Here is a 112,291-nt window from a genome sequence, read left to right as displayed (position 1 = left end):
CGCTGAGCACTGTGTAGAGGTCGTTGGCGTCAAGCCCGGCGTCGCGCTCGTTCGTCTCCACCGTGGCGAGGACGTGTCCGTCGTGGACGGTCTTGGCGCCGTTGTGCTGGGCGCCGAGCACGTAGACCACGGCCTTGCTGCCGTCCACCAGGGTCACGGTGGGCAGCGGTGATGCGGTCTTGGCCGTGGTATCAGGGAATCTGGGCGCCGCCGCACGAATCCCACCGGCCTCAGGCGGAAAACGCGTCCACGCCCGTCAGTTCGGCGGACAGTGCCCACAGGCGGGCGGCCTGTTCCGGGTCCGTGGCCCACTCCTTGACGCCGACCCGGGTGCCGTCCGCCGGGGCGGGCTCGGCGATGTCGCAGTCCTCCAGGTAGACGCCGCCCATTCCGTTCAGTTGGGGGGAGGTCGCCGCCCACACCTGCGTGGCCGCACCCTGCTGTGGTGTCTTGAAAGCCTCGGGGTAGAGCAGGTTGCCGTCCTCGTCGATCCAGCCCCGGTCGACCATCTCCTGCTTCGGCAGATGCCGCTGGAGGGGAGTGAGGATGCCACCGGGGTGCAGCGAGAACGCTCGCACGCCCCGCTCCTGGCCGAGGCGGTCGAGTTGCACGGCGAACAGCGCGTTCGCCGTCTTGGCCTGACCGTACGCCTCCCACTTGTCGTAGCCGTCGCGCCAGTGGACGTCGTCCCAGCGGATGGGCGAGGTGTGGTGTCCGGTGGAGGAGACCGAGACGACGCGGGCGCCACCCGGCTCGATCGCCGGCCACAGGCGGTTGACGAGGGCGAAGTGGCCGAGGTGGTTGGTCGCGAACTGGGCCTCCCAGCCCGGCCCGACCCGGGTCTCGGGGCAGGCCATGATCCCCGCGCTGTCGATGACGATGTCCAGGGGCCTGCCCGTGGCGAGGAACCCGTCGGCGAAGGCGTGCACGCTGTCCAGGTCGCCGAGGTCCAGTTCGGCCACCTCGGCACCGTCGATCCCGGCCAGGTTCTCCTGTGCCGCGCCGACCCGGCGGGCCGGGACCACGACGCGGGCGCCGGCCTTCGTCAAGGCGCGTGTGGTCTCGACGCCGATGCCCGAGTAGCCGCCCGTCACCAGGGCGAGCCGACCGGTGAGGTCGATGCCTTCGAGGACGTCATCGGCGGTGCTGTGGGCACCGAAACCCGAACCGATCTTGTGCTGCGGTGTGCTGTTGTAGCTCATGACCGCACGCTACGAATTCGAGTGCGCTCGAAGTCAAGTCCGCCTCGCGGCCGCGGTCCGGACAGGCCCCGATCGAGGAATCATCCCCGACCGGACGGCCGATTCGTGTCCCCACCCGAGATCCCCTGCACCGAGCGGTCCGACTCCTCGCCACCACTGAGCCACCACCACATCAAGTACACCCCGTCCAAAAGCGGCAGACCACAACCACCACCCATGCGACGGTGATTCGTAGCGACAGTCAGCCAGTCGTTGCGGTGGTTCGCCGCTGCGACACGGCACCGGGGGTGGGCTGGGCATGGCCAAGACCTGTGGATCGGCGTGCCATGGCGATGAGTCTTGGCGTGGTCGCCAGTCTGTACTCCCGACACGCGATCAACCGCACCCGAGGAGCACATCATGACGGCCACCTACACCTTCGACGTCTTCTCCAGCCTGGACGGCTTCGGCGCCGCCAGCGGCGACTGGACCGGCTACTGGGGCAAGCAGGGCCCTGAGCTCCTCGACCACCGCCTCGGCCTGTACGACGAGGAGCAGCGGATGGTCTTCGGGGCCAACACCTATCGGGCGTTCGCGCAGATGCTGGCCGCGAGCACCGAGGAATCCGACGTGCGTGACCCATGGGTCACGCGGATGAGGAGCCTGCCGGCAACGGTGGTGTCGACCACGCTGGAAGGGCCCCTCGACTGGCCGGACGCGACCGTCGTGTGCGGCGACGCCGTCGATGTCGTCGCCAAGCTCAAGGAGGAGTCCGAGGTGCCGCTGCGCTCGCACGGGAGTCTGTCGATGAACCGGGCGCTGATGGCCGCCGGTCTGGTGGACCGAGTCCAGGTGACGCTCTTCCCTGTGATCACCGGTCGGACCGGGCTGGCACCGATCTTCCAGGGTGCGGCCGACTTCGACCTCGAGCTGATCGACCACCGGACGCTCGACGGCCACATCCAAGAGCTGGTCTACCGGCCCACCCTGCATGCCTGAGTCCCGCCGAGCACACCACTCGTCAAGGGGCTGAACCTGACCGGAAGTTGTCGTCGTTGGTCCGGTCGTGAGGCGATCGGCGCCGCCGGCCCGTCGGCTCAGCCCCCGTGGGGCCGGGCCAGGCCGTGGTCGTAGGCGAAGATCACCGCCTGGATGCGGTCGCGGGCGCCGATCTTGGACAGGACGCGGCCGACATGGGTCTTGACCGTGGACTCCGACAGGACGAAGCGGGTGGCGATCTCGCCGTTGGTCCAGCCCTTGCCGATGGCGACGAGGATCTCGCGTTCGCGGTCGGTGAGGGAGCTCAGCTTCGGCTCCCCGTCAGACCCGTTCGCGCCGGGTGGCACGAGTCGGGAGAACTCGTACAGCAGGCGGCGGGTGAGGGCCGGGGCGATCACCGCGTCCCCGACGGCCACGGCGCGAATGCCGGCCAGGAGTTCATCGGGACGGGCGTCCTTGAGGAGGAAGCCGCTGGCTCCGGCGCGCAGGGCCGCGTAGACGTACTCGTCGAGGTCGAAGGTGGTCATGACGAGGACGCGTGAACGGTCGCCGGTGGCGACGATACGGCGCGTGGCCTCGATGCCGTCCATGCCGGGCATGCGTACGTCCATGAGGACGACGTCGGGGCGGAGTTCGGCGGCCTTGCGCACGGCGTCGGCTCCGTGCGTCGCCTCGCCGACCACCTCTGTCTCGGGCACGGAGTCGAGGAGCATGCGGAGCCCGTACAGCTGGAGAGGCTGGTCGTCCACGACGAGCACGGTGGTCATCCGGCACCGCCCTGGGGAGCGAGGTCGAGTGCGGCCCGCACCGTCCATCCGGCGCCGGTGGGACCGGCGCTGACGTGTCCGCTGTAGAGAGCCGCTCGTTCTCGCATGCCCACCAGGCCGTGCCCTTCCTCGTTCGCCGGTCCCCGCAGGCCTGCCGCAGCGGGCGGGCCGGAGTCCTGGACGGTGATGGTCAGCCGCGTGTCCTCGACGACGATCGCCAGGTTCGCACGGGCGTCGGCGCCTGCGTGCTTCAGCGTATTCGTCAGGGCCTCCTGCACGATGCGGTAGACGGTCAGCTGCACGCCGCTGTCGAGGGCCTCGATGTCACCGCCGGTACGGTAGATCACGTCCAGGCCGGCGGCGCGGACCCCCTCGCACAGCGCGTCGATGTCCGCGAGCCCGGGCTGCGGGCTCAGTTCGGGCTCGGTGCGCGGGCCGTCCGCCTCGCGCAGCACGCCGAGTAGGCGCCGCAGTTCGCCGAGGGCCTCGCGGCCGGTGTCGCCGATGAGGTGCAGGGCCTCCCTGCCCCGTTCCGGGGCGACAGCCGTGGCATAAGCACCCGCGTCCGCGAGCGTGACGATGACGGACAGGTTGTGTCCGACGATGTCGTGCATCTCGCGGGCCACCCGCGTCCGTTCGGCCGCGACGGCCAGCCTGTCGCGCTGGTCGCGTTCTATCTCCAGCCGGGCGGCACGGTCCCGCAGTCCGGCCAGCTGGGCCCGCCGGATCCGGATCATCAGGCCGAGCGCGAGGGCCGCGGTCGCCGTGCTGAGGAGAAAGAAGAGCGCGTCCCAGACCGACACCACCGGCGAGACCCGCATCGCGACGAGGCCCACCGCACCCGCCATGACCGCGCATGCCCACGGCAGCTGTCGCAGCCGCCCGTGCAGGGCCAGGCTGTACAGGGCGACGAAGAGGGCGACATCAGCACGGAGCGCGGCACCGAGAGACCACTGCAGGACGAACACGGCCGTGACCGCGCCGAAAGCCACTGCGGGTGATCGTCGCCGCCACAGCAGCGGCAGCACGAGCCCCGCCTGCAGGGCCAGCATGCCGACCGTGGGGAGCTGGATGAACGCCAGGCGGAACCGGGGTGGACCATCGCCGCCCCCGGCGCCCCCGTGCAGCAGGTCCGGCAGGCAGAACACCAGGAAGACCAGGGCGACGACCGCGGTGTCCAGCACCCATGGACGGGCCCCGTCGGCGCGGCGGAGCCGCTCGCCGCCCCGGCCGAGCCGAGCGACCAACGGCCCCATTCCGCTGAGGTCTTCGGTGGTCACGGAGTTCACCAGCCCGTGATGGGGGTCTGGTCCATGATGCGGCTCCGTCCCATGATGCGAGGGCAAAGTCTCAGGCGTCGCTGCGCATCAGCCGGTACGCCGCTCCGGCCAGCGCCAGTGCCGTCCAGCCGAGGAGGACGAGGAACCCGGCGGCCGGCGACAGGGTGGTGGAGTCGTGGGCCACGGCGAACATCGACGCTCCGGCGTGGCTCGGGAGGTAGGGATCGATGTCGCCCTGCCACGAGCTGGGCAACAAGGAGATCAGTCCGGGGACGAGCATGAGGGTGGCGACCAGGACCGAGATGCCACCGGCCACGGACCGCAGCAGCGCGCCCAGAGCCGTGCCGATCACACCGACCAGCCCGAGGTAGAGCCCGGCACCCAGCAGGCTGCGTACGACGCCTGCATGGCCGAGGCCCATGGCAGCGGGCGTGCTGGACACGATCCGGCTTCCGGCGAGGAAGGCGCCGAACGCGCCGACGGTGGCGACCACCAGCGCGACCAGCCCGTACACCGCCGCCTTGGACCACAGCACGGGGAGCCGGTGCGGCACCGCGACGAGAGTCGAGCGGATCATGCCGGTGGAGTACTCGCCCGCCGTGATCAGCACACCGAGTACGCCGAGGGCCAGCTGGGCGAAGTTCGTGCCGAAGAGGGACAGGCTCACGGCCGTCGCGGAGGCGAAGTCGCGCTCCATGGGACGGCCGGAGTCGAGCCCGGACTTGTAGTGGCTCGCGGCGATGACGCCGAAGGCGACGAGGAACAGCAGGCCCAGGCCGAGGGTGATCCAGGTCGAGCGCACGGACCAGAGTTTGACCCACTCCGAGAACAGCACGCGCCGTCCGGTCACGCGGTAGTCGGGCCCGGCCGGAGCGGCCTGCGCGGACTCGGGGGTATCGGGGGTGTCGGGAGTTGCCGTCAGAGTGCTCATGCCGCGCTCCCGGTGGTGTCGGCGCCGGTCGTGGAGCCGTGGTACTCCACGGCGTCCCTGGTCAGATCCATGAAGGCTTCCTCCAGCGACACCGCTTTCGCGGTCAGTTCGAACAGGGGGATTCCGTGCTCGGCCGCCTTCAGCCCGATCTCACGGGCGGTCATCCCGGTCACCTGCAGTTCCTCGGAGCCGACGCGACCGATGACCTCCACGCCAGGCCCGGACAGCACGTCCCGCAACCCGGTCGGGTCCTGCGTCGCGACCTTGACGGTGTCACCGCCCGCCTCGCGGACAAGGTCCCGTACGGTCGTGTCGGCCAGCAACCGTCCCCGGCCCACGATGATCAGGTGGTCCGCCACCAGCGCCACCTCGCTCATCAGATGTGAGGACACGAACACGGTCCGCCCCTCGGCCGCGAGCGAGGTCAGCAGATTGCGGATCCAGAGCACGCCCTCGGGGTCCAGACCGTTGACGGGCTCGTCCAGCATCACCGTCTGCGGATCGCCCAGCAGCGCGGCGGCGATGCCGAGCCGCTGCCCCATGCCGAGGGAGAAGGCACCGGCCCGCTTCTTCGCGACGCTGCCGAGACCGGCGAGTTCGATGACCTCGTCGACGCGGCGGCGCGGAATGCCGTGGGTGAGCGCGAGTGCCCGGAGGTGGTTGCCGGCCGAGCGGCCCGGGTGGATCGACTTGGCCTCCAGGAGCGCTCCGACCTCCTGCAGGGGTGCCCGGTGGCGGGCGTAGCGGTGGCCGTTCACCGTCACGGAGCCGCTCGTCGGCGCGTCGAGCCCGACGATCATGCGCATGGTCGTGGACTTGCCCGCCCCGTTGGGTCCCAGGAAACCGGTGACCGTGCCCGGCTTCACGGTGAAGTCGAGATCGTCGACGGCTGTCTTCTCCCCGTACCGCTTGGTGAGCTGCTGTGCGTCGATCATTGCCTTCTCTCTCTTTTGGACTGCGCTGTTCGACACGCCTGACGCCTCCTCCGCAACGCTAAGACCGCGAAGGCCTCAACCGGTGGTACCGGGGACCGAAGGGGGCCGGTCGGGTGGTACCCGGGTACTACGCCCCGGCGATGTGCGCTCCGGGCGACTCTGCGATGGACGTCCCGGCCGACCGCTGGTCAGGAGGCGTGAGCCGTCGGGTGCGAACCGGGGGCACGTAGCCGCGGTCCGCGTACCACCCGGCCGGCGGCCGTCTTCTGCAGCAGGCCGTAGGCCAGAACCGGCAGGAGCAGGTGTGGTTTGTCGGGAAGCGTGGTGGTGATCAGGACCGCGCTCGCGCTGCTGTTGTTCATGCCGCAGGCGAGCGTGAGGGACGACGCCGCCGGAGCGTCCAGTCCCAGCAGACGCGCGGCTCCGCGGCCGACCGTGAACGACAGCAGGCAGACGCTCGCCGCCACGGCCAGCGCGGCGGCGAGCAGCAGCGGACGCGGGTGAGCCAGGAACGAGCCGAGGGCGCCGCACGCATTGACGTAGGTGAGGAGGAACGAACCGACCAGGGCAACAGGTACGCCGACGCCGAGCACCCGGCGCAGCCACGGCTCCGGCAGTGCCAGGCGGCACACAATGCCTGCCGTGCACGGCAGGACCACACCGACCAGGGCGAATCCGCCGCCGTCGGCGTGCAGGGCCCGGGTGAGTGCGTCGGCGTAGCCGCCTCCGAGCAGCGGCACCAGAGCGCCGGTGACCAGAGGAATGGTGAGCGGGCTGAGGAGGGTGGACGCGAGGACGAGCCCGACCATCGTCGGCTGGTCACCGCCTCCCTTGCCGGTCCACACCGTGGCTCCGGCGGCGACGGGCATGGCAACGATCAGGATCATCGCGGTGACCAGGCCGCTGCCGCCGTCGGTGTCGGGCGTCCGGCGCAGCAGGAACGCGACGGCCGGGATGGCGAGCAGCGGAATCGCGAGGTGCAGTACGAGCCCTGCCAGCAGGGGGACCGGACAGCGCAGAAGGGTCCCCAACGCACGTAACGGCACTTGGAGTCCGGCCGAGAAGAGCACCAGGGAGAGCAGGAGCGGTGCGGTGGTCAGGGTCAGGTGACCGCTCGTGCCGAGGGACAGCGGGTGGGCTCGGCGCAGCCACAGTCCTGGGCCCGGCAGGAGCAGGGCGGCCGTGTAGGACAGGACGACTCCGCGGCCGAGCCGGCGTCGCAACCAGCCGGTCGCCTTGTCAGCCGGGACAGCGCTTCGGGTGTTCAGGACGGCCTTCTTCCGTCGCAGGAGCGGGGGCGGGAAGGAAGGCCGGTATGTGCCGGGGAACGCAGGTGTTCATGCCGCCCATGGTGCTCCCCCGCAGGGAGTGGCGGGTGCTGTGCCGCACGGCAGTCAGGATGCGTTCAGGTATCCGTCGGCACGGAGACGGCGCCATGCCGCCCTGCGGCTCACACGTTCCTCCTCGACGGCTGTCGCGGAGGCGCCGTCCCGCGCCGCCTGCCCGTCACAGGATGGCGGCGCCGCCGCCCCCAGTGGCCCGCTCAGGCGTTGATGACTCCGGCGCCCAGGAGAGCGAACAGGAGCGCTCCGACGATGAGCCGGTAGATGACGAACGCGTTGAAGCTGTGCCGGGCGACGTACTTGAGCAGCCAGGCGATGGATGCGTACGCGACGATGAAGGAGACCACGGTCCCCACGATGAGGGGCGCGGTGTCCGCACCCGCCCCGACGGCGTCCTTGAGTTCGTACAGGCCGGCGCCGGTGAGTGCCGGGATGCCGAGGAAGAAGGAGAGGCGTGTGGCGGCGACGCGGTCCAGGTCGAGGATGAGCCCGGTGGACATGGTGGCGCCGGACCGCGAGAAACCGGGGAAGAGCAGGGCGAGGATCTGGGAGGAGCCGACGAGCATGGCGTCCTTGAGGCTGGTGTCGTCCTCGCCACGCTTGTGCCGGCCCATCTGGTCGGCGGCCCACATCAGTCCACTGCCGACGATCAGCGATGCGGCCACGACCCACAGCGAGGCGAGCGGGCCCTCGATCAGCGGCTTGGCGGCCAGTCCGACGATGACGACGGGAATGGTGGCGTAGATGACCCACCAGGCGAATTTGTAGTCGTGGTGGTGGCGCTGGTCGCGGTGGCGCAGGCCGCGTCCCCATGCGCCCAGGATCCGGACGATGTCCTTGAAGAAGTAGAGCAGTACCGCGGCGATGGCGCCGACCTGGATCACCGCGGTGAACGCGACGACGGACTTGTCGTCCACCGGGATGTTCATCAGCCCTTCCGTGATCTTCAGGTGGCCGGTGGAGGAGACGGGCAGGAACTCCGTCACTCCCTCCACGACGCCGAGGATCACGGCCTGTCCGATGCTGATGGCGCTCACGTGTACTGCCTTTCCATCGAGAGTGCGTGGTCGGCCCGGCGCCGCCACAGAAGAACGAGGAGTGTCGCCGACGCTGCCCAGCAGGCGGCCAGCAGCCATCCGGCCACGACATCGGTCGGCCAGTGCATGCCGAGGTAGATTCGGGTGAGGCCCACGGTGGTGGCCCAGATCGCGGGAACGGCGAGGAGGATCGGCCGCACTCGGCCATGCACCCTGCGGTGTACGGCGAGGGTGAGGAGGAGGGCGACGACCATGGACGTCGTGGTGTGGCCGGAAGGCATGGACCATCCGCCCGCAGTCGCCGCCCAGTCCGCGGCCGGCGGTCTGGGCCGTGCCAGTGCCGAGGCCAATGCCATACGTGGCAGTTGCGCCGAGGCCAGAGCGAGCACCCCCGCGAGTGCGCCTCGCCAATAGGCGGCCGTGCGTTGCGCAAGTGACCCGGCCAGCGCCGCCAGCGCGTAGGCCGGCGCTCCGCTGCCGGTGTCGGTCACGATGGTGGCCAATTGCCGCGCCCAGGCCGGACGGTGGTCCAGCACCCACCCATGGACAGCCGTGTCCAGGACGAAGGGCGACGCCCGTGTCGCGACCGTGGCGACCAGGGTGCCGAGCAGCACACCGCAGACCGCCAGGACGGTCACGGCAGGCCACCACGGCATGCTGTCGCGCCGAGGGCTGTGGGCAGACGAAGGAGGCATCAGGCATCCTGTGGGCAGGGTCCACCGCACGCAGGGACGTGGCGGCGGGGCTGGGGAACACATTATCTTCTATTCGCGAATAGAAGATACGGGTGACTGTAGACCAGGAAGGCAGGACAACGGCGTTGGGTGCTCAGGGACATGCTTCCGAGGCAGGAGGCAGGCGGCGGGCCAACGGCGCGCTGGAGGCCGAGATCCTCACCTTGCTGCACTCGGCCGGACGCGCCCTGACGCCCGGGGACGTGGCCGAACTCCTGACGGCGTCCCCCGCGCACACCACCGTGGCCACCACGCTCGCCCGTCTGCACAGCCGTGGCGTACTCGAACGCACGCCGGTCGGCCGCAGTTACGCATACGAACCCGTCTCCGACGAGTCGGGGCTGACCGCCAGGCACATGCACCAGGTGATGGCGGCAGGCACCGACCGTGCCTCAGTACTGACCCACTTCGTGGATGAGCTGTCCGACGACGACGAAGACCTGCTGCGACGCCTGTTGGGCAGCGACGGGTAGCGGAGAAACGTACCGATGCACCTGGCCCTCTACCTGCCGCTGCTGCTGCCCGCGCTGGCCGGCCTGAGCGCGGGCCCGCTGGCCCGGCGCCTCGAACCGCGGCTGGCGACTTGGCTGCTGACCGCCGCCGCACTGATCCTGGCCGTGTCCAGCACCGTGGTGCTCGGCCTGCTGGCGGTGGCCGGATTGGTGCGTCTCCCGCTGATCGACGCACTTGAGGGCTACTCGCCCACCGTGATCGCCCGCGAGGACCCGGCGGCCTGGCCCGCCGCCCTGGCAGGAGCCGTTCTGCTCACCCTCGCAGTGGCGGCCACCGTCCGCCTCACCGTGCGCCGCGCCGGGGCGCTGTGGTCAGCCGCTCTCGAAGCGGCCTGTCTGCCCGGGAGGGAATCGGTCGTCGTCACCGACGACCGGCACGCCGATGCCTACACCATGCCCGGGCTACCCGGCCGGATCGTCATCTCCCACGGCATGCTCGACGCTCTCGACCCCACCGGCCACGACATCATCCTGGCCCACGAGCGGGCGCACCTGAACCACCACCACTACGCGTTCGTCACGCTCGCCCAGATCTCGGCCGCCGCCAACCCGCTGCTTCGCCCGTTGGCGACGGCCGTCGCCTATACGGTCGAACGGTGGGCCGATGAGTACGCCGCACTCCACACCGGCGACCGGCGCGCCGTCGCCGAAACCGTGGCCAGAGCTGCCGTGGCCACCAAACGAACCCGTGCGCTGCGCCTACCTTCAGCGGCCTTGGGGATCCTCGGGCGCCGCCCGGCCCCGGGCGTCGTCCCCCGCCGGGTCGCGGCCCTGCTCGCGCCTCCCCCACGCAGACCGGCCCACCTCCTCGCCGCGGCCGGAGCGCTGGTGGGAGTGAGCAGCGTCTGCGTGCTGGAAGCCGCTCATGACTTGCACGAGTTTCTGGAACTCGCCCACCTGCGTTGATGAGTGCGCTCCGGTACTGACGACGGAGGGCTCCGGACATCGGACCAGTGGGCGTCAGTGCCTGTGCGCGTCAGGGCGGAACAGGCGCCGCCGAGCGATGAGTTCGACGGTCACGGCGACAGCGATGGCCTGCACGGCCATGAGGGCGATCAGCACAAAGAGCTGCACCGCCCCGGCCATCACCGGGCTCGCACCGCCCAACAGCATGCCCACGAACGCTCCGGGGAGGGTGACCAGGCCGACCGTACGCGTCTGGTCCAAGCCCGGGAGCAGGGCGTCCGATGCGGCGGGCCGGGCGATCTCCATGCGGGCGTCCCGGTCGAGGAAGCCCAGTGCCATCGCGGCCTCGACCTCCCCGCGGCGCTGTTCCAACTCGTCCAGGGCGCGGCGCCCGGCGAGGACCGTCACCGTCAGGGCGCCGCCGATGAGGATGCCTGTGATCGGAACGAGCGCGAGACCCTTGAGCGGGACCAGTCCCGTGAGCAGCAACGCGGCCACCGTGGGGACGACGCCGGCGGCAATGGGTGCGGCGGTCAGCCACCAGGTGCGGTTACTGGTCAGCCGTCTACCCGCCGTACGCACCGCGACGCCGAACATCACGAGCAGAAAAGCCGCCAGGCCCGCCACCGTGGTCACTGCCCAGGTGATGACCACGGACACCGCGGCGAGCTGGGCCGCCGCACGCACTCCCGCGACCAGGATTTCCTTCGGCCGGCCGGCCGACGCGTCGGGAGACAGCCGAAACCAGTAGGCGACCCCCGCCGCCACCGCGAGAAGCACGGCCAGCAACACGCCAAGCGTGATGTTGACCGGGAGAAGAGATCTTGCGCTCAGCGTCACACGCCTCACCGTAGATGCCGCGCGCTGCAAGGCACGGACGGCCGTCAGCCCTTCGCGCTGGTCATGGGAACGATCCTCACTCCAGTATCGTCTACACGACTGTAGACGATACTGGTCGCGTCCATAGGAGAGGCGTCGCGTGAGGGCAGGCGAGGGAGAGGCATGAGGCATCGAATCCTGGTCGTCGAGGACGATCACGCCCTGCGTGATGTGCTGCTACGGAGCCTGCGGGACGAGGGCTTCGACGCCGTGCCCGCGCAGGACGGGGCAACCGCCCTGCGGCTGGCGGGGGACGCCGTCGACGCTGCCGTGCTCGACGTCGGACTGCCCGACGCGGACGGCCGGGACGTCTGCCAGGCGATCAGAGCGAACGGCTTCGTCTATCCCGTCATCTTCCTGACCGCCCACCATCGGCTCACCGACCGGCTTGCGGGCTTCTCGGCAGGTGGCGACGACTACCTGCCCAAGCCGTTCCACACGATGGAGCTGGCCGCACGGCTGAGGGCGGCCCTCAAGCGCAGCGGATCAGCACTGTCCGCGACGTGCGGCGATGTCCTCCTGGACCCGGTCGGCCACAGCCTGACGGTGCACGGGACACGCGTCGGCCTGACTCCCACCGAGTTCCGGCTGCTGGCAGCTCTCATGGCCGCGTCCGGCGACATCGTCCGCAGGCGGGAGCTCGCCAGGGCCGGCTGGCCCGAGGGAGCCCACGTCAGCGACAACACGCTCGACCAGTATCTGACCCGGCTACGGCGCAAGCTCCGCGACGGCGGCAGCGCGCTGACCCTCACCACCGCGCGCGGCGTCGGGCACCGCCTCTCATGAGGCCGTACGTTTCGTGGTGCTGGCCGCGCACCCTGCGCGGGCGGCTCGCCCTGGTCGCGCTGACCACCGCCGCGCTGCTGATGGTGATCCTCACGGCGGTGTTCAACACCGTCGTCCGCAGCCGCCTCCAGCACCAGGCCGACGACGAGCTTCACACCCGGGCCGCCGCCGTCGCCGCCACCATCGACACCAGCGGACCCAGGGTGCGCGTCCTGGAAACACCGGGCGAGGAACTGCTGGACACGAACGTGTGGATCTACGACGGCGGACGGCTGCTCGAAAAGCCGCCGTCCGCAGCCGCTGGACAACTGACACACGCCGCCGACCAACTGGCCGCGCGCACCGGCCGCCGCTGCGTGACCGTGCAGGCGCACGGCCCGGTCCGCCTGTGCTCGCTGCCGGTACCCGACGGCAAGAGCGACGCCTCGGTGGTCACCGCGCTGGACCTGTCCCCCTACAGCAGTTCTGCCGACGCCCTCCTCGTCGCCTCGCTCACGCTCGACGCCGTCATGCTGGCCTGCACCTACGCGCTGACCCGGTTGGCGGTGGGGCGGGCGCTGCGGCCGGTACGCGCCATGACCGAGCATGCCGCGCAGTGGAGCGCGGTGACCTCCGAGGAACGTTTCGCGAGCGTGGAGCGCCCCACCGAACTCACCCAGCTGGGTGGGTCGTTGGACGCACTGCTCGACCGTATTCGCGCACTGCTGCGGCACGAGCAACAGCTCACACGGGAGCTGTCGCACGAACTGCGCAACCCGCTCGCCCGGATCATCGCCGAGCTGGACTGGTGGCAGGCCCGCCCCCGCTCCGCCACCGACACCCGGGCCACGCACGACAACATCGCGGACGCCGCGCGGTCCATGCGCACGATCTGCGACACCCTCCTCGACGACGCCCGCGACAGCGCGGCCACGACTCGGGGTGTCAGTGACGTGCCCACGGTGCTGCGCCGCCTCGCCGATCGCGTCGATTCCTCCGCGGAGGTGGAGGTCGTCGTCACGGTGCGGGACCCCGGCCTGTCAGTCGGGGTCCCGGACACACTCCTGGAGCGCATCGCCGGCCCGCTGCTCGACAACGCCCTGCGACACGCACGCTCGCGGGTGGAGATCCGGGCGGACACCCGTGCGGGCGGCGTCCGCGTCGACATCACGGACGACGGCCCCGGCGTGCCGGTTTCGTTCGCGCCGCAGCTCTTCCAGCCGGGGCGCCGCGCCCGGCCCGGGGACGGACACGACGGAGCGGGCCTGGGGCTGCCGCTGTCGCGTCGCCTGGCCCGTTCCGTCGGCGGCGAGGTGCACCACGATGAGCAGCACACCCCGGGCGCGAGCTTCGTGATCAGCCTTCCCGCTGGGTGAGCGGCGCGGACCGTTCGACGTCCCGCCGGGTCACCGAGAGGTGGATGACCAGTCCGAGAATGACCGCGAGGAACAGCACGCTGGTGATCACGGTGCCCATCCCCAGGCCACCGTCGCCGGTCGGCTGCGAGAGGTAGTCGCCGATCGAGGCGCCGAGCGGGCGGGTGAGGATGTAGGCGATCCAGAAGCTGAACACGGCATTGAGGCCGAGCGCGAAGTGCGCGACGGCCACCGCGGCGATGGCCAGGCCGAACAGGACGGCGGAGACCCAGTATCCGAGAGCCATCTTTTCGGCGACCAGGTCGCCGGCCGCGGTGCCGAGCGCGAAGGTGAACAGCACGGCCAGCCAGTAGTAGACCTCGCGGGGCGTCGTGTCGATGCTGTGGATGGACAAGGTCCGCTCGCGCCGGTGCCAGACGACGAAGACCACGGCGAGGGCAACGGCGAACGCCGCGGTGCTGGCCTCCAGCGGCACGCCGAGGTTGTCGGTGAGGTTGTCGCTGATCAAGGTGCCGACCACGCTGATCAGAGCCACGGCGAGCCAGTACACGCCGGGCCGGTAGGCCTTGGTCCGGAACTGGACGATCAGCACCGCTGCGAGAAACACGCTCATCAGCAGCGACACGCCGGTAAGACCCAGGCCCAGCTTCTCGTTCAGGAGGTCGGCCGCGGTCTCACCCACCGTCGTGCACAGCACCTTGATGATCCAGAAGTACGCGGTGACTTCCGGAACCTTGTTCCAGCGCAACCGGCGACCAGGGGCCGCCTCGGAGGGCGCGTACGCCCCGGAAGTCTCAGAGGTATCAGTCATGAGGCCCGACCTTGTCAGCCGGAGTCTGAACACATCCTGAGCGCTGCGGCGGCGGTCGCGCGCTCGCCGATGTCGAGAATCTGGTCAGTGGGTCCGGCGGAGGGCGCACTCCGGCGCGTGTCCTCGCCACCCCTTCCGACCAGCGCGGGTTGTTCAGTCCTCCGGATGCAGCAGTGGCACGACCCCCACGCTGTGTCCGTCGCGGTCCAGGAGCCGCCCCATGTGCTTGACCGTGCGCAGCACCACCGAGCGGTCGGTGACCGTCAGGCGCGGCAGTCTGCGTGACACGTGCGCCTCGAAAGCGTGCACGTCGTGCAGTGTGCGCAGCCAGACGTCGACGACCAGGTTGTGCGGGCCCGCGGTGATGGCGCAGGAGCGCACCTCGCGCAGGCCTGCGAGGACCTGGCTGGTCTCTTCCAGGTGCTGTCCCGGCGCTGACCCGAAGTACATCGCGGACAGCGGCCATCCGGAGAGCGGACGGGCCAGGTCGCAGCGGAGCATCAGCCGTGACGCGAGCAGGGACTGCATCCGGCGGCGCACCGTGGACAGGCTCGCGTCGCTCGCCGCCGACAGATCGCGCAGTGACATCCGGCCGTCCATGCTGAGGAGTTCGAGCAGTCTCGCGTCCAGCGAGTCCCACCGGGTCGGCTCCGCGGACGCGGTGTGGCAGGCCGCGGTCGCCGCCTCCGCCAGGCACGCGCTCTGCACAGCGTCCAGGCTGCGCAGGCGCCACCGACTGCCGTCGGTCGGCAGCCCCGTCGACACATGCGTGCGCGTCGCCCGCACGCCTGGAGTCCGCTGGAACAAGTGCCCTGTGAGGCGGGACAGTTCGTCCAGGCTTCGTGTCTGCACCGCGGCCACGATGTCCCGGCCGCCTGCCGTGAGCTTGATGTTCGGCACGGCCGGGTCCTCGGCCAGGACCCGTGCCACGTCCTCCGCGACGCCCGGCTCTGTGTCCACCTCGACGAGGCCCGTCACCACGATCCGGGCGTCGGTCAGGCGCGGATAGGCGGTCACCCACGCAAGCCCCGCCTCCTCGAGGCGGTGCCAGCGCCGTGCGACCGTCACCGGATCGACCTTGAGCACCTCGCCGATCAACGTCCACGGGGCCCGTGGATGGATCTGCAGGGCGTGCACGACGCCGCGGTCGAGTTCGTCGAGATCCCCGAAATCCCGACCGGACGAGGGTCCGGCGTATTCCTGCACCGACATGGGCGGCACATCCCTGCGCGTCCCACTGGAATCCCGTACGAAAACTGCGCTGTCACGCCGAGTCGACGTCCGCATCCGACACTCCCCTCCAACCGGTTCCACCAACCAAGCACTTCCAGGAGTGACAGCACGCCATGAAGTACCCCATCGCCCATGAGGCCGACCGGACCCCGCTGAGGATCCACCACGCCCGCCTCGTCGACGGCACGGGCGCGTCCCCGGTGGACGACGCCGTCGTGCTCGTGGACGCCGAAGGGATCATCACCTACGCGGGTCCCGCCGCGGAAGTGCCCGAGACCGCTGTCCGGAACACGGACCCGCAGGTCCGGACCGTCGACGCCGGCGGGCGCACCCTGCTGCCCGGCTTCTTCGACTGCCACGTCCACATGTCCTACGCCCACGGCGCACACCCGGGCCGCCGTGGTGAGCTCGACCGGGTCCTGGTCACCCTCGACACCGCCGGCCGCCTGAAGGAGACCCTCGACGCGGGCATCACCACCATCCGCGACCTGGCCGGTCTCGCCGCCGGCTACCGCACCGCCGTCGAGACCGGGCGCATCGTGGGGCCCCGCATCCAGACCGCCGTCCGGGTCATCAGTCACACCGGCGGCCACGGCGACGTCCGGCTGCCCGACGGCACGGACCTCAGCGACGGCATGTCCGAGCTGGCCGACACCGTCGACGAGGCCCGTCTCGCCGTGCGCCGGGTCATCCGTGAGGGCGCCGACCTGGTGAAGGTCTGCGCCACCGGTGGCATGGGCAGCCCGTACGACCAGCCCGACGACGAGGGCCTGACGGAGGAGGAGATCCGGTCGGTCGTCGACGAGGCGCGGCGGCACGGCGGCAAGCCGGTGGCCGCGCACGCCCAGGGCAACGCGGGCATCCTCAACGCCCTGCGCGGCGGCGTCACCAGCATCGAGCACGGCTACGGGATCGACGACCGGGCACTGGACCTGGCGGGCGAGCGCGGTGCGTTCGTCGTCCCGACCCTGTCCACGGTCTATGCCGGGATCAACAAGGACACCATGCCGGACTACCACTACCAGAAGAAGGTCCGCTGGTCCGGCATCACCAAGCAGAACATCGCCCACGCCATCGAGCGGGGCGCCCGCATCGCGATGGGCACGGACGCCGCCGTCGGCCCGCACGGCGTGAACCTCATGGAGCTGTCCTACCTCGTCGACCTGGGCATGTCGCCGATGGACGCGATCGTCGCGGGGACCCGCACCTCGGCCGAACTCCTCGGTGTGGACGACCGGTTGGGCACGGTGACCGCCGGGCGCAGTGCCGATCTTGTCCTGTGCGAAGGCGACCCGCTGACCGACATCGACATTCTCGGTGACCCCGCCAACATAGTCTGCGTCGTCCAGGACGGCGTGGTGCGCAAGGACCTGCTCGGCCTCGACGACGAAAGGCGGCCCTGATGCCACCAGTCACCGAACTGCCCGCCCCCGCGCCGAGCCACGACGGGAAGAAGCGGCAGGGCATCGACCGGGTACTCGCCTTCATCGAACGGGCGGGCAACGCGCTGCCCAACCCGATCGTTCTGTTCACCGGCCTCTTCGTGCTCCTCGCCGTCATCTCGACCGCGTTCGCACTCGCCGATGTGTCGGTCACCGTCCCGGGGACGGACGAGACCCGGCAGATCACCGGCCTGTTCACCGGTGAGGGGATCCGCTGGCTGGTGGAGAACCTGGTCACCAACTTCGCGACGTTCCCGCCCGTCGCCGCCGTGCTCCTGATGATCATGGCGGTGGGGCTCGCGGAGAAGGCGGGGCTCCTGGAGACGGTGATGCGGGCGACGCTGTCCCGCGCACCGCGCGCGCTGCTGCCCTATCTGGTGGCCCTGGTCGCGTGTCAGGCCCACATGATGAGCGACGTCGCTGCCATCGTGCTGCCGCCGCTCGCGGCCGTCGTCTTCAAAAACGCGGGCCGGCACCCGGTGGCCGGCCTGATCGGCGGCTTCGCCTGCGTCACCGCGGGCTACGCCGCCGGATTCACCATCGGTTCCCTCGACGCCCTCTACATCGGCATCACCCAGCAGGCGGCCGCCGTCCTGCCGGGCGGCGCCGACCTCGACCTCAACCTGCTCGTCAACTACTTCTTCACCGCGTCCAGCAGCCTGCTCCTCGGCCTGCTCGGGGGCTTCCTCATCAGCCGCGTCCTCGAACCACGCCTTCCGGCGTACGAGTTGACCGAGAGGTCGGACGAGGACCTGTCGCTCACGCCGGTGCAGCGGCGCGGCCTGCTCGTCACCGGCCTTGCCGTCGCCGCGTACGCGGCCGTGATGCTGTCCTTGTGGCTGCCCGACGGCGCTCCGCTGCGCGGCAAAGGCGGGGCGCTCGTCCCGTCACCGTTCCTCTCCGGCATCGTGCCCGTCCTCTTCGGGGCGTTCCTGATAGCCGGGCTCGTGTACGGCATCACCACCAAGGCCATCGAGGGCTCGGACGGCGTCGTGACGGCGATGACCGACTCCGTGAAGAGCATGGCGGGCTATATCGTCCTCATGTTCGTCGCCGCCCAGGTCATCGCCCTGTTCAACTGGTCCAACGTCGGCGTCCTGCTCGCCGTCAAGGCCGCGGCCGGCCTCAACTCCGTCGGCCTGACGGGCTTCTGGGCCCTGTTCGGCTTCGTCCTGCTGGTGTCGTTCCTCAACCTCTTCGTGGTCTCCGGGTCGGCGCTGTGGTCCCTCGTCGGGCCGGTCTTCGTCCCGGCGTTCATGCTTCTCGGCATGAGCCCCGCGGTCAGCCAGGCTGCGTTCCGCATCGGTGACTCGGCCACCGCCGTCGTCACCCCGATGAACACCTACCTGTTCCTGCTCCTCGCGCTGCTGCGCCAGTACGAACCCGAGGCGCGCCTGGGCACGTTGATGTCCCGGCTTGCCATCTTCGTGGTGCCGTTCCTGGTGGTGTGGGTCGGAATCCTGGCCGTGTTCTACGGCTTCGACCTGCCGCTGGGGCCGGGAGCGCACATCGGCATGAAGTGATCACTACACGAAGGCGCCCCCACCGGAGATCTCCGGTGGGGGCGCCTTCGTGTGCAGTGATGTACGGGCTCAGCCGCGGGCCACCCACTCCGCTACGACCTCGGCGAACTCCTGCGGGACCTGCTCCGGCGCGGCCACGTGCCCGGCGGACAACACCCGGGTCCCGCAGCCGAGCGCCGCCTCGAACTTCTTCAGCGAGGGCCGGGAGTAGTGGTCGTCGGGCGCGCACACGGCGAGGGTGCGCGCGGTGATGTGCGGCAGGCGTGCCTCCATTTCGTAGCGGCGCACCGCCTCGTGGCCCTCCTCGACCCGGTCGAGGACGGTCAGGGCGTCGACGACGTACCGGGTGAGCGCCGCCTCCTCCCCCGCGCGGTAGAAGCCGCGTCGCTTGTCCCACAGCTCTTGAAGGTGCGAGCCGTCGGGTGCGGGGTCCACGTGGTCGATGCGCCCGTGCCCGCTCGCCGTGCGCCGCTTCTCCTCGTCGACGAACGGCGTCGCCGACAGGAGCAGGCTCGCCACGCGGTCCTGGAACCTCGCCGCCAGCTCGACGGCGACGACCCCGCCCGTGTGGTGCCCGACGAGGTGGAAGCGGTCGAGCCCCAGCTCCTCGACGAGCTCGCCCGCGGCATCCGCGAACCGCTCGACGGAGTGCCGCCCCTTCGGCTTGGCGGAGGCTCCGTAGCCGAGTGTGTCCGGGGCGATCGCCCGGTGACCGGCGCCGACCAGGGGAAGCACGCCGAGGTACTCCGTCCAGGAGCGCGGCGTCTGGTGGAGCAGCAGCACCGGTTCGCCGGTGCCGGACTCCGCATAGTGCAACTGCCCGAAGCTGCTGGGCACATAGCCCTTCCGCAGCGTGTTCGTGTCCGTCATCCGTGGGTCGCTTTCGTCACAGGGCCGGCAACACCGAGGCGCCGACGGCTTCAATGAGTTCGGTGGGCGGTTCGTACGAGCCGACGTGCTGGAGGAACACACCGCTCACGCCGTCGGCGTACAGGGCTCGCAGCCGCCCCGCGATCTCGTCGGCGGTGCCGAACAGGCAGAACTCCCCGGCGAACCGCAGGGCCGCCCCGTCACTGACCCACGACGAGGCCACCTTGACGGCGGCCTCCCAGTCCTCGGCGTGCACCAGGTCCGGGTACACACCCTCGACTGCATCGGGCACGGTGACGTCGATGCCGGCGAGCGCGAGGAAGGGCGCTCCGCCGTTCTGGGCGATCGAGGCACAGATGGGCTTGATCTGCCGGGCCGCCGTCTCGATGTCGTCGGTCACCGCGCAGTACGCGGACACAATCAGCGGCACCGTGCCCGCGTCGCGGCCCGCCGCCTCGGCACCCTCCCGCACCCGGGCAGTGGCACCCGCCAGGGTGCGCGGCGACACGCCGCTCAACAGGACCACGCCGTCTGCGACCTCACCGGCGAGCCGGAGGTTCTTCGGCCCACTCGCCGCCATATGGAGCGGCACCTCGGGACGCGGGTCGCGCAGCCGGGAGCGCACCGTGCCCGCCGGGCCGTCGAAGTCCCACTCCTCTCCGTTCAGGAGGGCCCGCAGGAGCGTGAGGCCCTCACGCATCGCCTTGGTCGTGCTCTGGCGCAGGCCTACGGGCCCGACGGAGCTGTTGCCCACGCCGAGCCCGAGGGTGAACCGTCCCGGCGCGAGCTCCGCCACACTGCGCGCGGCGGAGGCGACGACGGCCGGATGGCGGGTGACGAGGTTCGTCACCGCTGTGCCGAGGCCGATACGGTCGGTGCCGAGAGCGGCGGCGGTCAGGGTGGTGAACACGTCCCGCCACAGGAGCTGGGAGTCCGGGAACCACGCGTCGTCGAAGCCGAGCGCCTCGGCCCGGCGTACGGTCTCGACGATCCGGTCGGCACGGTCGCAGGGAGGGATACGGATGCCTACCCTCACCTTTCCAGGATCGGTGCTCACTTGGCGTCCAGGACGGCCCGGTTGCCGGTCAGGTCGAGGGCGATGTCCGTGATCATGTCCTCCTGGCCGCCGACCAGGCCGCGGGCGCCGACCTCGACCAGGATCGCCCGGGTGTCGAGGCCGTACCGCTCCGCCGCCGCTTCGGCATGGCGGAGGAAGCTGGAGTATGCGCCCGCGTAGCCCAGGCTCAGGGTCTCGCGGTCGACGCGGACCGGGCGGTCCTGCAGGGGACGTACGAGATCGTCGGCGGCGTCCATCAGCGGGAACAGGGCGCAGCCGTGCTCCCAGCCCATCAGGTCGGCGACCGCGATGAACGCTTCCAGGGGACAGTTGCCGGCGCCTGCGCCCATTCCGGCGAGCGAGGCGTCCACGCGCGTGACGCCGTTCTCCACCGCCACCACGCTGTTGGCCACACCGAGGCCCAGGTTGTGGTGGGCGTGGATACCGAGGCCTGTGGCCGGGTCGAGGACCTCGCGGTAGGCGCGGAGCCGGTCGCGGACGCCGTCCATGGTGAGACGGCCGCCGGAGTCGGTGACGTACACGCAGTGGGCGCCGTACGACTCCATCAGCTCGGCCTGGCGGGCGAGTTCGGCGGGTTCGGCCATGTGGGACATCATGAGGAACCCGGCGACGTCCATGCCCAGCTCGCGTGCGGCGGCGATGTGCTGGGCGGAGATGTCGGCCTCGGTGCAGTGCGTGGCGATGCGCACCGAGCGGATGCCCAGCGCATGCGCCTGCTTGAGGTCCTGGACGGTGCCGATTCCGGGCAGCAGCAGAGTGGTGGGGATCGCCTCCCGGACCGAGTCGACGACCGCCTCGATCCAGTCCCAGTCGGTGTGGGCGCCGACGCCGTAGGTGACGCTGGAGCCCGCGAGGCCGTCGCCGTGCGAGACCTCGATGGCGCGCACCCCTGCCACGTCCAGCGCGGCGGCGATGGTGCGGGCCTGCTCGACGGTGTAGCGGTGGCGGATGGCGTGCATGCCGTCCCGCAGGGTCACGTCCTGCACGTACAGGCTGGTCACTTGGCTGCCTCCGTCGCGTGGCGCGCGGCCAGGCGCTCCGCCGTGCGGAGCGCGGCCGAGGTCATGATGTCGAGGTTGCCCGCGTAGGCGGGCAAGTAGTGGGCGGCGCCCTCGACTTCGAGGTACACCGACACCCTCACGGGTGCGCCCGCGTCGGACGGGACGAGCGCCCGCAAGGGATCGTCGCCGGCGACACGGTCGAACTGCACCTTCTGCTTGAGCCGGTAGCCGGGCACGTACGCCTGGACGCGGCCGACCATCTCCTCGATGGACGCGGTGACGGCAGCCTCGTCGCACGCGTCGCCGACCAGGCAGTGCACGGTGTCCCGCATGATGAGCGGAGGTTCGGCCGGGTTGAGGACGATGATCGCCTTGCCGCAGGCCGCGCCGCCGACCTGCTCGATCGCGTTCGAGGTGGTCTCGGTGAACTCGTCGATATTGGCGCGGGTGCCGGGCCCGGCCGAGCGTGAGGCGATGGACGCGACGATCTCGCCGTAGTGCACGGGTGTGACCGCGTTGACGGCGGCGACCATGGGAATGGTGGCCTGGCCTCCGCAGGTGACCATGTTCACGTTCGGGGCGTCCAGGTGGGCGTCGCCGTTGACCGGCGGCACCACGTAAGGGCCGAGCGCGGCCGGGGTGAGGTCGATGAGGGTGCGGCCCAACGGGCGCAGCACCTCGTCGTGGTGGCGGTGCGCACCGGCGGATGTCGCATCGAAGACGAATTCGACGTCGGCGAACTCGTCCATCTTGACCAGGCCTTCGACGCCTTCGTGGGTCGTGGCGACCTTGAGGCGGCGGGCGCGGGCCAGACCGTCGGAGTCCGGGTCGATGCCGGCCATGCCGACGATCTCCAGGCTCTCGGAGAGCCGCAATATCTTGATCATCAGGTCGGTGCCGATGTTGCCCGACCCGATGACGGCGACTTTGGTACGGGTACTGCTCATGCGGGGTCTCCTTCTTGCGTGAACGTCACGCTGATACGACCGAGTTGGCTGATGCGCGCCTCGAAACGGTCACCGGGCGACGCGACCGCCATCGGTCCGAGCGCCCCCGTAAGGACCACGTCCCCGGCGCGCAGCGGGTCCCCCGCGGCGGCCAGCGTCGAGGCGAGCCAGGCGGCGGCGTTGAGCGGGCCGCCGAGGCAGTCGGCGCCGGTTCCCTTGGACACCGGTTCCGCTGTGCCGTCGCGGGTCATCGTCATCTGTACGGCGCGCAGGTCCAGGCCCGACAGCGGCACAGGCGTGCCACCGAGCACGTACAGGCCGCTGGAGGCGTTGTCGGCGACGGTGTCGACGATGGTGATGTCCCAGTCGGCGTTGCGGCTGTCCACGATCTCCAGCGCGGCGAGCGCGAAGTCGGTCGCCCGGATCACGTCCGCCACCGTGCAGTCGCGGTGCGGCAGATCCGATCCGAGTACGAGGGCCACCTCGGCCTCCACCTTCGGCTGGATGAGCCGCCCGGCCGGGACGGTGCCGCCGTCGGGGACCGCCATGTCGGCGAAGAGTGTGCCGAAGTCAGGCTGCCCAACGCCGAGTTGGGCCTGCACGACGGGCGAGGTGAGCCCGATCTTGCGGCCGGCTATCCGTCGCCCGGCGGCGAGCCCGCGCTCGACGTTGACGCGCTGCACCGCGTACGCGGCGTCGAGGTCCCCGTCGGCAAGCAGAGAGCGCACCGGCGGGCAGGCGGTGCCCGACCGCTCGGCGGCGAGCAACACGTCCGCCGCCTTCGTCACGTCGGCGGCGCTCATCGGGCACTCACCAGTGCCGTGTCGATGCCCACCGGGCCGAGCCCGTTCGCCCCGCCGGGCGAGCCGAGCGCGGTTTCGCGCCCGGGCAGGACTTCCACGAAGAAGCGTCGGTTGTCCTCGCGGAAGTCGGGGTCGGCCTTGCGGTCGACGGTGATCGCCTGCTCGGGGCAGGCCACTTCGCAGGCCCCGCAGTCGATGCACTCCATCGGGTTGATGTAGAGCTTCCGCTCGCCCTCGTAGATGCAGTCGACCGGGCATTCCTCCATGCAGGACCGGTCCATGATGTCGACGCAGGACGCGCCGATGACGTACGCCATAACTGTCAGTGCTCCTTCTCCGTGGAGTGTCCGGGGAACAGGGCCGCCTCCGGATCGATGACGGTGGCCGCGTTGTTGACGGCGGTGGCGGCCTCGCCGAAGCCGACCGAGATCAGCCGGACCTTGCCCGGGTAGTCGGTGATGTCGCCCGCGGCGAACACGCGAGGCAGGTTGGTGGCCATCCGGGTGTCGACGGTGATCTTCCGGGCCTGGAGGTCGAGCCCCCAGTGCTGCAAGGGGCCGAGGTCGGCGAGAAAGCCGAGGGCCGCGACCACTGTGCCGGCAGGCACCAGGCGGGTCTCCTTGGTCGTACGGTGCCGGATCTCCGCCTGGTCCACCCGGTCGGCGCCGATGAGGCGGCTCACCTCGCTGTCGGTGACGATCTCCACGCCGAGGGCACGGACCTTCTCGACGGACGCGGTGTGCGCGCGGAAGCGGGCGGTGCGGTGCACCAGGGTGACCGAGCGGGCGATCGGCGCGAGGAGGGCCGCCCAGTCGAAGGCGCTGTCGCCGCCGCCCACGACCACCACGTCCTTGCCCGCGTGCACGGACGGGTCCGGCACGAAGTACTCCAGGCCCCGGCCGAGGAAGTCCTCCCCGGCAGGCAGCGGCCGCGGCGTGAACGTTCCCACCCCGCCGGTGATGACGACGGCCCGCGCACGCACCGTCGCCCCCTGGTCGCTGCGGACCACCGGGCGGCCGTCGTCGGGGTCGTGCGTCAGCTCGGTGGCGCGGTGGCCGAGCAGGTAGCGGGGGCGGTACGGCTCGGCCTGGGCGACGAGACCGTCCACGAGGTCGCGGCCGCGCACGGAGAGAAACCCGGCGATGTCGAAGATCGGCTTCTCGGGGTACATCGCGCTGATCTGGCCGCCGAGCTGTGGCAGGACGTCCATGACGGCGACGCTGAGGCCGCGAAAGCCCGCGTAGTAGGCACCGTAGAGGCCGGCCGGACCGGCGCCGATGATCAGGACGTCGGTGTCCTCGACGGGGTCGGATTCGCCGGTGGCGTCGGTGAGTTGGCTCATGGTCGCGAGCGTAGGAAGGACGGGCGGTCCTACCTACGGAGTCGTTCCGGTGAGCAGGACGGTCCCGCGCCGGGGACAGAACGAATGTAGGGAGGGGGCCCGCCGGACGGCGGGCCCCCTCCCTACATTCGCGATGCTCAGGCCAGCGATCGCCCGATGCCGAGCGCCGCGGTCCGCAGCGCCGCCGCGTGCCCGGCCGCGTCCATCCGGTACGTGGGTGCCGTGATGGACAGCGCACCCACCAGGCTGGTCCGCCCGGCGAACACCGGTACGGCCAGGCTCGCGTAGCCGAGCCGGATCTCCTCGCTCTCCAGGGCGATGCCCTCCTCCCGGATCCGGTCCAGCTGGGCGCGCAGCCGGCCTGGCGAGACGACCGTGTGCCGGGTGACCGGCTTGAGGCCGCCCCGCACCACGTCGACGAAGAGCGACGGCGGCGAGTGCGCCAGGATCGCCTTGCCCGTCCCCGTGCAGTACAGCGGGAGCCGGCCCGCCACCCGGGACTCGGCGTTCAGCCCGCGGTGCGGGAAGATCTTGTCCAGGTAGACGACGTCCAGGCTGTCGGGGATGGCGAAGTGGATGGTCTCCCGGGTGATGAGGAGCAGATCCTCCATGTACGGCTGCACGGCCTCGCGCAGGATCCGCTGCCGGTGTACCCGCTCGCCCAGCTCGAACAGGCGCAGTCCGAGCCGGTAGTCGCACCCCTCCCGCTCCAAGAGACCCCAGGTGACCAGCTCCTGGGCGAGCCGGTGCACCGTGGCCTTGGCCACGCCCGACCGGCGCACCAGCTCGGCCAGCGGGAGCGCGCTGTCGTCGGCGGTGAACGCCTCCAGGATCGGACGGACCTTGCCCAGAACGGAGTTCATCGGGTCGGCGCCGGACTCGCCCGCGAGCACGGGCTCGGCCGGGCGCCGGCCGAGCACGAACCCGTGCGGCTGCGCGGGCGGGTGCCACCGCTCGACCATCGGCCCTCCCGCCTGGAGACTCATGCCCCCGGCCCGGCGGCTGACCCCGTGTCCGCGTTCTTTTCGGACTTCGGATCGAGGACGGCGACCCCCATCCCGGTGAGCCACTCGGGCATCGGCTCGTAGGCGAGACGTCGCGCGGGCGCGTGGTCGAGGGCAGCGGCCATCAACAGCCACGTACGCAGTTCCTGAGCGCCGTTGCCCGCCGCCTTCTCCATTTCCTCGGTCGTGTACGCGGTGAGCTTGTGTGCCTCTCCGCGTTCGAGGAGCGTCAGGAACGCGTCGTCGAACTCCGGAGTGAGGGCGGCCTCGGCGGCCCGGATGATCTCGCGGCGGCGGGCGTCGTAGTCCTGCCAGTTCTCCCGGCCGTTCAGCCAGGCGCCGACCATGAACTCCTCGTCCTCGCCGTGCGGATCACGCCAGTCCGGCCACGGCAGCCGGTGCGAGAGCCCGCCCGAGCCGACCACCGCGACCCGCCGCTCGCCCGGGAACGCGAGCACGGCCTCGCGGATCGCCCGGCCCAGCTGCTCGCACCGCTCCAGTGTCGGCAGCGGATGCGCGAAGACGTTCACCACCAGCGGCACGATCTCCACGTCCAGACCGTCAAGCAGGTACTGGATCGCATGCGATTGCCCGTGGTCGATCTGCAGGCGCGCGGAGAACGCCGCGTCGAAACGCCCGCCCTCCACCAGAGTGTCGGCGAGGTGCTGTGCGAGCGGCACGTCCACGGGCTGCGGGCCCTTCGGAGTGCCGGACTCGCCGCTCGCGACGCATTCGCCGACACCGAGCGTGAAGGCTGGGATCAGGTCGAGCCAGAACCCGCGGAAGTGGTTGGAGCCGACGAGGACGACGGTGTCGGGCCGGGCCCTGGCCAGCTCGTCGCGTGCCGCGCCGAGCGCGTCGCGGAAGCGTTCGGCACGGTCCTTGTGGAGGGTCTCCTCCCAGTGCGTGTTCATCAGGGTGCTGTGGGAGGCCCCCACGCCGAGCACGATCTCGGTCATGCGGTTGCTCCTTCCTGCTCTTCGCGGGAATCCGGCTCGGCACGGGATTCCACTTCGCTGCGGGAGCGGGTGACCGTGTCAACGGCCGTCCGGATCAGATGGCGGGTCAGCTTCTTCATCTCCCGTACGGAGACGGTGTTCATCCCGCGGGAGAAGTCGATGTCGAAAGGTGCATCGGCCACCTTCGGCATGCCCACGCGCACCGTCGGGATGCCGCGCCCGCGCAGGATGTTCGCGTCGGTCGCCCCGCTGTTACCGCCCACGGCTTCGTGCGGGCGGCCCTCGAAGGCCTCCCACCCCGCGGCCGCGCTGCGGAAGACCCAGCTCTCGCGGCTGGTCCGCGTGCCGGGGATCGCCAGGATCATCTCCACGGTCGCGTCGAGTCCTGGCAGCTTCCGCTTCAGCCCCTCCACTGCGGCCGTGAATTCACGCTTGGCCTGCATCGGTGTCGTATCCGGGCTGATCCGCAGATCGACGCGCAGGGTGCAGACGGCCGGCGTCACCGCGGCCATCCGCGGCCAGCCGCCGCGCACCGACGAGACGATGCCCTGCGGGGCGACGGTGCCGCTGGTGTGCCGCTCGGCGTACCCGACGAACCACTCCTCCAGATGCCTCACGACATCACCGGCGCGGTCGATCGCGTTGTCGTACGGGAGCCGGTGGCGCGAGCCCGCGTACGTGTGGGTGCCGTGGACCGTCACCTCGAACCACACCAGGCCGACCTCGTCCCACGACACTGTCCACCCCGGCTTGGCGATGACCGCGTAATCGGTCCACACACCCTGTTCGAGGAGGAAGGAACAGCCCGCGCCCTGACCGGTGTTGAGGCGGTCGCTGCCCGGCCGGGCGTTGGTCGGCATGCCACCCGCGCCGAACGCGACGACCAGGTCCCCGGTGAGCGGGATGCCGGCCAGTGAGATCGCCTCGGCTGCCATCATCACGCAGGCCGCGTGGCCCTTCGGGTTGGAGGCGCCGAGGCCCGTCACCAGGTCGTCGTGGACCGTGGCCCGCGGGCGCATGTCCTCCCGCAGCTCAGGACCGATCCACGGCAGGTCCTCGCTCTCCTCGCCCACCGTGAGGGTGTCGATGGGGGCGTAGAGCATCAGGTCGGGCCCCGTGCCGTCGCCTTCGAGCCGGGCCCAGGCGTTCGCCTGCCGCCCGTCGAGCGGCTGGCAGGCCGCGCGCAGGCCGACGGACGCGAGTGTGGAGGTGATGTGCTCGGCGAGGGGTCGTTCGTCACCGGTCGGGCTCGGGATGCCGATCAGGCCCACAATCAGCTCGCGCAGTCGCTCGTCGGTGACGTGCTGCCAGGCCTCCTGGGCCCAGCCGCGACGCTGCTCGTCGAGCCCCGCGAGACCGTCGGAACTCCTGTCGGTGCTCCCCTCGGCGCTCACTGGTTGACCCGGTGGACTTGGGTCATCGTGGTCTGCGCGAAGCGCTGCTTCGCGCGCGGCAGAGCCACGGCGATCGCGGCGCCGACCAGGAGCTTGAACAGGGTGCGGGCCATGGTCAGGCCTCCTTCTCGGTGGTGTCCTGCTCGGTCGCGCCGGCGGCGGCGAGCTTCTTGCCGTACTCCTCCTCGCTGAGGTTCCGCCAGGCGGTCAGCGAGACGTCGGGGCGGTAGAGCTTCTCCGGGGGCGCGTCGGTCACGTCGACCATCCAGGCGTCCTGGCCGGAGAACTCGCCGTGGAACAGCCAGCGGATGGCGCCCAGATACTTGCCGTAGAAGCGGAGGGTCTCCCAGCCCTGCGTGAAGTTGACCATCACGCCGACGTAGCGGTGGTTGTCAGCGTCCACCGGGACGTAGAACTCGTAGTGGATGAACTTCGGGTACGCGATGCGCAGCACGCCGGGCATCGACAGGGAGGCGAAGCCGGGGAACTCCTGGGCCTCGATCACGGGGTCGACGTCGTCGGCCTTGCCGGTGTTGCCGAGGTTGAACGTCTCCTTGGGGGGCTGCTTCTTCCACCACCGCTTGTTGGACCACCGGCCGACGCCCGGGAAGTCGGCGTCCCAGTGGACCTCGTCCTGCACGCGGTAGATCCAGCGGCCCTGCGGCACGATCCGGGTGATGTTCCAGGTCGGCATCGGCTTGAGAAGGCGCCAAAGTGCGGTCCGGTGCAGGTACTTGGCGTGCCCCTCGTCGAAGCCGTTCTCACAGGCGAACCGCCAGTTGCCGCAGCGCGGCTCGATGCGGCCACCCATCACGAAGGCGTTCGAGACCAGCTCCTCGGGCAACTGCTCGTCGATCGGGTGCGGCTCCTCGTCGGCGACCGGGATGTACACCCAGACCATGCCGAGCCGCTCCTCGACCGCGTACGTACGCACGCCCAGCTTGCCCGTGAGCCGGCAGCCGGGGCCGTCGGTGATGACCGCCGACAGCTTGCCCGTGGGCAGGTCGAAGGTCCAGCCGTGGTACGGGCAACTGACGGTGCCGGGAAACTGCTGATCGCCCTCGGAGAGCGGGACCCCGCGGTGCGGGCAGCGGTTGTGCAGCGCATAGGCCTTGCCGGCGTCGCGGATCAGCGTGATCTTCTCGCCGCATATCGTGAACGGGAGGGGTTTCTCGGTGATGTGGGTCGACCAGGTCACCGGGTACCAGTAGCCGCGGAACCCGGATGCCGCGTTGTCGTAGTGGGGCCAGGACGACCAGTCCTGCCGGCCGATCTTGTCGGCGGCCGCGCGCCGCTGCGGCCGGGCCGCCCCCTTGACGGGCTCCTTGACAGTCCCCTTGGTGGGTTCCTTCGCGGCGGGGGCTTGCTCACTCGTCGTCATCTCGCCATGGCCTCCTGCTCCTGCGCTGCTGTCCGTCGTGCGGCACGAGCATCCGGCGCGGCGCGGCGTCCGCCTATGGGCCTGTTCCGGTGAGTGGACCGTGACCAGGGTGGACCGGTCAGCGAACCGGCGCCCTTGCCCGCCGGAGCGCCGGCGGACAGCATCCGCCCATGAAGCGCATGACGACGACGATTCCCGGCCTCGTCGACGCGGCGGCCGCACGCCACGGCGACAGAACCTTCCTCACTGTTGACGGGACCCGGCGCACCTACGCGCAGACACGCACGGCCGCGGCCACCATGGCGGGCGCGCTGGCAGCCCAGGGCTGCCGCCCCGGGGACCGGGTCGCCGCGCTGCTGTCCAACCGCGTCGAAATGATCGACCTGGTCCTCGGCTGTGCCTGGCTCGGCGCGGTCGTGGTGCCGCTGAACACCGCGCTGCACGGGCGGCTGCTGCGCCATGCGCTACGCGAGTCCGAGCCGCAATTCCTCTATGTGGAACCGGAGTCGGCGGGGCGCGTGGCAGAGGTGGGGTACGCGGGCCGGGTGTGGGTGGCGGGGACGGACGACGCTCCGACGGCCGGGGCGGAGCCGCCGCTCGACGCGTATCCGGCGCGGCCCGGCGACACCGCCGCCGTCCTCTTCACGTCCGGCACCACGGGTCCCTCGCGTGGGGTGCGCTGTCCGCACGCTCAGTTCGCCCGGTGGGGCCGGAACGTCGCCGACGCCCTCCACCTCACCGCCGACGACACCCTCTACACCTGCCTGCCCCTCTTCCACACCAACGCCCTCCACACGCTGGCGCAGGCGATGACAGTGGGGGCGCATGTGGTGGTCGACCGTAGGTTCTCGGCCTCGCGCCACTGGTCGCGGGCTGCCGAGACCGGCGCCACCTGCGTCTACGTTCTGGGCGCCATGGTGCCGATGCTGCTCGCGCAGCCGCCGGGACCGGGCGACCGTGCGCACCGGGCCTGGCGCGGGCTCGGGCCCGGCACACCCGGAGCGCTGTGGGAGGTGTTCCGGGAACGGTTCGGTGTCGCCCTCGTCGACGGGTTCGGCTCCACGGAGACCAACCTCGTCATCGGCTCCACGCCGGAGGACTGCCGTCCCGGATACATGGGCGTGGTGCGCGACGGCTTCGGGGCGAGGGTCGTCGACGCGGATCTCTCGCCGGTCCCGGACGGCTCCCCCGGCGAACTCCTCGTCCGCACCGACCAGGAACACGCCTTCGCCACAGGCTACTTGGGCGAGCCGGAGCCGTTGCCCGGCTCCTGGCGCCGGACCGGCGACCGGGTCGTCCGTGACCGGGACGGCTGGTTCCGCTTCGTCGATCGCGTCAAGGACTGCATCCGGCGACGCGGCGAGAACATCTCCTCGTACGAGGTGGAGAGCGCGGTGCGCGGTCACCCTGCGATCGCTGAAGCGGCGGCGTTCCCGGTCCCCTCGGAGCTGGCGGAGGACGAGGTGATGGTGGCGGTCGTGGCAAGCGCCGGCCACGTCGTCGACCCGGCCGATCTTGCGCGGCACTGTGCGCTTGAGCTGCCTGCGTTTGCGGTGCCGCGGTACGTGGATGTCGTCGATGCGTTGCCGCTCACGGAGACCGGGAAGGTGAGGAAGGGGGTGTTGCGGGAGCGGGGGGTGACCGACGGGACGTGGGATCGGTGCGGGGTCGAGCTCGGAGGGTGATGGTTGTCGGCCGGGTGCGGGTTGTGTGTGGCTGGTCGCGCAGTTACCCGTGCCCCTTGAGATGCGGCATCTCAGGGGCGCGGGGAACTGCGCGACCAGCCCCCACCGTCCCGCACCCGGCCGACGGCCAGCGATCGCGAGCTCTTAGCGGGGCAGCAGAACGGCCCGGCCCCGCACCTTCCCGTTGCGCAGAGCGTCAAGCGCCGCAGGCGCATCGGCCAACCCGAACTTCTCCACCGCGAGCGAGAGTTCGCCGGTGGAGAGTCGCCGGACCAGCTCGGCAGAGACTTCGCGGGCCCGGCGCTCCTTGCGGATCATGTTCACCGGCAGCAGCGCAACCTCGTCGAGGAGCCAGCTCGGCAGGTCCAGGGCGACGTCCGGACCGGCGACGTATCCGATGACGACCGCACGTCCCCCCTGCCGCACCCACCGGCTGCGTCCGATCAGGCCGTCGCCGCCGAGTGTGTCGACGAGGAGCGAGGCGGAGCGGTCCGAGGCGAGGAGTCCGTCCGCGTCGGCCAGGGGCACGCCCTCCACGCCGGCCGGTACGTCGGCCAGCTGATCGGCCCGGCCGACCACACCGGTCACGCGCGCGCCCGCGGCCAGTGCCTGCTGCGCCACCATCGCTCCGACCGCGCCGGCCGCACCCACGACGACGACCTCTTCGCCCTTCTCGATCCGGCCGACGTCGTGCAGAGCCACGTACGCCGTCGTCGCCGGGACGAAGAAGCTTGCCGCCACGGCGGGCTCGAGCGGAGCGTCCAGGACCGTGACGGCCTTGCGCTTCACACTGACACGCTCCGTCCACGTACCGTCGCGGAGGATGCCGAGGCCTCCGCCGCGCAGCACGACCTGCGTACCCGGCGCGAGACCGGAGTCCGCGTCGGCCTCCAGGACGGTGCCCGCACCCTCGACTCCCCCGATGTAGGGCAGGGCCGGCTTCATGGCGAACTCGCCGGAGGCGACGGTGACATCGAGGTGCGCGACAGCGCCCGCCTCCACCTGGACCAGGACCTCGCCCTCACCGCGTACCGGCTCGGGCACCTCCTCGATGACCGGAGCGGCGCCCCATTCGTGGAACCGTGCCGCTCGCATCAGGCGGCCGCCTTGCCGATGAAGTCGAGGCTCAGGGCGTTGAAGCGCTCGGCCTGCTCGTGCTGCGGCCAGTGCCCGCAGGCATCGAGCAGCTCCAGCTGGGAGCCGGGGACCGCCTGGTGGATCGCCGTAGCCTCAGGCGTCTCGCCGAACGGGTTCTGCCGCCCCCACACGACGAGCGTCGGCTGGGTGATCCGGGCGAGGTGCTCCGGGCGCAGCAGGTTGCGCTGCCTGCGCTCCATGTCCTGCAGGGAGAGGAGGTTGTCCACTCCCGCGACGAACTCCGGCGTGTGGTAGATCGCGTGCCGGACCTCGACCAGCTCCTCCGTGGCGTCGGAGTCGTCGGCCATGAGCAGCCGCATCCGCTTGCGCGTGAGGTCGATGTCGTCGCTGGTGACGGCGTTCTTCGTGCTGGTACGGATCCGGTTCATGACCTCGGGGTTGGCCACGGTGCCGCCGGAGCAGAGGAGTTGGAGGCTGCGGACCCGCTCGGGATGCTCGATGGCGGCGCGGGCGCCGACCCAGCCGCCGAGGGACTCGCCGACGATATGGGCGCTGTCGACACCGACGGCGTCCAGGTAGTCCAGCAGGTGGGCCACGTAATCGGCGATCTCGTACGGCTTGTCGGGCTTGCCGGTGTAGCCGTGGCCGAGCATGTCGATGGCGTGCAGGTCGTACGCGGCGTGCGCGGTGATGTTGCGCGCGAAAGCCTCCAGGTGGCCGCTGGTGCCGTGCAGGAAGACGACGGCCTGCGCGGTCGAGTCACCGGCGCGCAGAGTGCGGGTGGGGACACCTACGGCGTCGACGTACTCGACACGGAAGGGAGTGGGGGCGATCTCGGTCCAGATGGTCACGGGGGTGTGCTCCGTTCAGGAAGGTCAGAAGAGGGTCGGTGAGGTCAGGAGGGTGAAGGCAGGCTTCAGGAAAGGGAGTCGAGGAAGCCGCTGACCACCGAGTGGTAGGCCTCGGGTCGCTCCTCCTGGAGGTGGTGCGAGGAGTGATCCATCACGTGGAGGCTCCCGCTCGGCACCATGCGGGCCAGCATCAACGGGTAGTCCGGGGTGAGGAACGCGTCCTGCATGCCCCACATGAAGAGCGTCGGCGCCTGGACCCGGCCGAGCTGCTCCGTCAGGTCCTGCCAGTCGCCGCGGGGCGAGTCGGACATCGCGGCGAGCGCGCGCTCACCCTCGTCGAGGCTCTGATCGTGGCGCAAGGTCAGCGTCTCTTCGGGAAGCTTCGCTCCGTCGTACCACTCCAGCTTCGTGATGAGCCGGCGCATCTTCTCGCGGGTCGGACCCTCGCCGCCGTAGTAGACGTCGCGGGCGGTCCGGCCCCGGTGCCCGTTCTCGGGGAGCGGGGCGAGCGGCCCGTAGAAGACGGGCATGGAGCCGGTGATGACCAGGGACCTGACCCGCTCCGGGTACAGGGCGGCGAGGTTGAGGGCGATGGTGCCGCCCCAGGAGTTGCAGACGAAGTCGGCGCGCTCCACACCGAGGGTGTCGAGCAGGCCGACCGTCTTGGCCGCGTGGTGGTCCCACATCGGGCCTTCGATTCGGGACTTCTCCGACTTGCCGTACTGGTGGATGTCGACGAGCAGACAGCGCCGGTCGGCCGCGAACAGGGGCGCCACCGGCCCGAAGTCGCTCCAGGCGGTGCATCCGGGACCGCCGCCGTGCAGAAAGACGGTGTCGGGGCCCGTCCCCAGGTCGTGGTAGTGGTAACGGATTCCCGCGCCGTCCGCGTAGTGGCTCTCCGGTGCTGGTGACATGTGAGTCCTTCCGATCCTTCGTACGCGTACCGCGTCGTGCGGGTCGAGCCCATCACCACGGCGGCCTTGGGCCCAGGGCGGCGGTCCGCTCAGCGAACCGCTCTCACTGGGCGGTGTAGCCGCCGTCGACGTGGACCACAGAGCCGGTGGTGAAGGAGGATTCGGCCGCGAGCAGCGGCAGCACGGCGTGGGCGACGTCCTCGGGCGAGCCCGCCGCGGGCGATCGCCTCAGCGACGGCGAGGCCTATGCCGCTGGTGCCGCCGGTCACCAGAACGGGGCCGGTGAACGTCGTGGACGGTGAGGAAGTCGTGGGTGCCATCCGGCGAGGATGCGGAGGGCATGCCGGTGACGCCGACGCGGACGGTCCGTTCCGCGGACCCGCCCGCGTCGGCGTCACCGCCCGCTGGACGTCACCGGCCCGTGAACTCCGCCCCCCGCTTCTCCAGGAACGCCTGGAGACCCTCCGCCGCATCAGTCGTACGTGTCAGCTCAGCGACGCCGTTCTCCTCGCGCTGCAACGCCTCCTCCACGGGCAACCCGTAGCCCTCGTCCACCACCCGCTTGAGCAGGGCGATGGCCGCCGTCGGCTTCGCGGCGAGGCGGCGGGCTTGTTCGGCAACTACCGCGTCGAACTCGGCCGGGTCCGCCACGAGGTCGACGAGCCCGAGCTCAGCTGCACGTTGCGGCGCCAGCCGTTCGCCCTCGATCATCAGCCGCTTCGCCAGATGCGGGCCGACGAGCCGCGGCAGCCGCTGACTGCCACCGGCCCCCGGGAAAAGGCCGAGCAGCATCTCGGGGAACCCGAATGTGGCGTCGGCCGAGAGAATCCGCAGATCGCATGCGAGCGACAGCTCGGCGCCCCCGCCCAGGGCATGCCCGTTCATCGCCGCGACCACGGGCTTGGGCGCCTGCTCGATCAGCCGCTGGACGTCGATCCACCGGCGCATCCTGGCCTGGTTGTCCGCCGACAGGTCCCGCATGACCGCGATGTCGGCGCCCGCGATGAAGAACCGGCCGGTGCCGGTGATCACGATGCAGCGCACCTCCGGGTCCGCCGCGAGGGGCGGCAGCACCGTGAGGAATTCCTCGATCATCGCCGGATTGACGGCGTTCGCCTTGGGCCGGTCGACCCGGATCGTGGCCACGGCGCCGTCGCGGGTCACTTGAAGTACGGAGGCCTGCGTCATGGTGTCGGTGTTCTCCTGGTTCATGTCGCCTCGTTTCGCCGCGTTCACTCGGTCACACCATCCGCGGCCAGTGCCGCGAGCCGGTCGTCGCTCAGGCCCAGCAACTCGTGCAGCACCTCATGGGTGTGCTGCCCGAGGAGCGGCGCGGGCCGCGTGAGTTCGCCGGGTGTCGCGGTCAGTCGGGCGACGATGCCCTCGTGCCTGACCGGGCCGGCCAGAGGATGGTCCAGTACGGGGTAGAAGCCGCGCGCCGCGAGCTGCTCGTCGCCGTCGACCAAGTCCTGCCCGTTCGCCACGACCGCCGCCGCGACGCCCTCACCCTGGAGCAGCTCGGCGAGTTTGTGCGCGTCCTGGTCCCGTGTCCAGGCCGCGAGGGCCGCGTCGATGTCGTCCTCGCGGGCGCGGCGAGCATTCACGTCACCGTCACTGCACGGGAGTTGGACCAGTCGATTCAGTGCGTGCCACTGCGCGTCGTCCGTCACGGAAACGGCCACCCACCGGTCGGCCCCGGCCGCCGGGTACACGCCGTGCGGGACGGCGTGCGGCGAGCGGTTCGGGTGCTCGGCGGTACGCGGATCCGGTCGGCCCGCGTCCAGCACCGGCTCCAGCGCGGCCGGGCCCATCGTCGCGGCCATCGCCTCCAGTTGGGACAGGTCCACGTGACCGCCGCGCCCCTGCGCGAGCAGGTCGAGCGTGGCGAGCACGGCGGCGTTGGCCGCGACCATGTCGCCGAGCCCGAAGGTCAGGCCCTGCGGCGGGCCGTCCGGGTCGCGGGTCTCGCTGGACAGGCCGGACATCGCCGCGAGCGTGTCGGCGAAGGTCACGGCCTTGCGCCAGGGACCGGTCTGCCCGACCCCGGCCATCGACACGAGGACCGCATCGGGGTTGAGCTCGCGCAGCGACGCGTAGTCCATGCCCCACCGGGCGAGCACGCCGGGGCTGAAGTTCTCCACGACCACATCGCAGTGCGGCACCAACTCCCTCAGCAGGCGCTGCCCTTCGTCGGTGCGCAGATTGAGGGCGACGCTGCGCTTGTTGCGGTTGAAGTTGAGGAAGTACCCGCTGTCGTCCGGGTCGGAGCCCGGTCGCAGATGCATCGAGGGGGCGAAGCGCGTGGGGTCCTGGCGGTGCTTCGACTCGACCTTGACGATGTCCGCGCCGTGCTCGCCCAACTGCTTGGTGACGTACGGTCCGGCGAGCACCCAGGTCAGATCGAGGACACGTACCCCCTCCAGGGCACGGGACTTGGGCTGCCCGCTGCTCGCGGCATGCCGGGGCGCCGGGTGACGCCACAGCGATGCGGGCCGCTCCACCTCACGTATCGCTTCGAGCGCGACCGGTCGCGGAAGCGCCGCCCACGGAAAGCCGACGTCCTCGACGCCGCCGTCCGGCAGTCCGTCGCCGGTGACCGTGACGAGGAAACCGCGGTCGCGCAGCTGCGGATTGGCGGTCAGGCGCTCCGGTGGCACCACCTCCGCCCATGGCAGGGCGCGTGCCCGTGCCTCGTCGGCCAGTTCGGCGGCCGGCCACCGCGCCGCGAACCGCTGCACGAGTTCGTCGACATGGGACCGCTCCCGCCACCGGAAGAGGGCGTCGCTCCAGCGCTCGTCGACCAGGTCCCCGGCCTCGCCCCGCTCCGCCATCCACGCCAGGAGATCGGTCCACATGCGGTTGCTGCCGGAGTAGCCTCCGGCCACATATCCGTCGGCCGCCGCAAAGATCCGGTGCGCGACATGCTCGTACACCCCGCCGTTGCGTACAGGGAAACGTCCGGCATGGATCCACGCGAGCGCGGCGGTCTCCAGCGTGGCGGCGACGGCCTCCTGCACCGACACGTCGACCAGCTGGCCCGTCCCGGACACGATACCGAGCAGCGCGCCGATCGCCGCCTGTGCGCCCGCGGTCTGCAGTGCCTGTTCGCGCGGCGGCGGCTTCGGCTGCCCTGCAAGGCGCCCGCCCAGCCAGGTCATGCCGCCCGCGGAGGCCAGGACCAGGTCGTCGCCGACCCAGTCGCGCCGCGGCCCGGTCAGCCCGAACGGCGTCACCACCACATGCACGGCCTGCGGCCACCGGGACGTGCCGTCGGCCCGTACGCCGCGCAGCCGTGCGACAGGGCCGCTCTCCAGAACGATGTCGGCGCCCGCCGCAAGCGTGTCGAGCTCCGTCTCACCGCCTACCGTCGCCCAGCGCTTGCCCGCGTGCCAGTGCACCCTGGCCGCCGGATCCAGGTCTGCGCCCGGCTCGATGCGTACGACGTCGGCGCCGAGGCCCACGAGCAACCGTGCGCCCTGGAAGGCTAGTTCGTCGGTGAGATCGAGCACGCGCAGCGGCGTCGGTTCCGTGTCTGTTCGCACCACGGCTCCTCCCCATACGTGTCCGCAGCTCTTGCGGAATCTCACGATCACCGGGTACGGAGAGCCAGGCCAGAAGGGTGTTCTGCTGACCGGACCGGGGTCGCCGTGGTGCGGGAGGGCCTGCCTTGGTGCGGGACGCGGGAAGGGCTGCTGCCACTCAGCCTGCGGCGGGCACGGCGGGGGCCGCGGCCGGCCTCGGTGTCCGCGACCCGCGGGACGCGTCGCGCGGCGCACCGCGCTCGACACCCCGCGCGACACCCCGCTCGATGCTCTCCGCTGTCGCGCGCAACGTCGGCAGCAGCCGTTCCACCGACACCTGCGACACCGGTGCCGTGACCGAGACCGCGGCGCATGCCCGTCCGCCCGCGAAGACGGGCACGGCGAGGCTGCCGTATCCCGGGCGTACGCCCTCGATCTCCAGCGCGTAGCCCTGCCGTGCCACGGCGGCCAGCTGCCGCGCGAGCACCTCGGGGTCCGTCACGGACCGCGGGGTCAGCGACGGCAGCCCGCCGAGGGTCAGCCGCTCCACCAGCTCGGGCCCGTCCGACGCCAGGGCGAGCAGCACCCGTCCGGTCGCCGTGCACGAGGCGGGGAGCCGGCCGCCGATGTGCGAGTGCGTGAGCACGTTCGCCTCACCGGCGATCTTCTCCAGGAACAGCACATGGGAGCCGTCGAGGACCGCGAGGTGGACGGCGGCGCGGGTGCGCGTGAACAGGTCCGTGAGCAGCGGGCGCGCGACGGAGCGCAGGACCGCGGAGGCGGGTACACGCTGGCCGAGGTGGAACAGCCGGATGCCGAGTTCGTACGTGTCGTCGTGCCGGTCGAGCAGGCCCCACTGCACCAGCTCCTGCGCAAGGCGGTACGCCGACGCCTTCGGTACCCCCGACCGGCGGCTCAGCTCGCTCAGGCGCAGCCGCACCGCACCCGACTCGAAAGCGGCAAGCAGCAGCTGCGCCTTGCCCAGGACGGAATTGGGCAGCGTGACATCCTCGTCGGCGTACGGCTCCATCGGTGTTCCCTCACTTCTTCACATGGCGGTGCACAGGCCATTTGAAGTGCACCAACGGCATGTTGCATAGAGGGAAGCCGGTGTGAACATCAGGCAACAGGTGCGTCGGCGTCCTCCTTCGCGGCGGCCGCGTCCTCGGAGACGGCCTGGCCTGTGGCACGTTCCGCCGCCTCCTGCGCCGACTGCCCGCCCGCGAAGAAGACCAGTGCCACCAATGTCACCAGAGCCATCCCGATGGTGAGCAGCGCGATGGGCAGGAAGTGTCCCGTGGACGCGAGCAGCGCCGTCGCGACCACCGGAGACAGGCCGCCGGCCACGGCCGAGGAGAGCTCGTGGCCGAGCGCCATCCCGGAGTACCGGGTCTCGGTGCTGAACAGTTCGGAGAAGTACGACGGCTGGACGCCGATCATCGCGGCGATGGCGATGTGCCCGACGACGAACGCCAGCCAGACCGCGGACGTGCTCCCCGTATCCATGAGCATGAAGAAGGGCGCCGCCCAGACGATCATGCCGATCGCACCGCCGAGGTAGACGGGCCGTCGGCCCACCCGGTCGGACAGCCGGCCGAAGACCACCATCATCACGGAGTCCACCAGCATCCCGACGATCCCCGCCCAGAGCAGCACCGTCGACGAGATGCCGACATACGCCCCGTAGACGAGGGAGAAGGACATGAAGATGTAGCTCGCGCCGCTGTCGGCGAAGCGCAGCGCCATCGCGAAGAGGACCTGGCGCGGATGGCGCCGCAACACCTCCCGCAGCGGCGACCGCGGCTCACTCTCGACGGACTTGGCCTCGAACCCGGTCGTCTCGCCGAGGTTGCGGCGGATGTAGATGCCCACCACGAAGATCAGGGCGCTCGCCAGGAACGGCAGTCGCCAGCCCCAGGCGAGGAACGCGTCGCCTGTCACCTGTTCGGCCAGCCACAGAGCCAGGGACGACAGCACGAATCCGAGCCCCATGCCCGTCGAACTGAACGAGGCGAGGAAGCCCCGGCGGTCGGCCGGGACGTTCTCGGTGATGATGAGCACGCCACCGCCCCACTCGCCGCCGGCCGCCGCGCCCTGCAGCACCCGGAGCAGGACGAGCAGCAGCGGCGAGATGATGCCCGCCGTGTCGTAGGACGGCAGCAGTCCCATGCAGAAGGTGGTGCCGCCCATCAGGGAGAGCGTCGCCATGAGCGCGGTCTTGCGCCCACGTCGGTCCCCGATGTGTCCGAACACGAGGCCGCCGATGGGCCGGGCGGCGAAGCCGACGGCATGGCCGGCCAGGGCGGCGATGGTGCCGAGCAGCGGATGCCCTTCGGAGGGGAAGAAGACCGAGCCGAGGACCATCGCGGCGGCCGTCGTGTAGAGGAAGAAGTCGTACCACTCCAGCATGTTGCCGGCGACGGACGCGGTCACCACGCGCCGCGTCGCGGAGGGGTCCTCGGTCGTGAACTTTCTGGGCATGTCTGCTCCTTGCCGATCGGGCCCGGGAATCGACGGAGCGTACGGACGCCCAGGTGCCGCCTCAACCGGGTCGGTCCGCCAGACGGGACACCTCGCTTCATGCGCCCCCGTGTCCGGTGGGAGCGTGCCGACACCACGACCGCACTCCGACCCGGAGGTCGCATCCGATGACTCGGCACCATCGCACAGGAGGGCGCCCGGCGGCCGTCCTCCTGACCCTGCTCGCCCTGATCCTCTCCGCCGCATGTGGCGCGGGCACCACCGACTCCGCCGGGGCGAAGGGCGGGGACCGTCCCACGGTGCGGATCGCGCTCGGCGTCGACGCGTCGTACGCCCCGCTCTACCTGGCCGCGGAGCGCGGCATGTTCGAGGACGCGGGCCTCGACGTACAGCTGGTGAAGGTGGAGGGCGGACCCGCCGCCGCCCAGGCGGTCACCGCCGGTACCGCGCAGATCTCCGCCAACGCCGACTCCACCGCCCTGCCGCAGATGGTGAGCAACCCGGATCTGCGCGCCCTCGGCGCCTTCCAGTCCTCTGGGCGCTATCTGAAGGTCGTCCTGCGCAACGGGATCACCTCGCCACGGCAGATCAGGACGATGGGGTCGATCCAGGGGCTCGGCCTCTACGCCACGCACGAGTACCTCCGTCACCACGGCATCGACCCGGACTCCGTGAAGATCGAGCAGAGCGCGCCGCAGGAGATCCCCACCATGCTCCAGCGCGGCGACATCGACGGCTACATCCTCTTCGACCCCTGGGTGAGCAAGGGGGTGGCGGCGGGCGGCCGTGTCGCCGGCTCCATCGGGGACTTCGGCGTCACGTACGTGCAGTGGCTGCTCGCGGACCACAGCTGGCTGAAGGACCACCAGACACTCGCCGGGAAGGTGTTCAAGGTGGTCTCGGAGGCGGATCGGCTGGTCACGAAGGACCCGCGGGCGGCCGCCGAGGCGACCGAGCAACAGGTCCAGCTGCCCGTGGCCCAGACGGAGAAGGCACTCGGCGACATCACCTTCCGGGCCCGTGCGCTGACCTCCGCTGACGTCATCTCCTCCCGCCGGATCGTCGACTTCCTCCTCGGCCGGAAGCTCATCAAGAGCTCGCCCGACCTCGACACCGTCCTGCTGCGGGGCTGGTACGAGCGGTACGCCACGTGACCGCGACGCAGCGGGGCGCCGGGCGTACCGCTGAGCGGACCGCCGTCGGTGCGGCGGCTCGCCACCGCGCAGTAGCGTGCGCCAACTCGCGGACCCGCACCCCGACGACCTGCCTTAACGCGTCCAACTCTGAGGTGCCCATGCAGACAGCGTCCCGCCGGAGAACCCTCGTGGCCGGCTCCGCCCTCCTCACCGCCACCCTGCTCTCGCTGACCGCTTGCGGAGCCGGCACCACCGACTCCGGCTCCGGTTCCGGTTCCGGGAGCCAGGTGTCAGGACCCCAGGTCCGCATCGCCGTCGGCGTAGACGCTTCGTTCGCGCCGTTCTTCCTGGCCGACGCCGAAGGGCTGTGGGCCAAGCACGGCGTGAACGTCGACCTCGTCCAGTTCGCCAAGGGCGGTGAGGGCGTCGACGCCCTCACCGCGGGACAGGTGCAGATGGCGGGCAACTCCGACGCCACCACCATCGGTGTCCTCGCGCAGAGCCCGAACCTGCGATCGCTCCTCGTGTACGAGGACTCCGGCCAGTACCTCAAGGTCGTCCTCGGTGCCCACGTAAAGTCCCCGGCACGGATACGGAAGATGGCCGTCGTCCCAGGTCTGTCCGAACTCGCGGCCACCCGGTTCCTCGAATCCAAGGGCATCGACCCGGACACGGTCGACCTCGTCACGGCGGACCCTGCCGAGATCCCGGCCCTCACGAAGAAGGGCGACGTCGACGCGTACGTCCTGTGGGAGCCGTGGCCCGCCAAGGGCGAGGAGATGGGCGCGAAGGTCCTGGAGACCACCGGCGACTACGACCTCGCGTACCAGCACTGGCTCCTGTCCACCTCCACCTGGCTGAAGGACCACGCCGACACCGCCGCGAAGGTCGCCGAGGCTCTCGCGGAGGCGAGCCGGCAGACCGAGAGCGACCCGGACGCCGCGGCGAAGGCGACCACGGACGCCGCGAAGATCCCCACGGCCCAGACCGTGAACGCGGTCGAGGACATCGATTTCGGCGTCCGGGACTTCACCGCCGCGGACCTGAAGGGCTATGAGGACACGGCCCGGTTCTACGTGGACACCGGCAAGGTCAAGTCCAGGCCGAACGTAGCTCGGACCGTCCTGCGGGGCTGGCTCCCCGACCACACGAAGGGATCCCGATGACCCAGGGCATGGAGACGGAGAAGACGGCGCCGGAGAAGACCGGTGCCGGGCGGACCGGCACCGTGAAGGGCACCCGCAACGGCCCCGCGGTCGGTTCCGGTCGCGGGGCCGCTCTGCGGGCCGAGGACGTCGGGATCCACTTCGGCGACTTCCAGGCCGTCCACGGCATCGACCTCGACATCGCGGCAGGCGAGTTCCTCTGTCTGCTCGGACCGAGCGGCTGCGGCAAGTCGACCCTGCTGTCGGCCATGGCCGGCTTCATCCCGGTGAGCGAGGGCAGCCTGACGGCCGACGGCGCGCCGATCGGCGGCCCCGACCCCGACCTGGGCATGGTCTTCCAGAGCAGCGAGGCCCTCTTCGACTGGATGACCGTGCGCCAGAACGTCGCGTTCGGCCCGCGCATGCGCGGCAGGCCCCGCGCCGAACAGGTGAGCCTGGCCGACGAGTTCCTCGGCCTGGTCGGCCTGCGCCACTGCGCGGACCGGTTCCCCAGCCAGCTCAGCGGCGGCATGCGCCAGCGCGTCCAGATCGCCCGCGTCCTCGCCAACGAACCCGGCGTCGTCCTCATGGACGAGCCGTTCGGCGCGCTCGACGCACAGACCCGGCAGGTGCTGCAGCAGGAGACGGACCGGATCTGGCGTGCGTCCGGCTGCACGGTCGTGTTCGTCACCCACGACATCGACGAGGCGATCCTGCTGGCCGACCGCATCGCCGTCATGACCGCAGGACCCGCGGCTTCGATCAAGTCTCTCTACGAGGTGGAACTGCCGCGCCCCCGCGACGAGGCCGACCCCGCCGCCGTCGAACTGCGCCGCAAGCTACGCCAGGACATCGGCGAAGAGGTCCGCAAGGCCATGCGCGACCAGGGACTCGACGACCGGCTCGGCCCCCAGGAGGGTGGCGCATGACCATCACCACGACGGACTCCACGCCCACGGCCACGCCCGACCCGCAAAAGCGATCCCGCCGTACGACCCGGGCGGGCGTGCGCGGCCTGCGCACCATCGGCATGTACACCCTCTCCGTACTCGTCGGCGTGGCGAGCTGGCAGCTCATCGCGATGAAGTACGGCTCGTCGCTGGTCGCCTCGCCGAGGGAAACCGTATCGGCAGCGGGCGAGTTGGCGAGCGACGGCACCCTGGGCAACTCGATCACCGCCTCCAGCCGCCGCATCCTGATCGGCTGGGGCCTCGGCGTCGTGGTCGGCGCCCCGGTCGGCCTGCTCGTCGGACAGATCAAAATCGTCCGCCAACTCCTGGAGCCCTACATCGAGTTCTTCCGCTTCATCCCGCCGGTTGCCTTCGTCACCCTGGCGGTCGTGTGGCTGGGCATCGGCGAGTCGTCGAAGGTGGTCCTCATCTTCTACACGGCCGTCTTCATCGTCACCCTCAACACCAGCGCGGGCGTGATGGCCGTCCACGAGTCCAAGCTGCGAGCGGCAGCCAGCCTCGGGGCGAGTCGCCGCCAGATCCTGCAGCGGATCGTGCTGCCGTCCACCGTCCCGTACATCGTCACCGGCGCCCGCCTCGCCATGGGCAACAGCTTCCTCACGATCGTCTCGGCGGAGATCGTCGCCTCCCAGGTAGGGCTTGGCTCGCTGATCTGGACCTCGCGCAACTACGGACGGATCGACTGGGTCTTCGTCGGCATCATCACCCTCGGGATCCTGGGGTTCGTCTACGACCGGGTCCTGCGCGTCACCGCGATACGTGTACTACACAGGTACGGAGCTAAGGTATGAACGAAGGGAACAGCGGGGGCAATGGCGAGACCGGAGAACGGAAGCAAGTGAGCACCACCTCAGCCGCATCCACACCGACAGCCACATCGCGCGCTCTGCTCCTGGAGGAGTTCGGCACCCTGCCGCGCCTCGTGGAGCGGGCGGTCCCCGAGCCGCTGCCCGGGCACACCCTCGTACGGATGAAGGCGGCGACGGTCGCCCACCTCGACCTCAACGTCCTCGACGGAGAGTTCGGCATCCTGCCCGATCTGCCCTCCGTCCCGGGAACGCAGGGCAGCGGCATCGTCCTCGCCTCCGGCGCCCACCCCGAGGGCGCACTCGTGCGGGTGCGCGGCGAAGGGCTCGGGCTCAGCCGCGCCGGCGCCTGGGCGGAGCACGTGCTCGTGCCCGACGCCGCCGTCGAGGTCATGCCGGCGGGCACCGACCCCGCGCTGGCCTGCATCTACTTCTCCCCCGTCGGCACCGCCTGGGCCTCCGTGCACCCGATCGCCCACGTGCGGCCGGGCGAGCGGGTCATGGTCACCGGCGCGTCCGGCGCGGTCGGCGCGACGGCGGTGCAGCTGGCCGCCCGGGCAGGGGCCGAGGTCGTCGGCGTGGTCGGCCGCCCGGCCAAGCTGCCGCACGTCCCCGAGGCCGCCAAGGCGGTCCTCGCGGCCGACCTCTCCGAAGAGGCGATCGGCGGCAAGGTCGACGTGCTCATCGACACGGTCGGCGGCACGATCCTGCGCCATGCCCTCGCCCTGGTCCGCCCGCGCGGCCGGGCCGCGCTCGTCGGCTACACCGCGGGCCGCGAGCTCACCCTCGACCTCGCGGACTTCTTCCTCGCCGACGTCTCGCTGCTCCCCGTCAACATGATCAGCCGGGGCAAGGAGGTCGCCGCGGAGGTCGTGCGGCTGCTGCCGGACCTCTCCTCCGGCAAGCTCACGCTGCCGTACGAGCGCTACGGCATCGACCGCCTCGAGGAGGCGGTGGCACGGCTGCGCACGGGCGAGGCGATCGGCAAGGTGGTACTCGACCTGGGCTGACCCGGCGGGTTGCCGAGGTGGCTGACGGCCGGAGTCGCTGGGGCCTGAACGGAACGGTGGACGTCCGAGATGCCGGGCGCCGCAGGTCCGTACGGGCGCAAGGCCCCCGCAATGGACAGGCGCGTCAAGTTCGGCACCTGCCGTTCCGTCACTCCCCCGCGGGCGGGGCGACCTCGACACGTACCCCGCTCGCCTCGAAGGCGCGGATCTGCGCGTCGGGTGCCGACGCGTCCGTGACCAGGGTCCACTCCTTCCTCAGCTTCGCCCACGCGTGGAACGGCGCGCGCCCCAACTTGGCGCCGTGAGCCAGTACATAGACCCGGTCGGCGCGGCGCGCCATCAGGTCCTTGAGCCGGGTCTGGCGCAGGTCCGCCTCGCAGATGCCGCGGTCGACGGTGACGCCGTCGGCGCCGAGGAAGACGCGGTCGAAGGACATGTGCTCGAGCGCGGCCTCCGTGAGCGGGCCGACGAAGCCCTGGCTGAGCGGGCGGAGCGTGCCGCCGAGGCATTCGACGTCCACGCCTTCCGCGTCCGCGAGGGCGTGCAGGGCCGTCAGGCCCGTGGTCGCGATCGTCAACTCCTTTGCGCCGCGCAGCTCGTGGGCCAGTGCTCCCACCGTCGTACCGGCGTCGAGGAGCAGCGTCTCGCCCGGCTCGACCTGCCGGGCGGCCCACTGCGCGATGGCTCGCTTCTCCTCGTACGCCTCGCCCGTGCGCTGCCGCAGTGACGCCTCGGGGTGCGCGGACAACGCCATCGCGCCGCCGTAGGTGCGCGCGAGGCGGCCCTCCGTGGTGAGGCGGGCGAGGTCGCGGCGGATGGTCGAGGGGGTGACGTCGAAGAGCTGCGAGAGTTCCTCGACACTGGCGAGGCCGGTGGTGTTGGCGAGGTGGACGATGCGGTCGCGTCGTGCCTGGGAAGTGGTCGGCGGCATCTACGGGGTCCTCTACGGTGCGGTGACAACGGCAGTGCAGGGGACGGCGGCTCAGGCCGCCGGAGCGACCGGCGCCGTCGCCATCTCGGCCGCCTGGCGCAGCGCCTCGACCATGCTACCGGCCTCCGCCGCGCCCGTTCCGGCGATGTCGAACGCGGTGCCGTGGTCGACGGAGGTGCGGATGACGGGCAGCCCCACGGTGAGGTTGACCCCCGCCTCGATGCCCAGGACCTTGACCGGGCCGTGGCCCTGGTCGTGGTACATCGCCACGATCAGGTCGTAGTCGCCACGCGAGGCGAGGAAGAAGGCGGTGTCGGCGGGGAGCGGGCCGCGGGCGTCGACGCCCTCGGCGCGCAGCTTCTCCAGGGCCGGGACGATCTTCTCGCCCTCCTCGCCGTAGCCGAACAGACCGTTCTCGCCCGCGTGCGGGTTGATGCCGCAGACCCCGATGACCGGGTTCGGGGTACCGGCACGCACCATCGCCTCGTGGCCACGGCGCACCGTGCGCTCGACGAGGCCCGGCTCGATGCGATTGACGGCGTCGATCAGACCGATGTGCGTGGTGACGTGGATGACCTTCACCTTCTCGGTGGAGAGCATCATCGAGACCTCCTCGGTCCCGGTCAGGTGGGCGAGGAGTTCGGTGTGGCCGGGGTAGATGTGCCCCGCGGCGTGCAGGGCCTCCTTGTTGAGGGGGGCGGTGCAGATGGCGTGCACGTCTCCTGCCACGGCGAGTTCGGCCGCGCGCGCGACGTATGCGTACGCGGCGTCACCCGCGACCGGGGACAGCTTGCCCCAGGGCAGGTCGGCGGGGAGCAGGCCGAGGTCGACGACGTTGACGCGACCGGGCCTGAACTCGGCGTCGCGCGGGTGGTCGACGGCGGCGATCTCGCAGTCCAGAGCGAGGATGCGGGCGGCCTCCCGCAGCCGCTGCGCGTCGCCGATGACGACGGGGCGGCAGCGAGTCAGCACGGCGTCGTCGAGCAGGGCCGCGACGACGACCTCCGGGCCGACGCCGGCGCCGTCGCCCATGGTGACGGCGATGAGAGGGAGAGAGGTGCTCATGAGGACAACTCCTAGGAGGGAGGCGGGCGGTGAAGGGTTCAGGTGGCTGCCGGGGCGGCGGCCATGCGGGGCCGCAGCGCGGCGGCGATGCGCAGAAGGGAGTCCTCGGCGCCATAGCTACCGGGGCGGGTGACGACGCTGCGGCCGTCGGGGGTGCGGGAGTGGACCGCGCCGTGGTGGATCTCGCCGAGCGGCTCCAACTCCCGTATGCCCAGGGCGTCCAGGGTGGTGCGAGCGGTCTCGCCGCCGGTCAGGACGAGGTCGGGGCGGCCGGGGTACGCGGCGGCGAGTGCGCCCAGACCGGCGCTGAGGGCCCGCCCTGTGCCGGGGTGCAGTCCTGCCGAACCGTCGATGGACAGCACGGTCAGGGCGGGATCGGCGGCGGTACACGGCAGGCGGACCGTGCCCGCCGCCAAGTCGGCCGGATTCAGCGGTACATGGCGCGCGCCGAGCATCGTGAGGTGCGCGATCTGCGCAACCGCGGCGGGCTCTGCGGTCCCCACGACGAAGAGCAGCGGGGCGTGGTCCTGGGCGGGCACGGGCCGGTAGGTGACAGCGGCGGGACGTATCAGCGCCCGCCCGAGCGCGAGCGCCAGACCGCCGCTGCCCAGGAGCCGGAATCCTGCCCCGAGCCGCAGTGCAGCCGCGGCAACCGCGTCCAGGTCGGCGTCGGTCTCGGCATCCGGAGCAGGGTGCGCACCGGAGTCGGCGATCCGCAGGAACTCCGCGTCCAGTGCGGCGGGGGCGGACCGTACGACGTCGAGGGGGACCGTACGGACCGGCAGGCCGGACAGTGCCTCGGGCAGTGAGCGGGGCGCGGCCGCGCGTTCCGCGCGCCAGCCGTCGGTGCGGTGCAGCGGAATTCCGTTCACGTGCACCACGCCGCCGGTCACAGTGCGGCCAGCCGCGGGCAGGGCGGGCGCGACGACGACGGCCTCGGCCCCCTCTGCGTAGGCGGCGGCCTCCGCGGCGAGGTGGCCGCGCAGTTGTGAGTCGACCTTCTTGTACAGCAGGCGAGCCGGGCCGGCCTGCGTCGCCGCACGCAGCGCCGTCCGCACGGCGTGCGCCGCTTCGGCGGTCGGCAGGTGCCGGGTGTCCAGGTCCACGACGAGGTCGTGCGCGGCAGCGCTGTCGGCCACGTCGGCAGCGGTGAGCGACAGACGGACGGGACCGCCGAGCGCGCATGCGGTCTCGGCCGCGCCGGACAGGTCGTCCGCGAGCGCAAGGACGCGCGGAAGGACGTACGGCACTGCGGGCGCAGACGCGGACGGTGAGACGGACGGGAGTGGGGGCGGGGGCTGGGAAGCCACGGGATCGAACCTCCTTGGGCGTGCCCGGCGTTGGGCGGCCCGGTCCGGATCATGGCACAGGTTGCGCGAAGTGCGCGAGACCCCTTGCGTGATTCACGCAGCCGTGCGAGCGTTCCGGTGGCGCTGACGGCCCTCACCCGCGGACCGCGTCGCCTTCGTGGACGCGACGCGTTACGGGCTCACACAGCACGGCGCCGCATACCGGCTTGCACCGCACATCGCAGCACCATCGCACCGCACAGGGCCGCGGTGCGGCGCACGGCCGGCACCCCCGCGGCGACCGATCGCAGCCACACAGCCCCACGGCACACCACCCGCGATGCGCACATCACGCATGCGATCGCACACGAGTACATGACCCGCACCACCTGCAATACCCGCGCCACCCGCATCACCCGCATCACCCGCACCGGAAGGATCCGCCGTGACCGTCGGCTTCGAACTCCCCCACATCCCCGTCCCGCTCTCCCCTCTCGTCCTCGGCACGATGACCTTCGGCGACACCGCGGACCGCGCGACGGCCGCCGCGATGCTGGACTCCGCGCTCGACGCCGGCATCACCGGCGTGGACGCCGCCAACGGCTACGCGGGCGGCGAGAGCGAGCGCATCCTCTCCGAGCTGCTGCCCGGCCGCCGCGATCAGGTGGTTCTCGCCACCAAGGCCGGCATCGCGCATCCCGACCAGGGCGAGTACGCGCCGCTCTCCGCCGAGGGCCTGCGCGCCGCGCTCGAAGGAAGCCTCAAGCGCCTGGGCACCGACCACGTCGACCTCTTCTACCTGCACCAGCCGGACCGCAGGACGCCGCTCGCCGAAACCCTGGCCACCGTCGCCGAGTTCGTGAAGGCGGGCAAGGTCCTCGCCCTCGGCGTCTCCAACTTCGCCGCCTGGCAGATCGCCGAGCTCAGCCGCGTGGCCGACGAGGTAGGCGCCCCGCGCCCGGTCGTCGCCCAGCAGCTCCACAACCTCCTCGCGCGCCGCATAGAAGAGGAGTACGTCGAGTACGCCGCCACCGCCGGCCTGCGCACGATGGTCTACAACCCGCTCGGCGGCGGCCTCCTCACCGGCCGCCACAGCTTCGACCAGGCACCGGATGGCGGGCGCTTCGGCGATTCCAAGCTGGCCGCGATGTACCGCGAGCGGTACTGGAACGAGGATCTGTTCCGCGCCGTCACCGATCTCACCCGCATCGCATCCGACGCCGGCCTGCAGCTCACCGAACTGGCCCTGCGCTGGCTGCTTTCGCGGCCCTCCACCGACGCGCTGCTGCTCGGCGGCTCCAAGGTCGGCCATCTGAAGGCCAACATCGCCGCCGCGGCCGCCGGCCCGCTGCCCACGGACGTCGTGGCCGCCTGCGACGAGGTCGGCGCCCGCCTGCGCGGCCCGATGCCCGCCTACAACCGCTGACCTCGTCCCTCCCTCTCGTAACGGAGACAACAACATGGCCACCGGCCGCACTTCTGCCGAGTTCACCACCGCCCTGCGCAATCGCGAACAGCTCATCGGCTACTGGTCGTTGCTCGACTCGCCGATCGCCGCCGAGCGCCTCGCCCGCATCGGCTACGACTACCTGGCCTTCGACGCCCAGCACGGCCTCTTCGGCTACCAGGGCATGCTGAACAACCTCCTCGCGACCGACACCAAGGGCAGCACCGCCGTCGGCATGGTGCGCGTCGAGGCCAACGACCTCACCTACATCGGCAAGGCGCTCGACGCGGGTGCGACCGCCGTGATCGTCCCGCTGATCGACAACGCGCAGAATGCCGCCGACGCCGTCTCCGCCGTCCGGTATCCGCCGCTGGGCCGCCGCTCGTACGGTCCGATGCGCGCCCAACTGCGCATCGGCCCCGACCCGGCCGACACGCACGAACAGACCGCCGTCCTCGCCATGATCGAGACAGCGGACGGCCTGGCCAACGTCGAGGAGATCTGCGCGACGCCCGGCCTGGACGGCATCTACGTCGGCCCGTCCGACCTGCGCCTGGCCATCGGCGGCGCCTCCTCCAGCGACCCTTCCGTACAGGACGAGTTCGAGCAGGCCCTCACCCGCGTCCGCAAGGCGGCCGAGACCGCGGGCATCGCGGCCGGCATCCACAACGCCGACGGCACGAGCGCCGCCCGCCGCCTCGCCGAGGGCTTCACGTTCGCGACGGTCGCCGCCGACGTCGTGCACTTGCAGCAGATCGCCACGTCCCACCTGGACGCGGCACGCGGCGGCGCACGCTGATGCCGACCACCCTCATCACGACGCCCACCTTCGCCCGGCACTCGACGCGCCCCTGGCAGATCCTGGAAGAGGCCGGAGCGGGCCCCCTGCGCCCCTGCGAAGACGCGGCGCTGCCCATCGCAGATCTCCTCAAGTACGCGCCCGAGGCAGACGCGTTGATCGTCGGCATGGACGCGATCACCGCCGAGGTGATGGACGCCTCACCCCGCCTCAAGGTGATCGCCAAGCACGGCGTGGGCGTCGACACCATCGACGTGGCCGCCGCCCGCTCTCGCGGCATACCGGTCGTGTGCGCGCCGGGCAGCAACTCGCGCGCGGTGGCCGAGTACACCTTCGGCCTGCTGCTCTCCGCAACCCGCTCCCTCGCCGCCTCGCACACTTCGGTGGCGGCCGGCGGCTGGCCGAAGCTCTTCGGCCCCGAACTGCACGGCAAGACACTGGGCATCGTCGGGTTCGGCCGCATAGGCCGCCTGCTGGCCGGCTACGCCCGCGCCTTCGGGATGGAACTGCTCGCCCACGACCCGTACGTCCCGGGCGCCGACGTCCGCGCACACGGCGCCGAACCGGTGGCGCTCAACGCCCTGTTGGCGCGCGCCGACGCCGTCAGCCTGCACACCCCGCCCGACCCGTCCGGCGCCCCGCTGCTCGACCGGGCCCGACTGGCGGCGATGAAGCGGGGCGCGGTCCTGATCAACGCCGCGCGCGGCGGCCTCGTCGACGAACGCGCGCTGGCCGACCTGCTCAGCTCCGGGCACTTCGGGGCCGCGGCCCTCGACGCGTTCAGCACCGAGCCGCTGCCCGCCGACCACCCCTTGCGCCAGGCCCCCCGCACCCTCCTCACCTCGCACATGGCCGCCTGCACTCCCGAGGCCAACCAGGCCATGGGCGCGATGGTGGCCGAGGACGTCGTCCGCGTACTGGCGGGCAAGGGGCCACAACACCAGGTGCGTTGAGGCACAGGGCGCCCCCGCACTTCGGCACCTGCGCACCACGGCACCACGGCACCACGGCACCACGGCACGACCCTGTCCCCATTCCGGATTCCGGCGATGACGCCGGAGGATCCCCAAGGACCTGACATGGCCACCTCGACCGACGGCGCCACGGCGGCGCCACCCTCCGCGCAGACCGACCCGTACGCACTGCGCGCCGAAGACGCCCGCCCTGCCCCCGAGACCTTCCGCGGCCGGCTGCGCCAGCTCGGCCCCGGGCTCGTCCTGTCCGCCGCTGTCGTCGGCTCCGGTGAACTGATCACCACCACCTCCCTGGGCGCGAAGGCCGGCTTCGCGCTCCTGTGGCTGGTGATCGTCTCCACTCTGGTCAAGGTATGGGTCCAGATGGAACTGGCCCGCTGGACCATCCTCAACGGCCGCCCCGCACTCGACGGCTTCCGTGACGTCGGCCCCCGCATAGGCCGCCTGAGCTGGATCAACTGGCTCTGGATCGGCATGGACTTCGCCAAGATGTTCCAGCGCGGCGGCATCATCGGCGGCACCGCGGCGGCCTGCTCGATCCTTCTGCCGCTCCACGGCGCCTCGCTGAGCACGTCATCGCTGACGATCTGGGCCCTCATCGTCACCGCCGCCGCCGTCCTCATCCTCCAGACGGGCAAGTACCACGTCGTGGAGCGTGTCGAGGTCGTCGGCATCACGCTCAAGACGATCATCACCTTCGGCCTGGCCCTCGCACTGCCGTTCACCGCTTTCGGGTACGGCGGCGAACAGCTCGCCGACGGACTGAGCTTCCAGATCCCCGCGGGCACGGTCGGCATCGCGCTCGCCATGTTCGGCATCACCGGCGTCGGCGCCGACGAGATGACCACGTACACGTACTGGTGCCTGGAGAAGGGCTACGCCCGGTGGACCGGCCCGGACGACGGTACCGAACAGCGCGCCCGGCGGGCCGAGGGCTGGCTCAAGGTCATGCGCCTCGACGTGGGTGTCTCCTGGATCGTGTGTACCGTCTGCACCCTGTCCTTCTACGTGATCGGCGCCTCGGTGCTCCACCCGCAGGGTCTCGTGCCCGAGGGCAACGACATGATCACCACGCTGTCGCACATCTACACCGACACACTGGGCCCCTGGGCCGAGTACCTGTTCCTGGCCGGCGCGATCGCCGTACTCTTCTCGGTCACCGTCGCCTCGTCGGCCAGTGTCCCGCGCCTGTGGACCAACACGCTGGGTCTGCTCGGAGTGGTGAACTGGCACGACATGCGCTCGCGCACCCGCACCATCCGCATCCTCACCTGCTGCCTGCCCCCGGTGTGGATGTGCTTCTTCCTGTGGGTCCAGTCCCCGGTCCTGATGGTGCAGATCGGCGGCATCGGCGGCGGCATCTTCTTGCTCGCGGTCGTGGTCGCGGTCTGGCGCCTGCGCTACACCGGCGTCCCGCACCGCTTCCGCGCCAACCCCTGGCTGACCGCCGCCCTCGTCCTGAGCAGTGCGGCGATTCTCTTCCTCGGGGTGTACGCGGTGCTCGACACGCTGGGGCTCACTCCTGGCAGCTGAATGCGGCGGCGAGGCACAGTGGTGACATGAAGGCGGACCACAGGAACATTCTGGCCCGGGGTCGCGTCGCGACCCGGCTGCCGGCCCAGGACCTGGACCGGGCACGGCGTTTCTATGCCGAGCGGCTCGGTCTGGAGCCCGTCGACGAACGGCCCGGTGGACTGCTGTACCGGTGCGGAGACACGGAGTTCGCCTTGTTCAGGTCCACGGGAGCCGCGCCCGGCACCTTCACCCAGATGGGGTGGCAGGTCGACGACGTCGAGACGATCGTGGCGGAGCTCAAGCAACGCGGCGTGATGTTCGAAGAGGTCGACCTGCCCGGGTTCCGGACGAAGGACGGAATCGCCGAGATCGACGGGAACTACCAGAGCAAGGGCGGACGGGGAGAGCGCGCCGCCTGGTTCCGTGACAGCGAGGGAAACCTGCTGGGCATCGGCGAGCCGGTCGTTTGAGCAAGGCACGCCGTAGCCCAGCTGACGTCCGCGCGGCCGGGCACGGCGGACCGTTCGATCGGAGGACCACCCGCACCGTCTCACCCCGCTCGCAGATCAGGCGCGGTACCGGATTTCGAGCATCGTGCAACCGGCCGGAGTGCGATAGGGGCCGTGGCGCATCCCGGGCCGACGGCTCGCATAGTGCCCCGGACCGAACGTCTGCCCGAGCGTGAGGTCGACCAGCTCGCCTTCCAGCAGGTACACCTCCTCGACGTAGTCGTGAGTGATCACTCCGGCGGGAGTCGTGTCCAGACCGGGCAGCCAGCGCACAAGCCGGGTCAGCACAGCAGGATCGTCAGGATCCCGCGACAACACCTTCTCCTCGGTACCCGGCTGCGCGGCTTCGCGCCACGGCATGGCATCCCCCGCAAAGAACTCGAGCTCCTCTTTCATGACACCTCTTTCTGATCCCCGCCGGCCGTCCGCCGCCGGAATGCGGTTCTTTTCCGTTGAAGCTTCGAAGGTGTGCGTGGCACTGGGGCGGGTTCACGGGCCCGGAGTTGACCGTACCGGTCGAGTCGCGGTCCGGTCCGGTCAGATCTGGCGGGCACGGTGGGCGGCAACTCAGGCACCACGGGTCAACTGCAGGACCACATCGCGGAACACGTCCGCGAAACCAACCTCGCCCTGCCGCACGCAAGGGTGTCATCCAGCGATCGGGCCGGGTTTTGCCTCCTCAAGCTCGCCGACTGAGCACACCCACACAGCCTTGAGTGCGGACATCACCGCGGGCGAGAGGCTCACCGGCCCGAAGCAGAGCCCCGTCCGAGTCGCTTCGGAACGAAGAGGTCCGAAGTCCACGACTCGTATCGCGCCATGCGCACGAGGGCAGGGCCGCATCTCTCCGGCCGTCCCCGTCGGGGTGAGCTGGGCGGTTCGCCACTCCAGTGAGGTCGGGATGCGCCGATCCGTCCCATCCGCGACGCTCTCGGAGGCTGGGGCGGCGGGACAGGCGGACACCGAGCAATGACTCCGGCGGCCCCCGTACCGGACTTCAGCGCCTGGCCAGCGCCAGCACACTCAGGCCGAACATCAGGACGCCCAGGGGAAGATGGACCGACGGGACGTGCGCGATGCCGAGCACGACCTGGACCGAGGCGAGCGCGAGGAATCCCGACGCGTGCCAGATCGGCCGGGGCGAGCCGCCGCCCCGCTTCCACGCCAGCACCGCCGCGAGTACGTACAGCATCGACGCCGCGTACATCACACGGGCTCCGACGCTGTGGATCGTCTCTCCGTACGACGCGGTCAGCAGCAGTCCGGCGGAGCACGCCTGAAGGAAGATGGTCAGGGTCTGCAGTGCGATCGCGACCTGCAGGAACGAGGAGCTGCGCCGTGCGTTCGCCGTCGCCGTCGGCTTCACCTCAGTGGCCATGTCACAGTCCCCTTTTCCGCCCTCGGGCAGTAGATCGATAAGGTCTCACCAGCCCGACGACGCGGGCCTGCGAAAGGTAAGGCGAGGGGGGCGGAAGCGTGGGAACTGTCGGGGCCGGCACGGATGAGGTAGCCGGCGAGCGACGCCAACTGATCAATGTCGCCTACCGGTTGCTCGGTTCGGTGACCGAGGCCGAGGACGCCGTACAGGATGCCTACACACGCTGGTACGGGCTGACGCGAAGCCGGCAGGCGGAGATCCTCTCCCCCGGCGCCTGGCTGACGACGGTGACCGGCCGCATCTGCCTGGACCTGCTCGGCTCGGCGCGGGCCCGCCGTGAGCGCTATGTCGGCGCATGGCTGCCCGAACCGCTGCCCGACCGCACCGAGTGGAACCGCGCGGGCGGCGCCGACCCCACCGGCGCTCCTGATCCCGCCGACCAGATCGTCCTGGACGAGTCGGTGTCCATGGCCTTCCTCGTCGTCCTGGAGTCGATGACGCCCGCCGAGCGGGTGGCGTTCGTCCTGCACGACGTCTTCCGGTACCCGTTCGCCGAGATCGCCGACGTTCTCGGCCGGACCCCCGCGGCCTGCAAGCAGTTGGCGGCCTCCGCCAGGCGGCGGGTGAGTGTCGCGCAGGCTGCTCCGGCGCCGGCGACCGGCCAGGCCGACGTGGTGAAGCACGTCAAAGAGGCATGGGAGAGCAAGGACATCGCAACCCTCGTCGGCCTTCTCAACCCGGCCGCAGTGATGACCGCCGACGGCGGCGGCCTGGTCGGCACCGTCCTGCGCCCGGTCGAGGGCGGCCCTCGCATCGCTCAGTACATGGTCGCCATCGCCGACAAGGCTCCGGGGCTCGAACTCCTGGAGCGGTCGGTCAACGGCGTGCCGGGTCTGGTGGCCCGACGTGCAGGTGTCGTCATGACCGTAGCCTCGTTCGACGTGTCCGACGGGCGCGTCACCCGGATCTGGGCGGTCCGTAACCCGGAGAAGCTGCGGCCGTGGGGCTCGGAGGGCTGACCCGTGGCTCGGCTCAGGTCCTTGGCATCTCAAATCTCAACTGCCCTTTGGGCGCTGCTTCTGACGGTCGGGGAGGAGACGGGTCCGCGGGAAGGGGGCCCGCGCACCGTGCGGATCGCACCACGCAGACCGCGCGGTTCGTGGGCGGCAGCGGCCGACGATCACCCGTAGAGCGAGCCGGCTCCCGGCCTGTCGCCCTTGAAGCGCTGACCCGCGGCGATCTCCTCGCTGACTATCGACCAGACGGTCTCGTCGTCCTGGAAGGGGAGCGGGTCAATGCTGCTCGTCTCCTGACGGATCCGGTCGACCGCGCGCTCCAGGCGCTCGAAGTCGGCCTCCTCGTCGCTGTCGTCGCCACTGAAGGTGAACTCCTCGAGCAGGCGCTGGAACCGGAGGGTGACCTGGACGAGGGAGGAGACGTCCGTGTGGAGTTCCCGCACGGTCTCCTCGTCGGCGTCGAGGGCGTACACCTTGCCGGAACCTGGGTCGAGGGCGAGGTGGGCGTTGAGCAGCCAGCCGATCACGGGCCATTCGCCCGCGCCCTGCGAGGCGTCCTCGAAGTCCTCGATGTCGACGACGCCCTGGACGAGGGGCAACCGACCGGAATCCTCGTCTGACTCACGCAGCCAGAACGTTCCGGTCGGGACGCCGACGCTCTGCATGAGGCGGGCGCCCTCGGTGTCCGCGATGGAGGGCGTGAAGGCAGTGGCGGGCAGGGTCGCGAGCCGGTCCTCGCCGAAGATGTCGGCGAGTTCACTGCGGGTGATGTCGAAAAGCACTGCCGGAACTCCGAACTCGGCGCCGGCACGGGCGCCGCGGGACTCTTGGTGGATGGATGGGGAGCCGGCGATCTGAGTGACGAGGAAATCGAACCGTTCCTCCTGGTTGTCCGGGAGGATGAGGCCGCAGTCCATGACGCCGGAAGCCTTTGCTCGCCGCGCTGGAGCGGGACCGGAGGGCGTGAGCGGGTGCGCGGACCAGAGTGTCATGCCCTTGAGGCCGAGCGGGGGCGCCACGGTGATGGCATTGAGGAGTGGTTGGACAGGTCAGTGTGCGTGTGGCGCTGGGTCGGGTCCGGCACGCGAGGGTGGCAGGCTGTCCGTGCGCGCGGCAACCGCGGCAACCGCCGGAACCGCGGCACCTCGGGGTCGAGATCGGAGCAATTGATGAAGGCAGTCCGTTTCAGTCGGTTCGGGGGGCCGGAGGTTCTTGAGCTGGTGGATCTGCCTGATCCGCATCCGGGTCCGGGCGAGGTCCGGATCGCGGTGCGCGCAGCCGGCGTCAACGCGAGCGACTGGAAGAAGCGCAAGGGCCTGATGGACGAGGGGCTGCCGCAGACTCTGGGCTACGAGGCTGCGGGCGTCGTCGACGAGCTCGGCGAGGGCGTTGCGGACGTGGCCGTCGGCGACCGCGTGTTCGGCTTCTCCACCGAGGGGGCGGCTCAGGCCGAGCTGGCGGTGCTGTCCTACTACGCGCCGATCCCGCCGTCGCTCGACTTCCCCGGCGCTGCCGCGCTCCCGGCCGCCGGCGAGACGGCCATGCGCGCGATCGGCCAACTCGGCGTCGTCAGCGGCGGCACGCTGCTCATCAACGGCGCCTCGGGCAGTGTCGGCAGCGCCGCGGTTCAGTTCGCCGTGGTGCGCGGTGCGCGGGTGATCGGCACCGCGAGTCCGGCGAACCATGAGTACCTTCGTTCGCTGGGTGCCGAGCCCGTCGCCTACGGCGATGGCCTGGCCGAGCGGGTTCGCGCCATCGCCCCCGACGGCGTCGACCTCGCGCTGGATGTGGCCGGCAGCGGTGTTCTGCCCGAGCTCATCGGGCTCGCGGGCGGCCCGGACCACGTCGTGACGCTCGCCGACTTCGCCGGCGCGCAGGAGTACGGGGTGAGGTTCAGCCGGGGGGACAGCGGCCGCGCGGTCCATGTGCTCGGCGAGATGGGCGAGTTGATCGAGTCGGGGCGCTTGTCCCTCCCGGTCGCGCAGACCTTCCCGCTCACCGAGATCGCCAAGGCGCACCGGGTCAGCGAGGACGGTCACGTTCGCGGAAAGCTCGTGCTCGTGATCGGCCCCTGACACGCGTCCCGGTGATACGGATCCTGCCCGGTTCGCGGTGACCGCGGCGCCGCAGGGCTGGCTCCGCACCTGGTACTGCAACAGATATCAGGGCCTGTCTCGAAGTCAGTTGCACGGCCTGCCGACCGCGCCTGGCGGGACCCACCCGCGCGAGGGCCTGAAATCACTCGCCACTGATCGCCTCGCCCGGTACGGTCGCGCGCGTGTCCTCACTGCTGGGAGCGCGTGAGATCTGCGCGCGGCCACCCCGGCGGTTCCCACGCTGAAAGTAGGTTTCGTCCATGGCATGCCGTATCAGTGAGCTCGTGCTCGGTTGCCGCGACCCCGAGGTACTCGCGCGGTTCTGGTGCGAGGTCCTGGACTTCGTGGTGCTCGATCGCGAGGAAGGCTGCATCGAGATCGGGCCGCGCGAAGGGTTCGGCGGCGCGCAGCCGACGATCATCCTCAGCCGCAGAGACGAGCCGGAGCCCGGGAAGTCCCGGCTGCACATCGACGTCAACGCCACCGACCGCGATCAGGACGCCGAGCTCGAACGCCTCCTGAAGCTGGGGGCGCGCCCGGCCGACATCGGCCAGACCGGGGAGGAGCAATGGCACGTCCTCGCCGATCCCGAAGGCAATGAGTTCTGCCTGCTCAAGGCCCGCCTCGCTGCCCTCTGACGGCCTCGCCGACAACGAGACAGCATCTGAGTGGTCGTGATCGTGACGTAAGGGTGGTCTCCGGCAGGGGTTCGTCCACCAAGAAGAACGCCCCCGTATCCGGAGACCGCCCTGCATGTCGCCGTCATCAACGACGGGCTTCCGACCTCACTTCGAGACAGGGCCGAGGTCGTCGGCCACGACTACGCAGGCGCTGAGATGCCAGGTCTCGTCCTCCTGCGCGGAGAGTTCCAGGTCCACCTCCCCTCCGGAGGGCCCGCCGTCCAGCGGGATGCGGTGCCAGGTGAACTCCCGGCCGTCGAGCTGTTCGCTGCGAGCCTTCTCGTCCCCGTCGACGCGGACGATCAGCAGCCTGTTGAAGGTGTTGGGGTCGCCGGTGAGCAGATGCGCCGTGCGGCGTCCGGCGTCCGGCGTCCGGCGGGCAGTTTCAGGCGTAGCGCGATCGGGGCGCTGTCCCGTACGTAATCACGGCGGGGTCCGGCGTCGAAGCGGCGCACACCCCAGGCTTCCGTCGTCAGAGGGCATACGATCTCGAAACCCATTTGCTGCGCCTCCGCGTAGGCGGAGTCGACGTCGTCCGTGAGCACGGAGACGACCGAGTCCTCGGATGAGGTGGCGTCGCGCGTGACGAGCTGGATGTTCACACCCGTCTCGGGGGACGTGTACCGGGCCACCCACCCCATGTTGAACTCCTCGGTGCACAGGCCCAGGTACTCGGTGTAGAACGTCTTCGCCGCGTCGACATCGGCCACATGGAGGTTGGCGATGATGCGGTTCGCGCGCATGTGTTTCTCCCCTAGCCGCCGAGCGGTGTCCTCGGCAGCAGAGATGCCCAGTCGCTTACATGGTGAGCCGCGCAGTCTGCGCTTCGCCCACCCGACGCCACTTGAAGCCGGGTGCGGCGGTCCGCACCGCGGCGGTGCTCATGCTGGGCACCGCCGCCGATGTGCGTGGTCTGTCGCGCCGTCGGTCCGAACTTTCCGACGCTCAGCAGATTCGCGGAAGCTGTTCGCCGATCGGCAGGTCGACGACGCGTGTGCCGCCCAGGCCCGTGCGGGCGACCACCATGCCCGGATGCTCCTCGACGGCTTCGCCGATCACTCGCGCGTTCGCACCGAGCGGATGTGCCCGCATCGCGCCGAGTACGGCGTCCGCGTGTTCGCGGGGAACGAATGCCACGAGTTTGCCCTCGTTGGCCACGTAGAGGGGGTCGAGGCCCAGGATCGCGCACGCGTTGGCCACAGCCGGCGGGACAGGCACGTCACCTTCCTGGATGACGACGCCGGCGCCGGAGGCCACCGCGATCTCGTTGAGCGCGGCGGCCAGACCGCCACGGGTCGGGTCGCGCAGCACATGGAGGTCCTGTGTCACCGCGAGCATGGCGTCCACCAGGCCGCCCAGCGCCGCGCAGTCGCTCTCGATCTCGACACCGAATTCCAGACCCTCACGCACGCTCATGATCGCCACGCCGTGAACGCCGATGTCACCGCTGACGATGACGACGTCGCCGGGGACCACGCGCTGGGGGCGGATGTCCACGCCTGACGGGATGAGCCCGATCCCGGCGGTGTTGATGAAGACCCCGTCTCCGTGACCGCTTTCGACGACCTTCGTGTCACCGGTCACCACCTCGACTCCGGCGCGCCGTGCGGCCGCTCCGAGTGTCTCGGCCACCCGAGCCACGACGGACATCTCGACGCCCTCTTCCAGGATGAAGCCGCAGGAGAGGTAGGCGGGCCGTGCGCCGCTCATGGCGAGGTCGTTGACGGTGCCGTTGACCGCGAGGTCGCCGATGCTTCCGCCCGGGAAGAACAGGGGCCGCACCACGTAGGAGTCGGTGGAGAAAGCCATACGGACTCCGCCGAGCGAGACGGCGGCGGAGTCACCGAGTTGTGACAGGGTCTCGCCGCCGAAGGCGGGGGCGAAGATGTGCTGCACCAGCTCGGCGGACAGGGCCCCTCCCCCACCGTGTCCCATCACCACCCTCGGATGATCACGCAACGCGACCGGGCAGGTCCATGCGGTCGGGTCCACGGCTGTCAGTTGGGTGGTCTCAGGCAACGGGGCTCGCCTCCAGCGGCGCGGTGGTGATGTCGAGGCGTCGGTACAGGTAGTAGGCGGCACACGCACCCTCACTCGAGACCATCGTCGCTCCGAGTGGATTGCGCGGTGTGCAGGTGGTGCCGAACGCGGCGCACTCGTTCGGCTTCAACAACCCCTGCAGAACCTCGCCGCTGCGGCATTCCGCGGGCTCACGGGTGTCGATGTCACCGACCGAGAATCGGTGCTCGGCGTCGAAGTCCCGGTAACGGGAGGAAAGCCGCCAGCCGCTGTCCGGGATCACGCCGATGCCTCGCCAGGCTCGGTCGGTGCCTTCGAAGACGTCCGCCAGCATGGCCTGGGCCGCGGGATTTCCCTCGGGCCGGACCGCGCGCGGATAGGCGTTGTCGACCGTGTGTTCACCCCGCTCCAGTTGCAGCACGGTCCGGCGCACGCCTTCCAGGATGTCCAGCGGTTCGAAGCCGGTGACCACGATCGGAACGCGATAGCGGTCCGCGAGGTCGGGGTACTCGCCGACACCCATCACGCTGCACACGTGTCCGGCGGCGAGGAATCCCTGGACCCGGCAGTTCGGAGACTCCATGATCGCCTTGATCGCCGGCGGGACGCGCACGTGGGACACCAGAAGACTGAAGTTCTTGATGCCCAGCTTGCGCGCCTGATAGACGGTCATGGCGTTGGGCGGCGCGGTCGTCTCGAAGCCGATGCCGAAGAACACCACTTCCCGGTCGGGGTTCTGCTGAGCGATGTGCAGGGCGTCCAGCGGCGAGTACACGACGCGTACGTCGCCGCCCTCGCCGCGTACCTGGAAGAGGTCGCGGCCGGTGCCCGGCACCCGGAGCATGTCGCCGAAGGAGCAGAAGATCACTCCCGGCCGGGAGGCGATCTCGAGGGCCTTGTCGATGACCTCGAGCGGGGTGACGCACACCGGACACCCCGGCCCGTGAATCAACTCCACCTGATCCGGGAGGAGTTGATCGATCCCATGGCGGATGATCGTGTGCGTCTGTCCGCCGCACACCTCCATCAGGGCCCAGGGCCTCGTCACCACTGAGTGGATGTCGTCGAGCAGACGCCGTGCCAGGTCCGGGTCCTGGAACTCGTCGAGGTACTTCACTGTTGTGCCTCCTGCGGAACGTCCTTGTCATCGGCCCACCGAGGTGCGCCTGCTTCGGCCGCGAGCTCCCACGGGTCGCCGAACTCCTCCTGGAGCAGGCCGAGATTCGCGAAGAGCTCCAGCGTCTGCTTGGCCGATTCCTCGTCCAGCTTCTGGAGCGCGAATCCCACGTGGACGATGGCGTATTCGCCGACCTGAAGGTCCGGCAGGTATTCGAGGCACACCTCCTTGACCACTCCGCCGAAGTCGACGGTGGCCATGCGGGTGCCGTCGCGATCCTCGATTTCCGTCACTCTCCCGGGTACCGCCAGGCACATGGGTGGCTCTCCTCACTGTGGTGGTCCGATCCGGCTCGCCGACTGCGATGTCATCCGGCCGTTGCCCGCCCCGCGATCATCAACTGACCGAGGGCCAGCCCTCCGTCGTTCGGCGGGACTTCACCGGCGCGCAGCACGCTGAATCCGTCCTCCCCGAGCCCTCGGGCGCAGGCCGAGGAGAGAAGGACGTTGGCGAACACGCCGCCGGTCAGGACGACGGTGGCCGTGCCGTGCCGGTCGCGCGCCACCGCACACATCCGCCGTACGAGATCTGCGACTCCGGTATGGAAGCGGGCAGCGACGACCGCCGGCTCCGCGCCCGCGCGTACGTCATCGACCACGGCTCTCACCACAGGCCCGGGGTCGGCAGTCATCGGCTCCGACGTGGCCGGACTCAGCGCGAACCGGTATCCGGCGCCGTCCCGGTCCACGGCGCCCCTCAGCGCGGCCGCCTCCAGCTCGATGGCTGCCTGTGCCTCGTATCCCACCTGGTGGCACACGCCCGCCAGGGAAGAGACCGCGTCGAAGAGCCGGCCCATGCTCGACGTCGGCACACAGTTCAGGCTCCGCTCCAACTGCCGTGCCAGTACGCGCCGTTCGTCGTGCGGGCAGGCGATCACGCTGGGCAGGTCGTCCGTCCACGCGATGTCCGCTTGCCGGAGCTGCGCGAGCGCCATGCGGTACGGGCGGCTCACGGCGGCGTCGCCACCGGGCAGCGGGACGTACGCGAGATGCCCCAGACGCCGGTACGTGTCGTAGTCCGCGAGCAGGATCTCGCCGCCCCACACCGCCCCGTCGTCGCCGTAGCCCGTGCCGTCGAATGCGACGCCGATGACCGGTCGGCTGCCGTCGAGGCCGTGCTCGGCCATGACCGCGGCGACATGGGCGTGATGGTGCTGCACGCGGACGACCGGGCGGTTGTCGGCATGCCGTTGGGCCCACTGTCCGGATCGGTAGCCGGGGTGCCGGTCCGCCGCCAGCAGGCCGGGCCGCACACCCGTGATCGACTCCAACTGCTTTTCTGCGCGCGCGAAGGCGTGCTGGGTCTGGAGGTCGTCCATGTCGCCGATGTGCGCGGACAGCCAGGCCTTCCGGCCGTCGCCGAGGCAGAACGTGTTCTTGAGGTCTCCCCCTACGGCGAGCGAGGGCCTGACGGACACCGGCAGGGAGACGGGCAGCGGGGCGTAGCCGCGAGCGCGGCGCACCGTCATCCGTTCCCCGTCACACACGCGCAGCACGGAGTCGTCGCAGGGCACGTGGATGGGGCGGTCGTGGGTGAGCCAGGCGTCGGCCAGTGGCGCAAGTCGCTCAAGTGCCTCGGCGTCATCGGTGACGATGGGCTCACCGGCCACGTTGCCGCTGGTCATGACCAGTGCGCGCGGCCCGTCCGGGTCGCCGGGCAGGCCGAGCAGCAGGTGGTGCACGGGGGTGTACGGAAGCATGACTCCCAGGTCGGGGCTGCCCGGTGCCACCTCGTCCGAGAGTGCGCACTCCCCTGACAGGACGTCAATTCGACGTCTCAGCAGGACGATCGGCCGGACGCTTCCCGTGAGAAGAGCCTGCTCGGGGGGACTGATGTGTACGAGGTGCTCGATGTCGGTGAGGCTTTTCACCATCACTGCGAACGGCTTGTCGCCCCGTCCCTTGCGGCTGCGCAGTGCGGACACGGCCTGGGCGTTCCCGGCGTCGCAGGCGAGGTGGTAGCCGCCGATGCCCTTGACGGCGAGGATGGCGCCGGCGGTCAGAAGCGCGCGTGCCTCGTGGATCGGGTCGACGTCGGTGTCAGGTCGGGGCGACGCGTACACAAGCTTCAGGCGCGGGCCGCAGGCGCGGCAGGAGACGGGCTGGGCGTGGAACCGGCGGTCCGCCGGGTCCGTGTACTCGCGTGCGCAGTCGGCGCACATCGGGAAGTCGGCCATGGTGGTGTGCACACGGTCGTACGGGAGTCCGGTGACAATGGTGAAGCGCGGCCCGCAGTGCGTGCATGTGATGAACGGGTGCCGGTGCCGACGGTCACCGGGGTCGGTCATTTCGGCGAGGCACGCGGCACACGTGGCCGTGTCCGGGGAGACGAGTGTGCGCGACGATCCCTGCGACCGCGAGGCGACGATGGCGAATCCGCTGCCGCCTGCGAGGGGGACCTGCTCGTGCTCCACGGACTCCACCAGGGCCAGCGGCGGGGCCTGTTGAGCGATCCGGTCGCAGAACCGTGTGACGGCGGAGTGATCTCCCTCGACCTCGGCGACGACACCGTCTTCGGTGTTCGTCACGTGCCCTGCCAGCTCCAGTGACGTGGCCAGGGTGTACAGGAACGGCCGGAAGCCGACGCCCTGTACGACACCTCGTACGGTCACGCGACGGCGCTGAAGCGCCTGATCGACGGCGGATCCGGGCTGAAGTGTGCTCACGGGAGAGGCCGTGTCATGACGGCATCGTCCAGGTCGTGGTGGTGGTGATGGTGCTCGTGCGGCTGTCCGGCCATGACCGGTGCGTGGACGGCCCCGCCGTCCGCGACGGCGAGGGCGCGGTCGAGCAGTTCGCCTACGCCACCGCCCCGTCGGGCCGAGGTCAGGACCACCTCCACGCCGGGATTGACCTGCTCGACGTGCGCGCGGAAGGCTTCCTCGTCGAACTCGACGGCTTCGGCGATGTCGGCCTTGGTGACCACCACCAGGTGCGCGAGGCCGAAGGCGGTGGGGTACTTCAGCGGCTTGTCCTCGCCTTCGGTGACGGACGCGAGGACGACGCGCAGGTCCTCCCCGAGGTCGTAGGAGGCCGGGCAGACCAGATTCCCGACGTTCTCCACGAACAGCAGGCGGGTGGCCTCGGGCAGCCAGCCTTCCAGGTGCCGCCCGAGCATCGAGGCTTCGAGATGGCACAGCCCGTCGGTGAGTACCTGCTTGACCGGCACCCCGGACCGGGCCAGACGTCTGGCGTCGTTCTCCGTGGCGAGGTCGGCGGTCAGCGCGGCGGTCGGCACTCCACGTTCACGCGCGCGCAGGAGTTCGCGTTCCAGCAGGGCCGTCTTGCCGCTTCCCGGGCTGGAGAGCAGATTCACCATCGTGGTTCCGCGGCCCGCGAGTTCGGCCCGTAGAGCGTGCGCGGTCGCGTCGTTCTTGGCGAGCACCGCCTGGTGCAAGTCAACGGTTCGGCACATGACTCAGCACTCCTCGGAGATCGGTTCACAGGTTCGTCGACGGGCGGTCGGCTCTTCCTCCCACTGCACGCTGACGATCTGCAGCTCTCGGCCCGACAGCAGTTCGGGCGTCGGCTCACCGCAGCGCGGACAGCAAAGTCGCGGCGGCATGCCCACCGCCCATTCGTCGGCACAGGGTGAGCAGCGTGCCCGGCCGGGCACGGACTCGGTGACCAGCTCGGCCCCCTCCAGGAGGGTCTCGGCGCAGGCGAGTTCGAAGCAGAAGGACAGCGCGTCCGGGACGACGCCGGCGAGCTCCCCCACCTGGAGTCGCACCGAGGTGACCGAGGTGACCCCGCCGTTCAGTTCCGCCGCCTCTTGCACCTGGCCGACGACAGCCATGGCGATGGACATCTCGTGCATCGGTCTCCGTCCTGGCAGAGGCCGATCGTTGGGCGGCCATTGCGCTCGGCTCCATTACAGAGGGCTCGCTGCCGTGCGGCCTCGGGGCTCGCCGACTCCGCTGCCCTGGTGCACCGTTCGGCGCAAAGGGCCCGCTACATGCTTCTCATACGCAGGTAGCGCTGGACGTCGGGCATGATCTGCCGTGCGAGCACGACGAGCGCGACGACGGTGACGGCCCCGATGACGGACTTCTTCATGAACCTCTCCTCACTTACCGGCCTCACGAGCGGCGGTCCCTACCACGGGCGCCTGCTCCTCACGCACGATCTCCTGGATCACACGTACAGCTTCGGGAACTGCGGCGGCCACCGGAGCACTCAGGCCGATGCCTTCCTCGAGTGAGGCAGGCTCGCAGCCAACCACCACGGTGCGGCCGGGTGGTGTCCCGCCCGTCCCGGAGCAGAGGGTCTCCAGCAGGGCCAGGACCGCGTCAGGTGACATGTGGTGGCCGTCGAGCACGGGTCCTTGCGGCGCGATGTCACCGGGCGAGTCGACGTCGATGCGGTAGACCGTTCCGGGGTCACCGCCGCGGGCGGTGGCATCGACGAGCACCAACGTGTCGTATCCGTCGAGCAGTTGGTACGCGAGGTGCACTCCCCGAACGCCGATGTCCACGACCTCGACGTGAGCGGGAAGTCGGTGTGTGGCCAGTACGCGCACCGTCTCGACGCCGAATCCGTCGTCGCCGAGAAAGATGTTCCCCACGCCGGCGACGAGTGTGCGAGCGCCGGTCTTGCAGTCCTCGGTCACTCGTCCTCCAGTGGTGCGACCTCGTCGGGCTGGAAGTACAGGAACCGGCCCTGCTCTCGACGGATGTCGGCGCCGGGGTCGCCGTCGACGGTCACCGCCAGATGCACACCCCCGTCGACATCGTGCAACACGGCCTCGACGAGCGCGGTGCGGCCGTGCAGGAACAGGTCCTGGGCGTCGGTGCGGCGCCGTCCCGCGCGCAGGGTCACCCGGCTTCCGGCACGCACCGGCCGGCCATCGACCAAGATCTCGTCGCGGGCCGGGTCCAGGCCTGCGTCACCCTCCGGATCCCACCAGGGGGTCTCGGGCATGACCACGTGCGGCCGGCCCGGTTCGACGAGAAGGTCCACTTCGCCGGGCGCGGTCGGAACGGAGCCGGTTACGTCCCGCAGGGAACGCACCGCGCCGTGCAGGCGTTCCAGCACCTCGGGGGGCATGGACTCGGCCAGGTCGATCACGGCGGCGGCCTTCGGGTCCGTGCCGCGGGCCTCGCGCTTCTCCTGGTCGGTGAGGGCCGCGGTGCGCAGGGCCAGGATCTCGTCGATCTCGGTGGCGTCGTACAGCGCTCCAAGACTCTCGGGGGCGACGGCCGGGTGGTCCTCCAGGATGATCGGCGAGGACAGCACCAGGTCCGCACGACCCGGCTCGCCGGCGAGGACCGGCCAGGTGTGCAGGTTGCGGCACGAGGCGACAGCGCCCTTGGCCCATTCCGGAGGGTCGGTCATGGAGAGGAACGAGCCTGCGCCGAGACACAACAACAGGTGTGTGGCGACGAGCGAGTGCGGGAGCGCGGCGTCGCGGTCGGCTTTCCCGTCAGCCGGAGACCATGTGCTGGTGTTCTCCACCACGACGGTCAACCGGGACACGCGATAGGGGCCGTCGACTTCGCGCGTGGAGAGCCGTACGACGCCGCTGACCTCTTCACACCGGCGGACGAGTCTTCCCACCAGCCGGCCCTCGGCGTCGTGAACCAGTTCGGTCTCCTCGCGCGCGGGGCGGGTGAAGGGGACAGTGATTCCGTCGCCGGCGAGCTCGGCCACGGTCGTGGTCACCTCGACGCGTTCCTCCGCGCCCTCGTCCCAGGGAACCAGCACACGGTCCGGGAGCGACAGCTCCGACGTGTCCTCGAACGAGCCGTCCTGGCGGGCCTGTTGCACCGTGCGGCGCTGCGGATGCAGGAAGCGCACCTCGACCGACAAGGTGGCATCCGTTCTGGGCTCCATCAGACACTCGGTGTGCTGGAAGTCGTGCTCGTCGCAGTCCGCACCCCAGGCCGGCGGGACCAGCACGCCGAACTGCCAGCGCAGCCGGTTCTTGGCCGCCGACGCCCGATACGGATACAGCACGTAGCCCTCGAACAGCACCGCGTCGGCCACCGCGCGGGCGACGGCGAACCGTGACTCGGTCTCCTGGCTGAACACGGCTGTCGTCACGGCGCCGACCTCTCACTGGTCTGGGACAGAGCGTCCGCCGCAGCGGAATCCAGAAGGGTGCGCACCGTCGCCTCCCAGGAGGACAGCGCCCGCCGCGAACGGAACTCCAGCAGGTCGTCCATGGTGTCGCGGGGCAGCCTCACCCAGCCGGCACCCGGGAAGTGCTGGTCGATCATCTCGTGCCACACCTTGACCGGCATGAGGTACGGGGCCTCGCGATCCCAGGGCACGGGTTCGACGTGGAAGCCTCCGTCCCCGGTGAACGCGGTCCCGGAGAAGAGCATGAGGAGCGGCACGTCACCACTGGACAGGGCGTGGAAGTAGCGCGTGGAGGCGACGTCCATGTCGTACGTGCAGGGCACGACCAGGTCGACCTCCTTCTGCCCGGTGAAGCTGGGGACCATCAGGGAGATCTGCGCGAACTGCAACGGCTGGAGGGTGCTGCCCCAGCGGGCTCGCTCGCCGAAGAGGTCATGCAGTCCGTCGGCCTCTTCGGCGTCGTAGCCGCGTCTGGCAGGTTCGATGCGCATCTGGCAGCGCAGGGCGAGCGCGTGCACGCGTGTCTGCTCGGAAGCGTTGACGCGCAGCCGGAAGACCAGAGTGGGGCCGGCGGCGTACTGGTCGGCGCGGACTCCGACGCAGGAGAACGAGAACTCCGTCATCGGCGGCGCGCCTCCTCCGGTGTTCCGGCCCGCTGCGCGATGTGGTCGAAGAACGCGGTCAGATCGGCGCGGGCCTCCGCCCCGCCGTCGAAGCCCTGCCACAACATACGCATCCGTCCGACGAGTTCGTAGCAGATGTCGACCGGCACGAGATAGCACTCGGTCCGTTCCTCGACCCGGCGCAGGAGCAGAGCCTCCACGTCGGGTTCGAGCAGTTCGGCCAGGCGGCTGTTCCCGAGCGCGGTCTGCCAGGTGGACGGGTCGAGTTCGCTCTCGGTGGCGCCGGCCGGGCTGGGGTAGAGCGCGACGAGTCTGTCCAGCGAGGCATTGCGGAAGAAGAACGCGACACTGACCGGGATCTGCAGGAGCTCCCAGACACCCGGGTCGAGTCCGTGGTCCGGGTCTGCCAGATAGCGGTCCGGGACGGTGCGGAACCTCCCGCCGCCCGCGCCGCTCTGCTCGAAGAGCATGGCGCACGGTGTGCAGGCGCAGGCGAGGGAGCGGTTCGCGGTGTCGACCATGTGCCGGTGGTTGCCGTCGTCGATCGGCGCGCCGCACAGTTCGCACACCTCGGGCCGAGACGTGCGCGGCGCGGCGAACCGCCGAAGCCCCGATGCAGGCGGACGAGTCCGCTCGTGTGGCGTGCTCATGGCGTCTTCGGCGAGGCGGGTGCGCTGCCGAGTGCACCGGAGGGCGACCGCGAGATCTGCAGCAGAGGGGGTTCCTGCGAGGGCGCCGCCCCCTCGATCTCGACCGTCGTCACTTCCGGCGCGAAACAGGAGAGGGCAGCCTCCACCTCCTGCCGGCCGGCGGCGGCGGTGCTCGCGCAGCCGCAGCCCGAGCTCTCCGCGGAGCGCAGGTGCAACGTGCCGGTGGTTTCGTCGAAGCTCACAAGCTCGACAGGATGGCTGCGCACGCTGTCCAAGGCGCGGGCGATGCGTGTGGAGGTCTCCTCCGGGTGCAGGTCGTGCAGGACCAGCAGGCTGGTGACCACGGCGTCGTCGAGTAGCGCGGCGAACGGGTCGCCCTTGGACTTGGGGGTTTCGAGCAGCGAGACCATGCGCGCCAGGCCTGTGCCGTAGAAGTCCATCAGTACGCGCACCAGTTCCTCGGCCGCGCCTGCGGCCTCGGAGTCACCCTCGGCGGTCAGGTGGTCGATGATCTCTTCGACCCGCCGGCCGGCCTCCTCCGCGTTCGCCGCCGTTGCGCCGGACGGCTGAGCCGTGGTGGTGGACGCGCTCATCCGGCCAGGCCGCTCAGTCCGGTCGGCACGTGCATCTTCTGCACGGTCTTGCCGCCGCCGACGTACATGTGGACACCGCAGGGCAGACAGGGGTCGAAGCTGCGCACCGCCCGCATGATGTCGATGCCCTTGAAGTTCTCCGGGGTGTTCTCCTCGAAGATCGGTGTGTTCTGCACGGCGTCCTCGTACGGGCCCGGGGTCCCGTAGGTGTCCCGCACGCTGGCGTTCCACGGAGTCGGCGGATAGGGATGGTAGTTGGCGATCTTTCCGTCGCGGATCACCATGTGATGGGACAGGACTCCGCGTACCGCCTCGGTGAAGCCGACGCCCAGGCCCTCGTCCGGCACCTCGAACTTCTCCCAGGTCTGGGTACGCCCGGCGCGGACCTCCGCCAGGCCCTTCTCGGCGCAGTGCAGCGCGATGGCGGCGGCGTAGGCCTGGAAGTAGGTGCGGGCCCGGTTGCGCTCCAGCGCGTTGCTCCACTTCGGGATCTTCCACTCGAAGCGCGTCTCGGGCTTGGTCATCGTGCGGGGCAGGGTGATGACGACGCTGTTGCCGGTGGCCTTGACGTAGTCGGTGTCGACGAGTCCCGACAGCGCGGTCGACCACAGCCGGGCGATGGGGCCGCCGCCTGTGTCGAGCGCCAGGTAGTCCTTGCCGTCGAACCAGCGAGGCGACATCACCCAGCTGTAGTTGCCCTCGAAGTCGCGCTTCTGGGGGGCCGGGATCGTGTGCTGGTTCCAGGGGTGGCGCGGGTCGACCGGGTTGCCGAGCGGGTCGTGGGTGACGAACTGCTCCTTGCCCTGCCAGTCCTCGTAGTACGAACTGCCGAGCAGGATACGGATGCCCAGGTTGATCTCGGTGAGGTCGTTGGTGACGAGTTTGCCGTCCACGATGATGCCCGGGGTGACGAACATCTTCCGTCCCCAGTCGGTCATGTTGGCGTACGTGAAGTCGCAGTACTCGGGGTCGTTGAGCGCGCCCCAGCAGCCGAGCAGCACACGGCGGCGGCCTACTTCCTCGTACCCGGGCAGGGCCTCGTAGAAGAAGTCGAACAGGTCGTCGTGCAGGGGCACTACACGCTTCATGAACTCCACGTAGCGCATGAGGCGGCTCATGTAGTCGGTGAAGAGCTGGACGGAGGCGATGGTGCCGACGCCGCCCGGGTAGAGCGTGGAGGGGTGCACATGGCGGCCCTCCATGAGACAGAACATCTCGCGCGTGTAGCGGCTGACCTGGAGGGCCTCGCGGTAGAACTCGCCCTCGATCGGGTTGAGGGAGCGCATGATGTCGGCGATCGTGCGGTAGCCGTGCTCTGCCGCGTGCGGCGCCTCGGTGCGTTCGGCGAGTTCCAGAACGCCGGGATTGGTCTCGCGGACCATCTTCTCGCAGTAGTCGACCCCTACCAGGTTCTCCTGGAAGATGTTGTGGTCGAACATGTACTCGGCGGACTCTCCGAGGTTGATGATCCACTCGGCGAGGTGCGGCGGCTTCACTCCGTACGCCATGTTCTGGGCGTACACCGAGCACGTGGCGTGGTTGTCGCCGCAGATCCCGCAGATACGGCTGGTGATGAAGTGCGCGTCACGAGGGTCCTTGCCCCGCATGAAGACGCTGTAGCCGCGGAAGACCGACGACGTGCTGTAGCACTCCGCCACCCGCTTCTGCTTGAAGTCGATCTTGGTGTGGATGCCGAGGCTTCCCACGATCCGGGTGATCGGATCCCAGGACATCTCCACCAGGCCGTTGCTGTCGGTCTTCGTCTTCGATGCCATCTTCTGTGCAGCGCCCTTCGTCAAGTCTTCGTACGGGAGGTCGGATCACCTGGGACGGCCACCCCGAAGGCGCGCCGTGCGATACAGGCACTCACCACGGCGGCCGGTATCCGGTCGTCAGCTCGTCGGCCCGGTGGCGCCACTTCGGCTCCTTGTCCACGGTCTTGGCCGTGATGGAGCGGAGCTTTCGGATCACCGATCCGTACGCGCCGCTCGCCGCGCTGGACAGCTTGCCGCCGGGCGGCTCGTCCATGAACGGCATGAACTTGTCGGGGAAGCCGGGCATGGTGCAGGCGATGCAGATGCCGCCGACGTTCGGACAGCCTCCGATGCCGTTCATCCAGCCACGCTTGGGCACGTTGCACTTGACGACAGGGCCCCAGCAGCCGAGTTTTACCAGGCACTTGGGCGAGTCGTAGGTGCTGGCGAACTGGCCCTGCTCGTAGTAGCCGGCGCGGTCGCAGCCCTCGTGGACGGTGGCCCCGAACAGCCATGCCGGACGGAGCTTGTCGTCCAGCGGAATCATCGGAGCCGACCCTGCCGCCTGGTAGAGCAGGTAGGTCAGGGTCTCGGAGAAGTTGTCCGGCTGGATCGGACATCCCGGTACGCACACGATCGGGATGCCCGCCTGGGACTTCCAGTCCCAGCCGAGGTAGTCGGGGACGCCCATGGCACCGGTCGGGTTGCCCTCCATCGCGTGGATGCCGCCGTACGTGGCGCACGTCCCGATGGCGACGACGGCAAGCGCCTTCGGCGCGAGCCGGTCGATCCACTCACTCGTCGTGATCGGCTGGCCCGTTTCGGGATCGTCACCGAACCCGCACCAGTAACCCTCGGGCTTGATGGCCTCGTTGGGGATGGACCCCTCGACGACCAGCACGAACGGGTCGATCTCGCCGCGCTCCCCCTTGAAGAACCACTCGATGAAGGTGTCCGCGCCACCTACCGGCCCGCATTCGAAGTCGATCAGCGGCCAGTGGACGGCGATCTTCGGCAGGCCGGGAAGCACGCCGAGCACGATCTCCTCGATACTCGGCTGCATGGCGGCTGTCAGGGACACCGAGTCGCCGTCGCAGCTCAGTCCCGCGTTGATCCAGAGGATGTGAATCGTCGGGGATTCGTCTTCTGCGGGCGTGCCGGGTACGTCGGAATCGACCACGGTCGACGCTGCTGCATCCATAGGGATGCCTCCTAGGGGGAGGGATACAACGAAAGGGCACAAATGGGCCCTCGTATTCCTTGATAGCAGCCACCCGGTCACTGCGCGACGCGGCCATGCGCGGGCCTGCGCGGACCACCCGGACAGATCACCGACCCGTCGCACCTACGCGGATCAGGTGGGACGGCGGCTCCGCGGGCGGCTGCTTGCGGACGAACGCACGCCGCAACGCGTGGTACGAAGCATCGGGATCCGAAAAGGTACGCAGCATGCTGGAGAGCTCCGCTTCCCGGTACAGGGACAGCGGCCTGATGGACTCCTCCCGCTCCCGCGTCTGCTTCTTCGCCGCGATGCGCTCCTGCATCCCGGAGGACTTGGCGAGCCGTACGGCCGAACGGGTCACCTCGTCCGAGAAGTCCTGCGGGCAACATTCGACCAGCCGGTCCACCAGGCCCAGCCGCAACCCCGCCGACGCGCTCACCGGCAGCGCCTCCTGCGTCAGGCGGTCGGCCACCTCGGCGCCCACGCGGCGCGGCAGCGTGTACGTCCAGTACTCCGACCCGTACAGCCCCATCAGGCGGTAATGCGGGTTCAGCACCACGCCCGCACGGCACCACACCTCGTCCGCGGCGAGCGCCAGCATGGCCCCGCCGGCGGCGGCATTACCGCCCAGGGCACTGACCACCAGCCGGTCGGTGGTGGTCAGGATGGCCTCGACCAGGTCGTTCATCGCGTTGATGTTGGCCCAGGACTCGGCGCCCGGATCGTCGGCCGCGTCAATCACGTTCAGATGGATGCCGTTGGAGAAGAAGTCCCGGGTGCCGCCGAGGACGAGCACGGCAGTGGGCCGCGAGCAGGCGGCCACGTAGGCGTCGAGCAGGCGCCGGCAGTGCGATGTGCTCATGGCACCGCCGGGAAAGGAGAAGGACAGGAAGCCGACCGCCCCCTCCTCGCGATAGCGGATGTCGGCCCAGGTGCGCCGTTCACGGTCCGCGGCAGGCACGAAGGTGCTTTCGGAGAGCCCGGACAGCTCGGGAAGGGCTGACAGCTCGGGAAGCGCGGGTAGTCGGCCGGCGAGGGCCTGAACCGCGGGCAGCTTGAACGGCCTGGGCTCCCCCGGTCTGCGGCGTGGCCTCAGTTCGGGAATCCACACGGCGCCGTCTGCTGTCGCCCGGCAGATCGCGCCTGCCCTGGTGGCGAGCAGTTCCCCGGGACGCCCTTTCAGCTCATCCTCCGGGTGGCCCCCGTGCAAGTGCCACTCATCGCCCAGGAGTTCGTCCAGCACACCTGGGGACGAGTCGGCGGCGCGCAGCTTGCGCAGCACGGTCTCGGTACTGTCCCGCTGCCAGCGGATGCGCCGCAGGTTCTGGGGGTAGGAGGGGCGGGTTCCTGCCGCCGCCCTGTTCCGCAACTGAGCCTGGGGCTGGGGCGCGTGGACGCCCGAGGCGAACCGGTCGACAGCCAGGAGCACCGCTTCCGACGCGGCGTCCGACACCTCGTTCCGGTACAGGTCACTCTTTCCGACCCGAGGTACCGGGAAGCCGACCGACGCCCACACGTCGCCGGCGTCCATCTCCCCGTTGGCCTGGAGCACGGTGACGCCCCAACGGTCCACGCCCGCGCTGATCGCCCAGTCGAGCGAGGCGGGGCCTCGATCGCCGACGGGGCCGGGGTGAACGACGAGGCATGTGTACTTCTGCCACACGTCCTTGGGGATGGCCCTCTTCAGCATGGGCGCGATGACCAGCTCCGGCTCACAGACGCCGAGTGCGTCGCGCAGTGCGTCGTCGCCGGAAGCCAGATGCACGTCCAGGGTGTGGCCTCGGTCCCGCAACTCGGCGTGGACACGCTGAGTGAGGCTGTTGAACGCGCTCGCCACCAGCAGAATGTGCACGGCAACCTCCCATGGCCCCGGGGCAGCGGCCCGAGCGGGTCCGGCCACCCGCGATCCTCGGCCACAGGGCAGGAGCGACACCGAAGCCGGGCCGCGCCGTCACTCCAAAGCGCAGAGGTTGACGACCAGTCGGCGCACGTGCGATTCATCGGCAGCGGCGTCAGGACGACCGACTGCTCCCGGGGCTCGGCGGGATCCGGCGCGGCAGGTGTGCGCGACGCCCGAACACCCACACACAACGGCGAGAGATGCGGCACCCCTCGTCCCTCGCCCCTCGCCCCTCGCCCCTCGCCCTCGCCCCTCGTCCAGCGGGACAGCGAACGACCTGAACAGCGGGGCGGTCAGCCGCATCTGACCACCGGCATGGCTGGTGACGGCAGCGCCCTTCACCATTCCGCAGGTGGCACTGTCGACGTGCATGCCCTCTGGCAGGCGCCGGGCCAGTTCCCGGAGGCGCGGAGGTCAGGAGGCTGAGGTGATCGCTGGTGGCGTTGGCGTGGTCGTAGAAGTCCGGGTTTTGCGGGGCGCCCGGATCAACACCCGGGCGCTCCATGGCCGTTACGCCTCGTCGGCGGCCTCTTGGATCAGCGGCTCGAACTCCCGCCGCACGTAGGCGTCGAACGGCGCGGTCAGCGCGCCGTCGATCACCCGCCGCACCCGGCGCTCAGCCGCGAACGCCTTGATCGCTGCGCGGGACTCCGGCTCCACGCCCCCGCCGATGATCAGCACCCCGAACTCCTCGGTCTCCAACAGCTTCAGGGCCTCCTCGTCGGTGCTCACTCCCTCCGCGTCAAAACCGTCCGCACGCAGCGTGGCCAGCACCTCCGTCACCCTGGCGGGCGTCCTTCCCAGCACCAGCGTCCTCATGGCCGTTCCTCTCCGGTACGTCGACATCGACACGCCCGAGCCTAGAAACTCAACCGGACTTGAGGTCAACCCCGACTTGTTGAACGGGTGCGATGCCGTCGGCCCCCCTGAGATCAATCATGATCATCGGCACGTGACCGGGCATCGACCGGGTGCGACACCACTGTCCAGCGGCTCGCGGCCCGGCGCCTTCTCCAGGACCTGTGGGCCGGTTACGACAGCGGAAGCCGCATGAGCGTCAAGTCCAGCCACCGGCCGAACTTGGTCCCTACCTCACGCACCGTGCCGGCATGCTGGAAGCCGAAGCGTTCATGCAGCCGGATCGAGGCCGTGTTGCTGGCCTCGATCCCGGCGATCACCACGTGATGGCCGGCCTCGCGCGCGCCGGAGATGAGTACGGTGAGCAGCGCGGAGCCGATGCCGAGCCCGTGGAGCCCCTCGCGGACGTAGACGGAATTCTCCACCGTGTGACAGAACCCGTCGAAGTCCTTCCACGGGCCGTAGACGGCGAACCCGGCGACCTCACCATCGACCTCGGCCACGACGGCGGAGTCACGGTTCAGGTGGGTGGTGAGCCAAGCGGCCGCTTCGGCGGAAGTCTGGGTTCTGGTCGTCCAGAGGGCCGTGGAGTGCTCGATCGCGTGATTGCGGATGCCCCGCACAGCCTCGGCGTCGTGAGGGCGTGCCTTGCGGACGGTTACCGCCACCCCCGACTTCTCGTATATTAGATCCATGTCCAACATGGTAGACCCACTGGTGGCGCAGATCGCGGCTCGCATTCGCGTCGAGCGGGAGCGACGCCGGTGGACGCTGGCGCAGCTCGCCGACGCGTCGGGGGTGTCACGCGCCATGATCCACCGCATCGAGCGCGGGGAAAGCAGTCCCACCGCCGCGATCCTGGGCAAACTGTCCGCCGCCTTCCAGCTCAGCGTCTCCTCCTTGTTCGCCCTCGCCGAAGGCGCGGCCGAGGCACCGGCCGACGACGCGTCTCCCGACGACGGGAGCGAGCCCGGCGGGGTGCGCCGCCAGGGCGAGGCAGTGCAGTGGACCGATCCCGCCACTGGGTACCGCCGCCGTCAGATCACCGGACTGAGCTTCCCCACGGAGGTCGCCGAGATCCGCCTGCCCGCCGGTGCCCGGGTGCCGTATCCAGCCGCGGCCTTCGCGTTCCTGCGACAGGTCGTCTGGGTGATCGACGGGCACCTGACCTTCCACGAGGGCGATGAGGTGCATGAACTCGACGCCGGCGACACCATCGAACTGGGCGAACCCTCTCCACGCGTCTTCGCCAACACCAGCGCGGCCGAGTGCCGCTACGCCGTCATCCTGGCCCGGGGCACGAGGCCGTGAGCCTGGGCCCCGAGGTGGCGTCCGGCAGCGGCCCTCCGCCGGACCAGCGACGAGAGGAGCGCGCAGCCACCTGACTGCGCCGCGTCAGCGAGACCCTTCGACGTACGACGCCAGGTTGGCCAGCGAGGAAGCGATCCCGGCCTCATGGACCGATTGGTCGATTCCGGGTGGAACATCCGTGGCGGTGACGGTCACTTCGGTCCCGTCGCCCGTGGCGGTCAGCTGCCAGGTCATCGTCATGGTGCCCGCGTACGACGGGTCGTCGGACTCGAACACCGCACGCTGCACCACGCGCTCCGGTGGCACCAGGGCAGCAAACCCGACCTCGACGACATCCGTCGAACCGGACGTCTTGCCTGGGTTGTCGGCAGCGTCGAGATAGGTGAGAACCATGCGAAACCCACCACCGGGGCGAGGATCCCACCGCTCCACCCGCCCGCTCATGCCGTGGGGCGGCAGCCAGGCCTCGAGCGACTCACGGTCCACGAGGGCGCCGTAGACGATCGCCGGCGGCGCCGGGATCATCCGCCTTGCGCTGTCAGTCCTCCGCATGGGCCCGATTCTAGGACTGATGCCCCATCAGCCGATGATGTCGCGAGTCGGCCGAAAGTGGAGACCGTCCGCCCGGACGGCAGCCTCTTCTTCTGCAACGCGCACCGCATCAAGGAAGCGGTCCACGATCTGGTCACGCTGGCAGATCCCGAGCGCCGCAAGTGGGCCGTCGACTTCGGTGCCGCCGCCGCCGTCACTCCCGACGAACTCAAGGACGCGATCGCCGACTTCACCGGCGGCTTCGGCTTCGGCTTCGGCTTCGACCACGTCATTTGCGGGCGGCCCCCTGCGTACCGCCCTCCCAGGGGCGGGGAGGTCCGGGCTCCTGCCGAGGAGCCGGCGCGGACCGCCTCCGAGACCCGGGCCGTGTGGGGCGCCCCGCCCCATCAGGGGCACCGTGCCACGCACCCGACTGATCGGCCTGCGTTGTGGGCGTCGAACAGGGTGACTGATTCGGATTCGGGGCCTCACACGCCCTCACGCCCCGCTTCCTCGGCGAAAATGAGCTGGGCGTCGAGTACTCCGCGTGCCATGAACGAACCGGTCAACCGGAGGCACTGGAGGGATTCGGCCTCGACCAGGACAGGACCAGAGCACGACCGCCGAGCAGGTCGTCCGGCATCGGCGAGTTGAGCAGAGGCGTGCGCAGCGCAGGGCCGGACAGTCGGCGCGCGGCCTCGCGGATGGCATCGACGCGAAGGCTCGGCCCCGCGTCGTCCGCGACGGCCGCTCAGGTCACTCGTCCACCTCGAAGGTGGACTCGATCTCGACGGGCGAACGGCGCGGCAGGGCGGCCACCCCGACCGCGGCCCGGACATGGCGGCCTCGCTCCCCCAGGGCCAGTACGAGCAGCTCGGAGGCACCGTCCATGACGAGCGGGGTGTCGGCGAAGTCGGAACCGCACCGCACGAAGCCCGTGAGCCGCAGCACCCGGAGCCGGTCGAAGTCGCCGTCGCAGGCAAGTCCGGCGATGGCCAGCGCGTTGAGCGCACACAGAGCGGCGGCGTGCTGAGCCTGCGGGACGGTGAGGTCGACGCCGACGATCCCTTCGTACTGGAGCACTCCGCCGCTCGTCGAGGTCTGTCCCGCCACCAGCACCTGGCGGCCGGATCGGACGAAGGGAAGGTAGTTGCCGTTGGGCTTCGGCGGCGCGGGGAGACGGAATCCGCGTTCCTTCAGCCTGGCGTGGATGTCGGACAAGTCTGGTGTTCCTTTCGGGCGGTCAGGGCTGGGGCGGTCGCAGGTCACTGCACCAGATGCCGGCCACCGTGGCAACGTCCGATCCGGACTCGCCCATATCCGCAGCGTCTTGTCGGACCTGGGTACGGCATAGCCCGGTGAGCCTGGCTTCTCGCGGAGCGAGGGGCTGAGCCACCTCATAGGCGCGGCCTATGCGGGGCATCGATTTTTGGTCGTGGACCCCCGCGAGTGTGACCGGCTTCACTGTCCTGCTAGTAGGTGGGCCACCGAACGGGCTCGGTGTCCCACAGAACTGGCCAAGCCGGCATCTGCGAACGCACCGCGCAGGACAGCGAACACTGTCGCCGCGCCCCGCAGCGTGTGCAGGCGGGCCTCTCCCACCCCGTATGGAGGTTGCAATGACGCACACCCCGCACGAAGCGACACGGATCGCCGCGACGGCTCGGACCAAACCCTGGTACAGGCAGCTCTACATACAGGTGTTGGCCGCGATCGTGATCGGCATCGTGCTGGGGTGGCAGCGGCCGGATCTGGCCACCGCGATGGAGCCGATCGGCACCACCTTCATCGCCGCCATGAAGATGCTGATCGGGCCGATCGTCTTCCTGACCATCATCAGTGGCATCGCCGGGGTGGCCGATCTGAAGAAGGTGGGTCTCACCGGTCTCAAGGCCCTCACCTACTTCCAGGTGGGCACAATCGCCGCGCTGGCCACGGGACTTGTCGCCATCAACCTCTTCCGCCTGGGCGACGGCGTCCACGCCGATCCGTCCCGGCTGAACACTTCCGGGGACGCCGGTCAGTACATCCAGCAGGGCGAGCACCAGCAGTGGTGGGAGTTCCTCACCAACCTGGTGCCCCACAGCTTCTTCGGCGCCTTTGTCGAGGGCGACATCCTCCAGGTGATCTTCCTCGCGGTGATTTTCGGCATCGCCATCAAGTCGGTCGGCAAGGTCGGGGAACCACTCATCGCCGGCGTCAACCGCCTGACCGAGGTGGTCTTCAAGGTCCTGTCCTTCGTGATGAAGGCGGCACCGCTGGGCGCCTTCGGCGCCATGGCCTACGCCATCGGGAAGTTCGGCCTGTCCACGCTGACCAGCCTGGGCTCACTCATCCTGCTCTTCTACGTCACGTCCATCCTCTTCGTCGTCGTCGTGCTCGGCACGGTGCTGCGCGCTTACGTGAAGCTGAACATCTTCCAGCTCTTCCGCTACTTCAAGGACGAGTTCTTCCTCGTCCTCGGCACCTCCACGGCCGAACCGGCCCTGCCCGGACTGATGCGCAAGCTCCAGTTCATGGGGGTCGAACGGTCGACGGTGGGACTGGTGGTGCCGACCGGCTACAGCTTCAACCTCGACGGCGCCGCCATCTACCTCTCCCTCGCCACCCTCTACATCGCCCAGGCCACCGACACCGCGCTCTCGGTGGGCCAGCAGCTCGGGCTGCTGGCCGTCATGCTGCTCACGTCCAAGGGTGCGGCGGGAGTGGCCGGCGGCGGCTTCATCGCTCTGACCGCCACCCTGTCGACCGTCGGCCACGTACCGGCCGCCGGCATCATGCTGATCTTCGGCATCGACAAGTTCATGTCCGAGTGCCGGGCCCTGGTCAACTTCTACGGCAATGCCGTCGCGACGCTGTTCGTAGCCACCTGGGAGAAGGGCCTCGATCTTCCCCGCGCCCGGCAGGTGCTGGCAGGCGAGATCGTGGAAGTACCGGCCTCGGCGCACCCGTCCGACCACGCTGCGCGGCGCCCGGTGCCCGTGGAGCACTCGGACACCGATCCCGACCCCTCGCCCCGGTCAGCCTCGTCCCGCCTCTGACCGCGCCGCCGCCCGCGTTCCGGGGTACGGATGCCTGAGCACGGGGCACCCGTACCCCGGCAGCTTGCGCCGCTGCCTGACCGATAGGCTGCGGCTATTGCTTTGTCGTCTACGGGTCGGGGAGGCGCCGTGGACGCCCGGCAACTCGAGTACTTCCTCGCGATCGTGGAGCACGGGGGGTTCAGCAAGGCGGCGGCCGCGCTCCATGTCGCGCAGCCCTCCTTGTCGCAGGCGATGGCGAACCTGGAGTCCGATCTGGGTGTCTCCCTCTTCCATCGGCTGGGCCGTGGCGTGGTGCTCAGTGAGGCCGGCGCCGAACTCCTGGAACCCAGCCGACGGGTTCTACGGGACCTCGACGCCGTGCGTGAGAAGGCGGCGGGACTGTCGGGGCTGCACGGCGGGACCGTCGAGATAGCCGTCATGCCGTCCCCCGGCATCGAGCCGCTGACCACCCTGGTCCAGCGTTTCACCGCGCTGCACCCCTCACTGAGGGTCAGCACGCAGGCCGCGTTCACACCCGAGGAAGTGATCGCTCTCGTCCGCAGCGGCGCCTGTGAACTCGGCCTGCTCGGCGCGGCCAGCCCGGTGAATGCCCCGGGGATCGAAGTCCTGCCCGTCGAGGTCCAGCCGTTCGTCGCCGTCTCCGCGCCGGGAGGGGACATCCAGGACGCCGTACCCCTGCGCCCGCAAGACCTCGCCGGGCGCAAGCTCATAGCGTCCCGCCGCGGCAGTCTGATGCGCACCATCGTCGACGACATCACCACCGCCGGAACGGACACCGACATCGTCGCTGTCGTCGACCACCGCACGTCGATCCTCCCGCTCGTTCTGAGCGGTGTGGGCATCGCCGTACTCCCGGCAGCCTGGACGCGCCTTGCCCGCCGCTGCGGAGCCTCCGTGGCGCCCATCGAGCCGACCGCTCACCTGCACGTAGCCATGATCAGCCTGCCCGCGCACCTGACCCCGGCCGCCCGCTCGTTCCTGGACCTGACCCGGTCTCTGGCCAGGCAGCGAACCGCCGAGGACCGCGGCGACCTCGTCTGAACGGCCGCTGTGTCACCCGGCGGACCATCGTCGGGGGGCGCCAACCTCTCCTGAACGGTCCCCTGTTCCGCCCATCGGACACCGTGGGGTGGTTCATGCTTCCGTGCTGCCCCACTCATCGGCTGCGGCTATGGGTCGCATCGAAAGCAGGTCTTGGACGCGGTGCCGGGCCCCTGTGTTGACTCATGGATGTCCGCACGCACCCCATGTGCCCGCTCATCGCCGGAGGCCGTTGTGACCACACCCCAGACATTCAGGATCGCCGCCATTCCCGCCGACGGCGTCGGCGCGGAAGTCGTCGCAGCAGGCCGCGCCGTCCTTGACGCACTGGCCCAGGACTCGGACGGTGCCTTCTCCTTCGCCTGGGAGGAGTTCCCCTGGGGGTGCGACTACTACACCAAGACCGGCAAAATGATCGACGACGACGGCCTCGACCGCCTCAAGGACTTCGACGCCATCTACTTCGGCGCCGTCGGCTGGCCCACCGTCCCCGACCACATCAGCCTGTGGGGCCTGCGCCTGAAGATCTGCCAGAGCTTCGACCAGTGGGCCAACGTCCGCCCCGTCCACTTCCTGCCCGGCGTCCAGAGCCCGCTGCGCAAGGCCGACCACACCGACCTCGACTGGGTCGTCGTGCGCGAGAACAGCGAAGGCGAGTACGCCGGCCTGGGCGGACGTAACCTCGCGGGCCGCGGCCCCGGCGGCGAAGTCGCCGTCCAGTCCGCCCTGTTCACCGAAGTCGGATGCGAACGCATCATGCGCTTCGCCTTCGACCTCGCCCGCACTCGCGACCGGCGCAAGGTCTCGAGCGTCACCAAGAGCAACGCCCAGCAGTACGGCATGGTCCTCTGGGACGACGTCTTCAAGCGCGTCGCCGCCGACTACCCCGACGTGGAGACCGAGAGCGTCCTCGTGGACGCCATGTCGGCGAAGTTCGTCCTGCGCCCCGAGGACCTGTCCGTCGTCGTCGCCTCCAACCTCAACGCCGACATCCTCTCCGACCTCGGCAGCGCGCTGGCGGGCAGCCTCGGACTGGCCGCGAGCGCCAACCTCAACCCCGAGCGCCGCTTCCCCAGCATGTTCGAGCCCGTGCACGGCTCGGCGCCGGACATCGCCGGCCAGGGCCTGGCCAACCCGATCGGCGCGGTGGGCAGCGCGGCGCTCATGCTGGACCACTTCGGCCTGCCCGAACAGGCCGCCCGGCTGCACCGAGCCATCGAGGCCACGACCGCGGCGGGCGTCCTGACCCGTGACGTGGGCGGAACCGCGACCACCGAAGACGTCGTCAAGGCGCTCATCGACGCCCTGAACGGCTGACACCCCATACCGTCCCGGGCCGTTCCATGTTCGCGCCAGCGGCCCGGGACCCCGTACGCGCCGGTGCGTGCGGTGAAGGAGGGGTGCGGACCCGCTGTCGGCGGGGCCGCACCCCTCCTTCCCTGTCGAGGTCGCCTCCGGAGGACAGGGGGCTTCGTCTCTGGACCGAGTGCCTCACAGGCGCCGGCGGCCGCTGTGCCTCCAGCTCGCCTCGCGGACGATCTCCTCGGTGGCCCGCAGGAATCGCTCGGCCTCGGCCAGGGTGTGACAGTGCAGTGAGGAGACCCGTGCCTCTCCCTCCAGCCCCGGAAAGCGCAGGATCCGGGCCGACGCCGAATCGACATTCCCTTGTGGTGTTGCCTGTTGTTGACTGCCCGCATGAGCATGGGTTCGAAGCAGACAAGTACGCGGGACAACGTCCGGTTCAGGCGCTTCCACGAGGGTGATTCGGTGGAGGAGCTCACCTTGCTGCTCCACCGGGCGTACGCGGACCACGCCGAGGCCGGGCGGGTCTTCTTCGCTTCCTACCAGTCTCCGCAGGACACCCGGCACAGGCTGAGCAAGGGTGAGTGCTGGGTCGCGATCGAAGACGACGCATTGGTCGGGACCGTGACCGTGTCCGCCCCTCACACCACGCCCGCCGGGTATCCCGCTCCGGAGGGCGCGGGGTCGTTCTGGCAGCTGGCGGTGGAACCGTCCCAGCGGGGAAGCGGGTTGGGGCGCCGGCTCCTGGATCTGGCGGAGTCCAGGATCGCCGCCCTCGGCTCGTCGCACGTCGCCATCGACACATCCGCAGCAGCGGACGATCTGGTTGCCTGGTACCTGCGACGCCGATACGAACCCATCGGGACGTGGCGGTGGGGCGTCACCAACTACGACAGCGTTGTTCTGGCGAAGGACCTCTCGGCGAGCCTGGGCGCCACCTGAGGATCGCCGGTGTCCGAACAGGACCGCGCCGCGAGCGCGGTGGGCAAGGGGGCAGCAGGCTCGCTGCCCCCTTCGAACACGCCCCGCCTCATGCGGGCGCGGCAATCGAGTTCGTCGACGAGATCGGCAGCATGCCGGCACCTACTGGTAGCAGGGGGTGCCGCAGAGCACAGTGGCCGCGCCCCTCTCCCCTGCCCTCGTCGCCGGGCCGTGGTGAGTGGTGGCCGCCGGGGACTTGCTGGTCTCCCAGGGCATCGGCGCGGCCATGGCCTGCGGGGCCAGGGCGGTGAGGGCTCCGGCGGCCACGAACGCGACGGCCATCGCACGCTTGGGCAGACTCATCTGAACTCCCTGACTGACCGATGTGGGTCGACTGTCGGTTGCTCGACTCGGACAACGCCGACTGCCAGTCTCGACATACGAGCCGTCCAAGAGACAGCATTTCCAGGAGAGTTGGCGCATCTCCGCACAGTCACCGCGACCGGCAGGCAGTGTTCCGTGCGGGCGAGTCCACCCATTCGGAGCCGCACGAGTCACCGAGCCCGCCTCGCGCCTGCCCCCACCACCGGGTCCGAGCGCAGAAGCAGGGGCAGGCGGGGCGCTCGCCCGACCTGGCGAGCATGAGCACTCAGCGCGGTCAGCGTCCCGCGCGCGCGGTGTGGGCGAGGTCCATGTCCGTGGTCTCCGGGGCCAGGAAGTGGGAGACCAGACCGCCGAGCGCGAGCACCGCCGCTCCCACGAGCAGGACGAATCGCGGGCCCACGTGTTCCAGTCCCATCGGCAGCAGAAACGTACCGATCGCTGCACCGACGCGGCTGATCGCCGCCGCGAATCCGACACCCGTGGTGCGCAGTGCGGTGGGGAAGACCTCCAGGGGATACACCGCCGTCAGCGCGCTGGACGCCGCGTTGAGGAAGATGAAGAACAGGAAGCCGCCCACCACGACGGGCGTGACGTCCGGCCACATCGCCACCAGGGCGAGGCAGACCGCGGTGATCCAGAACGGGGGGATCAGGAGCTTGCGGCGGCCGATGCGCTCGACCACGAGGCAGCCGAGCGTGACGCCCGCGACCGCGGTGAACGCGTAGACGAGGAGGGCGGCGACCGCGTTGTCGCCCATGTTCAGAGCCTCGAACACCTCGCCCCAGAAGGCACCGATCGCGAAGTACGGCAGGACGAGCGCCGCCCAGAACGTGCCGGCGAAGACGGTCGCCCGCAGGTGCTTGCGGCTGAACAGCGCCCGGAATCCCGCCTGTTCACCGCTGTCGGCGAGTTCGGCGTCCGCGTCGAGCTCGATGCCGTACCGCTCGATGAGCGTTCGGGCCTCCTCGGTGCGGCCCCTGCTGAGGAGCCAGCGGGCCGACTCCGGCACGCCTCCGCGCAGTGCCAGGCAGACGACGGCGATGACCGCGCCGCTGGACAGGGACCAGCGCCAGCCGCCGTCCATCTCGGCGAACAGGGCGCCGACCACCGTGGCCAGGGCGTATCCCGCGTACCAGCTGATCTCCAGGCTGCCGAGCAGTCGGCCGCGGCCCTTACTGGGCGCGTACTCGGACAGCAGGGGTGCCCCCACCGCGTACTCGCCGCCGATCGCCAGGCCCATCACCAGGCGGATCAGGAAGAGCTGGGTGCCGTCCACCACGAAGAACTGGGCCACCGAGCTGATCAGGAAGATCAGCATGTCGACCATGAAGACGGGGCGGCGCCCGAAGCGGTCGGCGAGCCAGCCGAAGGCCGGTCCACCGAAGAAGATGCCGATCAGCGGCGAGGCTCCGACGAGACCCTGGGCGATGGTGCCCAGGTGCAGGTCCGCCGTGAGGGCGGCCATGGCCATGCCGATGCCGCCGATGACGTAGCCGTCGAGGCCCTGGCCCAGCTGGGTCGCGGTCTTCAGGCGGAAGTGCAGCCGGGCCCGGTCGCGGGGGCTGCCCGCCGCGGGCGCGCCGAGGGGGCGTTGGGAGACAGGCGTCATTGCCATGGGGACTCCGTAGGTTGTGGGGGCGGGGGCGGGGGCGGGCAGTTTCTAGTCGGTGGGCCAGTCCAGGGCGACGTACTTGGTCTCGAGGAACGCCTCGATTCCCTCGCGGCCTCCCTCACGGCCGATGCCGGACTGCTTGACGCCGCCGAAGGGGGCGGCCGTGTCGGAGATCAGGCCGCGATTGAGGCCGACCATGCCGGTCTCCAGGCGCTCGGCGATGCGCAGGCCGCGGGCCAGGTCCCGGGTGTAGACGTACGAGGCGAGGCCGAACGCGGTGTCGTTGGCGGCGGTGAGCATCTCCTCCTCGTCCGTGAAGGTGACGATGGGGGCGACCGGGCCGAAAACTTCGGTGTGCAGGATCTCGGCGTCGGCGGGGACGTTGGTGAGGACGGTCGCCGGGTGGTACCAGCCGCCGTCGGCAGGGACCTCGCCCTGCGCGGTGATCCGGGCCCCGCGGTTCACGGCGTCCGCGACCAGGCCGCTGATCCTCTCCACGGCCGTCGGGTTGATCATCGGGCCGAGGGTGACGCCCTCGGCGAGACCGGGCCCGGCCTTGACCTCGCGCATCGCGGCGCCGAACTTCTCGGTGAACTCGGCGGCCACGTCGGCGTGGACGTAGAAGCGGTTGGCGGCGATGCACACCTCTCCCCCGCCGCGCATCTTGGCGTCCAGCGCACCGCGTACGGCGGCATCGACGTCGGCGTCGGCCAGGACCACGAAGGGGGCGTTGCCGCCGAGTTCCATCGTCACGTTGACGACGCGTTCGGCGCACTGGCGCAGCAGGACGCGGCCGGTGGCGGTGGAGCCGGTGAAGGAGAACTTGCGCACGCGCTCGTCGTCCAGCCACGCGGAGACGGTCTCGGGGGCGCGGTCGGTCGGCAGGACGTTGAGCAGTCCGTCGGGCAGTCCGGCCTCGGCGAGCAGCGCGGCGACGGCCAGCGCGGTCAGGGGTGTCTCGGGGGCCGGCTTGAGGACTACGGGGCAGCCGGCGGCGAGGGCCGGGGCGATCTTGCGGGTGGCCATCGCGGCCGGGAAGTTCCACGGCGTGACGAACGCGGTGACGCCGACGGGCTGCTTGGTGACCACGTGCCGGAAGCCGCCGGCCGGTGCCTCGCCGAAGCCCGAGCCGACGCGTACGGCCTCCTCGGCGAACCAGCGGAAGAACTCGGCGGCGTAGCCGACCTCGGCCTTGGCGTCGCGGTACGCCTTGCCGTTCTCCAGAGTGATGAGCCGGGCGAGGGCGTCGCTGTGCTCGTGCATCAGGCGGAAGGCGCCGTTGAGGATCTCCGAGCGGCGGCGGGCCGGGGTGCGTCGCCACTGCCCGGCCGCGGCCGACGCCGCGTCGAGGGCGGCGGTCGCGTCGTCGGCCGAGGCGGCGCCGACTTCGCGGACGACCTCGCCGGTGGCCGGGTCGTACACCGGGTACGTGCGGCCGTCGGACGCGGCACGCCACTGGCCGCCGATCCACAAGTCTCCTTGTCCATAAGGGGACTTGGCAATGCGGTCGATATCGATGGAGGTGTCGATGTCGATGTCCATGAGCTGCTCCTTGCACCGGGTCGCGGGCGCACAGGGCACACGGAACCGGCAGGTGGAAGAAAGAAATGCCAAGCGAACCGGCGAAAAAGGGCGTGCCGAAGGGCAGGCCCGGTGCGGGGCGGGGACGTCTCTGGGGTCTCTGTCCGTCGCGCTGGGGCCGGGATGCGAGGAATTTACGGGCCGTCCACCGCCGAGAACAAGGTCTCAGCTGCGATCGAGACACGAGTTGCGCTCAGCGCAACCCCTCCCCCGTACGGCCGCTCACTGCCGTGGCTCCCAGCCGAGCTGGGCCGACACCTTCGCCGCGGCGGCCGCGGCCGCCGCGCCCGCGTGGTCGAGGCGGGACGCGAAACGCTCGGTGGGCGCGGTGACGTTGAGCGCGGCCACGACCCGGCCGCGGAAGTCGCGCACCGCCGCGGAGACGCCGACCAGGCCCGGCTCGAACTCCTCGACCTCGCGGGCGAACCCCTCCGTCTCGGCCCGCCGGATGCGGGACCAGAGGTCGGGCACCGACACCTCTTCCGTGGCCCCGAACCGCACGTACAGCTCGTCCGGGCTGGCACCCTCCAGGAGCACCGGTCCCGCGGAGGTGATCCAGGCGGGGCAGCCGCGGCCCTCCCATTCGCGCAGCCGGTAGGAGTGCCCGGACACCGAGAGCAGCGTGCGCACCTCCCTGTCGTGCAGCACGCACAGATGTGTGGTCTCCTCCAGGTCCGCGGCCAACCGGTGCATGACCGGTCCCGCCACCCGCACGACCCGGCTCTCCGAGGTCCGAGCGACCAGCGAGAACAGCCGCCACCCGAGCCGGTACTCCAGGCTGTCGGGGTCCCGCTCGACGATGCCCTCGTCGGCGAGCGCCTTCAGCGCCCGGGACACCTGGCTCTTGTCGCGGCCCACCAGCTGGGCTATGCGCACGACGCCGAGGCCGCCGGTGCGGTGGGCCTCGGGCGAGCCGAGGGCTTCGAGGAGATCGACGTCGCGGCGCAGGCCATGGCCCTGGCTGCGGACGGACCGGGGGACGTTCGCTTCGTTCACGCTCGCATCGTAAAGGCGTCGGCCTGCCGCCGAAATGCCTGGTCAGAGTGTGGTCACGCGGGCGTCCGAGCGGCAGGGAGCGCGGAGGGTTGCGCGCATCGCAACCCCGGTTTCGATTTCCTGCGCGGGCTTGCACGCCGGACACGCGGCGACCTAGTTTCACCGAGCAGCCAACCGAAGGCGGGGTACGTCCCGCCGGTGCGGCCACGTCTCGTGCCGCGGGTCGGCACATCCCTCAACTCATCCGGCGGGCCCCTCCGTTGGGCCTCCCACGCCCACGGTCTCGGCTCAGCCCCACCCTGATCCTCGTACGGGAGCACCACCATGTCCTTCGCCTCCACCGCCCTCATCGGTGAAGCCTTCGTCGGCGACGGCGTCAACGCCGCGCACACCAACATCGTCCTCGGCCGCAAGGGCGGTCCGGTCGAGACCGCGTGGGCCACCGCCCTGGCCACGCCCAGCGCGGGGCACGTGCCGTTCATGACGGTCGTGCGCCCCTCCGTGCCGGTGAAGCCGCTGACGCTGTTCGTCAACAAGGCGGCCGCCGATGGGGAGTTGCACGAGCGCGCCACCTGGGGTTCGGCTCAGGCGGGCCTCGCGCAGGGGGTCACCGACGCCGTGCTCGACGGCACCATCTCCGCCGACGAGGCGGACGACCTGCTGATCATCGCCGCGATCTGGGTCAACCCGGGCGTCGACGACCTGGACGAGTCCTTCCGCAACCAGCGGGTCGCCGCGCACCGGGCCCTGCGTGCCGCCGTCGAGGGCCGGCCGACGGCCGGGGACGTGATCGACGCGGCGAAGTCCGGTGTCACCAACCCGTTCTACACCCCGTCGGCACGGCAGCTCGAGGACTCGGCGCCCAAGGTCTGACCGTCCGCCCAACTCCCCACCCCCGCACCGCACTTACGGCATTCCCTTTACACCCTCGTACCCCGCTGCAGTAAGGAAAGATCATGAGGATCGGATTCATCGGTCTGGGCAACATGGGCGGCCACATGGCCCGTCATCTCATCCAGGCGGGGCACCGGGTGACGGTGCACGACACCCGCCCCGAGGCCGCCGCCGAGCACGTGGCTCTCGGTGCCGCGTGGGCGGAGACCGCCGCGCTGTGCGCGAGCGACGCCGAGGTGCTGGTGACGATGCTGCCCAACCCGCGCATCGTCGAGGACGTGCTGCTGCGCGGCGCGGTCGCCGAGGCGCTGCCTGTCGGGTCCCTGTGGATCGACATGTCCACGTCCACACCGGCCGCCGCCGACCGGGTCGCCGCCGAGGTGCTCGACAAGCGTGGTGTGCGCCGGCTCGACGCACCGGTGAGCGGGATGGCGCACGGCGCCAAGGCCGGGCAACTGCAGATCTTCGTCGGCGGCTCCGACGCCGACTTCGCGGCGGCGCTGCCCGTCCTCGAGGTGATGGGCGACCCCGACCGTATCCTCCACGTGGGTCCGCTGGGCGCCGGTTACACGGTCAAGCTCATGATCAACCTGCTGTGGTTCACCCACCTCACCGCGTCCGCCGAGGTCCTGGCCATGGGCGTGAAGGCGGGCGTCGCCCTGGACACCCTGCGCAACGCCCTCCTGGCCAGCCCGGCCGCCTCGAACTTCCTCGAGAACGACATCATGTCGATCCTCACCGACGGGGACTACGACGACTCGTTCGCCATGGCACTGGCCTGCAAGGACCTCGGGCTCGCCGTGGACCTGGGCCGCGACATCGGCGTCTCGACCGAGCTGTCGGCCCTGGTCGAGCAGATCTACCGCCGCTCCAAGGCCCAGCACGGAGACCTGGCGGGCGAGATGAGCCCGGTCCGTCTGTACGAGTCCCTGGCGGGCCAGGAATTCCGGCTCCCGGCGACCAAGGCGCGGGAGGCGAGTACGCCGGCGGCCGTGTGACCGGAGCGGGCCCGGCGGCATGCGGGAGCGCCTGGGTCCGGTGCCGGGTGTGGCACCGGACCCAGGCGATGGGCTCCCCCACCCCCCACCTGCCGGCCGCCTCCGTTTGGCTCTGTGCCCGCGCGGGCTCGGCCGGGAGGGCACAGCATGTCGGTGTCAGCCGTACCGGAACGATCAGGAGTGCTCATGGCGACAGGCTGGGGCGAGCGACCCGCGACCGGCGCCGCGGGAAGCGGCGCCGAGTGGCTTCCGGCCCTCGACGTCCCCGCGCCCGAACGTCAGAGACGCTGGACCGTGCTGCTGCGGTGGTTGCTGCTGATTCCCCAGTACATTGTGCTGTTCTTTCTCGCTGTCGCGGCGTTCTTCGTCGTGATCGTCGGCTGGTTCGCGGCTCTGTTCATGGGGCGTCTGCCGGACGGGATCTTCTCGTTCCTGGGCTCCGTCCTGGCGTACGAGACCCGGGTCAACGCGAGTGCCACGCTGTTGGTCGACCGCTACCCGCCCTTCGCCTTCTCGGCCCCTCAATACCCGGTGCAGATCGAACTCCGCGCCACCCCGCTCAACCGCCTCGCGGTGTTCTTCCGCCTGATCCTGATCATCCCCGCGGCCATCGTCGCGACCCTCGTCCGCAGCGGCTGGGTCACGCTCTGCTGGGTGTTCTGGCTCATCGCCCTCATCCTGGGGCGCCTGCCCGCTCCGCTGTACGCCGCCACGGCAGCCGTCGTCCGGTACAGCCTGCGTCTGAACGCGTATCTCCTGCTGCTCACGCCCGCCTACCCCAAGCGGCTCTTCGGCGACGAGCCGGTACCCGCAGAGGAGGTCCGCTCGGGCACACGGCCGCTGCTGCTCGACACCGCGGCCAAGGTCCTCGTCGTGCTGTTCCTGCTGCTCGGCCTGGTCGCACAGATCGCCAACAGCACCGTCAACTACCACTCCGACGACACCTACGACATCACCGATCACTCGGCCGGCGCCGTGGCACCGGAGCACTTCTGACCGGTTCCACAGCGTCAAAGGGGTGATGACACACCCATCATGACAGGTCAGAAGGCATTTTCGTAGGACGAACGGCACAGGTCACCAGGCTTGTTCGGCCCTCTCCGACGCACGCAGAATCTCCGCCATGACTCACTCGGGGAACGTCGATCAGGACGACATAGTGCGGGCGCGGAATGTGCTGCTCGCTTCCGGACGCCGCACTCCGCGCGAGGAAGTCGATGCCTACCGAGTACTCGCCCACGTCAGCCCCGCCGCCTACCTGCCCCTGCTGGCCAAGGCCCTGCAGCGCCGGAGCTACGACACCGGCGCCGGCCGACCCCACGTAGCGTGTCTCGCGCTGCGCGAGGAGGCGGTGGCCGCGGCACGGGCCATCGATCCGACCGAACCCGCCCGTGCCGACGTTCTGTACGAAGCGCTCGACTCCTGCCAGAGAGAGCTGTACGCCCAGGGCCGACGCTCCGAAGGTCTGGCCCTGCGCGCCGAGATGGTCGCCGTCGGCCGTGCGCAGGCGAAACTGACCGGAGACCCAAGGGTTCGCGGGCTGCCTGTATGGGCTGCGGCTCTCTCTGAGGAAGGCCGCTTCGCCGAGGCTGCCGACGCGCTGACCGAGTGGGTCGGGGCGCTCCTGCCCCACGGTCCCAACAGCGGGAGTCTCGCCTGGTCACTCCTGGAATGGATCGCCGCTCTGGATGCCGCAGGCCGGTCCGGCGAAGCACTCGACGCCTTCGCCACACTCGTCGACATGGAAGCGGCCGAGGCCGCGAACGACCGCGGCCCGATGGCCTGCCACCTCTACTCGCTGATCGGCTACGCGCACCTGCTCGACACATGCGGCCGAGGCGAACAGGCCACCGCCGTACGGCAAGAAGCGCTCGCCTTGCTGACGGAATTGGCCGCCACGGGTGAGCGCAGGTCCTGGAGCGGTTATCAAACATCCTTCTGGGCGGTGCTGCTGCCCTTCTCCGGCGCCGACAGCGAGCGGCAGCCGTCCGGTGAACCGCGCTTCCCTTCGGGGTCAACGCCCATGGTGTGGACTCCCGATGTCAAGCAGAGCTACTTCGACAGCCGGATCACTCTGCGCGAAAGGGTGGACAGCCTTGCCCTGCGAGCCGCTGAAGACCCGGATCAACAGTTGGCCGAACTGGTGCGGCTCCACCGAGTCCTCACCGTCCGCTCCGCTGTCTACTGGCAGCAGCGCACCCATCTGTTCGCGGAGCGAGTGCGCCCGCTGTTCGACGAAGGAGTGAGCCTGGCCTACCAGTTGTCCCTGCAGGACCCGGCAAACGGTCCCCGCACACTGGCCGAGATCCTGATCGACCGATCGACCTTCCACACCGCGGCCCGCGAGTTCGGGCCCGCCCTCGACGACTTCCGCCAAGCGCTGAGCCACCTGGGTGAGGCGACATAGCGCAACGGGCGGGAGGTCACTCGACAGACAGGTCCGGCCGGATGATCGTCACCGGGCACGGAGCGTGGTGCGCCACCTGCTGACTCACCGAACCGAGCAGGGCCCGGCGGAAGCCTCCGTGGCCACGACCGCCCACGACCAGCATCTCGGCGCCCTCGGCCGCATCCACCAGTACCTCGGCCGCGTTACCACGCACCAGCCGTTCGTGCACCAGGTTCGCGCCGCCCTCGCCGAGGACGGCGCGAACCTCCTCGACCAGACCCCGCTCGGCCTGGCCCTCGTCGAAGTCGGTGTCCACCGCCGGGGCCGACCATGACGCCATACCGGGTACCTCCCACGCCGAGACCGCCTCCACCCTCCCGCCCACAAGGCCCGCGTACCGTACCGCCCAGCGCAGCGCGGCCTGCGAAGAGGGCGAACCGTCGACGCCCACCACGATCCTCGGCACCCTGTCCATCGCGTTCACCCTTCCGACGCCCGTACCACCACAGTCTCCGAAACCCCTACACACCGCCACGCGAGGACAGCAGTGTGCGGCGGCCCCCGGGACCGCCGCTCCGAACGTCGAACAGCGCGCGCCCGCTCTACCCGACCTCGGCAGTGACCACCATGGGCGTATGGGCATCGGCCTGTGCGAGCAGGGCACCTCCCGGGGCCCACAGTGCGGAGCGGCCACAACCGGTCCACTCACCGGCCGGGCCGACATGGTTGGCCACGACCACATACAGGCCGAAGCGCTCGGCGATGCCCGGATACACCGCCGCCAGCTCTTCCGCCCCGCCGCCCGTGCCGTATAGCGAGCTGGCGAGATGCACCTGGCACTCATCAGTGGCGCCTCGGGAGACCAGATCGGAGAAGTGGTTGTCGAAGCACGTGGCCAGCGCGAAGCGAAGTCCTCCGAGCTCGAACCGTCCGTCGCTCCGGCCGGCCGCGAACACGTCCTGCTCGTGCTGGAACAACCGCTGCTTGCGGTACGTGGTGATCAGTTCGCCATCGGCCCCGAAGACCAATGTCTCGATGGCGGGCCGCTCCCCATCGGTGGGCGCAACACAGTTGACGACTCCGGCGACACCGGACGCCCGGATCGCATCCAAGCGCGGGTCGTCCGCCCGCACCCACAGATCACGACAGGTACGCACGGCGTCGAGCTCGTACCCGGTCAGCGCGAGCTCGGGGAACACCACCAGCTCGGCCCCCTGCACGCGCGCCTCGTCGACGAGGGCAGCCATCTGCCGCACGTTCGCCGCAATGTCCGCAGCAACACACGTGAACTGCGCTGTCGCGATCTTCATGGACCTCAGCCTCCCAGCCGGCACACAGACGCCGTCTCGCACCACCCTCAGTTGTGCGGATTGTGCAATACCGTGTCCGCCGCCCCGGCCGGACGTGCTGCAATGCTGACGAATTTCCGAAGATGTACGGGACTGGAGGTCGGGGGTGGGCGGGAGATCGCCTCAGCGGCTCCGCATCGAGGTGCTCGGGCCGATGCGGGCCTGGCGGGGCGAGACACCCCTGGACCTGGGGCCCGCCAAACGGCAGGCAGTGCTCGCCGCGTTGTTGCTCCGCCACGGAGCCATGGTGAGTCATGAACGGCTGCTCGACGCAGTGTGGGGGGCCGATCCTCCCGCCACCGGTCACAAGGTGCTGGCCAGTCACGTCAATCCGCTGCGCAGAGCACTCGACACCGCAGGCACCCGGCCCGCGGAGTCGGTGATCCTCAGCGGCAAAGGCTGGTACCGCTGCGCGGCCGACCACGTCCGTCTCGACGTGGCGGACCTGGCCGAACGGGGTGACGAGGCGCTGCGTGCCAAGGCATCGGGCGATCTACCCACCGCCGCACACCAGTTGTCGGCGGCGCTCACGCTTTTCCAGGGCGAGCCCTTGGCCAATCTGCCCGGCCCCTTCGCGCAGGCCGAGCGCCGACGTCTGCTGGAACGGCGGCGGACGCTGCGGCTGGCCCGGCTCGAATGCCTGGTTCTGCTCGGCCGGTTCGGTGACGCCCTGGACGACCTGGCCTGCCTGCCCGAGTCCGATCAGTTCGACGAGTCGCTGATGGCCTTGCGGATGCGTGCTCTGTACAGCTGCGAGCGCCAGGCGGAGGCGCTGAAGGCGTACGAGGACTTGCGTGTACGGCTGCGCGACGAGCTCGGCGTCGATCCCGGTGAGGAGCTCAGCCGGATCCATGACGCCGTGCTGCGGCAGGACAGCGGCCATCTTCTGGGTCCCGCGGCGGGCCGGGCCACCGCGCCGGACCGGTCGCGGCTCCGCCCCGCCGTCAATCAGCTGCCGGCCGACACCGGGCAGCTCGTCGGGCGGGAGGAGGAACTCGCGCTCCTCATGGCGCCCTGTGAGCCCGACTCCGTATCCGTCGTGGCGGTGGACGGTCCGGCAGGGGTCGGCAAGACCGCGCTCGTCGTACGCGCGGCTCAGCACATCCGCGACCGCTACCCGGACGGCTGCCTGTTCGTGGACCTGCACGCGCACAGCACAGCGCGTCAGAAACTCTCGCCGCAGCGAGTGCTGAGGCGATTGCTGCGCTCCATCGGCGCGGACGACCGCGAGGTGCCGAACGACCTCGACGAACTCATGACTCACTGGCGCACGGCGACCAGCTCCCTGCGGCTTCTTCTCGTACTCGACGATGCTCTGGGCACACGGCAGATTCAACCGCTGCTGCCGTCCGGGCCGGGCAGCAGCGTGATCGTGGTCAGTCGCCGGCGCCTGCCCGCGCTGGATGCCGATCTGCGGGTCACCCTGGACACTCTGGGCACCGGCAACGCGACCCGCCTGATCCGGCACATCGTCGGGCCGGAGCGCACCGACCGGGAGCCCGAGGCGGCACGTGAGTTGGTCCGGATGTGCGACGGGCTGCCGCTGGCACTGCGCATCGCCGGTACGCGGCTGCAGACCCGCCCGGCCTGGACTTTGGCGTACCTCGTGGAACGCATGACGGACGACGCGCATCGGCTGGGCGAACTGAGCGCCGGGGACCGCAGCGTGGAGGCGGCCTTCCGCCTGTCCTACGACCAGCTCTCACCCACGCAGCAGCAGGGGTTCCGCACCCTGGGCCTGGCACCGACGGTCGAGTTCGACGTGCGGACACCGGCGGCGATGCTCGGCTGGTCGCCGCAGGATGCCGAACTGGTCCTGGAGAGTCTGGTGGACACGAGTCTGCTGCAGCAGCCTCGTCCGGGCCGCTACCGGATGCACGACCTGGTGCGCGTGCATGCGCGGCGGCTGGCGGAAGCCGCACCCGCCGAGACCGGCGCCGTACGCCGGGCTGCCCTCCGGCTCTATCTGGACGCCGCCCGGATCGCCAGCGCCTGGGGCGCCGGCGCCTTCCCCAATGGCCCGCAACCCGCCGGAGCCCCCTTCACACAGTGGAGGGACGCAACCCTCTGGCTCGACTCGGCCGGCGCGGAGCTCGTCGACGTCGTCGGACACGCCGCGGCGTTCGGCGAAACCGACCACGCATGCTGGATCGCCGAGGCACTGACCGGCCACCTTCTGGGCCGGGGTCGGTTTCACGAGTGCCAGACCGCCCTCGAGATCGCTCTCGCACAAGCGGACCGGGCCACCGACCGGCGTATGGACCTCTCCCTGCGCAACGCCCTCGGCCTCACTCTCATGCACCGGGCCCGTTTCCCGGAGGCGCTCGCCTGTCTCAACCAGGCGCTGGCACTCAGCCGTGAGCGCGAGGACGGCCGCGAAGAGGCCCGGGCCCTGGTCGGGCTGGGAGCCATGGCCGGTCTGGGAACCGCAGGGCCGAACACGGAACGAGGCAGACAAGGAGTCTCGTGGCTCGCCTCGGGACTGGAACTGGCTCAGCAGTGTGACGATCACTGGCTCGCCGCGATGGCATCCTTCGCCCTCGGGCTCGTCCACCACGCCCAGGGGCGCGATGAGGAAGCGCTGGCCTGCTTCCGCACCGCGTTCGTCCCCGGCATGGTCCTCGGCCACCCTCGCGCGATCAACAGGGCCCTCACGTCCACCCTGGACCTCTACCTCTACCTCGACCGCCCCGGGACCCAGGCCCTGCTCCGTCAGGTGGCCGGCCTCATCCAGGAAACCGGCGACGTCACTCTGCACACGCTCGCCCTGACCAGACTGGGTACGGCGGAGCACAGTGCAGGAAACCTGCGTGCCGCCGCGGCCGCCTACCAACAGGCCCTCTCGCAGCACCGGACTCTGGCACCACGAGACGATCCCGACCACGACCGCAGTGAGATGGACATCCGCTGCCGATTGGGCCGCTCCTATTGCGCGGCGGGCCGGATCGCGGAAGCGAGGGACCAGTTCCGCACCGCACTCGCGGTACCGGGCGCCGACAGGTACCCCAGAGAGCACGCTCAAGCGGTGGAAGGCCTCAGCCGCACCGATCTCCCCGAACCGTGACACGTTGCCGGCAGACACCGGATGCCGGGTCTCACGCGTCCGGCACCCAGCTCCCGTGGAACCCGAGCGGTACCCGGCCCGGAAGGTGGATACGGGCCAGGGGGCGGGCCGTGAAGTCCTGGGCGGAGAGGATCACCAGGTCGCCGGCTCCGCGGTCGGGGTTGTGCACGTAGGACAGGAGATAGCCGTCGTCCTCGTCCCGTGCTCCGTGGCGTGGTACGAACACCGGCTCTCCGGCCGCCGCGCCGCGCGGGAAGCGGTGCACCTGGCGGTTGCCGCGCAGCATGTCGTGCTTGACGAGGCAGTTGGTGAACTTGTCGTCCGGCGGCACCCCGTCGACCGTTTCGTAGGCGCGCCACATCTCCGCGGCGCTCGCCGCGTACGCGAAGCGGTGCCGCCGCGACACCAGGGACTCGTTGACGCGGGGGAACTCCTGCGGCAGGTCGTCGAGCCGGGTGCTGGTCACTCGGCCCGCACGCAGGTCGATGGTCCACCGGTCGAGTACGGGCGTGCCGGTCGTGGAGGGCCCGCCGTTGCCCCGGCCCGCGGCGTAGAACGGGGCGGGCATGGTGGTCAGCTCCATGACGACGGTGTCGCCCTGGTCGTACGCGTTGAGCGTGTGCGAATAGAACACCGGATCGATCTCGAACCAGCGCGTGGCGCCACCACTTCGGGGCATCACCCCCACCCGCATCGGGTGCTTCGGGTTCCACACATACGGCACGGGTGCGCCCGCCTCGGCAGCGGCCATGTCGAAGGTGATCGGGACGTCGACGATCACCACGTACTTCCCGCTCAGGGCGAAGTCGTGCATCATCGGCGCGCCCGCGACCGGGATCCTGGTGGTCCGCGCCACGCGGCCGGTCCCGTCGATCACGAGGTGCCGCACGTGGTCCCAGGTCGGGTAGTACGCCACCGCGTGCAGTTCGTCCGCCGCCGCGTCGTACTTGGTGTGCGCGGTGAACGCGCCCTCCAGCGTGGAGCGGAAGTCGTAGGGCCGCACCGTGTTCAGCTCGCCGTCCAGTTCGTACGGCAGCGGTCCGCTCTCCTGGAGGGCCAGGATGCGGCCCTTGTACGGGATGACATGTGTGTTGCACGCGAAGTCGTCGGGCGGCGCCTGGCCGGGGTACGGCTCACCCAGTTTCCGTGCCACCTGCGAGGAACGCACCCACCGGTTGCGGTACCACTCGGCGCGCCCGCCGCGCAGCCGTACCCCGTGCACCATGCCGTCGCCGAGCATCCAGTGGTGGGCCCGGGGATCCTCGACTCCCAGAGCGTTGGGGCCGGTCCGCAGGTAGCGGCCGTCCAGGTCGCGCGGCACCCGGCCGGTCACCTCGAGGCCGAACGCCGTGAGTTCCTCGGTGACCGGCGCGAACGCGCCCTCCAGGAACGGAGTCGAATCCCCGCCCCCGGCTCCGGCAGCCGTGCCGCGGACGGCGGCCTGTGCCTCGGTGGCGTGGTAGACGGGACCGTAGCCCCCGACGACGCTGCCGGCTGCCGCGATTGCCGCTCCCTGGAGGATCCTTCGGCGTGTGTGACCGCTCATCGCTCTTCCCCGTCCTTGACCGGTGCCCGGCGGGTCTTCGCCGGTGCTGGGAAAAAGCCTGCCGCGCGGCCGACGGAGAGTCAGGTGGCCTGGGCCCCGTGTGGGGGTGGTGCCGGCAACACCCCGCGCCCGGGTCGCTACCCGGGAACGTCAGCTGTGTCCCGGCCGGCGGGAACAGCACGCGTGTCAGAGCCCCCGGCGAGACGCAGTGCCGCGACGGCCGCCAGCCCTGCCGCGATGCCGAAGGTGAGTGCGGCCGGGACGCCGTTGCCGAGCGCCGAGAACCGGTGCACGGGCCCGTACACGCCGGCCGTGTCGTCGATCGCCATGTGCAGCACCTGGCTCGCCAGCAGCCCCAGTACGGTTGCGCAGACCGCGCCCGTCGCCATCGCCGGCACCGTGGCGCGCGTGAGCAGGCCGGGCAGCAGTCGCAGCGCCCACCACACCACGGCCAGCATCAGCACGTCGACGGTTCGGTACAGCAGCCAGTCCCCCAGTCCCGTGCTCGCGGGGCCCGTCCAGCCACCGAGCAGCAGCCACTGGCGCAGCAGGTCGCCGGGCTCGGACAGCATTCCTGCGCCGCTGAACGAGGTCTGGATCCAGGCCGCCACCGATTGGTACGAGAGGACCACCAGCGACAACGCGACCACCGCCGTCCCCACGCTCGCGGACAGGCGGGCGGCGCGCGGCGGCACACTGTGCCGGGGCAGCGGATCCTCACCCTTGGCGGTCACACGCGCCACGAGCACAGTGACCACGGCGGTCAACAACCCGGCGAACACCGTGACCGGGCCGCTCGACGCGATCACACTCGCCAGTGCCGGCAGGACCCGGTAGCTGCCGTGCCCCCTCGACGCGATCAGCCACGGTGCGGAGAGGGTCACTGCCAGCGTTCCGGCCACCGGGGCCCACGCCCACAGGGCGAGAAGCGTGGCGGGCGTACGGCCCCGCGTCGGCGGAATCCTGCGGACCAGGAGCAGCGCACCGGCCAGGAAGAGCACGAAGACCGCCACGAATCTGATCTGCATCGCGGTGCTGTACAGATCGGCGTACTGGGTCTCTCCGCCCATCACCGTGCTTCCACCGACAGGCCCGCCGGACATCAGCTCCGCCGCGGAGTCGTACGCCCAGGGTGTGAGCCAGCGTTCGAGCTCGATCACGGACTGGGGGTCGAACACGCTTGTGGTGCCGCGCAGTTGCAGTGCGTGCGTGCTCGCCCCCGCCCACCACAGCAACAGCGTGATCAGCAGACCTCCGACCAGTGCCGGTATCACCGCGCGCCGATATGTCATGTGTCGTCCCCCGCCTTGGCCCTGCAGCTGCATGTGCTGCGATCAGCGGAAGAATAAGGGGTGCCGATCTCGTCCGGCATGCGTCCCGCCGCACCGCTGCGGCGGGCGCCGCGACACCTCCCCAGCGTCAGCGGTTGCGGCAGGGGATGACGATGGGAGTGCCCGTGCGGGGATGGGCAAGGACCTCGACCGGCTGGCGGTACACGTCGCCGAGGAGCGTTGCGTCGTAGACCTCGGACGGAGTGCCGGTGGCGGCGACGCGGCCGTCGTGGAGCACGGCGGTGCGGTCGGCGTAGGCCGCGGCGAGGGTCAGGTCGTGGAGGACGACGACCACCGCGTCCCCGGCGGCCGCGCGCTCGCGGCACAGGCGCGGGACCAGTTCTTGGTGGCGCAGGTCGAGCGCGGCGAACTTCCCCTCCGCAGCACGCGTTACGGTGGACGACCTGATCGTTTGAGAAGTGACACGACGGCCACGCCGTCGTCGGGGGAAGTGAGCAACCATGGCCATGGTGGGGCTGTTCTGGATCGCCGAGGGCGACGTGTACGTGGGCGCGAAGCCGTCCGGTCTGGCTCCTGGAGTACGCCTGACCCCCGAGGGTGTGGTGGGCCTCGGCGACAGACAGTCCGGCCTCCATCTGTGGGAGGACGTGACCGCCCTGACGGTGACGGACATCCCGGTGAAGTCCCTGATGCGGCGGGTCGGCGTGGTCAAGGATCTGGCCCTGAGCGCGGTGACGGAGCTGGCGCTGCCCGTGAGCTCCGGCCGCCTCGACGACGCCCCGCCCCTGATGACCGTGCGCGTGGAATCAGCCGACGGCGCCAACGAGTTGGCGGCCTACGTCGCCGCGGCCGTCGGCTACCCCCAGCCCGAGGTCGACCTCTCCCTCACGCTGCTGTCCCGCCTCACGCAGGGCGCCGCGACGAGGGAGACGACGCTGGCGGCGATGTCGGCATGGGGCCGCACACGGGAGGGCGGATCGCCTCGGAGCTCACAGCGGGAGCAGTTGTTGCGGGAGTGGACGGCCTAGGGGGTCCGACTCGTACCGCACACAGTCACAGTCGGCCGGCCGGCCGGCCGGCCGCCGCGCCGACGTCGGCGTCCGGGCTGCTGATCCCTCTTCTGCGTAGCCACGCACCGGATACCGTTTCGACACAACCGGACCGGACGGCACGGCAGTCGCCCACCTGCTCGGGCACTCACACGGTCGCCCCCAACGCCGCACCCTCGCCCTGCGCGTGCTCGGTGAAACGGCCGATCGACTCGGCGACGACGATCGGCTTGTCGACGCCGTCCGCCTCGATGGTCATCTGCGTCACGACGTTGACCTGTCCGGGCTTCACCACGTCGACCGACAGGAAGGTCCCGCGCATCCGGATACGCGAGTTCACCGGCAGGGGATGAATGAAGCGAACCTTGTTGTAGCCGTAGTTGAGGCTGTGCGCGAAGCCGTCGAACGCCATCAGCTCCTCCATGAAGCGCGGACCGCGCGACAGGCTGTACAGGCCGTGCGCGATGGTCGATCCGAACGGGCTCTGCGCCGCACGCTCGGGATCGACGTGGATCCACTGGTGATCGCCGGTGAGGTCGGCGAAGGCGTCGATCCGTTCCTGTGTCACGGTGTGCCACTGGGTCGGGCCGATCTCCGTGCCGATCAGGTTCACCAGATCTTCGACGGTCGTCGGGCGCAGTTGTGCCGTGGTCTCGGTCATGACAGCTCCTGGAGTCCGGGGACGCCGACGACGGTATTCGAAGATGAATCCGGCTTCAATATCTGGACCGGATCACCTCACCGCTTGACGCCATCTGCCGCAGACGGCACGCTCAGTAGGACTTGAACCCGACGTCAATACCGACATGCTCACATACAGAGACTGACGAGACCGTGCCGCTCAGCGGTAGGGACAACCCTCAACGCCTCTCCCCCGAACCGCAGTTGCCCAACCACATGCCGAACGGCTCAACAGACACCTGGAGCACCCTTGAGGCAAGCCGTCGTCGTTTCGACCGCCCGCACCCCCATCGCCAAGGCCTACCGCGGCGCCTACAACGACACACAGCCGCAGGAGCTCACGGCCCATGCGCTCGCGGCCGCCGTCGAGCGTGCCGGCCTGGAGGGCGGTGAGATCGAGGACGTCGTCATCGGCGTCGCCGCGCAGCAGGGCGCCAGCGGCTTCAACCTGGCACGGCAGGCGATTCTGCGCGCCGGGATACCCGACTCCGTGCCCGGCATGACGATCGACCGGCAGTGCTCGTCGGGGCTCATGGCCATCGCCACGGCGGCGAAGCAGATCGTCCACGACGGCATGCAGATCGCCGTGGGCGGTGGCGCGGAGTCCATCTCGCTCGTGCAGAACGAACACGCCAACTCCTATCGTGCGCAGGACCCTTGGCTCACCGAGCACCGCCCGGACCTGTACTTTCCGATGCTGCGGACCGCCGAGATCGTCGCGGAGCGGTACGGGGTCAGCCGTGAGCGGCAGGACGCGTTCGCGCTGCTGTCCCAGACGCGGACGGCCGCCGCGCAGGAGGCGGGCCGGTTCGATGCCGAGACCGTGCCGCTGGTCACAACCAAGATCGTGCAGGACAAGGCGACCGGCGAGGTGCGCAGGGAGCAGGTCACGCTCACCGCGGACGAGGGCAATCGGCCCGGGACGACCCTTGACGGTCTCGGCACGTTGAAGGCGGTGTTGCCGGACGGCGCCGCGGGAGCCGTCTCGACGGTGACGGCGGGCAATTCGTCCCAGCTCTCGGACGGGGCGTCGGCATCGGTCCTGATGGAAGCCGCGGAGGCCGAGCGGCGCGGGCTCGAGCCACTCGGGGCGTACCGCGGTATGGCCGTGGCCGGATGCGGGCCCGACGAGATGGGCATCGGGCCCGTGTTCGCGATCCCCAAGCTCCTCAAGGAACACGGGCTTTCGGTCGACGACATCGGCCTGTGGGAGCTCAACGAGGCGTTCGCTTCGCAGGCGGTGCACTGCCGGGACGCGCTCGGCATCGATCCCGACCGGTGCAATGTCGACGGCGGCGCGATCGCGGTCGGCCATCCCTACGGCATGACCGGGGCTCGCCTGGTCGGCCACGCGCTCGTGGAGGGGCGGCGGCGCGGTGTCCGCCATGTGGTGATCACCATGTGCATCGGCGGCGGGATGGGGGCCGCCGGCCTCTTCGAGGTGCTCTGACGGGTCCGAGGAGGTCCGAGAGATTCTGAACGGCTCCGTTGCCCGTACCGCCTGTCACGGGCAACGGAGCCATCAGCACGTACGGACCACTGAGTGGCCGGCGCGATCGCGTGTGTCTACAGCGCGCCCTTCTCGGCGTCTCCCGCCGGGAGTGCGTCGAATACGGCGACATCCGCCGGTGCCTCCAACGCGTCCTTCAGGGCGCGTCCGATCCCGGCGAGCGCGGCGCCCTTGCCGTGGGTGTGGAGCGCTTCCTTGGACTCCCATTTCTCGACCATGACGAAGTGGCCGGTGGTGCCGCTCTTGCGGTGCAGGGCCCAGCGGGCGCACCCCGGCTCCGCGTGCACATCGGCGGCGGCCTCCCGCAGTGTCTTCTCGACGAGTTCCTCCTGGCCGGGCTTGGCGATCATGGTGGCGATGACGACGTACGACATGGGGTGGCTCTCCTTGAATCGGGCGATGGGTCGGCGGGGCGTGGCGCGGTGTCAGAGGCCGTGGTGGGTGGCCAGTGCCCAGGCGTGGTCGACCATCTGGTCGATGTAGGCGGTGCTGGGCGGGCCGCCCGCCGCGGCGTTGCGTGGCTCGTCGAGGGCGCGTCGCAGGACGCCTTCGCCGATGACCGCCACTTTCCACACGGCGAGTACGTGCCAGAAGGCCAGCTCCGGCCCGATGTCGCGGCCGCTCGACGCGGCATAGCTCTGGATGAGTTCGTCGCGTCGGGCGAAGCCGTCCAGTGCCGTGACGCCGAGGGCGGGGCGATCCGCCGGGACTTCGCCGGGCTCGGGCCAGTAGGCGAGCAGGGTTCCCAGGTCGGCCATCGGGTCGCCGAGCGTCGACAGCTCCCAGTCGAGCGCGGCGCGTACGGCGCCGGTGTCCGGCGAGCAGATCACGTTGCGCACGTGCAGGTCTCCGTGGACCAGGACGAGGTTCTGCCGCTCGGGGACGCGTCGGTGGAGCAGCTCGGTGAGCCGGTCGAGGGCGGGCAAATCGCGGGTGCGGCTCTGGTCCCATTGCCGGGACCATCGCTTCAACTGCCTTTCGGCGTAAGGCCGGTGACTGGCGAGGTCGTGCAGGCCGGTCTTCTCCAGGTCCACCGCGTGGATCGCGGCGAGGGTGCGTGTCAGCGACGGCCCCAGGCCCGCACGTACCGAAGTGGGCAGAGCCTCGGCCACGTCCAGGCCGTCGAGCACGATCCCGTCGACGTGCTCCATCACCAGGTGGTGCACGCCGTCGTCGTCATACAGGCCGACCACGGCGGGTACGGGGACCTGGGTGCCGGTGAGTGCCGCCAGGATGCGGTGTTCGCGCCCGATGTCGTGGGCGGTGGGAAGCAGGTTGCCGAGCGGCGGACGGCGGACCACCCAGCAGTGGCCGTCGGCGTCGTCGACGCGGTAGGTGAGGTTGCTCTGGCCGAGGCCGATGCGCCGGGCGGTGAGCGGACCGGTCACGTGCTCGCCCCGCTCGCCCAGCCATCGGGCGAGCGCGCCGAGACCGGTGCCCGCCGGCGCCCCGGTGCGGGCGTCGACGGACTTCATACGGCGCCCGGGCCGCGGGACAGCTCGAACACGAATCCTCCAACGGTCATGTCTTTTACGGTGTCACCGACGGCCGCCCGGCGCGAGGTCCACGCGAGTTCCGCCGTCGTCAGGCACGGGCGGTGCACACCGTCGATGGGCCGCGCCAGGTCACTTCACCGCGTCCTGGTAGCGCCGCATGCCGCGCAGCCACCGGTCGTAGTCGCTGCCCTTGCGGCGGTAGAAGTCGAGTACCTGCGGGTGCGGCAGGACGAGGAACCGTTCGTCCCCGACCGCCTCCATCACGTGGTCGGCGACGTCGAGCGGCCGCAGCAGCTCGCCGGAGTCCAGCACGGCGCGTGCCGCCGCGCGTTCGACCGGGTCCTCCGACCGGGCGCCGGACATGAGCAGTTCGGTCTCGACTCCTTGCGGGCACAGGCAGCTCACCCGCACCCCGCTGTCCCCGTACGTCACCGAGAGCCACTCGGCGAACGCCACCGCGCCGTGCTTGCTGACGGCGTACGTCGCCGAGCCGATCTGCGTGAGCAGCCCGGCGGCCGAGGCCGTACTGAAGAAGTAGCCGGCGCCGCGCTCGACCCAGCGTGGCACCAGCAGCTTCGCGGCACGCACGTGCGCCATCACATTGACGTCGAGCGACCGGCTCCACTCCTCCTCGCTCGCGTCGAGCCCCGCGCCACCGCCGACCCCGGCGTTCGCGAAGTACAGGTCGACCGGTCCGAACCGCTCCTCGGCCGCCTCGACGATCCCCTCCAGATCCGCCGTCGACGCGGCATCGCCCGCCACTCCCCCGACCCGCTCGCCGTGCGAAGCGGCCAGCAGCTTGACCGTCGCCTCCAGGCGACCGGCGTCGAGGTCCGTCAGCAGGACGCCTTGAGCGTCGTGTTCCAGGAGGCGCTGGGCGATGGCGGCGCCGATGCCGCCCGCCGCTCCCGTGACGATCGCGACTTTCCCGTTGATCTGCACGAACTCTCCTGTTCAGTTGCTCGACCGGCTCTCCTCAGGCCCCTGCACCGTAAATGAATCCGGCGTCAACTTCAATGGCTCGCGCCACGGAGGGCCGACCCGCGGAGTGCCCGTCAGCCCTTCAGTCGCGCTGCGGCCCATGGCATCAACTCCGTTGCCAGGGACCGGCTCCAGGGCCGCACCAGGTCACGCAGCTCGGCGCAGCCGTCCTGCCCCAGGGCGGTGTAGGGCGCCGCGGCAAGCCGGTCCGTGGCCTCCTCCACGGCCGATCGCCACTCCTTCCCCTCGGCGGTGAAGGCCAGCTCGGGCCCGCTCGCGAGCCACCCCCGCGTACGCAGCCCCTCGACCGCCGCGGTCCAATCATCCGGGGACCAGGCGCGCGTCGTCCGCAGGGCCTCGGCCCCCACCGGCCCAGCCGCCGCATGGGCGACCAGCGCCTCGATGCCGCTCACCCCGGCGTCCAGGAGCACCGCCACATGGCCGTCTCCCCGGAATTCACGCAGCAGCGTCTGGGCATGCCACAGCACCAGATGCGGCTCGTCGGGCCAGGGCAGTGCGGCGTGCGCGGCGAACAGGGGCCGGCCGTGCAGGTATGCGGGCGTGGATTCCGCGGCTCGCCTGCCGAGTTCCGCCGCCCGCCGCAGCTCTTCCGACGCGAGAACCCCGGCCCCGAGGATCCTGCGCAGAGTCGCGTCGATGCCGGCCAGCCGTGCGGCGAGGAATTCCTCGGGCGGAGCGGTGCGCCAGGCGGCGGGGAGCGCCGCCCGTACGGCCTTCGGGTTGAAGTTGTAGAAGGTGGCGATCACGACTTCCGGTGCGACCGGGCCCAGGGCCGCCGCACGGGAGGCGAAGTATCCGGGCCCGCTCTCCACTCCCAGAGCCGCGTAGGCGGCGTGCGCCTCGGGCGAGAAGTAGACCGCGCCGTGGTACGGCTCGAGCGTCTGCCAGGTCTCGCGGGCGTAGGCAGGTGCGTGTGTCGTCGTCATGCGTGTGTCCCGTCACTGGTTCGAGGTGTTCCAGGGGGCGCGGTTGCTCAGTCCCGCCGTGTCGGCTCGGCCGCGTCCGCCGTGCCCGCGTCCGCCTTCAGCAGGGCCGGATCGATCGCGCGCTTGAGGATCTTCCCGGTCGCTCCCTTCGGCAGCTCGTCCACGACGGCGACCAGATGGGGCACCTTGTAGGCGGAGAGGCGTTCCTTGGCCCAGGCGCGCAGTTCGGTCACGCCGAGGCGGGCACCGGGCCGTACCGCGATGACCGCCGCGACCTCTTCGCCGTAGAACTCGTCGGGGACTCCTATGACGGCCGCTTCGACGATGTCGGGGTGTTCGTACAGGACCTCTTCGACCTCGCGCGGATAGACGTTGTAGCCGCCGCGGATGACGAGATCCTTCTTGCGGTCGACGATGCGCAGGTCCCCGTCGTCGTCCGTGGCGCCGAGGTCGCCGGTGCGCAGCCATCCGTCGCGCAGGGCCTCGGCGGTGGCATCGGGCCGGTTCCAGTAGCCCTTCATCACGACGGGGCCCTTGATGTGTACTTCGCCGACCTGGCCGGGTGGCAGTTCCTGACCGTCGTCGTCCCGTACGGAGATGGCGCAGCCGGGCAGGGCCCGTCCCACGTGTCCTGGCTTCGCCGGGCGGCCCGCGAGGTGGCAGGTGGCGGCGCCGGTGGTCTCGGTCAGGCCGTACCCCTCGACGATGGCGCAGCCGAACCGCTCCTCGAACGCGCGCATCACCTCCACCGGCAGTGAGGCGCCGCCGGAGGACGCGAGGCGCAGGCCTGTGAAGTCGGCGTCCGTGTCGTCGGCGGTGCGCAGGAGGGCGTTCCACATGGTGGGTACGCCCGCGATGAAGGTGGGCCGGTCGCGGCGGATCACGGCCAGCATGGTCGACGGGTGGAAGCGTTCGAGGAGGGTGAGGCTGCCGCCGGCGCGCATCGTGGTGGCCATGACGCACGCCTGGCCGAAAACGTGGAACAGGGGCAGGCCCGTCACGGCGCAGTCGTCGGCGGTGATGGCGTGCACGTCGCAGAAGACCGCCGCGCACGCGTTGAGATTGCCGTGGGTGAGCTGGGCACCCTTGGGCCTGCCTGTGGTGCCGGAGGTGTAGAGGAGAGCGGCTGTCTCGTCGTCCTGACAAGGGTGCGCGCCGAGGAGCGCGGAGGCCTCGGCCGGCCCCATGTCCGTGAGCCCGGGCAGCAACTCCCCGTACGGCAGGGACAGTTCGTCGGCTGCCTTCTTGGGTGCCGGGGTGATCGCGTGCCAGCCCAGCACGAGCGACACTTCGGCGTCGCCCGCTATGTACGCCAACTCCCGGTGCGGAGACATGGTGTTGGCGGTGACGGCGATGGCTCCGGCGGCGAGGATCCCGTAGTAGGCGAAGGCGAACTCGGGCACGGAGGGCGCGACGAGCAGGACTCTGTCGCCGGGGCCCACACCCTGCTCCCGCAGACGGCCCGCGACGGCGGCGGCGCGCTCGCGCAGCCGGCCGTAGGTCCATTCCTCGCCCTCCTCCCCACAAAGGGCGATGCGGTCGGGTGTGGACGAGGCGTGGTTCCACACTGGTGCGGCAGCGTTGGTCATGCGGGGCGACCTTCCGTGCTCACTTGGGGTCGAGGGGGCGGAATGCGGGCGCGCGGCCCTCCAGATAGCTGGTGACGCCCTCGGTGGCGTCGGGCCGGCGGAAGGCCTCCGGCATGAGCGCGTCCGCCGCGTCGGCGGCCGTGACGAAGTCGGTGTCGAGCGCTTGGAGCACCTGCCGCTTCATGATGCTCATCGATGTGGGTGAGGACCACGTGGCCAGTTCGGTGGCGTACTCGACCGCGGCGTCCAGGAGTTGGTCCGGCTCGACGACCTTGTTGACCAGACCCATTTCGTGGGCTTCCGTACCGCGCACCACCCGCCCGGAGAGCAGCAGGTCCATGGCCCGGCTCTGGCCGATGAGGCGCGGCAGCAGCCACGCGATGCCGTACTCGGCGATCAGGCCGCGGCGCGCGAACGCCGTCGTGAACTTGGCGTCGGGTGTGCTCAAGCGGATGTCGCAGTAGAGGGCCTCGACGAGGCCGAGCCCGGCCGCGGCCCCGTTGACCGCCGCGATGAGGGGCTTGCGCAGCGTCAGCGGGAACCACCGCGGGCGCTCCCTCTTCGGCATCGGGCCATCCATCGACTCCGCCGTCGCACCGGCCTGTTGCAGGTCGTCCATGTCGGCCCCCGCGCAGAAGCCGCGGCCCGCCCCGGTCAGGACGACCGCCCGCACTCCAGGATCCGCCTCGGCCTCGTCGAGCAGTGCGAAGTAGCGCGCTTCCAGCTCGTCGGTCCAGGCGTTGAGCCGGTCCGGGCGGTTGAGCGTCAGTACGAGCACGGGCCCACGCCGTTCCGGCAGAACCGTCGCCGACTGGGCTGTCTGGGTGCTTACGGTCACCGTCGTGGTCTCCTCTTCAGCCGGTCCTGACCCGCCTCATGTATATTTGAACCCAACGTCAAGTTCAACACCTACAACACGCCCCTTCCCGGCGTGAGTTCCTTGCGCCGGCGCGGCATGCGAACGACAGGAGCCCTGAGCACATGACGACACACATGCCGATCACCGACTGGGAGCGCGTCGCGGCACGGGATGTCACGACCAACGGCATCTCCCTGCGCGTCTTCGAGCACGGAGAGGGGAGGCCCGGCAGGCCCCCCGTGGTCCTGTGCCACGGCTTTCCCGAGCTGGCCTTCTCATGGCGGCACCAGGTCCTCGCGCTCGCCGAGGCGGGATATCGGGTCATGGTTCCCGACATGCGTGGATACGGCGGCAGCTCGCGCCCCGACGATGTCGACGCCTACGACATCCTGACGCTCTGCGCCGACCTGGCCGGGCTCCTCGACGACGTCGGCGCGGACGACGCCGTCTTCGTCGGGCACGACTGGGGCGCCTCCGTGGTGTGGAACATGGCCGTGATCCACCCCGAGCGGGTACGCGCCGTGGTCGGCATGAGCGTGCCGGCGACGCCCCGCGCCCCCGCCCCGCCGCTGCCCATCCTGCGCTCACGCAACGGCGACGACTTCTACATCGTGTGGTTCCAGGAGCCGGGCGTCGCCGACCGGGCACTGAGTCAGAACGTGCGCAGGACCCTCGTCACGAGGGAGATCTACTCGGCCACGTGGGCCGCGAAGCCCGACGAGCAGCTGCCGCCCCCGCGGTGGCTGGGGGACGAGGAACTCACCTACTACGTCAAGACGTTCGAGGAGACCGGCTTCACCGGCGGCCTCAACTACTACCGCAACCTCGATCGCAACTGGACGCTGACCGAGCACCTGGACGGCCACCTCATCACACAGCCGTCGCTGTTCGTCACCGGGTCGAAGGACCCCGTGGGGAAGTTCATGCCCGCGCACGGACTCGACCGGGTACTCACCGACCTCCGCGGACACGTCGTCCTGGACGGCGCCGGCCACTGGATCCAGCAGGAGCGACCCGAGGAAGTGAACGCCGCGCTTCTCGAGTTCCTCTCCACTCTCGGCTGATAACATCCGCTGCCACCGGTGAAGTACGTGATCGAACAAGAGTGGATGGACCTCAGTGGCTGCCCAGGCCCCGGCCGCAGACGGCGGCCAGAAACAACCCATCACGCCACGCAGCGCGCGCGGTGTCAGGACGCGTAACGCGCTGATCACCGCCGCCCGCGAGGTGTTCGAACGCGACGGATACCTGGACGCCCGGATCACGGACATCTCCAAGGCGGCCCACGTCGCCTCCGGGTCCTTCTACACGTACTTCAACAGCAAGGAAGAGATCTTCCAGGCGCTCGTCGAGCAGGTGCAGGAGGAGATGCTCCATCCGCACCTGCGCGAGCGCACCGGGATCACCGACACCCGGCAGCTCATCGACGCGTCGAACCGCGAGTACCTGCGCGCGTACAAGAAGAACGCGCGCCTCATGGCACTGTTCGAGCAAGTGGCCCAGATCGACGAGAAGTTCATGGCGCTGCGCATCGAGCGCGGCAACGCCTTCGCGCGCCGCAACGCCAAGCTCATCCAGGCGCTGCAGGAGAACGGCGAAGCCGACACGAGCCTGGATCCCCTGGTCACGGCGCACGCCCTGTCCGTCATGGTGAGCCGCATGGCCTACATGGTGTTCGTGATGGGCCAGCGCATCCCCTACGAGCGGCTCGTCACGACACTCAACAAGATCTGGGAGAACGGCCTCCAGCTCACGGCCCCCGACCCGGAGCGCTGACCGCTCCGGGTCCGCCACCTGCGGGACAAGCCGGTCAGAGGAAAGACGCAAGTCCGTCGAGGAACCTGTCCACGTCATCGGCGGAGTTGTAGGGCGCCAGGCCCACTCGCAGAGCGGGGCTCTCCAGCTTCAGGGCGGTGAAGGTCTCGTAGGCGTAGAACGACCCGGCGGGGGCCAGGACGTCACGGGCCGCCAGATGAACCTGGGCGTCGCGGGCGTCGCGGCCTTCGATGGTCATCAGGAGGGTCGGGGTGCGGTCGGCCGCCTTCGAGTGCAGGGTGACGGCGTCGCCCAGAGCGCTCAGCCCCTCTTCCAGCCGCGTGCGCAGCGCCCGCTCGTGCTCGTGCAGGGAGGCCAGCGAATGGGCGAGCCACTCCCTGCGTGTGCCCCCTGCGCCCGGATCGAGCGCGGCGAGGAAGACCACGGCGGCGGTGGCGCCCGCCAGCACTTCGTAGGGCAGCGTGCCGAACTCGAAGCGCTCCGGCACCGTGTCGGGGGACGGCGCGAGCTTGTCGGGGTGGATGGTTTCGAGGAGTTCGGGCGCAGCCGCGAGCACGCCGCAGTGCGGTCCGAGGAACTTGTACGGGGAGCAGACGAACAGGTCCGCGCCCAGCGCGGGCACATCGACCAAGTGGTGGGCGGCGTAGTGCACCCCGTCCACGTACACCAGGGCGCCGACCTCGTGCGCCCGGTCGGCGATGTGGCGCAGGGGCGGCTTGGTGCCCAGTACGTTCGAGGCCGCCGTGACCGCGACCAGCCGCGTCCTGGGCGACAGCGCGCGCTCGAACGAGTCGAGGTCGAGCTCCGTGCTCCCTCCGTCGATCTCGATCCAGCGGACCGTCACTCCGGCGCGCTCGGCGGCCTGGACCCACGGGCGGACGTTGGAGTCGTGATCGAGGCGGCTGAGGACGATCTCGTCCCCCGCTTTCCAGCCCTTGGCGAGGTGACGGGAGAAGTCGTACGTGAGCTGGGTGGCGCTGCGCCCGTGGACGACACCCTCGGCGGGCACGTTCAGCAGGTCGGCGTAGGCGGCTCGGAAGTCCGATACGGCGCGCTCGGCGTTGAGCTCGGAGCGGCTCACCACTCCCCGGTTGGAGAGAGGGCCGGTCAGTGTCTCGGCTATGGCATCGGCTACGGGGCGGGGTGTCTGCGTACCACCCGGACCGTCGAAGAAGGCAAGGCCGTGGCCCAGGGAGGGGAAGTGGGCCCGGAGAGCGTTCAGGTCGATGGCCATGGCCTCGGCTTTCTTGAGATGTTCGGGAGACGGAATGGGCATGGCGGACAGCTCGCACAGGTCGGCGGCCGCTCAGGTTGAGGCGCGTCCATCCGCTGGTCGAGTCGACTCTGACACCGTTGAGCAGCACACGTAAAGCGGTTGAGGACGGGTGCGACGGGCCGGCCCGTCGCACCCGTGCAGCACGATCCACCTGATGTGCGGGGCCGGTCGCCAGTCGGGCGCGACGGCGGGCCGAGCGGCAGTCCGCGCGGAACAACGCCAGTGGCGGAGGCGACCGCATCGTGC

The 112,291-nt window shown here is 70.3% G+C and carries 109 protein-coding genes and 1 pseudogene (1 of these 110 running past the window's edge); 35 read left to right on the top strand and 75 right to left on the bottom strand.

From position 1 onward, the window contains the following. Both LGI35_RS42385 and LGI35_RS42380 read right to left on the bottom strand, forming a co-directional pair. Positions 1 to 148, bottom strand: partial view of a hypothetical protein gene (locus LGI35_RS42385; protein ID WP_227299758.1) — the beginning only. The gene continues 218 nt to the left of window position 1, outside the view; only the first 148 of its 366 coding nucleotides appear in the window; the start codon lies at positions 146 to 148; its stop codon lies beyond the left edge, outside the window. Positions 149 to 230: 82 nt separating this feature from the next. Further along, positions 231 to 1,202, bottom strand: a complete 972-nt coding sequence (locus LGI35_RS42380) for an SDR family NAD(P)-dependent oxidoreductase (RefSeq protein ID WP_227299757.1) — start codon at positions 1,200 to 1,202, stop codon at positions 231 to 233. 399 nt (positions 1,203 to 1,601) lie between these two features. Here LGI35_RS42380 and LGI35_RS42375 point away from each other — a divergent pair, with 399 nt between their 5' ends. Next, entirely contained in the window at positions 1,602 to 2,180 is a 579-nt protein-coding gene (locus LGI35_RS42375) for a dihydrofolate reductase family protein (RefSeq protein WP_227299756.1), read from the top strand. 98 nt (positions 2,181 to 2,278) lie between these two features. On the opposite strand, the gene LGI35_RS42370 is transcribed toward LGI35_RS42375, so the two are convergent. The 7 genes from LGI35_RS42370 to LGI35_RS42340 form a co-directional block, all read right to left on the bottom strand. Next, a complete protein-coding gene (locus LGI35_RS42370; RefSeq protein WP_227299755.1) occupies positions 2,279 to 2,947 on the bottom strand; it encodes a response regulator in 669 nt (222 codons plus the stop codon). Continuing rightward, a complete protein-coding gene (locus tag LGI35_RS42365) occupies positions 2,944 to 4,203 on the bottom strand; it encodes a sensor histidine kinase (RefSeq protein ID WP_376226195.1) in 1,260 nt (419 codons plus the stop codon). The genes LGI35_RS42370 and LGI35_RS42365 overlap by 4 nt, the downstream gene beginning before the upstream one ends. A 94-nt stretch (positions 4,204 to 4,297) precedes the next feature. After that, entirely contained in the window at positions 4,298 to 5,158 is an 861-nt protein-coding gene (locus tag LGI35_RS42360) for an ABC transporter permease (RefSeq protein ID WP_227299753.1), read from the bottom strand. Further along, on the bottom strand, positions 5,155 to 6,093 hold the full coding sequence (locus tag LGI35_RS42355; RefSeq protein ID WP_227299752.1) for an ABC transporter ATP-binding protein: 939 nt from the start codon (positions 6,091 to 6,093) through the stop codon (positions 5,155 to 5,157). Before LGI35_RS42355 ends, LGI35_RS42360 begins: the two co-directional genes overlap by 4 nt. Before the next feature lie 188 nt (positions 6,094 to 6,281). Then, on the bottom strand, positions 6,282 to 7,316 hold the full coding sequence (locus tag LGI35_RS42350; protein WP_227299751.1) for a bile acid:sodium symporter family protein: 1,035 nt from the start codon (positions 7,314 to 7,316) through the stop codon (positions 6,282 to 6,284). A 320-nt stretch (positions 7,317 to 7,636) separates the two neighbouring features. Beyond that, positions 7,637 to 8,473, bottom strand: coding sequence for an undecaprenyl-diphosphate phosphatase (locus LGI35_RS42345; protein WP_227299750.1), 837 nt, complete (start codon positions 8,471 to 8,473; stop codon positions 7,637 to 7,639). Next, positions 8,470 to 9,111: a phosphatase PAP2 family protein gene (locus tag LGI35_RS42340; RefSeq protein WP_227299749.1), complete on the bottom strand. Its 642-nt coding sequence runs from the start codon at positions 9,109 to 9,111 to the stop codon at positions 8,470 to 8,472. Before LGI35_RS42340 ends, LGI35_RS42345 begins: the two co-directional genes overlap by 4 nt. A 182-nt stretch (positions 9,112 to 9,293) precedes the next feature. On the opposite strand from LGI35_RS42340, the gene LGI35_RS42335 reads away from it, so the two are divergent. Both LGI35_RS42335 and LGI35_RS42330 read left to right on the top strand, forming a co-directional pair. Next, positions 9,294 to 9,680 (top strand): BlaI/MecI/CopY family transcriptional regulator, encoded by a 387-nt coding sequence (locus LGI35_RS42335; protein WP_227299748.1) that lies wholly within the window; start codon positions 9,294 to 9,296, stop codon positions 9,678 to 9,680. A 15-nt stretch (positions 9,681 to 9,695) separates the two neighbouring features. Continuing rightward, the gene (locus tag LGI35_RS42330) at positions 9,696 to 10,625 is read left to right on the top strand and encodes a M56 family metallopeptidase (protein ID WP_227299747.1); all 930 of its coding nucleotides are present in this window, start codon (positions 9,696 to 9,698) and stop codon (positions 10,623 to 10,625) included. A gap of 54 nt (positions 10,626 to 10,679) precedes the next feature. Here LGI35_RS42330 and LGI35_RS42325 read toward each other — a convergent pair whose 3' ends face one another. Next, positions 10,680 to 11,465: an ABC transporter permease gene (locus tag LGI35_RS42325; protein ID WP_227299746.1), complete on the bottom strand. Its 786-nt coding sequence runs from the start codon at positions 11,463 to 11,465 to the stop codon at positions 10,680 to 10,682. 162 nt (positions 11,466 to 11,627) lie between these two features. Between LGI35_RS42325 and LGI35_RS42320 the strand changes: the two genes are divergently transcribed. Beyond that, positions 11,628 to 12,290, top strand: coding sequence for a response regulator transcription factor (locus tag LGI35_RS42320; RefSeq protein ID WP_227299745.1), 663 nt, complete (start codon positions 11,628 to 11,630; stop codon positions 12,288 to 12,290). Next, positions 12,287 to 13,645, top strand: coding sequence for a sensor histidine kinase (locus LGI35_RS42315; RefSeq protein ID WP_227299744.1), 1,359 nt, complete (start codon positions 12,287 to 12,289; stop codon positions 13,643 to 13,645). The genes LGI35_RS42320 and LGI35_RS42315 overlap by 4 nt, the downstream gene beginning before the upstream one ends. On the opposite strand, the gene LGI35_RS42310 is transcribed toward LGI35_RS42315, so the two are convergent. Further along, positions 13,626 to 14,456, bottom strand: a complete 831-nt coding sequence (locus tag LGI35_RS42310) for a COG4705 family protein (protein WP_227299743.1) — start codon at positions 14,454 to 14,456, stop codon at positions 13,626 to 13,628. The genes LGI35_RS42315 and LGI35_RS42310 overlap by 20 nt on opposite strands. Before the next feature lie 153 nt (positions 14,457 to 14,609). Next, positions 14,610 to 15,668 (bottom strand): Lrp/AsnC family transcriptional regulator, encoded by a 1,059-nt coding sequence (locus LGI35_RS42305; RefSeq protein WP_227299742.1) that lies wholly within the window; start codon positions 15,666 to 15,668, stop codon positions 14,610 to 14,612. A gap of 134 nt (positions 15,669 to 15,802) precedes the next feature. On the opposite strand from LGI35_RS42305, the gene LGI35_RS42300 reads away from it, so the two are divergent. Beyond that, entirely contained in the window at positions 15,803 to 17,092 is a 1,290-nt protein-coding gene (locus LGI35_RS42300) for a metal-dependent hydrolase family protein (RefSeq protein WP_227299741.1), read from the top strand. Next, positions 17,092 to 18,654 carry an AbgT family transporter gene (locus tag LGI35_RS42295; protein ID WP_227299740.1) on the top strand — a complete coding sequence of 521 codons (1,563 nt, stop codon included), beginning with the start codon at positions 17,092 to 17,094 and terminating at the stop codon, positions 18,652 to 18,654. The genes LGI35_RS42300 and LGI35_RS42295 overlap by 1 nt, the downstream gene beginning before the upstream one ends. Positions 18,655 to 18,723: 69 nt before the next feature. Here LGI35_RS42295 and LGI35_RS42290 read toward each other — a convergent pair whose 3' ends face one another. From LGI35_RS42290 to LGI35_RS42240, 11 genes are all read right to left on the bottom strand, one after another. Further along, entirely contained in the window at positions 18,724 to 19,524 is an 801-nt protein-coding gene (locus LGI35_RS42290; RefSeq protein ID WP_227299739.1) for an alpha/beta fold hydrolase, read from the bottom strand. A gap of 16 nt (positions 19,525 to 19,540) precedes the next feature. Continuing rightward, positions 19,541 to 20,560, bottom strand: a complete 1,020-nt coding sequence (locus LGI35_RS42285) for an LLM class flavin-dependent oxidoreductase (RefSeq protein ID WP_227299738.1) — start codon at positions 20,558 to 20,560, stop codon at positions 19,541 to 19,543. Positions 20,561 to 20,577: 17 nt separating this feature from the next. Then, positions 20,578 to 21,603, bottom strand: coding sequence for a 4-hydroxy-2-oxovalerate aldolase (dmpG, locus tag LGI35_RS42280; protein WP_227299737.1), 1,026 nt, complete (start codon positions 21,601 to 21,603; stop codon positions 20,578 to 20,580). Then, entirely contained in the window at positions 21,600 to 22,550 is a 951-nt protein-coding gene (locus LGI35_RS42275; protein ID WP_227299736.1) for an acetaldehyde dehydrogenase (acetylating), read from the bottom strand. The genes dmpG and LGI35_RS42275 overlap by 4 nt, the downstream gene beginning before the upstream one ends. Continuing rightward, the gene (locus tag LGI35_RS42270; RefSeq protein WP_227299735.1) at positions 22,547 to 23,353 is read right to left on the bottom strand and encodes a 2-keto-4-pentenoate hydratase; all 807 of its coding nucleotides are present in this window, start codon (positions 23,351 to 23,353) and stop codon (positions 22,547 to 22,549) included. The genes LGI35_RS42275 and LGI35_RS42270 overlap by 4 nt, the downstream gene beginning before the upstream one ends. Then, on the bottom strand, positions 23,350 to 23,670 hold the full coding sequence (locus LGI35_RS42265; protein ID WP_227299734.1) for a 4Fe-4S dicluster domain-containing protein: 321 nt from the start codon (positions 23,668 to 23,670) through the stop codon (positions 23,350 to 23,352). The genes LGI35_RS42270 and LGI35_RS42265 overlap by 4 nt, the downstream gene beginning before the upstream one ends. A 5-nt stretch (positions 23,671 to 23,675) precedes the next feature. Next, positions 23,676 to 24,695, bottom strand: coding sequence for an NAD(P)/FAD-dependent oxidoreductase (locus LGI35_RS42260; protein WP_227299733.1), 1,020 nt, complete (start codon positions 24,693 to 24,695; stop codon positions 23,676 to 23,678). A 137-nt stretch (positions 24,696 to 24,832) separates the two neighbouring features. Beyond that, positions 24,833 to 25,657 carry an IclR family transcriptional regulator gene (locus tag LGI35_RS42255; RefSeq protein ID WP_227299732.1) on the bottom strand — a complete coding sequence of 275 codons (825 nt, stop codon included), beginning with the start codon at positions 25,655 to 25,657 and terminating at the stop codon, positions 24,833 to 24,835. A gap of 20 nt (positions 25,658 to 25,677) precedes the next feature. Beyond that, positions 25,678 to 26,658, bottom strand: a complete 981-nt coding sequence (locus LGI35_RS42250; RefSeq protein WP_227299731.1) for a DODA-type extradiol aromatic ring-opening family dioxygenase — start codon at positions 26,656 to 26,658, stop codon at positions 25,678 to 25,680. Beyond that, positions 26,655 to 28,052, bottom strand: a complete 1,398-nt coding sequence (locus LGI35_RS42245) for a M20 family metallopeptidase (protein WP_227299730.1) — start codon at positions 28,050 to 28,052, stop codon at positions 26,655 to 26,657. The genes LGI35_RS42250 and LGI35_RS42245 overlap by 4 nt, the downstream gene beginning before the upstream one ends. A 115-nt stretch (positions 28,053 to 28,167) precedes the next feature. Next, entirely contained in the window at positions 28,168 to 29,433 is a 1,266-nt protein-coding gene (locus tag LGI35_RS42240; protein WP_227299729.1) for an aromatic ring-hydroxylating oxygenase subunit alpha, read from the bottom strand. A gap of 170 nt (positions 29,434 to 29,603) precedes the next feature. Between LGI35_RS42240 and LGI35_RS42235 the strand changes: the two genes are divergently transcribed. After that, positions 29,604 to 31,118, top strand: coding sequence for an AMP-binding protein (locus LGI35_RS42235; protein ID WP_227299728.1), 1,515 nt, complete (start codon positions 29,604 to 29,606; stop codon positions 31,116 to 31,118). A gap of 144 nt (positions 31,119 to 31,262) precedes the next feature. On the opposite strand, the gene LGI35_RS42230 is transcribed toward LGI35_RS42235, so the two are convergent. The 8 genes from LGI35_RS42230 to LGI35_RS42195 all read right to left on the bottom strand — a co-directional run bounded on the left by LGI35_RS42230 (position 31,263) and on the right by LGI35_RS42195 (position 39,983). Further along, positions 31,263 to 32,213: a quinone oxidoreductase family protein gene (locus LGI35_RS42230; RefSeq protein ID WP_227299727.1), complete on the bottom strand. Its 951-nt coding sequence runs from the start codon at positions 32,211 to 32,213 to the stop codon at positions 31,263 to 31,265. After that, positions 32,213 to 33,067, bottom strand: a complete 855-nt coding sequence (locus LGI35_RS42225) for an alpha/beta fold hydrolase (protein ID WP_227299726.1) — start codon at positions 33,065 to 33,067, stop codon at positions 32,213 to 32,215. The genes LGI35_RS42230 and LGI35_RS42225 overlap by 1 nt, the downstream gene beginning before the upstream one ends. A gap of 65 nt (positions 33,068 to 33,132) precedes the next feature. Next, positions 33,133 to 33,981, bottom strand: a complete 849-nt coding sequence (locus tag LGI35_RS42220) for an alpha/beta fold hydrolase (protein WP_227299725.1) — start codon at positions 33,979 to 33,981, stop codon at positions 33,133 to 33,135. Between the two features lie 103 nt (positions 33,982 to 34,084). Then, positions 34,085 to 34,165 carry an SDR family oxidoreductase gene (locus tag LGI35_RS42215; RefSeq protein ID WP_264484735.1) on the bottom strand — a complete coding sequence of 27 codons (81 nt, stop codon included), beginning with the start codon at positions 34,163 to 34,165 and terminating at the stop codon, positions 34,085 to 34,087. Between the two features lie 227 nt (positions 34,166 to 34,392). Further along, entirely contained in the window at positions 34,393 to 35,193 is an 801-nt protein-coding gene (locus LGI35_RS42210; protein ID WP_227299724.1) for an enoyl-CoA hydratase/isomerase family protein, read from the bottom strand. A 20-nt stretch (positions 35,194 to 35,213) separates the two neighbouring features. After that, entirely contained in the window at positions 35,214 to 37,523 is a 2,310-nt protein-coding gene (locus tag LGI35_RS42205) for a CaiB/BaiF CoA-transferase family protein (protein WP_227299723.1), read from the bottom strand. A gap of 157 nt (positions 37,524 to 37,680) precedes the next feature. Further along, on the bottom strand, positions 37,681 to 38,532 hold the full coding sequence (locus LGI35_RS42200) for an IclR family transcriptional regulator (protein ID WP_227299722.1): 852 nt from the start codon (positions 38,530 to 38,532) through the stop codon (positions 37,681 to 37,683). Between the two features lie 89 nt (positions 38,533 to 38,621). Continuing rightward, positions 38,622 to 39,983 (bottom strand): MFS transporter, encoded by a 1,362-nt coding sequence (locus LGI35_RS42195; protein ID WP_227299721.1) that lies wholly within the window; start codon positions 39,981 to 39,983, stop codon positions 38,622 to 38,624. 167 nt (positions 39,984 to 40,150) lie between these two features. Between LGI35_RS42195 and LGI35_RS42190 the strand changes: the two genes are divergently transcribed. From LGI35_RS42190 to LGI35_RS42170, 5 genes are all read left to right on the top strand, one after another. Then, the gene (locus tag LGI35_RS42190) at positions 40,151 to 41,137 is read left to right on the top strand and encodes an ABC transporter substrate-binding protein (protein ID WP_227299720.1); all 987 of its coding nucleotides are present in this window, start codon (positions 40,151 to 40,153) and stop codon (positions 41,135 to 41,137) included. Positions 41,138 to 41,277: 140 nt separating this feature from the next. After that, positions 41,278 to 42,285 carry an ABC transporter substrate-binding protein gene (locus LGI35_RS42185; protein WP_227299719.1) on the top strand — a complete coding sequence of 336 codons (1,008 nt, stop codon included), beginning with the start codon at positions 41,278 to 41,280 and terminating at the stop codon, positions 42,283 to 42,285. Then, positions 42,282 to 43,193: an ABC transporter ATP-binding protein gene (locus tag LGI35_RS42180; protein ID WP_227299718.1), complete on the top strand. Its 912-nt coding sequence runs from the start codon at positions 42,282 to 42,284 to the stop codon at positions 43,191 to 43,193. Before LGI35_RS42185 ends, LGI35_RS42180 begins: the two co-directional genes overlap by 4 nt. Then, on the top strand, positions 43,190 to 44,026 hold the full coding sequence (locus LGI35_RS42175) for an ABC transporter permease (RefSeq protein ID WP_227299717.1): 837 nt from the start codon (positions 43,190 to 43,192) through the stop codon (positions 44,024 to 44,026). Before LGI35_RS42180 ends, LGI35_RS42175 begins: the two co-directional genes overlap by 4 nt. 47 nt (positions 44,027 to 44,073) lie before the next feature. Beyond that, positions 44,074 to 45,051: a quinone oxidoreductase family protein gene (locus tag LGI35_RS42170; protein ID WP_227299716.1), complete on the top strand. Its 978-nt coding sequence runs from the start codon at positions 44,074 to 44,076 to the stop codon at positions 45,049 to 45,051. 148 nt (positions 45,052 to 45,199) lie between these two features. Here the strand turns inward: LGI35_RS42170 and LGI35_RS42165 are convergent, their stop codons facing one another. Genes LGI35_RS42165 through LGI35_RS42155 form a run of 3 tightly spaced genes read right to left on the bottom strand, consistent with a single transcriptional unit; the run spans position 45,200 to position 48,357 of the window. Then, positions 45,200 to 45,982: a DeoR/GlpR family DNA-binding transcription regulator gene (locus tag LGI35_RS42165; RefSeq protein ID WP_227299715.1), complete on the bottom strand. Its 783-nt coding sequence runs from the start codon at positions 45,980 to 45,982 to the stop codon at positions 45,200 to 45,202. 51 nt (positions 45,983 to 46,033) lie between these two features. Then, positions 46,034 to 47,047 carry a 4-hydroxythreonine-4-phosphate dehydrogenase PdxA gene (gene pdxA, locus LGI35_RS42160; protein WP_227299714.1) on the bottom strand — a complete coding sequence of 338 codons (1,014 nt, stop codon included), beginning with the start codon at positions 47,045 to 47,047 and terminating at the stop codon, positions 46,034 to 46,036. 38 nt (positions 47,048 to 47,085) lie between these two features. Beyond that, positions 47,086 to 48,357, bottom strand: coding sequence for a four-carbon acid sugar kinase family protein (locus LGI35_RS42155; protein WP_227299713.1), 1,272 nt, complete (start codon positions 48,355 to 48,357; stop codon positions 47,086 to 47,088). A gap of 424 nt (positions 48,358 to 48,781) precedes the next feature. On the opposite strand from LGI35_RS42155, the gene LGI35_RS42150 reads away from it, so the two are divergent. The 5 genes from LGI35_RS42150 (at position 48,782) to LGI35_RS42130 (ending at position 53,541) form a co-directional block, all read left to right on the top strand. Further along, positions 48,782 to 49,762 carry an aldo/keto reductase gene (locus tag LGI35_RS42150; RefSeq protein WP_227299712.1) on the top strand — a complete coding sequence of 327 codons (981 nt, stop codon included), beginning with the start codon at positions 48,782 to 48,784 and terminating at the stop codon, positions 49,760 to 49,762. A 34-nt stretch (positions 49,763 to 49,796) separates the two neighbouring features. Beyond that, positions 49,797 to 50,582 (top strand): HpcH/HpaI aldolase family protein, encoded by a 786-nt coding sequence (locus LGI35_RS42145; protein ID WP_227299711.1) that lies wholly within the window; start codon positions 49,797 to 49,799, stop codon positions 50,580 to 50,582. Beyond that, positions 50,582 to 51,535 (top strand): phosphoglycerate dehydrogenase, encoded by a 954-nt coding sequence (locus LGI35_RS42140; RefSeq protein WP_227299710.1) that lies wholly within the window; start codon positions 50,582 to 50,584, stop codon positions 51,533 to 51,535. Before LGI35_RS42145 ends, LGI35_RS42140 begins: the two co-directional genes overlap by 1 nt. 126 nt (positions 51,536 to 51,661) lie before the next feature. Continuing rightward, positions 51,662 to 53,089, top strand: a complete 1,428-nt coding sequence (locus LGI35_RS42135) for an Nramp family divalent metal transporter (protein ID WP_227299709.1) — start codon at positions 51,662 to 51,664, stop codon at positions 53,087 to 53,089. A 26-nt stretch (positions 53,090 to 53,115) separates the two neighbouring features. After that, positions 53,116 to 53,541 carry a VOC family protein gene (locus LGI35_RS42130; protein WP_227299708.1) on the top strand — a complete coding sequence of 142 codons (426 nt, stop codon included), beginning with the start codon at positions 53,116 to 53,118 and terminating at the stop codon, positions 53,539 to 53,541. Positions 53,542 to 53,637: 96 nt separating this feature from the next. Here LGI35_RS42130 and LGI35_RS42125 read toward each other — a convergent pair whose 3' ends face one another. Together LGI35_RS42125 and LGI35_RS42120 are read right to left on the bottom strand one after the other, a co-directional pair. Then, a complete protein-coding gene (locus tag LGI35_RS42125; protein WP_227299707.1) occupies positions 53,638 to 53,976 on the bottom strand; it encodes a cupin domain-containing protein in 339 nt (112 codons plus the stop codon). A 601-nt stretch (positions 53,977 to 54,577) separates the two neighbouring features. Then, a complete protein-coding gene (locus LGI35_RS42120) occupies positions 54,578 to 54,958 on the bottom strand; it encodes a hypothetical protein (protein WP_227299706.1) in 381 nt (126 codons plus the stop codon). Positions 54,959 to 55,056: 98 nt separating this feature from the next. Between LGI35_RS42120 and sigJ the strand changes: the two genes are divergently transcribed. After that, on the top strand, positions 55,057 to 55,977 hold the full coding sequence (sigJ, locus tag LGI35_RS42115) for an RNA polymerase sigma factor SigJ (RefSeq protein WP_227299705.1): 921 nt from the start codon (positions 55,057 to 55,059) through the stop codon (positions 55,975 to 55,977). A gap of 161 nt (positions 55,978 to 56,138) precedes the next feature. Here the strand turns inward: sigJ and LGI35_RS42110 are convergent, their stop codons facing one another. After that, positions 56,139 to 56,756 carry an SUKH-4 family immunity protein gene (locus LGI35_RS42110; protein ID WP_227300742.1) on the bottom strand — a complete coding sequence of 206 codons (618 nt, stop codon included), beginning with the start codon at positions 56,754 to 56,756 and terminating at the stop codon, positions 56,139 to 56,141. Positions 56,757 to 57,143: 387 nt separating this feature from the next. Between LGI35_RS42110 and LGI35_RS42105 the strand changes: the two genes are divergently transcribed. Together LGI35_RS42105 and LGI35_RS42100 are read left to right on the top strand one after the other, a co-directional pair. Then, positions 57,144 to 58,049, top strand: a complete 906-nt coding sequence (locus LGI35_RS42105) for an NADP-dependent oxidoreductase (protein WP_227300741.1) — start codon at positions 57,144 to 57,146, stop codon at positions 58,047 to 58,049. A 281-nt stretch (positions 58,050 to 58,330) separates the two neighbouring features. After that, positions 58,331 to 58,708 carry a VOC family protein gene (locus LGI35_RS42100; RefSeq protein WP_227299704.1) on the top strand — a complete coding sequence of 126 codons (378 nt, stop codon included), beginning with the start codon at positions 58,331 to 58,333 and terminating at the stop codon, positions 58,706 to 58,708. A gap of 344 nt (positions 58,709 to 59,052) precedes the next feature. On the opposite strand, the gene LGI35_RS42095 is transcribed toward LGI35_RS42100, so the two are convergent. The 18 genes from LGI35_RS42095 to LGI35_RS42015 form a co-directional block, all read right to left on the bottom strand. Then, entirely contained in the window at positions 59,053 to 59,493 is a 441-nt protein-coding gene (locus tag LGI35_RS42095) for a VOC family protein (RefSeq protein WP_227299703.1), read from the bottom strand. 202 nt (positions 59,494 to 59,695) lie between these two features. Next, entirely contained in the window at positions 59,696 to 60,769 is a 1,074-nt protein-coding gene (hypE, locus tag LGI35_RS42090; protein WP_279348711.1) for a hydrogenase expression/formation protein HypE, read from the bottom strand. Beyond that, positions 60,762 to 61,886 carry a hydrogenase formation protein HypD gene (gene hypD / locus LGI35_RS42085; protein ID WP_227299702.1) on the bottom strand — a complete coding sequence of 375 codons (1,125 nt, stop codon included), beginning with the start codon at positions 61,884 to 61,886 and terminating at the stop codon, positions 60,762 to 60,764. The genes hypE and hypD overlap by 8 nt, the downstream gene beginning before the upstream one ends. Beyond that, entirely contained in the window at positions 61,883 to 62,203 is a 321-nt protein-coding gene (locus LGI35_RS42080; protein WP_227299701.1) for a HypC/HybG/HupF family hydrogenase formation chaperone, read from the bottom strand. Before LGI35_RS42080 ends, hypD begins: the two co-directional genes overlap by 4 nt. Before the next feature lie 50 nt (positions 62,204 to 62,253). After that, positions 62,254 to 64,611 (bottom strand): carbamoyltransferase HypF, encoded by a 2,358-nt coding sequence (gene hypF, locus LGI35_RS42075; RefSeq protein ID WP_227299700.1) that lies wholly within the window; start codon positions 64,609 to 64,611, stop codon positions 62,254 to 62,256. After that, the gene (gene hypB / locus LGI35_RS42070) at positions 64,608 to 65,360 is read right to left on the bottom strand and encodes a hydrogenase nickel incorporation protein HypB (protein WP_227299699.1); all 753 of its coding nucleotides are present in this window, start codon (positions 65,358 to 65,360) and stop codon (positions 64,608 to 64,610) included. The genes hypF and hypB overlap by 4 nt, the downstream gene beginning before the upstream one ends. A gap of 3 nt (positions 65,361 to 65,363) precedes the next feature. Continuing rightward, positions 65,364 to 65,762: a hydrogenase maturation nickel metallochaperone HypA/HybF gene (locus LGI35_RS42065; protein WP_227299698.1), complete on the bottom strand. Its 399-nt coding sequence runs from the start codon at positions 65,760 to 65,762 to the stop codon at positions 65,364 to 65,366. A gap of 134 nt (positions 65,763 to 65,896) precedes the next feature. Further along, positions 65,897 to 66,001, bottom strand: coding sequence for a DUF6893 family small protein (locus LGI35_RS46710; protein WP_376227125.1), 105 nt, complete (start codon positions 65,999 to 66,001; stop codon positions 65,897 to 65,899). Positions 66,002 to 66,011: 10 nt separating this feature from the next. Then, positions 66,012 to 66,554, bottom strand: a complete 543-nt coding sequence (locus tag LGI35_RS42060; protein WP_227299697.1) for a hydrogenase maturation protease — start codon at positions 66,552 to 66,554, stop codon at positions 66,012 to 66,014. After that, positions 66,551 to 67,987: a hypothetical protein gene (locus LGI35_RS42055; RefSeq protein ID WP_227299696.1), complete on the bottom strand. Its 1,437-nt coding sequence runs from the start codon at positions 67,985 to 67,987 to the stop codon at positions 66,551 to 66,553. The genes LGI35_RS42060 and LGI35_RS42055 overlap by 4 nt, the downstream gene beginning before the upstream one ends. Continuing rightward, positions 67,984 to 68,649 carry a DUF6084 family protein gene (locus LGI35_RS42050; RefSeq protein WP_227299695.1) on the bottom strand — a complete coding sequence of 222 codons (666 nt, stop codon included), beginning with the start codon at positions 68,647 to 68,649 and terminating at the stop codon, positions 67,984 to 67,986. Before LGI35_RS42050 ends, LGI35_RS42055 begins: the two co-directional genes overlap by 4 nt. Then, a complete protein-coding gene (locus tag LGI35_RS42045; RefSeq protein ID WP_227299694.1) occupies positions 68,646 to 69,299 on the bottom strand; it encodes a DUF5947 family protein in 654 nt (217 codons plus the stop codon). The genes LGI35_RS42050 and LGI35_RS42045 overlap by 4 nt, the downstream gene beginning before the upstream one ends. After that, on the bottom strand, positions 69,296 to 69,892 hold the full coding sequence (locus LGI35_RS42040) for a NifU family protein (RefSeq protein ID WP_227299693.1): 597 nt from the start codon (positions 69,890 to 69,892) through the stop codon (positions 69,296 to 69,298). Before LGI35_RS42040 ends, LGI35_RS42045 begins: the two co-directional genes overlap by 4 nt. Further along, positions 69,889 to 71,667 (bottom strand): nickel-dependent hydrogenase large subunit, encoded by a 1,779-nt coding sequence (locus tag LGI35_RS42035; RefSeq protein WP_116504454.1) that lies wholly within the window; start codon positions 71,665 to 71,667, stop codon positions 69,889 to 69,891. Before LGI35_RS42035 ends, LGI35_RS42040 begins: the two co-directional genes overlap by 4 nt. Before the next feature lie 91 nt (positions 71,668 to 71,758). Further along, positions 71,759 to 72,847 carry an NADH-quinone oxidoreductase subunit B family protein gene (locus LGI35_RS42030; protein ID WP_227299692.1) on the bottom strand — a complete coding sequence of 363 codons (1,089 nt, stop codon included), beginning with the start codon at positions 72,845 to 72,847 and terminating at the stop codon, positions 71,759 to 71,761. A 127-nt stretch (positions 72,848 to 72,974) separates the two neighbouring features. After that, entirely contained in the window at positions 72,975 to 74,720 is a 1,746-nt protein-coding gene (locus tag LGI35_RS42025) for a hydrogenase maturation protein (RefSeq protein WP_227299691.1), read from the bottom strand. A 558-nt stretch (positions 74,721 to 75,278) separates the two neighbouring features. Continuing rightward, positions 75,279 to 75,587 carry a hypothetical protein gene (locus LGI35_RS42020; RefSeq protein ID WP_227299690.1) on the bottom strand — a complete coding sequence of 103 codons (309 nt, stop codon included), beginning with the start codon at positions 75,585 to 75,587 and terminating at the stop codon, positions 75,279 to 75,281. 212 nt (positions 75,588 to 75,799) lie between these two features. Next, on the bottom strand, positions 75,800 to 76,321 hold the full coding sequence (locus LGI35_RS42015; RefSeq protein WP_227299689.1) for a GNAT family N-acetyltransferase: 522 nt from the start codon (positions 76,319 to 76,321) through the stop codon (positions 75,800 to 75,802). Here LGI35_RS42015 and LGI35_RS42010 point away from each other — a divergent pair. After that, the gene (locus LGI35_RS42010) at positions 76,320 to 76,937 is read left to right on the top strand and encodes a helix-turn-helix domain-containing protein (RefSeq protein WP_227299688.1); all 618 of its coding nucleotides are present in this window, start codon (positions 76,320 to 76,322) and stop codon (positions 76,935 to 76,937) included. The genes LGI35_RS42015 and LGI35_RS42010 overlap by 2 nt on opposite strands. An 84-nt stretch (positions 76,938 to 77,021) precedes the next feature. Here LGI35_RS42010 and LGI35_RS42005 read toward each other — a convergent pair whose 3' ends face one another. The 3 genes from LGI35_RS42005 to LGI35_RS41995 all read right to left on the bottom strand — a co-directional run bounded on the left by LGI35_RS42005 (position 77,022) and on the right by LGI35_RS41995 (position 78,689). After that, positions 77,022 to 77,489, bottom strand: coding sequence for an SRPBCC family protein (locus LGI35_RS42005; RefSeq protein WP_227299687.1), 468 nt, complete (start codon positions 77,487 to 77,489; stop codon positions 77,022 to 77,024). 27 nt (positions 77,490 to 77,516) lie between these two features. Next, positions 77,517 to 77,756 carry a hypothetical protein gene (locus tag LGI35_RS42000; RefSeq protein ID WP_227299686.1) on the bottom strand — a complete coding sequence of 80 codons (240 nt, stop codon included), beginning with the start codon at positions 77,754 to 77,756 and terminating at the stop codon, positions 77,517 to 77,519. A 468-nt stretch (positions 77,757 to 78,224) separates the two neighbouring features. Beyond that, on the bottom strand, positions 78,225 to 78,689 hold the full coding sequence (locus tag LGI35_RS41995) for a RidA family protein (RefSeq protein WP_227299685.1): 465 nt from the start codon (positions 78,687 to 78,689) through the stop codon (positions 78,225 to 78,227). 398 nt (positions 78,690 to 79,087) lie between these two features. Here LGI35_RS41995 and dctA point away from each other — a divergent pair, with 398 nt between their 5' ends. From dctA to LGI35_RS41975, 4 genes are all read left to right on the top strand, one after another. Beyond that, positions 79,088 to 80,509, top strand: coding sequence for a C4-dicarboxylate transporter DctA (gene dctA / locus LGI35_RS41990; protein WP_227299684.1), 1,422 nt, complete (start codon positions 79,088 to 79,090; stop codon positions 80,507 to 80,509). A 129-nt stretch (positions 80,510 to 80,638) separates the two neighbouring features. Further along, on the top strand, positions 80,639 to 81,553 hold the full coding sequence (locus tag LGI35_RS41985; protein WP_227299683.1) for a LysR family transcriptional regulator: 915 nt from the start codon (positions 80,639 to 80,641) through the stop codon (positions 81,551 to 81,553). 234 nt (positions 81,554 to 81,787) lie between these two features. After that, on the top strand, positions 81,788 to 82,870 hold the full coding sequence (locus LGI35_RS41980; RefSeq protein WP_227299682.1) for a tartrate dehydrogenase: 1,083 nt from the start codon (positions 81,788 to 81,790) through the stop codon (positions 82,868 to 82,870). A 378-nt stretch (positions 82,871 to 83,248) separates the two neighbouring features. Next, positions 83,249 to 83,797 (top strand): GNAT family N-acetyltransferase, encoded by a 549-nt coding sequence (locus LGI35_RS41975; protein WP_227299681.1) that lies wholly within the window; start codon positions 83,249 to 83,251, stop codon positions 83,795 to 83,797. A 141-nt stretch (positions 83,798 to 83,938) separates the two neighbouring features. On the opposite strand, the gene LGI35_RS41970 is transcribed toward LGI35_RS41975, so the two are convergent. The 4 genes from LGI35_RS41970 to LGI35_RS41955 all read right to left on the bottom strand — a co-directional run bounded on the left by LGI35_RS41970 (position 83,939) and on the right by LGI35_RS41955 (position 88,349). Continuing rightward, positions 83,939 to 84,139, bottom strand: a complete 201-nt coding sequence (locus LGI35_RS41970) for a hypothetical protein (protein WP_227299680.1) — start codon at positions 84,137 to 84,139, stop codon at positions 83,939 to 83,941. Positions 84,140 to 84,434: 295 nt separating this feature from the next. Further along, positions 84,435 to 85,775, bottom strand: coding sequence for an MFS transporter (locus tag LGI35_RS41965; protein ID WP_227299679.1), 1,341 nt, complete (start codon positions 85,773 to 85,775; stop codon positions 84,435 to 84,437). Positions 85,776 to 85,820: 45 nt separating this feature from the next. After that, on the bottom strand, positions 85,821 to 87,314 hold the full coding sequence (locus LGI35_RS41960) for an NAD-dependent succinate-semialdehyde dehydrogenase (protein WP_227299678.1): 1,494 nt from the start codon (positions 87,312 to 87,314) through the stop codon (positions 85,821 to 85,823). 261 nt (positions 87,315 to 87,575) lie between these two features. After that, positions 87,576 to 88,349, bottom strand: coding sequence for an IclR family transcriptional regulator (locus LGI35_RS41955; protein WP_227299677.1), 774 nt, complete (start codon positions 88,347 to 88,349; stop codon positions 87,576 to 87,578). Positions 88,350 to 88,673: 324 nt separating this feature from the next. Here LGI35_RS41955 and fae point away from each other — a divergent pair, with 324 nt between their 5' ends. The 4 genes from fae (at position 88,674) to LGI35_RS41935 (ending at position 92,648) form a co-directional block, all read left to right on the top strand. Then, a complete protein-coding gene (gene fae, locus LGI35_RS41950) occupies positions 88,674 to 89,222 on the top strand; it encodes a formaldehyde-activating enzyme (RefSeq protein ID WP_227299676.1) in 549 nt (182 codons plus the stop codon). An 83-nt stretch (positions 89,223 to 89,305) separates the two neighbouring features. After that, positions 89,306 to 90,241: an NAD(P)-dependent oxidoreductase gene (locus LGI35_RS41945; protein WP_227299675.1), complete on the top strand. Its 936-nt coding sequence runs from the start codon at positions 89,306 to 89,308 to the stop codon at positions 90,239 to 90,241. Between the two features lie 186 nt (positions 90,242 to 90,427). Beyond that, entirely contained in the window at positions 90,428 to 91,237 is an 810-nt protein-coding gene (locus LGI35_RS41940) for a DUF4389 domain-containing protein (protein WP_227299674.1), read from the top strand. A gap of 127 nt (positions 91,238 to 91,364) precedes the next feature. After that, positions 91,365 to 92,648 (top strand): hypothetical protein, encoded by a 1,284-nt coding sequence (locus tag LGI35_RS41935; RefSeq protein ID WP_227299673.1) that lies wholly within the window; start codon positions 91,365 to 91,367, stop codon positions 92,646 to 92,648. A gap of 16 nt (positions 92,649 to 92,664) precedes the next feature. Here the strand turns inward: LGI35_RS41935 and LGI35_RS41930 are convergent, their stop codons facing one another. Both LGI35_RS41930 and LGI35_RS41925 read right to left on the bottom strand, forming a co-directional pair. Further along, positions 92,665 to 93,105, bottom strand: coding sequence for a universal stress protein (locus LGI35_RS41930; RefSeq protein WP_227299672.1), 441 nt, complete (start codon positions 93,103 to 93,105; stop codon positions 92,665 to 92,667). Positions 93,106 to 93,232: 127 nt separating this feature from the next. Then, on the bottom strand, positions 93,233 to 93,940 hold the full coding sequence (locus LGI35_RS41925; RefSeq protein WP_227299671.1) for a carbon-nitrogen hydrolase family protein: 708 nt from the start codon (positions 93,938 to 93,940) through the stop codon (positions 93,233 to 93,235). A gap of 145 nt (positions 93,941 to 94,085) precedes the next feature. Between LGI35_RS41925 and LGI35_RS41920 the strand changes: the two genes are divergently transcribed. Further along, entirely contained in the window at positions 94,086 to 97,043 is a 2,958-nt protein-coding gene (locus LGI35_RS41920; protein WP_227299670.1) for an AfsR/SARP family transcriptional regulator, read from the top strand. A 31-nt stretch (positions 97,044 to 97,074) separates the two neighbouring features. On the opposite strand, the gene LGI35_RS41915 is transcribed toward LGI35_RS41920, so the two are convergent. The 3 genes and pseudogenes from LGI35_RS41915 to LGI35_RS41905 all read right to left on the bottom strand — a co-directional run. Then, positions 97,075 to 98,589, bottom strand: a complete 1,515-nt coding sequence (locus LGI35_RS41915) for a carotenoid oxygenase family protein (protein ID WP_227299669.1) — start codon at positions 98,587 to 98,589, stop codon at positions 97,075 to 97,077. 137 nt (positions 98,590 to 98,726) lie between these two features. Next, the gene (locus tag LGI35_RS41910) at positions 98,727 to 99,881 is read right to left on the bottom strand and encodes a hypothetical protein (RefSeq protein WP_227299668.1); all 1,155 of its coding nucleotides are present in this window, start codon (positions 99,879 to 99,881) and stop codon (positions 98,727 to 98,729) included. A 127-nt stretch (positions 99,882 to 100,008) separates the two neighbouring features. Continuing rightward, positions 100,009 to 100,287: pseudogene (locus LGI35_RS41905) on the bottom strand (hemin ABC transporter ATP-binding protein); the annotation flags it as partial. Between the two features lie 94 nt (positions 100,288 to 100,381). Between LGI35_RS41905 and LGI35_RS41900 the strand changes: the two are divergent. Continuing rightward, on the top strand, positions 100,382 to 100,909 hold the full coding sequence (locus LGI35_RS41900; protein ID WP_227299667.1) for a hypothetical protein: 528 nt from the start codon (positions 100,382 to 100,384) through the stop codon (positions 100,907 to 100,909). Between the two features lie 169 nt (positions 100,910 to 101,078). Here the strand turns inward: LGI35_RS41900 and LGI35_RS41895 are convergent, their stop codons facing one another. After that, positions 101,079 to 101,591 carry a MaoC family dehydratase gene (locus LGI35_RS41895; protein ID WP_227299666.1) on the bottom strand — a complete coding sequence of 171 codons (513 nt, stop codon included), beginning with the start codon at positions 101,589 to 101,591 and terminating at the stop codon, positions 101,079 to 101,081. Between the two features lie 270 nt (positions 101,592 to 101,861). Between LGI35_RS41895 and LGI35_RS41890 the strand changes: the two genes are divergently transcribed. Then, positions 101,862 to 103,061 (top strand): acetyl-CoA C-acyltransferase, encoded by a 1,200-nt coding sequence (locus LGI35_RS41890; RefSeq protein WP_227299665.1) that lies wholly within the window; start codon positions 101,862 to 101,864, stop codon positions 103,059 to 103,061. 116 nt (positions 103,062 to 103,177) lie between these two features. Here the strand turns inward: LGI35_RS41890 and LGI35_RS41885 are convergent, their stop codons facing one another. The 6 genes from LGI35_RS41885 to LGI35_RS41860 form a co-directional block, all read right to left on the bottom strand. After that, on the bottom strand, positions 103,178 to 103,495 hold the full coding sequence (locus LGI35_RS41885) for a putative quinol monooxygenase (protein WP_227299664.1): 318 nt from the start codon (positions 103,493 to 103,495) through the stop codon (positions 103,178 to 103,180). A gap of 51 nt (positions 103,496 to 103,546) precedes the next feature. Beyond that, entirely contained in the window at positions 103,547 to 104,596 is a 1,050-nt protein-coding gene (locus LGI35_RS41880; protein ID WP_227299663.1) for a phosphotransferase family protein, read from the bottom strand. Between the two features lie 150 nt (positions 104,597 to 104,746). Further along, a complete protein-coding gene (locus LGI35_RS41875) occupies positions 104,747 to 105,559 on the bottom strand; it encodes an SDR family oxidoreductase (protein ID WP_227299662.1) in 813 nt (270 codons plus the stop codon). A 113-nt stretch (positions 105,560 to 105,672) separates the two neighbouring features. Then, entirely contained in the window at positions 105,673 to 106,545 is an 873-nt protein-coding gene (locus LGI35_RS41870) for an SCO6745 family protein (protein WP_227299661.1), read from the bottom strand. A 47-nt stretch (positions 106,546 to 106,592) separates the two neighbouring features. Next, on the bottom strand, positions 106,593 to 108,134 hold the full coding sequence (locus LGI35_RS41865) for a long-chain-fatty-acid--CoA ligase (protein ID WP_227299660.1): 1,542 nt from the start codon (positions 108,132 to 108,134) through the stop codon (positions 106,593 to 106,595). 19 nt (positions 108,135 to 108,153) lie between these two features. Next, the gene (locus LGI35_RS41860) at positions 108,154 to 108,972 is read right to left on the bottom strand and encodes an enoyl-CoA hydratase-related protein (protein ID WP_227299659.1); all 819 of its coding nucleotides are present in this window, start codon (positions 108,970 to 108,972) and stop codon (positions 108,154 to 108,156) included. A gap of 143 nt (positions 108,973 to 109,115) precedes the next feature. On the opposite strand from LGI35_RS41860, the gene LGI35_RS41855 reads away from it, so the two are divergent. Further along, positions 109,116 to 110,057 carry an alpha/beta fold hydrolase gene (locus LGI35_RS41855; RefSeq protein ID WP_227299658.1) on the top strand — a complete coding sequence of 314 codons (942 nt, stop codon included), beginning with the start codon at positions 109,116 to 109,118 and terminating at the stop codon, positions 110,055 to 110,057. A gap of 55 nt (positions 110,058 to 110,112) precedes the next feature. After that, positions 110,113 to 110,769 carry a TetR/AcrR family transcriptional regulator gene (locus LGI35_RS41850; protein WP_227299657.1) on the top strand — a complete coding sequence of 219 codons (657 nt, stop codon included), beginning with the start codon at positions 110,113 to 110,115 and terminating at the stop codon, positions 110,767 to 110,769. Between the two features lie 34 nt (positions 110,770 to 110,803). Here LGI35_RS41850 and LGI35_RS41845 read toward each other — a convergent pair whose 3' ends face one another. Further along, complete coding sequence (locus tag LGI35_RS41845) at positions 110,804 to 112,003, bottom strand: cysteine desulfurase-like protein (protein WP_227299656.1); 1,200 nt, start codon at positions 112,001 to 112,003, stop codon at positions 110,804 to 110,806. Positions 112,004 to 112,291: the final 288 nt, after the last annotated feature.

It is taken from the genome of Streptomyces longhuiensis (assembly GCF_020616555.1).
Classification (GTDB): Bacteria; Actinomycetota; Actinomycetes; order Streptomycetales; family Streptomycetaceae; genus Streptomyces; species Streptomyces longhuiensis.
The sequence above is the reverse complement of the archived record's forward strand: the minus strand, read 5'-3'. Positions and strand labels throughout refer to the sequence as shown.

Coding starts and splice junctions, on each gene's coding strand:
- LGI35_RS42380 (WP_227299757.1), bottom strand. CDS start 1,202: ATGAGCTACAACAGCACACCGCAGCACAAGATCGGTTCGGGTTTCGGT.
- LGI35_RS42375 (WP_227299756.1), top strand. CDS start 1,602: ATGACGGCCACCTACACCTTCGACGTCTTCTCCAGCCTGGACGGCTTC.
- LGI35_RS42370 (WP_227299755.1), bottom strand. CDS start 2,947: ATGACCACCGTGCTCGTCGTGGACGACCAGCCTCTCCAGCTGTACGGG.
- LGI35_RS42365 (WP_376226195.1), bottom strand. CDS start 4,203: ATGGGGCCGTTGGTCGCTCGGCTCGGCCGGGGCGGCGAGCGGCTCCGC.
- LGI35_RS42360 (WP_227299753.1), bottom strand. CDS start 5,158: ATGAGCACTCTGACGGCAACTCCCGACACCCCCGATACCCCCGAGTCC.
- LGI35_RS42355 (WP_227299752.1), bottom strand. CDS start 6,093: ATGATCGACGCACAGCAGCTCACCAAGCGGTACGGGGAGAAGACAGCC.
- LGI35_RS42330 (WP_227299747.1), top strand. CDS start 9,696: ATGCACCTGGCCCTCTACCTGCCGCTGCTGCTGCCCGCGCTGGCCGGC.
- LGI35_RS42320 (WP_227299745.1), top strand. CDS start 11,628: ATGAGGCATCGAATCCTGGTCGTCGAGGACGATCACGCCCTGCGTGAT.
- LGI35_RS42315 (WP_227299744.1), top strand. CDS start 12,287: ATGAGGCCGTACGTTTCGTGGTGCTGGCCGCGCACCCTGCGCGGGCGG.
- LGI35_RS42310 (WP_227299743.1), bottom strand. CDS start 14,456: ATGACTGATACCTCTGAGACTTCCGGGGCGTACGCGCCCTCCGAGGCG.
- LGI35_RS42305 (WP_227299742.1), bottom strand. CDS start 15,668: ATGTCGGTGCAGGAATACGCCGGACCCTCGTCCGGTCGGGATTTCGGG.
- LGI35_RS42300 (WP_227299741.1), top strand. CDS start 15,803: ATGAAGTACCCCATCGCCCATGAGGCCGACCGGACCCCGCTGAGGATC.
- LGI35_RS42295 (WP_227299740.1), top strand. CDS start 17,092: ATGCCACCAGTCACCGAACTGCCCGCCCCCGCGCCGAGCCACGACGGG.
- LGI35_RS42290 (WP_227299739.1), bottom strand. CDS start 19,524: ATGACGGACACGAACACGCTGCGGAAGGGCTATGTGCCCAGCAGCTTC.
- LGI35_RS42275 (WP_227299736.1), bottom strand. CDS start 22,550: ATGAGCAGTACCCGTACCAAAGTCGCCGTCATCGGGTCGGGCAACATC.
- LGI35_RS42270 (WP_227299735.1), bottom strand. CDS start 23,353: ATGAGCGCCGCCGACGTGACGAAGGCGGCGGACGTGTTGCTCGCCGCC.
- LGI35_RS42265 (WP_227299734.1), bottom strand. CDS start 23,670: ATGGCGTACGTCATCGGCGCGTCCTGCGTCGACATCATGGACCGGTCC.
- LGI35_RS42260 (WP_227299733.1), bottom strand. CDS start 24,695: ATGAGCCAACTCACCGACGCCACCGGCGAATCCGACCCCGTCGAGGAC.
- LGI35_RS42255 (WP_227299732.1), bottom strand. CDS start 25,657: ATGGTCGAGCGGTGGCACCCGCCCGCGCAGCCGCACGGGTTCGTGCTC.
- LGI35_RS42250 (WP_227299731.1), bottom strand. CDS start 26,658: ATGACCGAGATCGTGCTCGGCGTGGGGGCCTCCCACAGCACCCTGATG.
- LGI35_RS42240 (WP_227299729.1), bottom strand. CDS start 29,433: ATGACGACGAGTGAGCAAGCCCCCGCCGCGAAGGAACCCACCAAGGGG.
- LGI35_RS42235 (WP_227299728.1), top strand. CDS start 29,604: ATGAAGCGCATGACGACGACGATTCCCGGCCTCGTCGACGCGGCGGCC.
- LGI35_RS42230 (WP_227299727.1), bottom strand. CDS start 32,213: ATGCGAGCGGCACGGTTCCACGAATGGGGCGCCGCTCCGGTCATCGAG.
- LGI35_RS42220 (WP_227299725.1), bottom strand. CDS start 33,981: ATGTCACCAGCACCGGAGAGCCACTACGCGGACGGCGCGGGAATCCGT.
- LGI35_RS42210 (WP_227299724.1), bottom strand. CDS start 35,193: ATGAACCAGGAGAACACCGACACCATGACGCAGGCCTCCGTACTTCAA.
- LGI35_RS42200 (WP_227299722.1), bottom strand. CDS start 38,532: ATGGAGCCGTACGCCGACGAGGATGTCACGCTGCCCAATTCCGTCCTG.
- LGI35_RS42195 (WP_227299721.1), bottom strand. CDS start 39,983: ATGCCCAGAAAGTTCACGACCGAGGACCCCTCCGCGACGCGGCGCGTG.
- LGI35_RS42190 (WP_227299720.1), top strand. CDS start 40,151: ATGACTCGGCACCATCGCACAGGAGGGCGCCCGGCGGCCGTCCTCCTG.
- LGI35_RS42185 (WP_227299719.1), top strand. CDS start 41,278: ATGCAGACAGCGTCCCGCCGGAGAACCCTCGTGGCCGGCTCCGCCCTC.
- LGI35_RS42180 (WP_227299718.1), top strand. CDS start 42,282: ATGACCCAGGGCATGGAGACGGAGAAGACGGCGCCGGAGAAGACCGGT.
- LGI35_RS42175 (WP_227299717.1), top strand. CDS start 43,190: ATGACCATCACCACGACGGACTCCACGCCCACGGCCACGCCCGACCCG.
- LGI35_RS42165 (WP_227299715.1), bottom strand. CDS start 45,982: ATGCCGCCGACCACTTCCCAGGCACGACGCGACCGCATCGTCCACCTC.
- pdxA (WP_227299714.1), bottom strand. CDS start 47,047: ATGAGCACCTCTCTCCCTCTCATCGCCGTCACCATGGGCGACGGCGCC.
- LGI35_RS42145 (WP_227299711.1), top strand. CDS start 49,797: ATGGCCACCGGCCGCACTTCTGCCGAGTTCACCACCGCCCTGCGCAAT.
- LGI35_RS42140 (WP_227299710.1), top strand. CDS start 50,582: ATGCCGACCACCCTCATCACGACGCCCACCTTCGCCCGGCACTCGACG.
- LGI35_RS42135 (WP_227299709.1), top strand. CDS start 51,662: ATGGCCACCTCGACCGACGGCGCCACGGCGGCGCCACCCTCCGCGCAG.
- LGI35_RS42130 (WP_227299708.1), top strand. CDS start 53,116: ATGAAGGCGGACCACAGGAACATTCTGGCCCGGGGTCGCGTCGCGACC.
- LGI35_RS42125 (WP_227299707.1), bottom strand. CDS start 53,976: ATGAAAGAGGAGCTCGAGTTCTTTGCGGGGGATGCCATGCCGTGGCGC.
- LGI35_RS42120 (WP_227299706.1), bottom strand. CDS start 54,958: ATGGCCACTGAGGTGAAGCCGACGGCGACGGCGAACGCACGGCGCAGC.
- LGI35_RS42105 (WP_227300741.1), top strand. CDS start 57,144: ATGAAGGCAGTCCGTTTCAGTCGGTTCGGGGGGCCGGAGGTTCTTGAG.
- LGI35_RS42100 (WP_227299704.1), top strand. CDS start 58,331: ATGGCATGCCGTATCAGTGAGCTCGTGCTCGGTTGCCGCGACCCCGAG.
- LGI35_RS42095 (WP_227299703.1), bottom strand. CDS start 59,493: ATGCGCGCGAACCGCATCATCGCCAACCTCCATGTGGCCGATGTCGAC.
- LGI35_RS42080 (WP_227299701.1), bottom strand. CDS start 62,203: ATGTGCCTGGCGGTACCCGGGAGAGTGACGGAAATCGAGGATCGCGAC.
- hypB (WP_227299699.1), bottom strand. CDS start 65,360: ATGTGCCGAACCGTTGACTTGCACCAGGCGGTGCTCGCCAAGAACGAC.
- LGI35_RS42065 (WP_227299698.1), bottom strand. CDS start 65,762: ATGCACGAGATGTCCATCGCCATGGCTGTCGTCGGCCAGGTGCAAGAG.
- LGI35_RS46710 (WP_376227125.1), bottom strand. CDS start 66,001: ATGAAGAAGTCCGTCATCGGGGCCGTCACCGTCGTCGCGCTCGTCGTG.
- LGI35_RS42050 (WP_227299695.1), bottom strand. CDS start 68,649: ATGACGGAGTTCTCGTTCTCCTGCGTCGGAGTCCGCGCCGACCAGTAC.
- LGI35_RS42045 (WP_227299694.1), bottom strand. CDS start 69,299: ATGAGCACGCCACACGAGCGGACTCGTCCGCCTGCATCGGGGCTTCGG.
- LGI35_RS42040 (WP_227299693.1), bottom strand. CDS start 69,892: ATGAGCGCGTCCACCACCACGGCTCAGCCGTCCGGCGCAACGGCGGCG.
- LGI35_RS42035 (WP_116504454.1), bottom strand. CDS start 71,667: ATGGCATCGAAGACGAAGACCGACAGCAACGGCCTGGTGGAGATGTCC.
- LGI35_RS42030 (WP_227299692.1), bottom strand. CDS start 72,847: ATGGATGCAGCAGCGTCGACCGTGGTCGATTCCGACGTACCCGGCACG.
- LGI35_RS42020 (WP_227299690.1), bottom strand. CDS start 75,587: ATGAGGACGCTGGTGCTGGGAAGGACGCCCGCCAGGGTGACGGAGGTG.
- LGI35_RS42010 (WP_227299688.1), top strand. CDS start 76,320: ATGTCCAACATGGTAGACCCACTGGTGGCGCAGATCGCGGCTCGCATT.
- LGI35_RS42015 (WP_227299689.1), bottom strand. CDS start 76,321: ATGGATCTAATATACGAGAAGTCGGGGGTGGCGGTAACCGTCCGCAAG.
- LGI35_RS42005 (WP_227299687.1), bottom strand. CDS start 77,489: ATGCGGAGGACTGACAGCGCAAGGCGGATGATCCCGGCGCCGCCGGCG.
- dctA (WP_227299684.1), top strand. CDS start 79,088: ATGACGCACACCCCGCACGAAGCGACACGGATCGCCGCGACGGCTCGG.
- LGI35_RS41975 (WP_227299681.1), top strand. CDS start 83,249: ATGAGCATGGGTTCGAAGCAGACAAGTACGCGGGACAACGTCCGGTTC.
- LGI35_RS41970 (WP_227299680.1), bottom strand. CDS start 84,139: ATGAGTCTGCCCAAGCGTGCGATGGCCGTCGCGTTCGTGGCCGCCGGA.
- LGI35_RS41965 (WP_227299679.1), bottom strand. CDS start 85,775: ATGGCAATGACGCCTGTCTCCCAACGCCCCCTCGGCGCGCCCGCGGCG.
- LGI35_RS41960 (WP_227299678.1), bottom strand. CDS start 87,314: ATGGACATCGACATCGACACCTCCATCGATATCGACCGCATTGCCAAG.
- fae (WP_227299676.1), top strand. CDS start 88,674: ATGTCCTTCGCCTCCACCGCCCTCATCGGTGAAGCCTTCGTCGGCGAC.
- LGI35_RS41945 (WP_227299675.1), top strand. CDS start 89,306: ATGAGGATCGGATTCATCGGTCTGGGCAACATGGGCGGCCACATGGCC.
- LGI35_RS41940 (WP_227299674.1), top strand. CDS start 90,428: ATGGCGACAGGCTGGGGCGAGCGACCCGCGACCGGCGCCGCGGGAAGC.
- LGI35_RS41935 (WP_227299673.1), top strand. CDS start 91,365: ATGACTCACTCGGGGAACGTCGATCAGGACGACATAGTGCGGGCGCGG.
- LGI35_RS41930 (WP_227299672.1), bottom strand. CDS start 93,105: ATGGACAGGGTGCCGAGGATCGTGGTGGGCGTCGACGGTTCGCCCTCT.
- LGI35_RS41925 (WP_227299671.1), bottom strand. CDS start 93,940: ATGAAGATCGCGACAGCGCAGTTCACGTGTGTTGCTGCGGACATTGCG.
- LGI35_RS41915 (WP_227299669.1), bottom strand. CDS start 98,589: ATGAGCGGTCACACACGCCGAAGGATCCTCCAGGGAGCGGCAATCGCG.
- LGI35_RS41910 (WP_227299668.1), bottom strand. CDS start 99,881: ATGACATATCGGCGCGCGGTGATACCGGCACTGGTCGGAGGTCTGCTG.
- LGI35_RS41900 (WP_227299667.1), top strand. CDS start 100,382: ATGGCCATGGTGGGGCTGTTCTGGATCGCCGAGGGCGACGTGTACGTG.
- LGI35_RS41895 (WP_227299666.1), bottom strand. CDS start 101,591: ATGACCGAGACCACGGCACAACTGCGCCCGACGACCGTCGAAGATCTG.
- LGI35_RS41885 (WP_227299664.1), bottom strand. CDS start 103,495: ATGTCGTACGTCGTCATCGCCACCATGATCGCCAAGCCCGGCCAGGAG.
- LGI35_RS41880 (WP_227299663.1), bottom strand. CDS start 104,596: ATGAAGTCCGTCGACGCCCGCACCGGGGCGCCGGCGGGCACCGGTCTC.
- LGI35_RS41870 (WP_227299661.1), bottom strand. CDS start 106,545: ATGACGACGACACACGCACCTGCCTACGCCCGCGAGACCTGGCAGACG.
- LGI35_RS41865 (WP_227299660.1), bottom strand. CDS start 108,134: ATGACCAACGCTGCCGCACCAGTGTGGAACCACGCCTCGTCCACACCC.
- LGI35_RS41855 (WP_227299658.1), top strand. CDS start 109,116: ATGACGACACACATGCCGATCACCGACTGGGAGCGCGTCGCGGCACGG.
- LGI35_RS41845 (WP_227299656.1), bottom strand. CDS start 112,003: ATGGCCATCGACCTGAACGCTCTCCGGGCCCACTTCCCCTCCCTGGGC.